We start from the raw sequence: 113,637 nt of genomic DNA, 5'->3' as shown, positions 1-113,637 counted from the left end.
ATCACCAGCCCGACCGTCGAACTGCCGATGCCCAGATGCTCAAGCTTGCGCATGATTTGTGGCAGCACGGCGTCGGAAGAGGCGGTGCCCATGACGATCAGCAGTTCTTCGCGCAGGTACTTGAGCAACGGCCACATCTTCAGGCCTGAAAGGCGCATCACCAGGCCGAGGATCAGCGCCACGAACGCTACGCAGGTTATGTAGAAAAGACCGACCAGGCTGCCCAGGTGCTGCAGCGAGTCCAGGCCATATTTGCTGGTGGTGAACGCGATGGCGCCGAACACGCCGATCGGCGCCAGACGCACGATCATGCCCATGATGCGGAAGATCACATGGCTCAGCTCATTGATCAGCCGGGAAATACCCGACGCAGCTTCGCCGACCAGGTTCAGCGCACTGCCGAACAGCACTGAAAACAGCAGGACTTGCAGAATGTTGTTCTCCGCAAAGGCGCCGATGACCGAGGTCGGGATCAGGTTCATCAGGAACTGGGAGGTGGTTTGCATGTGCTGACCGCGCTGGGCGATATCGCCCATGTCGGCAGCGGAAAGCTGATCCAGATGGATGTTCGCGCCGCTGCCGATACCGGTGGTGAAGGCGAACACCAGACCAATCACCAGGGCGATGGTGGTCAGGATTTCGAAGTAGATCACCGATTTCAGGCCGATGCGTCCGACCTTCTTCAAGTCGCCGGCACCGCTGATGCCGCTGACCACCACACAAAACACGATCAGACCGATGAGCATCTTGATCAGTTTGATGAAGCCATCGCCGAGCGGTTTGAGTTGGGCGGAGTATTCAGGAAGGGTCAGCCCACAGACGATGCCGAGCACCAGTCCGAGAACCACTTGGAGGAAGATTGAACGCGAGCACCATCTGAGCATGGGAGGAATCCTGGTCGGTGTCCTGGCTGCCGTGCGCTTCGCGCATCAGATTCAGGACTTAATTATTGTGGTCTTACCGGTATGTCCAGTGCAGGCGCAGTCTAGGCGCTGTTTTTGGGTGATCGCAAGCAGATTTTGAGTAATTGGCATGACCGGTCTTACCAGTTGGGCGCAATGCCCCGACCTTGAGCCTTTTCGCGGTTTGAAAAAAAATGCGGACGAAAAAAAACCGGCCATCACTGGCCGGTTTTTTCATTGCTGCGGTTTAGCGGGCTGATTAAGCGCCGTACACCGGCAGCTTCTTGCAGATGGCCTTGACCTTCTCACGAACGGCGTCGATCACCGCTTCGTTGTTCAGGTCCGCCAGGATGTCGCAGATCCAGCCGGCCAGTTCTTTGCACTCTGCTTCCTTGAAGCCACGAGTGGTCACAGCCGGAGTACCGAAGCGCAGGCCGGAGGTGACGAACGGGGAGCGTGGATCGTTTGGCACGGAGTTCTTGTTCACGGTGATGAACGCTTTGCCCAGAGCGGCGTCGGCGTCTTTACCGGAGATTTCCTGCTTGATCAGCGACAGCAGGAACAGGTGGTTCTGAGTACCGCCCGACACCACGTCGTAACCGCGCTCGATGAACACGCCGGCCATGGCCTGGGCGTTTTTCACCACTTGTTGCTGGTAGGTCTTGAACTCAGGCTGCAGCGCTTCCTTGAAGCAGATCGCTTTGGCGGCGATCACGTGTTCCAGCGGGCCACCCTGGGCGCCCGGGAATACGGCGGAGTTCAGTTTCTTCTCGATGTCGGCGTTGGCGCGAGCCAGGATCAGGCCGCCACGTGGACCGCGCAGGGTCTTGTGCGTGGTGGTGGTCACGACGTCAGCGAAAGGCACCGGGTTCGGGTAGACGCCAGCGGCGACCAGACCGGCCACGTGGGCCATGTCGACGAACAGGTAAGCGCCAACCTTGTCAGCGATTTCGCGGAAACGCGGGAAGTCCAGAATCTGCGAGTAGGCAGAGAAACCGGCCACGATCATTTTCGGCTTGTGCTCAACCGCCAGGCGCTCGACTTCGTCGTAGTCGATCAGGCCGTTGCCGTCGATACCGTACTGGACGGCGTTGTACAGCTTGCCGGAGGAGGAAACGCTGGCACCGTGGGTCAGGTGACCGCCGTGCGCCAGGCTCATGCCCAGAATGGTGTCGCCCGCCTGCAGCAGAGCCAGGTAAACGGCGCTGTTGGCTTGCGAACCAGCGTGTGGCTGAACGTTGGCGTAATCGGCGCCGAACAGTTCTTTTGCACGGTCGATGGCCAGTTGCTCGACCACGTCGACGAACTCGCAACCACCGTAGTAACGCTTGCCCGGGTAGCCTTCGGCGTACTTGTTGGTCAGTACCGAGCCTTGAGCTTCCATCACCGCTGGGCTGGTGTAGTTTTCCGAAGCGATCAGCTCAATGTGCTCTTCCTGGCGCTGAGCTTCTTGCTCCATGGCGGCAAAGAGATCGGCGTCGTACTTGGCAATAGTCAAATCACGGCTGAACATGGCGGTCCTCAGGGATCGGGGCAGAAAAGGGGGGCATTCTAACCCAACCGCTTTTAGAAGGCATATGAAAGGACATCATGTCGCGGACAAGTGGGCTTCATGACGGGATCAGCGGTGATCATGCTGGCCCAAATCGCCAGCAGGCTGGCTCCCACAGTAGATTCTCAGTGGCCCCAAATCTTGTGTACACCCAAAAAACCTGTGGGAGCCAGCCTGCTGGCGATGGCCTTCCTACAAAATCTCAGTCGAGCATGAAGAGCGCATCATTGCTGAACTGCGCTTCAAACCGGTTCGCCGGCATCGGCCGCCCGAACAGGTACCCCTGAACCTCGTCGCAACCATGCTCACGCAGGAAGTCGAGTTGCTCGTGGGTTTCCACGCCCTCGGCGATCACCGCCAGATTGAGGCTGTGGGCCATGGCGATGATCGCGCGGGCAATTTGCGCATCCTGCTCGCCCGACGGCAGGCCGTCGACGAAGGTGCGGTCGATTTTCAGCACGTCGATGGGGAACTGCTTGAGGTAGTTGAGCGATGAGTAACCGGTGCCGAAGTCGTCAACCGCAATGCTCAGGCCGAGATTTTTCAGCCCGGCAAGAATCTGCATCGCTTCGCTGACTTCGCGCATCAGGATACTTTCGGTCAGTTCCAGCTCCAGGCACGCCGGCGGCAGGCCAGTTTCCTTGAGGATATTGGCAATTCGCGTCCCGAGTTGGCCGTCGGAGAACTGCCGGGCGGAAATGTTCACCGATACCTTCGGCACCCGGACCTTGGCCTGATGCCAGGTCTTGAGCTGACGGCAGGCCTCGCTGATCACCCAATCGCCGACATCCACCACCAGGCCGAGTTCTTCGAGTACCGGAATGAAGTCTCCCGGCGGCACCAGACCGCGTCGCGGATGGCGCCAGCGCAGCAAGGCTTCGGCGCCGGTCAGGCGTTTGCCATCGCCGCTGAACTGCGGTTGGTAATACAGCACAAACTCGTCTTGCTCCAAGGCATGACGCAAGTCGCTTTCCAGCTCCAGGCGCTCCAGGGCGCTGGCGTTCATGTCGGCCTGATAGAACTGGAAGTTGTTCTTGCCACGCTCCTTGGCGTGATACATCGCGGTGTCGGCGTTTTTCATCAGCTGGCTGAGTTCGTTACCGTCCTGAGGGCTCAGGGCGATGCCGATACTGGCGGTGACGAAGAACTCGCGGCCTTCAAGCACGAACGGTTTCACCAGGCTGGCGAGAATCTGTTCGGCCACATGAATCGCCCGGTTCAAGGCAATTTCACGGTTGGCCCGCGGTTGCAGCAGCAAGGTGAATTCATCGCCGCCCATGCGCGCCACGGTGTCGTCATCGTCGACACAGCCGAGCAGGCGCGTGGCCATTTCCTTGAGCATGCGATCGCCGGCGGCGTGGCCGAGGGAGTCGTTGATCGGTTTGAAGCGGTCCAGGTCAAGGAACATCAACACCACCCAGGACTTCTGCCGTTCGGCCGATTGCAGCGCCGAGTGCAGGCGATCCTGGAACAGCGTGCGGTTGGGCAAGTGGGTCAGGGCGTCGTAATAGGCGAGGCGGTGAATCCGCTGCTCGCTGGCCTTGCGTTCGCTGATGTCGCTGAAAAAGCACACGTAGCTGGCCAGATCGCCTTCGTCATCCAGCACCGCGGTGATCCCGACCCAGGCCGGGTAATGCTCGCCGTTGCGTCGTTTGAGCCAGACTTCGCCTTCCCACGTGCTGTGCTGATGCAATTGCTTGAGCACATAACGCAGATGCGCTTCCTGCTGTTCGTCGACGGTCAGCATGTTCGGCAACTGGTCAAGCACCTGCTCCACCGCATAACCGCTGACACGGCTGAAGGCTTCGTTAGCCTGGACGATGTAGCCGGCCGGGTCGGTGATCAGGATCGCCGAGGTCGAGTGCTCAAAGACTGTCGCCGCCATGCGCAGGTCTTTTTCGGCCCGACGTTGCTGGCTGATGTCGCGACCGACGCCCAGCACGCCTTCGAATGCACCGTGTTCGTCCCAGACCAGCACCAGCCGCAGTTCGATCGGAATCTTGCGCCCGTCGGCCCGCAGGCAGTCGAACAAAAACAGTTGGGTCTGCACCTGGCTGCGCAACAACGCCAGTTGCTCGGGTTTGTTCAGCGCTTTACTGACCCGGTCCATCAGGCTGTAAATGCCGGTTAGTTGTTGCGGGTTGGCGATGGTCGATTGCCAGCCGTTCTGGAAAATCCAGTCGGCGTCGTAGCCCAGCACGGCTTGCACCGACGGGCTGACGTAGTTGAGCGCCATCTTGCTGTCGGTCGAGAAAATCACGTCGCTGATGCTTTCGGCAAGCATCCGGTAGCGCTGCTCGCTGTCGCGCAGGGACTCACTGGCTTCAATCTGATCAGTGATGTCCTTGGCCACGCCGATGATCCGCGTAACCTGATCGTGCTTGTCCCGCGCCAGTGCCTGTTCGCGGATGTCGAAGCGCCGCCATTTACCGTCCCGGTGGCGGAAGCGCAGCTGGCATTGCATCAATTGTCTGTAACCGGTCTGCCGCTGGGTCTGGCGCGAGCGGTGGTAGAAGTCGGCATCTTCGGGGTTCAGCAGGATCTCCCAGAAATACTCGCCCATCTGGTGCAGTTCGGTACGGTTGTATCCGAGCGTCTGCCCCAAGTGGTGGTTGCTGAAAATCATTCGCTGGCTGACCACGTCCTGCACGTACAGATGATCCGGCACGGTGCGTACCACGTCGGACCAGAATCCTTCACGCTCCAGCAGCGACAGTTCGACGAGCTTGCGGCTGGTGATGTCGGTAATGCTCAGGATCACCGCTTTGTAGTCGTCCTGGTCTTCAGGCAGGCGCAGGACCAGCCACAAATGCTGGTCACGGCCATTGGCGTCTTGCAGTTTGATTTCCAGTTCAAGCTGTTTCTGCCGGTTGAGCGCCGCGTCGAGCACTTGATTGCCGATGGCGGCGCCGTCCTGCGGGTTACCGTCGATCAGCAGTTTCCAGGCGTGATCGCAGGTGTTGACGTTGAGCAGTTGCAGGGCGACCAGGTTGACTTCGGTGATGCGCAGTTCCTGCAGCAGGTGCTCGCGCTGTTGCGGTGTTTCGAGCCAGGCTTTCAGTTGTTCGCTGCTGTGCAGCTGAGCTTTGTCGAAAAAGCTTTTGAGCCCGGACACGTCGAGTACACACAAGGCGACGCCGGTGCCTTCGAAAATATCCTGGTAGCGTCGGCGGCCTTCGTGCACCTGGCGCTGGCGGCGGCGCATGTTCAGTAGAGCGATGAACGGCAGGAGCGAGAACGCCAGGCCCAGAAGGCATTTGCCGATGAACGCCGGCAGCAGGTGTTCGATCACCCGTTGCCGGTCGAACAACCCGCGCAGTTGCCAGTCGCTGCTGCTCAGGGGCACGGTCAGCACGCTGTTGGTCAGCTCATCCGCTGTCAACACCGTCGGTGTGGCCGAGGGCTGCCCATCGTCGCGGCTGATGATCTGGTGGTTGATGCGGTTTTCCACCAGCCATAGCGGGCGAATACCGGTTTCGTTTTGTTTGGTCAGCGCTGAGAAAAATGTCGGCGTCAGGCGCAGAACCCAGTAGCCGCGGGTGCTGCCACTGGCTTGATGCAGCAGCAGATGCACCACCGAACCGTCATTGGCGTTGCTGAAATAATGGGCCTGGGCGTGACTGCGCCGGACCAGTTCGCTCAGGTAGTCGGCATCGTCGCTGGTGTCGGCACTGTCGGTGAGGACTTTCCCGGAAGGGCTGAGCAACGCGAGGCTGCGCAGCTCGGGCAAGGATCTTTGCAGTTTGCGCAGCAGCGCCTGCTGTTCGTCGGCGCTTTGCGGCTGTTCGACGATCGGCAGCAGGTTGAGGGCGATCTGGGCGTTGAGCGCCATGTTCAGGCTGATTTGCGAGGCCAGATCGGCGGTGTAGTCGATGGTGTACTGACGCTGGTGTTGTTGGGTGTCGCGCAACTGATCCAGCAACTGCCAGAACAATAGCGTGAGCAACATCAGGGCGAGCGCCGCCAGCGCGCCCTTCAAGGACCCACGCAAGGGTGAGCCGGTCGCAGGATTGAGTGCGCTCACGGAAGAAGGTGGGGTGACATTAGACAAACTGTAATCCTGCGGTTTGGCTGGACTGGCGCGACGTGCACTATAAGCCGGACGCCCGGAGGGCGGCTAGCATGCCCTGAGTTGTGGCAAAGTGCCAGTCCCGCTCGGCTGGACTGCCTTCCGTCAATCAGGTAGCTTTGCCGGTTACGCGGGAGCGTTCCAGCTCCTAGAATCAGGTTTTTTCAGCGCGCAGCATTGATCGCTATCAATCGTCGACGCGCACAACCTGGACGGGCATCGCCCGCGCCCCAATCATTCATCGTTCACTGACCCTAGGTTCTCCATGGCTCAATACGTATTCACCATGCATCGGCTGGGTAAAGTTGTTCCGCCGAAGCGGGAAATCCTGAAAAACATTTCGCTGTCGTTCTTCCCGGGCGCCAAGATTGGCGTACTCGGCCTTAACGGTTCGGGTAAGTCCACGCTGTTGAAAATCATGGCGGGCGTCGACACCGAGTTCGAAGGCGAAGCCCGTCCGATGCCGGAACTGAACATCGGCTACCTGCCGCAAGAACCGATCCTGGACCCGACCAAGACCGTGCGTGAAGTGGTTGAGGAAGCGGTCAGCGTGATCAAGAACGCCCAGGCTCGCCTGGACGAGGTCTACGCCGCCTACGCTGATGAAGATGCCGACTTCGACAAACTGGCCGCTGAACAAGCCAAGCTCGAAGCCATCCTGCAAGCCAGCGACGGTCACAACCTGGATCGCCAACTGGAAGTCGCCGCCGATGCGCTGCGTCTGCCGGCCTGGGATGCCAAGATCGAATTCCTGTCCGGTGGCGAGAAGCGTCGTGTGGCCCTGTGCCGCCTGCTGCTGTCCGCTCCCGACATGCTGCTGCTCGACGAACCGACCAACCACCTGGACGCCGATTCCGTCGCCTGGCTGGAGCATTTCCTGCACGATTTCCCGGGCACCGTGGTCGCGATCACGCACGACCGTTACTTCCTGGACAACGTTGCCGGCTGGATCCTCGAGCTCGACCGCGGCGCCGGTATCCCGTACGAGGGCAACTATTCGGGTTGGCTCGAAGCCAAGTCCGATCGTCTGGCTGCCGAATCCAAGCAGCAGTCGGCCCACGAAAAAGCCATGAAGGAAGAACTGGAGTGGGTGCGCAAAGGCGCCAAGGCCCGCCAGTCCAAATCCAAGGCTCGTCTGCAACGCTTCGAAGAAATGCAATCGCAGGAATTCCAGAAGCGCAGCGAAACCAACGAGATCTACATCCCGGCCGGTCCACGCCTGGGCGACAAGGTCATCGAATTCAAGAACGTTACCAAGGGCTATGGCGATCGCGTGCTGATCGACAACCTGTCGTTCTCCATGCCTAAAGGCGCCATCGTTGGCGTGATCGGCGGTAACGGCGCGGGTAAATCGACCCTGTTCCGCATGCTGATGGGCAAGGAAACGCCGGATTCGGGCAGCATCGAAGTTGGCGAAACCGTGCAACTGGCGTGCGTCGATCAGAGCCGCGAAGACCTGGACGGCAGCAAGACTGTGTTCCAGCAGATCTCCGACGGTTCGGACCAGATCCGCATCGGCAACTACGAGATCCCGTCGCGCACCTACGTCGGTCGTTTCAACTTCAAGGGCGGCGATCAGCAGAAGTTCGTCAAGGACCTGTCCGGTGGTGAGCGTGGTCGCTTGCACCTGGCGCTGACCCTGAAAGAGGGCGGCAACGTCCTGCTGCTCGACGAACCGTCCAACGACCTCGACGTTGAAACCCTGCGTTCCCTGGAAGAAGCCCTGCTGGACTTCCCGGGCGCTGCCATTGTGATCTCTCACGATCGGTGGTTCCTTGACCGCGTCGCGACTCACATCCTGGCGTACGAAGACGACTCGCAAGCGGTGTTCTTCGAAGGCAACTACACCGAGTACGAAGCCGATCGCAAGAAACGCCTCGGCGAAGCGGCTTCCCAGCCGCACCGTGTACGGCACAAGAAACTCGCCTGATTTCAGGTGGGTTGCATGAAAAAGCGGAGCCTTCGGGGCTCCGTTTTTTTTGGCTTTCAGATAGACCGCAGTGCGGCTATCGCGAGCAGGCTCGCTCCCACATGGGATTTATCCAATGGAGATCTACTGTGGGAGCGAGCCTGCTCGCGATGGCGATTTCCAAATCAGTGCAAACCTGAATCTGATAATCCCTAATCGGGTGCAATAAAGAGCTTTTCAGGGGTTTATTTACATCAGGTGCACCATTTAATTTCATAAATGCGACATTTTGTTCTGTCGTGGTGCGCATTCAGTTTGCTAAAGTCCGGCCCAATCTCTTCCAACGACAATAAATTTGCCGAGACTTTTCCATGATCGAATCCGTTGAATCCTTCCTCGCCCGCCTGAAAAAACGCGACCCTGACCAGCCTGAATTCCACCAGGCCGTGGAAGAGGTCCTGCGTAGCCTGTGGCCCTTTCTGGAAGCCAATCCACGCTATCTGACGTCGGGCATCCTGGAGCGGATGTGCGAGCCGGAGCGGGCGATCGTTTTCAGGGTTTCCTGGGTCGACGATCACGGCAAAGTGCAGGTCAATCGCGGATTCCGCATCCAGATGAACAGCGCTATTGGTCCGTACAAGGGCGGGTTGCGTTTCCATCCTTCGGTGAACCTTGGCGTGTTGAAGTTCCTGGCCTTCGAACAGACCTTCAAAAACTCGCTGACGTCGCTGCCGATGGGCGGTGGCAAGGGTGGTTCGGACTTCGACCCGAAAGGCAAAAGCGATGCTGAAGTCATGCGGTTTTGCCAGGCCTTCATGAGCGAGTTGTACCGTCACATCGGCGCAGACGTTGACGTTCCGGCCGGTGATATCGGCGTCGGTGCGCGCGAGATCGGTTTCCTGTTCGGCCAATACAAGCGCCTGAGCAACCAGTTCACCAGCGTGTTGACCGGCAAGGGCCCGAGCTATGGCGGCAGCCTGATTCGCCCGGAAGCCACCGGTTTCGGTTGTGTGTACTTTGCTGAAGAAATGCTCAAGCGCAGCGGTGAAACCGTCGAAGGCAAGCGTGTGGCCATCTCCGGTTCCGGCAACGTTGCGCAATACGCCGCGCGCAAGGTCATGGACCTGGGCGGCAAAGTGATTTCGTTGTCCGACTCCGAAGGCACGCTGTACTGCGAAAGCGGTTTGACCGAAGAGCAGTGGCTGGCGGTGCTGGAGCTGAAAAACGTCCAGCGCGGGCGCATCAGTGAACTGGCCGGCCGTTTTGGCCTGGAGTTCAAGGCCGGCCAGCACCCATGGGCGCTGAGCTGCGACATCGCGCTGCCCTGCGCGACACAAAACGAACTGGATGCCGAGGCGGCCCGCACGTTGTTGCGCAACGGCTGCCTCTGCGTGGCGGAAGGTGCGAACATGCCGACCACGCTTGAAGCCGTAGATGTGTTTATCGAGGCGGGGATTCTGTTCGCGCCGGGCAAGGCTTCCAATGCCGGTGGTGTCGCGGTGAGCGGGCTGGAGATGTCGCAGAACGCCATGCGCCTGCTGTGGACCGGTGGTGAAGTGGACAGCAAACTCCACGCGATCATGCAGTCGATCCATCACGCTTGCGTGCATTACGGCGAAGAGAATGGCCGGATCAATTACGTCAAAGGCGCGAACATCGCCGGCTTCGTCAAAGTTGCCGACGCGATGCTCGCCCAAGGCGTGGTTTAAGCCGGCTCGATACGGATGATCTCGATCAACTGATCGCCCGCCGGACGTTGCCACAGCACCTCGTCACCGAGTTGCGCCCCGAGCAGCGCCCGGCCCAGCGGTGAACCCCAATTGATCAGGCCCGCCGACGCGTCGGCCTGATCTTCACCGACCAGTTGCACGGTTTGCTCGGTGTCGTGTTCGTCGGCGAAGGTCACACGGCTGCCGATCTGCACTTTTTGCGTCGAGTTGGCGGCGGTCACGACCTGGGCGCTTTGCAGGCGCTGCTTGAAATACCGCAAATCCCGTTCAAGGTCCGCCAGGCGCTGCTTGTCGGCGTGCTCGCCTTTGGCCGATTGCTCGCTGTGCAGGTGTTGCAGTTCGGCGACTTTCACCTGCAACTGGGCCAGCCCCGTGGGCGTGACGTAATTGGGCTGCGCACTGATCTGCCGTTCGACGGGCTGATCGGCTTGCGCGGCGGCGTTATCTTCATTGACGAAGGCACGACTCATGGTTTTCTCCCGTTATAGGGTTTGGGCCATGGTCGCAGGCTTTTAGTTTCGACAGATATCTGTCAGCGACTTATTGCGAGCGAAAAGCACGAGCGGCGTCCTGGTCCTTCTGTTGCTGCCAGGCTTTGTCTCGGTCGTCCCAATGGTGGCTGCGATAATCCTCGCGGTCCTCGCTTTCGCGCATCGCCTGACACTGACGGAAGCCATCGCTCCAGCCCTCGGCGTACTGCTTGTCCTTGAGGTAACGCGGAACGTTTTTACGAAACTCTCCGGTGATTGCCCCCGCCGCTTGCCGGCCACTGCTGCAACCGTCATCGAAGCCATCGGCGAATGCCGGTGGATAACCCTTGGCGATCAAATCTTCGTGGGTCGTCTGGCAACCCGCGATCAACATCAGCAAACCCACCACACCCACGCAACGCCACATCTCAGACTCCCAGACCGTCAACGGCCTATATGAGAAGTCTAGGAGTGGATTCGTGAGGCGTTTGTGAAAGGCCTGTGATTAATCTGTTGGCGTTTTGGCCAGGCGCGCGTGTTCAGACAATTCCTGTTCGATGAACGCAGCGATCATGGCGCGGTAAACCTGCTCCGTTACCGCTGGGCTGGCGCCTGCGCCCTCAGCCAGTGCGCGAACTTTGGCGATGACCTGCTCGACCCGCGCCGGGGCTTTCACCGCGTCGGTGTCCTTCTTGAAACGAGCCGCCTGCGCCACGTAAGCGCCGCGCTCGGCCAGCAGGGTGACCATCTGACGGTCCAGTCGATCAATATTTTGGCGAACGTCTTCGAGGGAGTTGCAGGTAACGACCATGTTGTTCGAGCTCCATTTTTCTACGGGGGACGGATTAATAGTGATACCACTTCACCTCAAGCATCACTTCATTCTCGGGCGAAGCCAGGTGACTGAATTCGCGCTGGGCACTGAGGCGTAAACCCAGGTTGCGCGACAATTCCCACTGCTGATTCAGACTCACGCTACGGCGTACTTCACCGTTGGTGAAAAAATCGCCTTTGGCTTCCAGGCTGAAGTTGCCCAACGGGTTTTTCCACAGCAAACCGCTGTTGAACCCCGCCGCCGGGGCGATGAAACCGGCAAAATCGTTGTTGTGTTCAACGCGCACGGTGCCCAAAGCAAAGCCGAGCATGTCGTCGCCCAGTTGCCAGGTCCCGCCGCCACCGCCATTGACGTGGCTGACCAGGGTTTCGTCGTCATGCTTGCCCGGCACGCGCTCCAGGCCGCCAGTGACTTGCCACGAGAGCGGCTGCAGCAATTCATTGCGCGGGGTCAGGGAACGGATGGTCGCCAGGTCAAATTGCTGCAACTGCCAGTGATTGCCCTCGTACTGGCGCAGTTTCATTTGCAGGATTTCGATCTGCGCGCCAAGGGGGAAACTCTCGGCGTTGTCGTTGAGGTCGTGATACGCCATGCGCAAGCCGTACTCGCCAAACGCCTTGTCGCCTCGAGTGCCGATACCGGCCTGCCAGGTGCGCGATTCATGGCCATTCTCAGGCAGGCCAGGTTGCGGGATGTCCAGTTCCGGTGCCGGGTTCTGGTTGATCGCCCGCAGCAATTCGAAACTGCGTTGCGCCCGTTGCGGATCACGTTCCTGACCGTTGGCGCGGTAGCGCTCCAGGCGATAGGCGGCGTCGATGATCAATGCCTGGCGATCCTTGGGTTGAGCCTTGAACGCCGGTTCTTGCAACTGCTTCTGGTCGGCACTGACTTTCAGCACCCACTCCTGTTCTTCATGGGTCAACGGTTCGGCGCGGCTCAGCAGTTCACGTTCGCGAGACGGTCGATACTGAATGGATTCCACCAGCCCGGCTTCTTTCACCGCTTTCACGGTGTCGGTAGGAATCGCGGTCAGCGGGAACAGTTCGGTCAATCGCAGGTTCGGGCGGGCCACTTGTAGCAGTTCGAGCAGGCGATATGAGCAGTTTTCATCGAAGAAAAAATAATCGAACTGAATCTGCTTGAGCTCCCAGACGTGCTCGACCATGCGCTCGGTTTCTGTCTGGGTCAGATTGAGGCGGTATTCCCACAGATCGCGATTCTCCAGGCTGCGGTATTCCGAGAGTTTTTCCTGATAGGGCACCAGGGCAAACAGACCCGGATAGCCGCCCATCAAGCCTTTCCACGCATACAGGATGCTGTTGTCCGAGCCTTCGATGTACGCGCCGAAGTTGATTGCATAACTGAGCAGGGCGGTTTGATCGCTCTGTACATTGGCCTGGTCGATGCGCAGCAATGTATGACCGAACATCGATGACGGGCTGTTCAGATACGCTGCCGGGAAAATCATCACCGCACTGTGGGGCGAGACATCCTTGAACCATTGCTTGAATTCGGTGCAGGGAGGCGTCGGCAGATCGGTCAGGTTGAGCTGTGCCTTGAGCCAGCGGGTGCGGGCCGGGTAGACGCATTGCGCATGTTTTTCGCCCGCACTGGCCGGGGCGTACAGCGCTTGCACGGTCGCCGCCAGCTCGCGGTCAGGATGTTCATTGCCGTCGGCGGCGAGGAAGAATTTCTTGTCGCTGACATAGCTGCGCCAGCCGCCGAGTTTGGCGGCTTCGTAGTGACCCAGGGAAATCCAGAAGGGGTCATTGGCCAGTTGCTGCAAACGTTGATTGTCGATTTTGGGCGTGGCAGACAGCGGGGCACAGACACAGAGCGCCAGCCAGGCAAGGCGTTTGAGCATAGTGGGCAACTTAAGTCGGAAGAAACAAAGACCCGAAGGGGCAGGCCAAAAGGGCCAGGTTCAAAAAATAAAGCCCGCTCCCCGAAAGGAGCGGGCGAGTCGAGCTTAAGCTTGAGTGGCGTACTTGGCCAGACGCGGATCGCTCTTCAGAACGGCCAGGGTATTGGTATGCACATCGTCAGCGGTCACGTCAGCCTTGCTGAAGATCTGCTGGAAGTGCTCATGAGTAACGGCGGCGAAATGCGCACGGTCTTCCGGCGCCACGCCCAGTACCACAGCGTAAGTGGTCAGCGCTTCGCCCTGACCTTTAGCCATGTCTTCGGACAGCTCGTTCATCATGCCATTCATGGCAATCCAGGATTTGCCGCCATAGGTCAGCGACGCATTGGTCGAGCAACCGTTGGTACCCGAGGTCATACCGAACGTTGCGTTGCCGGAAGTGCCGTTGGTGGTGGATGCCAGGAAGTGAGCCGGGGTGCCACGCTGACCTTCGAACAGCATGTTGCCCCAACCGCAATCCGGGCCGCCTGGCGCCTGAGCCATGGCATTGAGGGATACAGCGGTGAAGAGAGTACCGAGAAGAATCCGTTTCATAGCTTTGTTCTCTTTATGTGCATACCAATGGACAAGGGGTCTGGCCCAATCTGGCGCCAGTGGGCCGGTTATCGTTCCAGCCGCGCAGTTTGGAGTTTAGGCACGTTCCTGAGGTTCCGTTATTTTTTGCATAACATTCGTTGAAAACACTGATTTAGACCCTGCCCGCACAGCAATACCGCTTTGTCTATGCTTTGGCCAGAGGCGCGCCTTGCAAGTGAGGTATGGGCAGCGCCAGAATGCCGCTATCTGCCCCGCCTGATGTAAGGAAGCCCGATGTCTGATCCTGTTGCTGCCAGCTTGCGTCTAGCGCCTGAAGCGCTGACCCGTCCGTTTTCCGCTGAACAGTTCAGCTTCTCTACCACCAATGATCTGGAGCCCTTCCGCGGTGTGCTTGGCCAGGAACGTGCGGTCGAAGCCTTGCAGTTCGGTGTGGCGATGCCACGCCCCGGTTACAACGTATTCGTCATGGGCGAGCCCGGCACCGGCCGGTTTTCGTTCGTCAAACGCTACCTGAGAGCCGAAGGCAAGCGCCTGCAGACCCCGGCCGACTGGGTCTACGTCAATAATTTCGATGATCCTCGCGAACCTCGCGCACTGGAGTTGCCGTCGGGCACTGCTGGCGCCTTTATCGATGACATCAACGGCCTGATCGACAACTTGCTGGCGACTTTTCCGGCGGTGTTCGAACACCCGTCCTACCAGCAAAAGAAAAGCGCCATCGACCGCGCCTTCAACCAGCGTTACGACAAAGCGCTGGACGTGATCGAGCGCCTGGCGCTGGAGAAGGACGTTGCGCTGTACCGCGACAGTACCAATATCGCCTTCACGCCGATGAGCGAAGGCAAAGCCGTGGACGAAGCCGAATTTGCCCAGTTGCCGGAAGCCGATCGCGAGCGTTTTCACGACGACATTGCATGGCTGGAAGAGCGGCTGAACGAAGAACTCGCCAGCCTGCCGCAGTGGAAGCGTGAGTCGAGCAATCAACTGCGCCAGCTCAACGAAGAAACCATCACCCTGGCCTTGCAGCCATTGCTTTCTCCATTGTCGGAGAAGTATGCGGAAAACGCGGCGGTCTGCGGTTACCTGCAAGCGATGCAGGTGTACCTGCTCAAGACTGTGGTCGAGCAACTGGTGGACGACAGCAAGACGGACGCCATCGCCCGCAAGCTGCTGGAAGAGCAATACGCGCCGAGCCTGGTGGTCGGTCATCCGTTCAGCGGCGGTGCGCCAGTGGTCTTTGAGCCGCACCCGACTTACGAAAACCTGTTCGGCCGCATCGAGTACACCACCGATCAGGGCGCGCTCTACACCACATATCGACAGTTGCGTCCGGGTGCGCTGCACCGCGCCAACGGCGGCTTCCTGATTCTTGAAGCGGAAAAAATGCTCAGCGAGCCGTTCGTGTGGGACGCGCTCAAACGCGCGCTGCAATCGCGCAAGCTGAAAATGGAATCGCCGCTGGGCGAGATGGGCCGTTTCGCGACCGTGACCCTTAATCCGCAACATATTCCGTTGCAGGTCAAAGTCGTGATCATTGGCGCCCGACAGCTTTACTACACGCTGCAGGACCTCGATCCGGACTTCCAGGAGATGTTCCGCGTCCTGGTGGACTTCGACGAAGACATCCCGATGGTCGACGAAAGCCTGGAGCAGTTCGCCCAGTTGCTCAAGACCCGCACCTCCGAGGAAGGCATGGCGCCGCTGACCGCCGATGCGGTGGCGCGCCTGGCGACTTACAGTGCTCGCCTGGCTGAGCACCAGGGGCGTTTGTCGGCGCGGATCGGTGATCTGTTCCAACTGGTCAGCGAGGCGGATTTCATTCGCCAACTGGCCAGTGACGAAATGACCGACGCCGGGCACATCGAACGTGCGCTCAAGGCCAAGGCCACGCGAACCGGGCGCGTCTCGGCGCGGATTCTCGATGACATGCTGGCCGGGATCATCCTGATCGACACGGACGGCGCGGCGGTGGGCAAATGTAACGGGCTGACAGTGCTGGAGGTCGGTGACTCGGCGTTCGGTGTGCCGGCGCGGATTTCCGCCACGGTGTATCCGGGCGGTAGCGGCATCGTCGACATCGAGCGCGAGGTCAATCTTGGCCAGCCGATTCACTCCAAGGGCGTGATGATCCTCACCGGGTATCTGGGCAGCCGATACGCCCAGGAATTCCCGCTGGCGATTTCCGCGAGTATCGCCCTGGAGCAATCCTACGGTTACGTCGATGGTGATAGTGCATCGTTGGGCGAGGCTTGCACGCTGATTTCGGCCCTGTCGAAAACCCCGCTCAAGCAGTGTTTTGCGATTACCGGTTCGATCAACCAGTTCGGTGAAGTGCAGGCGGTGGGCGGGGTCAACGAGAAGATCGAAGGCTTCTTCCGGCTCTGCGAAGCCCGTGGGTTGACCGGCGAGCAGGGAGCAATCATTCCCCACGCCAACGTTGCCACGCTGATGCTCGACGAGAAAGTGCTGACGGCGGTGCGCGCGGGGCAGTTCCACGTCTACGCCGTGCGCCAGGCTGATGAAGCCCTGAGCCTGTTGGTCGGTGAGCCGGCCGGTGCGCCGGACGCGGATGGCCAGTTCCCTGAAGGCAGCGTTAACGCGCGGGTGGTGGAACGCTTGCGGGTCATCGCAGAAATGATCAGCGAAGAGGACCTCAAGGAAGCCGAGAAAGAAGCTGCGCAGGAAGCCCTGGTCGAGGCCAAACCGGCCTGACCGATCTGAAGGATCACACCGATCCACTGTGGGAGCGAGCCTGCTCGCGATGACGCACTGCCATCCAGCACATGTGTTGGCTGGAAGTCCGCTATCGCGAGCAGGCTCGCTCCCACACTTGTATTAAGTGAACGCTGAAAAAGTGCCATCACTCTGACGTCAATATTCACACAATGACCATTCGGCGCCTTCTGGTCCCGCTTGACGTGCTAGTCAGACTTTTCCTCTATTCTCAGGTCAAGGATATCGACAGTAATCACTGGATCGAGACAGCCCTCCCGTGGGGGTTGAATACCGGATCTACCGAGGGTCGCCGCCATGTCGCGCAACCTCTGCCTCACCCGCCAATGCCTGGGCCTTGTGACCCGTATCGAGTGTGCCATCCGCCCATTGGCGGGAGATACGGGCATGTGGACCTTACTCTTCGCCGCCGGAATGGCCGGCGAACAACCTTCTGCCATTAAAGCCCAGGGCCCGTTTCATGGCCCCTTTGTGGCTGAGTCGATCCTCGACACCATCGTTGAAAGTCTCACCCTGCATGGCTATGAGCTGGCCGATGATCCGCAAATCTGGTGCCTGCACCTGCAAGCTCAGTTGCGGGAAATCAATGGTGGCCGCTGCCGCAACTCTGGAGGCTTCGAGTTTCGGCCCGAGCATTGAGCAAACTATTGAACAAGGTGGGAGGTGTCCGCCTTATCGAGTTTGACCTCAAAGCCATATTGCACGGTGGAGAGGTCGGTTCGTTGATAGGTTTCCAGGCGGGTTGGTTGCCCGTAGAAATAATGCACCCCCAATAATGCCGGGCCTTCTGCGCTCGCATCGTGGCTGACCGCCAGAATCTCCTTCAGATAATTGCCGCTGTCGTCCTTGGCGAAGAAACGCCAGTCCTGGGCGGGAAACTGCTTCAGATCAACCACCAACGCATTGCCTTTGAGCGTCAGCCCTTTGGGCAGCTGGTGGGCGTCGATGGTTTTCTTTTCGATGCTGGCGAGAAACAACGGCATGGAGCCCACTGCGTAAGCCGGCGTTTCCGGAAACAGGTTCAAGTCGTAGGTGATAGTGCCGCGCAGGGGATCGACCTGATAAGCCTCAGGCGGCAATTCGATCGGCTCATCGCGCTTGCCGTTACTGTCCTCGGTAAAGAAGCTGACCGGGCTTTCGCCAGGGTTGAAGGAGGTGCCGAGCAGCTCATCATTGAAGCTTTTGGGGTGATCGAAGTCGATACGCGCGGCGCTGGGGTCTTCGACCGACTGACTGATGCGGACGCTTTTTTTCAGTTGCTCTTCGCCAAGTGTGGCGCCCTTGAGCCAGCTCGGGGCCTGGTCGTCGTACACCACCACCGGCAGCGTCAGGGGCTGGATGGTCTTTTGCGTGGTATGTGGGTCGAAGCGAAGTACCGGCAGGTTCAAGTCCTTGCGAGTCACCGTGGCCGTTGAAAAGTCCAGTACGCTGACCTCAAGCGTTTCGATCGGTCCGTTGAAGTACACCTTGGAATACTGTCGGCTCTGTTGCTTCTCAAAGGCGCGCTGTTCTTCCTCGAGCTGTTTTTCGAAGCTCTCGCTCCAGGCTTTCTGCTGTTGCATTTTCGCCAGTTGTTTTTGATAGAAGGCTATTTGTGCGGAGGTTTCGTTGATCGAGCCTGAGCGCGAGAGAAATTGCCCGGTGCTGTCCCTGGCCTGGACGATCAGCGGGTTCAACGGTATTTGGCTGACCTCCGGGGCCAGTGGCGCGCTGTTGTTGAATTCGATTTCGGCATAGTTGTTTGCAAGGTTGAGCAGGGTGACGCTGAGGTTGTCGTTGGTGCGAGTCTGGCCAACGTCCTTTTTCGTCAGGTCGAAGCTGTAGAGCCGACCCGGCGCGATGATTTCCACCTTGCCTTGCAGGCTCACCGGTTGTGGCTGTTTCGTGTTTTCGACACCCAGGCCATCGATGAAGGGGTAGGTCACCGTCAGGTCTTCAGGGTTGGTCAGGTTTGAGCTCGATGGGCTCAGTTGAATTCCAGGATCGGTTTCTGACCATTCCGGTTGATATTGAATGACGCGTTTGTTGCTCAAAGTTACCGATTGCCATTCAAGGCTATGGGGAAAGAGATACGCGGCCGGAATGTTGAAGTTGAAGGGGAGCACCGGTTGCAGGTCGGTCAGGTAGTCGGAACTGGAATCCTTGTGCAGCACGAACAGGCCGTTGATATACGTGTCGACCAAAGCCTGGGGCGTCGGATAGTGCTTGAGGATCGCGAGGGCGTCTTCGCCATATTCTGTTTCCACCGGTTTGCTGTCGAGCTTGAGTTGCGCACGCTCAAGCAACAACAGTGAGCCGCCAAGTTCAGCCACGGCATCCTTGAGCTTTGGGTCCTGAATCGCCTCCAGAGACTTCTCGAACTGCGCCGTCCTTTCCTCGAGGCTGACCTGGCGCTTCTCCTCGCTGGGTGAGCAGGCACTCATCAGCAAAGCCAGGCAAATTCCGGCGCTCGTTAAAGGCAATCGCACATCCATTTCCCGTCTTCCTGTCCGCTGTCGCTGAGCTGTCATTGCTTTGGACACTAGCAGAAAAACCTTGTCACACACGCGCAGGTTGCGGATTTCCCAACGGTTTCTGTCTGCTTCTGGGTATAGACAGGCGGCTGGTATACTCGCAGCCATTTTCAACCCCACGTGTGAGAGTCAATGGAACGCTTTATCGAAAACGCAATGTACGCCAGTCGCTGGCTGCTGGCGCCAATCTACTTCGGTCTGTCCCTTGGGCTGCTGGCCCTGGCGCTGAAATTCTTCCAGGAAGTCTTCCACGTCATCCCTAACGTGTTCTCGATGGCCGAGTCGGATCTGATTCTGGTGCTGCTCTCGCTGATCGACATGGCGCTGGTAGGCGGTTTGCTGGTGATGGTGATGATTTCCGGCTACGAGAACTTCGTTTCCCAACTGGACATCGACGACGACAAGGAAAAGCTCAACTGGCTGGGCACCATGGATTCCTCTTCGTTGAAGATGAAGGTGGCTGCTTCTATCGTGGCCATTTCGTCCATCCATCTGCTGCGGATTTTCATGGACGCCAAGAACGTCGATCCCGAGCATTTGAAGTGGTACGTGATCATCCACATGACCTTCGTGATTTCGGCGTTTGCCATGGGCTATCTGGATAAGCTGACCAAGCACTGATCGCTTTTACCGGTATACCCAACCGCCCGAATGTTGCGAAACAGACGGGCGGTGTCGTTTATGGCTTGTACTTTGAAGCGCCGAGGCCTATGCCTGTAATGATCTTGGCTCGCCACTGTGTGAGGTGTGTTCATGAACCTGCAAGAGTTGAATGCCTATGCCATCGCCGGGAAGATTGATGAACTCAACCTGATCTCGATGGAAGGCGGGATCTATCTATTGGAAGCGCGGATGCATGGCGCGGCGTACCCATTGAGTGATGCCCGCGGCCAGATGTTTCATTTGCGTTCGGTCGAGCATGCGCGTGAAGTGCTTCATGCCTTTCCCAGCTTGCCGTTCAACCTTGTACACATTTCGGTTCATGACGAGATGTGTGGGCTCGGTGCCAGTTCCGAAGAGAGCCTGAAGGTACCCATCGCGTGGCAGCACTGACAGCTCTCATCAACTCAATGGCATCTGTGCTAGTCTGCTGGCCCTTTTGGTTCCGGGCGCTCCGGGGCGCGCTGTGTACGCACGGCGAGTTCCAGGGCCGTCCGCACAGCGGAGCAGTGTCATGTCCGAAGTAAATCTGTCCACCGACGAAACCCGCGTCAGCTACGGTATTGGCCGTCAGTTGGGCGACCAACTGCGCGACAACCCGCCACCGGGCGTTAGCCTGGACGCGATCCTGGCAGGTCTGACCGACGCTTTCGCCGGCAAGGAAAGCCGTGTGGGCCAGGAAGAAATGTCCGCGAGCTTCAAGGTCATTCGCGAAATCATGCAAGCTGAAGCAGCTGCCAAAGCTGAAGCCGCTGCTGGCGAAGGCCTGGCATTCCTGGCTGAAAACGCCAAGCGTGACGGCATCACCACTCTGGCTTCCGGCCTGCAATTCGAAGTGCTGACTCAAGGTGAAGGCGCCAAGCCAACCCGTGAAGATCAAGTACGCACTCACTACCACGGCACTCTGATCGACGGCACTGTGTTCGACAGCTCCTACGATCGTGGTCAGCCTGCAGAATTCCCGGTTGGCGGCGTGATCGCTGGCTGGACCGAAGCCCTGCAACTGATGAACGCCGGCAGCAAATGGCGTCTGTACGTGCCGAGCGAACTGGCTTACGGCGCTCAAGGCGTTGGCAGCATTCCGCCGCACAGCGTGCTGGTGTTCGACGTCGAGCTGCTCGACGTTCTGTAATACCTGGCCCGATGCTACGTCGGGCTAATGTGGGAGCGAGCCTGCTCGCGACAGCGGCATAACAATCGACTGAAATGTTGAATGCTAGTCAGCCTTCGCGAGCAGGCTCGCTCCCACAGTTTTTGCAGTGATCTTCATACCTCGAACTTTGTATTGAGATCATGAGACGGGCGCAATGCCCGGGCATAGCAGAACAGAAACAGATTGCGCACCAGTTCCTTGAGCACCACCGGCTCGCTGGAACTCAAGCCGTTGAGGTCCAGATCACCCTGATCCTGCAGCTCGTTCAAGGCTTCTTCTTCAAGCACCGCACAGACTTCCCCGGTTTCCCGATGCAGGATCCTGAGGTAAGGGTGTGGGCGGTCCAGCCAGGCGTCGATCAAATAAGTCATGGGTCTCATCTCCATTGATGGGTTTCAATGAGAATAATTCTTATTCAACAAATAGCAAGGACCTATTGGCGGTTTGTGTTTTTTTAAGGGTAAAGGTTGCGTAAGGTCAAAACGGCTGGCGTTTGGCTATTGCGAGGGATTGCTGGGCGAAGCGGGGGAGGGGGAAGCACCATCCCACGCAGGACGCGGGATGGAATACAGCAGGCTCAGACTTTTCTGACGAACTCGGATTTGAGCTTCATCGGGCCGATGCCGTCGATCTTGCAGTCGATGTCGTGATCACCATCGCACAGGCGGATGTTCTTGACCTTGGTACCGACCTTGACCACCAGCGATGTGCCTTTGACCTTGAGGTCCTTGATCACGGTGATGGTGTCGCCGTCCTGCAGGACATTGCCGACCGAATCCTTTTTCACGGTGTCATCGGACACTGCTTCGGCTTCGCCGCTGGCGGACCACTCGTGGGCGCACTCAGGGCAGATCAACTGGGCGCCGTCTTCGTAGGTGTATTCGGAATTGCATTTTGGGCAGGGTGGCAACGTGCTCACTAAAGCTCCTTGGATTGAGGATCGCTAAAAGTCGCACATTATATAGGGTTTTAGGCCGAAGAGGGCGTGGCGCTAAATAACCTGTGGGAGCGGCCCGTGGCGAGGGGGCTCCCACAGGGGGATGAATCAGTGCGTGCGGGCGACCGCAAACTCGCTCAGCTCGACCAGAGCATCGCGGTATTCGCTGGCAGGCAGTGCATCGAGGCATTTGATCGCGCGGGCCACGTAGTCACGGGCCAGTTGCGCGGTGTAATCCAGCGAACCAGACGCTTCGACGGCTTCGCGGATGCTTTCCAGGTCTTCGATGCCGCCTTTCTGGATCGCCTTGCGTACCAGGGCAGCCTGCTCCGGCGTGCCTTCGCGCATGGTGTAGATCAGCGGCAAGGTCGGCTTGCCTTCAGCCAGATCATCGCCGACGTTTTTGCCCAGGGTTTCGGCGTCGCCTTTATAGTCCAGCAGGTCGTCGACCAATTGGAACGCCACGCCCAGATGATCGCCGAATGTACGCAGGGCTTCCGACTGTTCCGATGTCGCTTCGCAAAGCGCAGCAGCACTGTGTGTCGAGGCCTCGAAGAGCATCGCGGTCTTGCCGCGGATGACTTCCATGTAGGTCTCTTCGGTGGTGCTGGCGTCACGAACCTTCGACAGTTGCAACACTTCGCCTTCGGCGATGATGCGCGTGGCTTGCGAAAGGATTTTCATCACCGGCATGGAGCCCAGTTCGACCATCATTTCGAAGGACCGCGAATACAGGAAGTCGCCCACCAGTACGCTCGGGGCGTTGCCCCACATGGCGTTGGCGGTCGAGCGGCCACGGCGCATGCCGGACATGTCGACTACGTCGTCATGCAGCAGGGTTGCGGTGTGCAGGAACTCGATGGTCGCGGCCAGCAGGCGCAGGTCATCGCCTTCGCGCCCCAGTGCCTTGCCACACAGCAACACTAATAGAGGACGCAGGCGTTTACCGCCAGCCGAGGTAATGTAATCGCCGATTTTCGATACCAGCGGCACTCGGGAAGTCAGCTGCTTCTTGATGATGCCGTCGACGGCGCTAAAATCGTCCGCCACCGCGCGGTAGAAAGCTTGGGGTTGCATCAGCGACAGTTGCTCCAGAAGGGTTGCGCGGCATGCTAGGACCCACGTCGGCGGGTGTCAAGGCACGATGGACGGCCTCTTGCATCGCCTCGGCAGCTTGCGTACAATCGCGCACCCTGAACTTCCTGGGCAGCACCTGCCTTACGCAATTGCAAACAGGCCTTCCAGCCCAATGCAGCCATGCCAGCCAATACCTCTTCTTATAAAGAGCTGGGTGAGCAGGATTATCGGAGAAATACCATGTCGTACGCAGTAATTGTTACTGGTGGCAAGCAATACAAGGTCGCCCCAGGTGAATACCTGAAGATCGAAAAACTGGAAATCGCTACCGGCGAATCCGTAACTTTTGATCGCGTTCTGTTGGTCGCCAATGGCGATGACGTGAACATCGGCGCTCCAGTTGTTGCTGGCGCTACCGTTGTGGCTGAAGTGATCTCCCAAGGTCGTCACGATAAAGTCCGCATCATCAAGTTCCGTCGTCGTAAGCACCACATGAAGCGTATGGGCCACCGCCAGTGGTACACCGAGATCAAAATCACCGGTATTCAGGCTTAATTTCAGCCTAATTCCTCACTAGGAGAATTGACTCATGGCACACAAAAAAGCTGGTGGTAGTACCCGTAACGGTCGCGACTCAGAAGCCAAACGCCTTGGCGTGAAGATGTATGGCGGCCAGGTTATCATTCCGGGCAACATCATCGTGCGTCAGCGCGGCACCCAATTCCACGCTGGCTACGGCGTTGGCATGGGCAAGGATCACACTCTGTTCGCTAAAATCGACGGCGTGATCAAGTTCGAAGTAAAGGGCGCCTTCGGTCGTCGTTACGTAAGCATTGTCCCGAAGACTGAAGTCGTCGCGGCATAATTGCGTAGTTGCTGGAAAAGCCCTGTCTCGCGACGGGGCTTTTTCGTTTGTGGGGTGAGTCTCTTGCAAAGCTGTTTGTGATGGGCTCCAGCGCTGGATTTGCGGTCGTTGATTGAGGTCGCTGCGCTCATTTTTGCAAGAGTCTTATGTCTTAGTGTTTTTCGGCTCGTCCGTATGACGAGAGGCGTTTTGTTATGAAGTTTGTTGATGAAGTATCGATTCGAGTAAAGGCCGGTGACGGCGGCAACGGTTGCATGAGCTTCCGTCGCGAAAAATTCATTGAAAACGGCGGCCCGAACGGCGGTGATGGTGGTGATGGCGGCTCGGTCTACATGATCGCCGACGAAAACCTCAACACCCTGGTGGACTACCGTTACACCCGGCACTTTGATGCCGAGCGTGGTTCCAACGGCGGCAGCACTGACTGCACCGGCAAAAAAGGTGAAGAGCTGGTCCTGCGTGTTCCGGTCGGCACTACCGTCATCGACTCTGCCACCCAGGAAGTGATCGGCGACCTGACCAAAGCTGGCCAGAAACTGCTGGTGGCTCATGGCGGCTGGCACGGTCTGGGTAACACCCGATTCAAATCCAGTACCAACCGTGCTCCGCGCCAGACCACTCCGGGTAAGCCGGGCGAGGCGCGTGACCTGAAGCTGGAAATGAAGGTATTGGCTGACGTCGGCCTGCTGGGCTTGCCGAACGCCGGTAAAAGTACCCTGATCCGCGCTGTATCGGCCGCCAAGCCGAAAGTCGCCGACTACCCGTTCACCACGCTGGTGCCGAACCTGGGTGTGGTCAGTGTCGATCGCTGGAAAAGCTTTGTGGTCGCGGACATTCCGGGCCTGATCGAAGGTGCTTCCGACGGCGCAGGCCTGGGGATTCGCTTCCTCAAGCACTTGTCGCGTACCCGTCTGTTGCTGCACCTCGTGGACATGGCGCCGCTGGATGACACCAGCGCTCCGGATGCTGCCGAAGTGATCGTCAGCGAACTGACCAAGTTCAGCCCGTCCCTGGCTGAGCGCGATCGTTGGTTGGTGCTGAACAAGTGCGACCAGATTCTTGAGGAAGAGCACGACGAGCGCGTCAAGGAAATCGTAGATCGCCTGGAGTGGACCGGTCCTGTCTATGTGATCTCGGCGATCTCCAAGCTGGGTACCGAGCGTCTGTGTCACGACATCATGCGTTATCTGGAAGATCGTGCCGATCGTCTGGCTGCCGACCCTGCGTACAAGGAAGAGTTGGCCGAGCTCGATCAGCGCATCGAAGACGAAGCTCGTGCTCAGTTGCAGGCCCTGGATGACCAGCGTGCCCTGCGCCGTAGCGGCGTGAAGTCGGTCCACGACATCGGCGACGATGATTGGGACGAAAAAGATGTGGATGACGAAGACGGTCCGGAAATCATTTACGTGCGTGACTGATTCGTTGCGATAAACTTAAACGCCGCTCACTGGAGCGGCGTTTTAGTATCTGGAAATCGATAGTTGGTCACGAATAACCACGAATAACGTTACGGGCAGTGCCAGGTCGCGCTGTCCTCAAGCTAAGGTTGAAGATGATGCGGAGCAAGGTGACAGGTGCGCGGCGTTGGGTCGTGAAGATCGGCAGCGCTTTGCTGACAGCGGATGGCAAGGGGCTGGATCGCGCGGCAATGAGTGTTTGGGTCGAGCAGATGGTGGCTTTGCATGAGGCTGGCGTCGAGCTGGTGCTGGTGTCCTCCGGGGCGGTGGCGGCCGGCATGAGCCGCTTGGGCTGGACCGTGCGACCCAGTGCGATGCACGAGCTGCAGGCCGCCGCCGCCATCGGTCAGATGGGGTTGGTGCAGGCCTGGGAATCGAGCTTTGCCGTGCATGGCCGGCATACCGCGCAGATTCTCCTCACTCACGATGACTTGTCCGACCGCAAGCGCTACCTGAATGCCCGTAGCACCTTGCGTGCGCTGGTCGAGCTGAAAGTTATTCCGGTGATCAACGAGAACGACACCGTGGTCACCGACGAAATACGTTTCGGCGACAACGACACCCTGGCAGCGTTGGTAGCCAACCTGGTCGAGGCTGACTTGCTGGTGATCCTTACTGATCGCGACGGCATGTTCGACGCCGATCCGCGCAACAACCCTGACGCCAATCTGATTTACGAGGCGCGCGCCGATGATCCGGCGCTGGATGCGGTGGCGGGCGGTACGGGTGGTGCGCTGGGTCGTGGGGGCATGCAGACCAAATTGCGTGCTGCGCGGCTGGCGGCTCGCTCCGGTGCGCACACCATCATCGTTGGTGGGCGTATTGAGCGCGTGCTGGATCGTCTCAAGGCTGGCGAGCGCATTGGCACCTTGCTGTCGCCCGAGCGCGGCATGCTGGCAGCGCGCAAGCAATGGCTGGCCGGGCACTTGCAAACCCGCGGCACGCTCGTGCTGGATGCTGGTGCGGTGACGGCGCTGTCCCAAGGCAACAAAAGTTTGCTGCCTGTGGGGGTCAAATTGGTCCAGGGCAGCTTCCGTCGTGGTGAGATGGTAGTTTGCGTGGCGTCGGATGGTCGTGAAATCGCTCGAGGCCTGGCCAACTACAGCGCGCTGGAAGCACAAAAAATCATCGGTCAGTCGTCTGAGGCGATTGTCGGTCTGTTGGGTTACATGGCGGAGCCGGAACTGGTTCATCGCGATAACCTGATCCTGGTCTGAAGGAATACCTGAATGCGCGTGGCAAAAGGATTGTTGGGTCTGCTGTTGATGATGCCGTTGCTGGCCTCGGCCGAGGAGATTGGTCAGGTGTCGACGGTGTTCAAGTTTGTCGGTCCGAACGACCGCATCGTCGTCGAAGCGTTTGATGATCCAAAGGTCGAGGGTGTGACTTGCTACCTGTCGCGGGCCAAGACGGGTGGCGTGAAGGGTGGTTTGGGGTTGGCTGAAGATCGCGCGGAAGCGTCTATCGCTTGTCGTCAGGTCGGACCGATCAGCTTCAAGGGCGAGTTGAAGGATGGTGACGAGGTGTTCAAGGAGCGCACGTCGCTGGTGTTCAAGACCATGCAGGTGGTGCGATTCCTCGACAAGAAGCGCAATACGCTGGTGTACCTGGTCTATAGCGATCGTGTGATCGAGGGTAGTCCGCAGAATGCGGTCACCGCCATCCCGATCCTGCCGTGGGCGCAGGCGCAGTAATCTAAAGAAGATCAAAAATATGGGAAGGGGCTGCCCCTTCCCATTTTTTTTGTGCTGTTGTTGCCAAATCGCAGGCAATAAAAAACCGACCCTGAGGTCGGTTTTTTAACAAGCTTATCGCTTATGCGGCAACAGCAAGGTTCAGAGCCTTGACGTGACCGTTCAGGCGGCTCTTATGACGAGCAGCCTTGTTCTTGTGGATGATGCCTTTATCGGCCATACGGTCGATAACTGGCACGGCCAGAACGTAAGCAGCTTGAGCTTTTTCAGCGTCTTTTGCGTCGATGGCTTTAACTACATTCTTGATGTAGGTACGAACCATGGAACGCAGGCTGGCGTTGTGGCTGCGACGCTTCTCAGCCTGTTTTGCACGTTTTTTGGCGGAAGGTGTGTTGGCCACCGTCGAGCTCCTCGAAAGACTTTTTAGGAAATAGCAAACAAAATAGGCCGCGAATCATGCCGATGAGTTGATGTCTTGTCAAGGGCGGTTGAGACGTTCCGCTAAGTGGTAGGTATAAAGAGGCGGGATATTTATTTCCGGCGCTTGACCTGTAAACTCGCGAGCTTTGGCTCTGTGCTGCTGCGGCGCGGAGTATCGCATAAGTAGGCGCTTTGTTCGCCTGCTGTTTATCGACAGGCACAAACTCTTTCAATGAATCTGCTCAAATCGTTAGCCGCCGTCAGCTCTATCACGATGCTTTCCCGGATTCTGGGGTTCGTTCGTGACACTCTCATTGCGCGCATATTTGGCGCAGGGATGGCGACTGACGCCTTCTTTATCGCCTTCAAATTGCCCAATCTGCTGCGACGGATCTTCGCCGAGGGGGCTTTTTCCCAGGCATTCGTACCGATTCTTGCCGAATATAAAAGCCAGAAGGGCGAGGAGGCGACGCGAACCTTCATTGCCTACGTCTCGGGCCTGCTGACACTGGTGCTGGCGGTGGTCACCGCTTTGGGCATGCTCGCTGCGCCGTGGGTCATCTGGGCGACCGCGCCAGGTTTCGCCGATACGCCGGAAAAATTCGAGCTGACGGCCAGCCTGTTGCGCGTGACCTTTCCTTATATCTTGCTGATATCCCTGTCTTCATTGGCCGGTGCGATCCTCAATACCTACAACCGTTTCTCGGTGCCGGCCTTTGTACCGACACTGCTCAACGTCAGCATGATCGTCTTTTCGCTGTTCCTGACCCCGTACTTCGATCCGCCGGTGATGGCGCTGGGCTGGGCAGTGCTGGTGGGTGGTCTGGCGCAATTGCTCTATCAGCTGCCGCACCTGAAAAAGCTCGGACTGCTGGTGTTGCCGCGCCTGAACCTGCGTGACAGCGGCGTCTGGCGGGTCATGAAACAAATGCTGCCGGCGATTCTCGGCGTGTCCGTTAGCCAGATTTCGCTGATCATCAATACTATTTTCGCCTCGTTCCTGGTCGCCGGTTCCGTGTCCTGGATGTACTACGCCGACCGTTTGATGGAATTACCGTCCGGTGTGCTGGGCGTGGCGCTGGGCACGATTCTCTTGCCGACCCTGGCCAAGACCTACGCCAGCAAGGATCGCCAAGAATATTCGCGGATCCTCGATTGGGGGCTGCGCCTGTGCTTTATGTTGGTGTTGCCGTGCTCACTGGCACTGGGGATTCTCGCCGAACCGTTGACGGTTTCCTTGTTCCAGTACGGCCAGTTCAGCGCGTTTGACGCCTCCATGACCCAACGGGCGCTGATCGCTTATTCGGTCGGTTTGCTCGGGATTATCGTGATAAAAGTGCTGGCGCCGGGCTTTTATGCGCAACAAAACATCCGTACGCCGGTAAAAATTGCGATTTTTACCCTGGTCGTTACCCAGTTGTTCAACCTGGTGTTGATCGGCCCGCTGGCCCATGCCGGCCTGGCGCTGGCCATCAGCATCGGCGCGTGCATTAACGCCGGGCTGCTGTTCTATCAGCTGCGCAAACAGCAGATGTATGAACCGCAACCGGGTTGGGCGAAATTTGGCTTCAAGCTGTTGATAGCGGTGTTGGTGATGTCGGCTGTGTTACTGGTCGGAATGCATTTCATGCCAGCCTGGGATCAAGGGCATATGCTGGAGCGGTTCCTGCGTCTGGGTGCATTGGTCGTTGCCGGTGTGGTGGCTTATTTCGGCATGTTGCTGTTGATGGGCTTCCGTTTGCGCGACTTCAATCGCAAAGCGCTGAGCTGAGGTCATGACCTCGATAAACACGGGCGAATCGACGGTTTTGTCGGCTCGATCACTTTGGGTTACGGTGTTGCCTGTCGTCGGCCGCCGGGTGTGGTTATAATCGACCACTTTATGAGCAAGAAGCGCGTTATGCAGCTGGTTCGAGGCCTCCACAACCTGCGCCCCCAGCATCGGGGCTGTGTCGCCACTATTGGCAACTTTGACGGTGTTCACCGCGGCCACCAGGCTATCCTGGCGAGGCTCCGTGAGCGTGCGCTCGAGTTGGGCGTGCCCAGCTGCGTGGTGATTTTTGAGCCGCAGCCGCGGGAGTTTTTCGCCCCGGACACGGCGCCGGCCCGTCTGGCCCGGCTGCGGGACAAACTGCAGCTGCTGGCCGAAGAAGGTGTCGACCGGGTCCTGTGCCTGGCCTTCAACCAGCGCCTGAGCAAGCTCAGCGCCGCCGAATTCGTCGATACCATTCTGGTGGACGGCCTCGGTGTCCAGCACCTGGAGGTCGGTGACGATTTCCGTTTCGGCTGTGACCGGGTAGGGGATTTCGATTTCCTGCAACAGGCCGGCGTCCTGCAAGGTTTTACCGTCGAAGCAGCACAGACGGTCGTACTCGACGGTATTCGCGTCAGCAGCACCCAGGTTCGCAATGCCTTGGCGGCTGCCGATTTTGCCCTGGCCGAGCGACTGCTCGGGCGTCCGTTCCGGATTGCCGGGCGGGTCCTGCATGGCCAGAAGCTGGCGCGCCAGTTGGGTACGCCGACGGCCAACATACAACTCAAGCGTCGTCGCGTGCCGCTGACCGGGGTTTACCTGGTCAACGTCGACATCGACGGCAAGACCTGGCCAGGCGTCGCCAACATTGGCGTGCGGCCAACCGTTCAAGGTGATGGCAAAGCCCACCTCGAAGTGCATCTTTTAGATTTTGCCGGCGATCTGTATGACCGGCGTTTGACGGTGGTTTTCCACCACAAGCTGCGTGAAGAGCAGCGTTTCGCCTCTCTGGAGGCGCTTAAGACGGCGATCAATGCGGATGTTGCCGCCGCCCGTGCCCTGTCGCACCTAGCGCCAATCGCTAATGAAGAGCCTTAAATGACCGACTATAAAGCCACGCTAAACCTTCCGGACACCGCCTTCCCAATGAAGGCCGGCCTGCCTCAGCGCGAACCGCAGATTCTGCAGCGCTGGGACAGCATTGGCCTGTACGGTAAGTTGCGCGAGATTGGCAAGGATCGTCCGAAGTTCGTACTTCACGACGGTCCTCCGTACGCCAACGGCACGATTCACATCGGTCATGCGCTGAACAAGATTCTCAAGGACATGATCATCCGCTCGAAAACCCTCTCGGGTTTCGACGCGCCTTATGTTCCGGGCTGGGACTGCCACGGTCTGCCGATCGAGCACAAAGTCGAAGTGACCCACGGCAAGAACCTGGGCGCGGACAAGACCCGCGAACTGTGCCGTGCCTACGCCACCGAGCAGATCGAAGGCCAGAAATCCGAATTCATCCGTCTGGGCGTGTTGGGCGACTTTGCCAACCCGTACAAGACCATGGACTTCAAAAACGAGGCCGGCGAAATCCGTGCCCTGGCCGAAATCGTCAAGGGCGGTTTCGTGTTCAAGGGCCTCAAGCCTGTGAACTGGTGCTTCGACTGCGGTTCGGCTTTGGCTGAAGCAGAAGTCGAGTACGAGAACAAAAAGTCCTCGACCATCGACGTGGCATTCTCGATTGCCGACGAGGCCAAACTGGCTGCCGCTTTCGGGCTGGAGTCCTTGGCCAAACCTGCCTCGATCGTGATCTGGACCACCACCCCGTGGACCATCCCGGCCAACCAGGCGTTGAACGTTCACCCGGAATTCAACTACGCCCTGGTCGACGTCGGCGACAAACTGCTGGTGCTGGCTGAAGAGCTGGTCGAGTCGTGCCTGGCCCGTTACAACCTGGAAGGCTCGGTCATCGCGACCACCACCGGTAAAGAGCTGGACCTGATCAACTTCCGTCACCCGTTCTACGATCGCCTGTCGCCGGTTTACCTGGCCGACTACGTTGAACTGGGCGCTGGCACCGGTGTGGTTCACTCCTCGCCAGCCTACGGCGTGGACGACTTCGTGACCTGCAAGAAGTACGGCATGGTCAACGATGACATCATCAATCCGGTTCAAAGCAACGGCGTTTACGTACCGTCGCTGGAATTCTTCGGCGGCCAGTTCATCTGGAAGGCCAACCCGGCCATCGTCGACAAGTTGACCGAAGTCGGTGCGCTGCTGCACACCAGCATCATCGAACACAGCTACATGCACTGCTGGCGTCACAAGACCCCGCTGATCTACCGCGCCACCGCGCAGTGGTTCATCGGCATGGACAAAGAACCTGTGACCGGCGACACCCTGCGCAAGCGGGCGATCAAAGCCATCGAAGAAACCAAGTTCGTTCCGGCCTGGGGCCAGGCGCGCCTGCACTCGATGATCGCCAACCGCCCGGACTGGTGCATCTCCCGTCAGCGCAACTGGGGTGTGCCGATTCCGTTCTTCCTGAACAAGGAAAGCGGCGAGCTGCACCCACGTACCGCCGAGCTGATGGAAGAAGTCGCCAAGCGCGTCGAAGTCGAAGGCATCGAAGCCTGGTTCAAGATGGACGCCGCCGAGTTGCTCGGTGACGAAGCGCCGCAGTACGACAAGATCAGCGACACCCTGGACGTCTGGTTCGACTCGGGCACTACGCACTGGCACGTTCTGCGCGGTTCGCACCCGATGGGCCACGAAACCGGTCCACGTGCCGACCTGTACCTGGAAGGTTCGGACCAGCACCGGGGCTGGTTCCACTCGTCGTTGCTGACCGGTTGCGCCATCGACAACCACGCGCCATACCGCGAGCTGCTGACCCACGGCTTCACCGTCGACGAGTCCGGCCGCAAGATGTCCAAGTCCCTGGGCAACGTGATCGCGCCGCAAAAGGTCAACGACACCCTGGGCGCCGACATCATGCGTCTGTGGGTCGCTTCCACCGATTACTCGGGTGAAATGGCGGTTTCCGAGCAGATCCTGCAGCGCAGTGCGGACGCCTACCGGCGGATCCGTAACACCGCGCGCTTCCTGCTCTCGAACCTGACCGGCTTCAACCCGGCCACCGACATCCTGCCGGCCGAAGAAATGCTGGCGCTGGACCGTTGGGCCGTGGACCGCACCCTGCTGCTGCAACGCGAGCTGCAAGAGCACTACGGTGAATACCGCTTCTGGAACGTCTACTCCAAGATCCACAACTTCTGCGTGCAGGAGCTGGGCGGTTTCTACCTCGACATCATCAAGGACCGTCAGTACACCACTGGCGCCAACAGCAAGGCGCGCCGTTCGGCGCAAACCGCGCTGTACCACATCTCCGAAGCGCTGGTGCGCTGGATCGCGCCGATCCTCGCGTTCACCGCTGACGAATTGTGGGAGTACCTGCCGGGCGAGCGTAACGAATCGGTCATGCTCAACACCTGGTACGAAGGTCTGACCGAGCTGCCGGAAAACGTCGAGCTGGACCGCGCCTACTGGGAGCGGATCATGGCGGTGAAGGTCGCGGTCAACAAGGAAATGGAAATCCAGCGCGCGGCCAAGGCCGTCGGTGGCAACCTGCAAGCCGAAGTGACGCTGTTCGCCGAAGAGGCGCTGAGCGCCGACCTGGCCAAGCTGAGCAACGAACTGCGCTTCGTATTGATCACCTCGACCGCGACCGTTGCACCGTTCGTTCAGGCGCCGGCCGATGCCGTGGTCACCGAAGTCAGCGGTTTGAAACTGCAAGTGGTCAAGTCGAGCCACGCCAAGTGCGCCCGTTGCTGGCACTGCCGTGAAGACGTCGGCGTGAACCCGGAGCATCCGGAAATCTGCGGTCGTTGCGTCGACAACATCAGCGGCGCTGGCGAGGTTCGTCACTATGCCTAATGCCGTTGGCCGTTTCGGACGGCTGAGCTGGCTCTGGTTGAGTTTGCTGGTCCTGGTCATCGACCAGGCCAGCAAGTTCTACTTCGAAGGCAAGCTCGAGATGTTCCAGCAAATCGTGGTGATCCCCGATTTGTTCAGCTGGACCCTGGCCTATAACACGGGTGCGGCATTCAGCTTCCTGGCCGACAGTTCCGGCTGGCAGCGCTGGTTGTTTGCCCTGATCGCTGCAGTGGTCAGTGGCGTGCTGGTGGTATGGCTCAAGCGCCTGGGGCGTAACGAAACCTGGCTGGCCGTCGCTTTGGCGCTGGTGCTGGGTGGCGCGCTGGGTAATTTGTACGACCGCATTGCCCTGGGCCATGTGATCGATTTCATTCTGGTGCATTGGCAGAACCGCTGGTATTTCCCGGCGTTCAACTTTGCTGACAGTGCAATCACTGTCGGTGCCGTAATGCTTGCGCTGGACATGTTCAAAAGTAAGAAAACCGGAGAAGCCGTTCATGACTGAACAGGTATTGGCTGAGCAACGCATCCGCCAGAACACGGAAGTCACCTTGCACTTTGCACTGCGCCTGGAGAACGGCGACACGGTCGACAGCACCTTCGACAAAGCCCCGGCGACCTTCAAGGTCGGCGACGGCAACCTGTTGCCAGGTTTCGAAGCAGCGCTGTTCGGCTTCAAGGCTGGCGACAAGCGTACGCTGACGATTGCGCCGGAAAACGCTTTTGGCCAACCCAACCCGCAGAACGTACAGATCATCCCGCGCTCGCAGTTCAAGGACATGGATCTGTCGCCTGGCTTGCTGGTGATCTTCAACGATGCGGCCAATACTGAACTGCCTGGCGTTGTGAAAGAGTTCGATGACGAGCAAGTGACCATCGACTTCAACCACCCGCTGGCCGGCAAGGCATTGACCTTTGACGTCGAGATCATCAACGTCAAATCGTTGTAACTTGTAGGAGCGAGCCTTTGTGGCGAGGGGATAAATCCCCTCACCACAAAGGCTCGCTCCCACATTAAGTTTTCACTGTTTTCGCTATTTCTTGCGCGCAAGACACGAGGCACCGCATGCAAATCAAACTCGCCAACCCCCGTGGCTTCTGCGCCGGTGTGGACCGGGCGATTGAAATCGTCAATCGCGCCCTGGAAGTCTTCGGGCCGCCGATCTATGTGCGCCACGAAGTGGTCCACAACAAATTCGTCGTCGAAGACCTGCGTGCTCGCGGGGCAATTTTCGTCGAAGAACTGGATCAGGTGCCCGATGACGTGATCGTGATCTTCAGCGCCCACGGTGTTTCCCAGGCTGTGCGCACTGAAGCCGCTGGCCGTGGCCTGAAGGTGTTCGACGCCACGTGCCCGCTGGTGACCAAGGTACACATCGAAGTGGCACGCTACAGCCGCGATGGCCGTGAATGCATCCTCATCGGCCACGCCGGTCACCCGGAAGTCGAAGGCACCATGGGCCAATACGATGGCAGCAATGGCGGCGCGATCTATCTGGTCGAAGACGAAAAAGACGTCGCCGAATTGCAGGTGAACAACCCTGAAAGACTCGCCTTCGTCACCCAGACCACCCTGTCCATGGACGATACCAGTCGCGTAATCGACGCCTTGCGTACTCGGTTCCCGGCCATCGGCGGTCCGCGCAAGGACGACATCTGCTATGCCACGCAAAACCGTCAGGACGCGGTCAAGCAACTGGCCGACGAATGCGACGTGGTCCTGGTGGTCGGCAGCCCGAACAGCTCCAACTCCAATCGCCTGCGTGAACTGGCCGAGCGCATGGCCACCCCGGCCTATCTGATCGATGGCGCCGAAGACCTGCAAAAGAGCTGGTTCGACGGTGTCGAGCGAATCGGCATCACCGCTGGCGCCTCCGCACCGGAAGTGCTGGTGCGTGGCGTGATCCAGCAGTTGCAGGCGTGGGGCGCTACCGGTGCCGATGAGCTGGCCGGTCGCGAGGAGAACATCACCTTCTCCATGCCTAAAGAGTTGCGCGTGCGCTCCCTGCTTTAACGTTTTTGCCCGCTGGACACAGCGCCTGCTCAGCCTTATGGCTGCGCAGGCTGACACGGCCGGTCGCAGCCAGCACCACCTGCAGCTGAGTGACCGGTTCGCCGGCGGCGCAAATGTGCAATGTCCCCGCTTGAAAGGCCCGGCCGGGCATCTGTGGCTCGCCATTACTGTTGAAGCGTATGTATCGCCTGACCGGCCAATTGCCGACAATCGGCACCCGAGTGCCACTCGCGCGCTCGACCAGCAGCGGATTGCTGTTGTCCTCCGCCCCTTTGCCACTGATATCCAGAATGATCCGCCAGCCCTCACTCCAGTCACCGTTGATGGCGTGAATCACGACGCTCTGATTGCGAGTGATGGCAACGGTTCTGGCGTTGCGTATACCACTGATAAGCGACTCGGCCATCTGCTCGCGATAGTTCGATTCAGTCAGTGCAGCAAACGCCGGACTGACCAACAGCAGAACAATCCCGACAATTGTCAGTCCCATGAGCAGTTCGATCAGGCTGAAACCTCGCTGATGCATGTCATCTCCCTCCCTGGAGTGCTGCGGCCCGCGCGATCCCTGCGCGAGTAATGGCAAAACAACCGTACATCTGCCGGTCGAATGTTCTAGCGTGTAGAAGCAGGTATAGCCGACGGCAACGGAGGGCACCGATGGATCATCGTACAAAAGGTTTCACGCTGGTCGAGCTGCTGATCGCGCTCGCCGTGTTTCTGATCCTGATCACCTTGGCCGTGCCGGCGTTTACCCGCTCGGTGCAAAACACCAAGGCCGATACCGAGATCGGCGACCTGCAACGCGCGCTCAATTTCGCCCGGCTTGAGGCTATCGACCGGGGCGTTACCACCCGGGTTCGCCCGACAGCAGACGACAGTGTCTGGACCGGCGAGTTGACCGTTTATGACGGTACTGGCAATCCGGCCAATGTATTGCGGGTTGTTCCAGCAATGAGCAGCGGGGCGACTCTGACGCTAACCTCAGGAGTGACCGCAATTGATTTCAACAATCTGGGCGGTTTGTCGGCGCCGTCCACGGCGGTCGTGATCGGTTATGTACTGGGGGCGCAGAGCAGGACGCTGAATGTGTGTTTGAACGGACGAATTCTATTGGGTGGAAGTTGCGGATGAGGGGTTGGAGCAAGCGCGCACAGGAAGGCATGACGCTGATCGAGGTACTGGTCGCGTTGTTGGTGCTGGCCGTAGGGTTGTTGGGCGCGGCGGCGATTCAGCTCAATGCGCTGAAATACACTGACAGCTCGCGGATGACCAGCCAGGCGAGTTTCATCGCCTACGACATGATGGACCGCATTCGCGCCAACTCCGGCGCCGACTACACCGTCACGCCTCCGACCTCGGGCAACCTGAGCGTGGCCCGGGATCAGGACCTTTACGATTTCACCAGCAACATCGTCAATTTCGCCGGCGCCACGGCGACCGGCAGCATCACCCGCAACCAGCGGGTGTACACCATTACCATCACCTGGGACGACTCACGGGCCGCCAATACCGCCGATTCGCGCCGCAGTTTTGTCCTTACCAGCCGCGCCACCGTTGATCCGGCGACAACACCATGATCAGAGCCAGCAAAGGGTTCGGCCTGATCGAATTACTGATCGCCCTGGCGTTGAGTCTGGTTGTGGTGCTGGGTGTGGCGCAGATCTTTATCGCCGCTAAAAACACCTACGTCAGTCAGAGCACCGCCGCCGGCATGCAGGAAGATGCACGGTTCGTCCTGAGCAAAATGATTCAGGAAATCCGCATGGTCGGCATGTTCGGTTGCCTGGGCACGATTATCGACGCCAGCTCGGCCGGGAACTTCAACGCCAGTCAAATCACGCCGATCAGTTGGGACAATGCCAATCTTAAATTAACGCTGGTTACCGCCGATGTCGGCGGCAGTGGCGGGGTGCCAACCTGGACGGTGATTTCCGATTGCCGCAACACCGCAACGGCCTACACCGATGCACGAACGCCGACGTCTGGGCAGTTGGCATTTCCGATCCGGCGATTGGTCTACAGCTTCAACAACAACCAACTGCTGATGGGCTCCGGTGCCGGCACGCCGACGCAACAGGTGCTGGTGAACAATGTCAGGGCCTTCAATGTGAGCTTCGGCCTCGCCAGTTCGGCCACCGATTCGGCCGCCTCTACCTACAGCAGCAACCCATCCGATCCGGCAAGAATCCGCAGTGTGCGACTGACGCTGACGCTGACCGACCCCAACGACCGGGTACGCGAACAAACCTTCAACGTGGTTGCCGCCTTGCGCAACCGGTTGCCATGAGGGGAGGGCCGATGAGAAATGCTCCCATGACCCCTCACGCCCAGCGCGGCATGGCGCTGTTGGTCAGCCTGGTGTTTCTCCTGGTGCTGACGTTGATCGGGCTTTCATCAATGCAGAGCGCCACGTTGCAGGAAAAAATGGCCAGCAGTGTGATCCTGCGCAACCAGTCGTTCCAGGGCGCAGAAGCGGCATTGCGTGTCGGCGAAAGCGCGGTGCAACTGGATACCTATTCCTTGCCGGTTTGCAGCGGCACCATTCAATGTGCGCCGCCGGCCGAAGCGTCGGTCATAACCGTCGCCGGGTTCAACTCAACATCGGGGGTGGCCTGGATCGCCTCTGGTAGCGGCTTTTACGGGGTGCAGAACATCGGCACCACCCTGACCGCCGTGAACGTGCCGAGCAACACGTCGGCAACGCTGTACCGGGTGACCGCCGTGGGCATCGCGGGCAACTCGCGCAGTGTGGTGGAGAGTATCTATGCGAAGTACTGAGGCCCGCACAGGCTGGCGCCGTTGGTTGTTGCAGTTGTTCTGCGGCGCGGCGTCGAGCCTTTATCTGGCAGCGCCGACATATGCCTTCACACCCTCGGATTCGCCGCTGTTGAATGCCGCCGCCGTGGCCCCCAATGTGATGCTGTTACTCGATGACTCGGGGAGTATGAACAGCATTATCTGGGCGGCTGACTTCGACCCGACGATTGCGCGTCCTCAGGTGAGTATTTGCCTCTCGAATGGCTCCTGCTCGAAAGGGCGGGAACTTGATATGACCGACAGCAATATTTCCTTGTCGAGTTTGACTCGAGGAACCTGTTCGAAGGATTGGTACGGTTTTTATAGCAACAGTGTTATCGGTCAGGATTCGTTTTGCCTGAAGCTTCCCGATCCGGTGGGGGGGGAGGACACTCGCTATTCGGCGAAATACCTGTCGTATCTGGTAAGCCTTGCAAAGAATTCCGACCGGGATTTCACCGATGGCTCGATTCCCAATGATTACCGGATGAATGTGGCGCGCAACGTTTCCAAGACGTTGGTGGCCAGCAACCGCTCGCTGCGCATTGGTCTGGCGACGTTCAACCTGGCGGTCGGCAACCATAAGAATGACGGCGGTTACATCGTCCGTTCGATCAGCGATTTGGCGGCCGTCAGCGGCTCCGTGACCCAGGCTCAGGCCGATGAAAACTACAATGACTTGATCGCCGGAATCGATGAACTGAGCGCCCAGGCCAATACGCCCTTGGCTGAAGCCTATTACGAGATCACCCGTTATTTTCGTGGCATGACGCCGTACAACAACTCGAGGCCCACCACCTATACCAGCCCGGTTCAGTATCGCTGCCAGAGAAACTATGGGGTGGTGATCACCGATGGACTGCCCACCTACGACCGAACCTTCCCCCCTGACGATCCGCTGGCTGGGAGCCTCTTGCCGAACTGGGACGGGATCAGCAACAACGATGGCGCTAACCGCTTTGGCGACGACGAGGGCGATACCCTGTACCTGGATGACATCGCCAAGTTTGCCTTCGATATCGACATGCGCTCCACGGGAGTCGATGCCGCTGGCAAAAGCTGGGATGCCGCGGATTTTCCTCGGCAGAACATGAGTACCTACACCGTGGGGTTTGCCGCGGCAAACCAAATGCTGGCGGACGCCGCGACCTACGGGCAGGGCAAGTACTACCAGGCGACTGATGACACCGGGCTCAACAGCTCGCTGTCTTCAGCCCTCAGCGACATCACCTCCAAGGCGGGCTCTGGCGGCAGTGGTGTGGCCAACGGCACGACGTTGTCCAGCAATTCAAGTTACTTCCAGACCAGCTACGACCCCAAGGACTGGCGCGGCACCATCAAGTCTTTTGGCTTCACATCGGCTGGCGCGGTGAACACGGCCGCAGTGCTGTGGACGACCGATACCACCATCGTGCCCGGTGCTGCCGCGCCGACCTACCAGTCCTGGAATACCGTGACCAACGCCGCTGTTACCCTGGCCTACGGCAATTTTTCCTCGGCGCAGCAGACCTCTCTCAGCCAGGACCTGCCCACGGGTATCACCGGCAGCGATCTGGTGGAGTGGAGCAAAGGCACCAACAAAACCGGATTGAGAACGCGCAGTGTATTGCTCGGCGATATCATCAATTCGCCTCTCGTGCTGGCCGGGCCCACGGACCAAACCGCGTCCGATCTGGTGGGTGACACCACTTACAGCTCCTACCTCGCCATCAAAGCGGCCAACATGACCGCCAGTCTTGTGGTGAACGCCAACGACGGTTTTGTAAATGTCATCAACTCGACCAGCGGTGTCAGACGCTACGGTTATATGCCCTCCAGTGTGCTGCCAGCATTGCGCTACATCGCTGACCCCACTTACATCAATGGGGTGAGCCACAAATACCTGGTCGACGGTCAGGTCGGCGTGTTCGATACCCAACTCGACAGCGCCTGGAAAACCCTGGCGATTGGAGGAACAGGGGCGGGCGGCAAAACCTTTTATGCACTGCAACTGTTCGACGCATCGGCCGGTAACGTAACGAAAGCGTTGTGGGAGATCAGCGCGCCGGCCACAGCAAACACGGCGAACGTTTTCAATGATCTGGGTTATGCCTACGCGCGACCGGAAGTGGCCCGCTTGGCCGACGGTCGATGGGCGGCATTCATTTCCAACGGTTATGGCAGCAACTCCGGGGTGGCAGCGCTGTATGTGGTGGATATCCGCGACGGCTCGCTGATCAAGAAAATCGTGGTCGACAGCACGGAAACCACCAATGGCCTGTCGTCGGTGAAGCTCAGGGTCAACTCGCAAAATGTGGTGCAGGCCGCCTATGGGGGCGATCTGAAAGGGCGATTGTGGAAGTTCGATTTGAGTGGCACTAGCTCCGACACCTGGGGCGTGGCGTTTTCCGGCAAGCCGTTTTTCACCACGGCAGGCGGCGCGACCCAACCGATTACTGCGCAACCGTTGCTGGCCGATCACGCATTGGGCGGCAAGGAAGTGTTTTTCGGTACCGGTAAATTCAATGAGGCGGCCGACAAGACCAACAAGGATCTACAGGCGTTCTACGCGGTGTGGGATGCGGAGGGTGGCGCGGGACAAGTCACCGCTTCCAGCTTGCAGGCGCAGGCGGTGACCGGCGTTTTTTCGGGCAGCACGGGGCAATTCATCACCACCAGCCAGAACGAAGTGATCTACCCGGCGAAGAAAGGCTGGTACTTGCCGCTGGTGTACAACAACGTGCTGACGGGAGAGCGGGTAATCAATCAGGCCAATCTGGTGGCCAGCCGGATCGTGTTCACCACGGCCAGCGTCGACACCACCGATCCTTGCGCCAGTTTCGGTACCGGCAAACTGGTCGAGCTCGATGCATTCAGCGGTAAGATGCTCAATTACGCGGTGCTCGACAGCAATGGCGACGGGTTGGTCGACATCAAGGATTCGATCTCCAGCGGAGTGATTTTCACCGGTGGTATTCCGACGCTGAACGCGATCGTCAACAATGCGACCCGCAAGATTGTGAACGACTCCAGCGGTGGCATCAGCTCCCTGGTGGAAAAGCCCGGCAGCGGCGGCAGCCGTCGCATCATGTGGCGGCAAATACAGTAAGTGAGAGTTGAGGCATGCGCAGATCCAACCGAGGTTTTACCCTGATCGAAATCATGATCGTGATTGCGATCATCGGGATCGTCATCACCATTGGCTACCCGAGCCTCACCGAGTATGTGAACAAGGGCCGACGCACTGAAGTCGCCGGCCTGCTCTCCGAACAAGCGCAGATCCTTGAACGCCACTATTCGAAGACTAATGTCTACACCAATGCCACCGGCCTGAGCTCCGGTAATGACTTCTACACCATCACCCCGACCCTGACCGATCAGACCTTCCTGCTGACGGCGGTGCGCAAGCCCGGCAAGGCCATGGCCGCTGACAAGTGCGGTGATTTCACTCTCACCAACACTGGCGTCAGAAGCATGGTCAATGCGACGGCCACGACCAAGGATTGCTGGGGGCGCTGAGTTCCTTTTCCGGGTGCCTTTTGTACCCTCTGTCTATTTAACGGTTGGATCAGAACATGACCAGGCAACAGCAAGTGGTGATTGTCGGCGGCGGCGTGATTGGCCTGCTGACGGCGTTCAATCTCGCATCCGAAGTGCAGAGCGTTGTGCTGCTGGATCGCTCGAACGTCGGTCAGGAGTCGTCCTGGGCGGGTGGCGGCATCGTTTCTCCGCTCTACCCGTGGCGCTACAGCCCGGCGGTCACCGCGTTGGCGCATTGGTCCCAGGATTTTTATCCACAGCTGGGTGAGCGACTGTTTGCCGCCACCGGTGTCGATCCCGAGGTGCATACCACCGGGTTGTACTGGCTGGACCTGGATGACGAGGCCGAGGCGCTGGCCTGGGCCGAGCGGGAAAACCGTCCGTTACGAGCTGTGGATATCTCGGCGGCTCACGACGCGGTGCCGGTATTGGGGAGCGGTTTTTCCCGGGCGATCTACATGGCCGATGTGGCCAATGTTCGCAACCCGCGGCTGGTGAAGTCCCTCAAGGCTGCGTTGCTGGCGCTGCCGAACGTGACGATTCATGAGCAGTGTGAAGTCAGCGGATTTATCCGTGAAGGCGCTACGGTGGTCGGGGTGCAGACCTCGGCGGGAGCGATTCATGGTGATCAGGTGGTGCTGACTGCGGGCGCCTGGAGCGGTGATTTACTCAAGAGCCTGGATCTGGAGCTGCCGGTCGAACCGGTGAAAGGGCAGATGATTCTCTACAAATGCGCAGCGGATTTCCTGCCGAGCATGGTTCTGGCCAAGGGACGTTATGCGATTCCTCGGCGCGACGGGCACATTCTGATCGGCAGTACGCTGGAGCATGAAGGCTTCGACAAAACGCCGACCGAATCTGCCCTGGAGAGCCTGAAGGCATCGGCGGTGGAGTTGATTCCTGCACTGGCGGATGCCGAGGTCGTCGGTCATTGGGCCGGGTTGCGCCCGGGCTCGCCGGAGGGCATTCCTTACATCGGTCGGGTGCCGGGGTTCGAAGGGCTTTGGCTGAATTGCGGGCATTACCGTAATGGCTTGGTGCTGGCGCCTGCGTCGTGTCAGTTGTTTGCGGATGTGATGCTGGGGCGTGAGCCGATCATTGATCCGGCGCCGTATGCACCGATCGGGCGGATTTAGTCGCGGGATTTTTCGGCGCCTGTCAGGTCGCCTTCAATCCAACCCGAATTTTTTGAGCCTGTAACGCATCGACCGGAATGAAAGATTCAACCGCTGAGCCGCCGCCGTGCGGTTCCAGCGGGTTTCTTCCAGGGCCTGGAGGATAAGGTTGCGTTCGATGTTTTCCAGGTAGTCTTCCAGATTGTCGATCTGCGTCAGGTCCGGCACACCGCCTTCCGGGTTGCAGTTGCCTTCGGCCAGTCGCAGGTCGCTGGTTTCAATTTGTTTGTTTTCGCACAACGTGTGCGCCCGTTCGAGCACGTTCTCCAGTTCCCGCACATTGCCGGGGAAACGATAGCTTTTCAGCGCGTCGAGGGCTTGGGGGTGGAGTTTTGCGGCGGGTTGGCCGGTGCTGATGGCCAGGCGTTTGAGCACATGGCTGGCAAGGGATTCAATGTCGTCACGGCGTTCGCGCAAGGACGGCACTCGTAGTTCGATCACGTTCAATCGGTAGTACAAATCCTGGCGAAAGCGTTCGGCGGCGACTTCGGCGTCGAGGTCTTTGTGAGTGGCGCACAGGATACGCACATCGACCACGGTTTCCTGTTGCTCACCGACACCGCGAACGGCTTTTTCCTGTATGGCCCGTAGCAGTTTGACCTGCATCGCCAGCGGCAAATCAGCCACTTCGTCGAGGAACAGGGTGCCGCCATGGGCCGCCTGGAACAGTCCGGGTTTGTCTTCGATGGCACCGCTAAAGCTGCCTTTGCGATGCCCGAAAAATTCGCTTTCCATCAATTCTGACGGAATCGCCCCGCAATTGACCGGGACAAACGGTTTGCTGGCGCGCGGCCCTTGCTCATGGATCAGTCGCGCGACCAGTTCCTTGCCGCTGCCGGATTCGCCACTGATGTACACCGGCGCCTGGCTGCGGGCCAGTTTATCGATGTGTTTGCGCAAGGCGCGCATGGGCGGTGAATCACCCAGCAGCCGGCGATCGATGGCGATGCCGGTGACGCCCGGCGCAGGCAACCGAAGCGCGCTACTGACCAGTTCCCGCAAGCGAGTGAGGTCCACCGGTTTGGTCAGGAAATCAAAGGCACCGGCCTTGAGGGCGTTGATCGCCGTTTCCAGGCTGCCATAAGCGGTGATCATTGCCACCGGTACGTTTGGGTGGCGTTGCTGAATGTGTTGCACCAGCTCAAGGCCGGTGCCGTCCGGCAAACGCATGTCGGTGAGGCACAAGTCGAACGTCTCTCGCGACAGCAGGGCCTGGGCTTCGCCGAGGTTGCGGGCACTGAACGTGTCGAGTTTCATCCGTCCCAGGGTGATTTCCAGCAATTCGCGGATATCCGGCTCGTCATCGACGATCAGGACTTTTTGCCGTGGGCTCATGTTCAACCTTGTTTCCGTCCGTGAGCGAAAGTGATGCGAAAGCAGCCGCCGTCTTGGCGTGGTTTGAAGTCTAGGCGGGCCTGATTGCTTTCGCACAGCTCACGGGACAGATAAAGCCCCAGGCCGGTGCCTTGGGTGCTGGTGGTGAAGAACGGTTCAAACAAGTGCACCTGATGCTCCGGTGCTACGCCGGGGCCATCGTCCAGGATCTCGAGGACCGGCAGCTGGCTGTCCGGGTCGACGAACAGCTCGAGCCAAGCCTGTGCCTGATCGTGATTCAAGGCGCTATGGCGCCAGGCATTGCGCAACAGATTGTCGAGAATCTGAGTCAACTGGTCTGGATCCATCAGGGTTTTGAAGTCTCCTGAGCCGATGCGCAGGTGAATCTGCTGATGCTCGGTCGCTCTGGCGCGGGTTTCGTTGACGAACTGTTCCAGCCACGGCTTCAGATCAAGCCGCTGCGCTACGGTTTGCTGGCGGCGGGACAGTTGCAGGACGTTTTCGATTACCCGATTCATTCGCTGAGAGTGGTCTTGAATAATCTGGGTCAGACGTCGATCCGCGCTGTTCAGTTCCTCTGATTCCTGCAATAGCTGCGCGGCATGACTAACGGCGCCCAGTGGATTGCGGATTTCATGGGCGATACCGGCGGTCAGGCGACCAAGGGCGGCGAGTTTCAACTGCTGGGCTTGTTGAGCGATTTGCGCGAGGTCTTCGAGAAAGACCAGAGTCTGGTGGTGCGGGCTTTGGTCCAGGGCAATGAAGCTCGGTTGCAGCTCCAGACCACTGCTGGCGACTTTCAGGCTCTGGGGACGCAGCGTTGGATTGTTGAGCCACAGTTGCAGGCGTTCGACCAGGCTGGGCAAGTAGTCGTCGATCAGTTGGCCTGCGAGATTTTCCCTGCCTAACAGGTTCAAGGCGCTGTGGTTGGCCAGTTGAACGCGCCGCTTGTCGTCGAGAACCAGGATGCCGGTACGCATGCGTTGCAGGATCAGGGCGTTGAGGGCTTCGAGACTGACGACTTCGCTGGCCCGTTGTTCGGCGAGGGTTTCGCTGACCTCCAGGCGTCGGATCAGCCCTTGCACCAGCAATGCCGCAGCAAAACACAAGGCGCCGAGCGTGCCGACTTGCAGGTAATCGTTGGGGGTGGCGGGATGGCTGAAACTGAGGAGGAAGCTCAGCCCGACAATGCCGAGCGCGCCAACGGCGGCAATCAGCAGCCCGATGCGCCCTCGCAACAAGGTGTTGCTGATGGCGACCGATACGATCAGCAAGTTGCCGATGGCGCTGGCCACACCGCCGGCGGCGTAGAACAGACCGCACAGCAGCAGGACGTCGGTCAGCGCCAGGCTGAACAGTTGCGCCGGGCGCCGGGTGTTCCCGAGGAATACCACCAGCAGGATGTTCAGCACCAGGTAAAACCAGCTGCCACTGCGCAGCAGGTCGTCATTGCTGAACGTCAGCAACTGGTTGTCCATGTTGCTGGCGATCAACAGCACCAGGGTGATGCCGATGCTCAAACGGTAGAGGTGATAGAGGCGCAGCAGTCGCTGGGCCTGTTTGCTGCCGGGACTGGAGGTCTCAGCGATCACTGGAGCCCGGGCCTTGCTCAAGATGAGCCTGGCTGCAATACCACTGTTGTTGAAGGCTCAGCGCGCGGTCGCGTGGCAGGTGTACGCCGCAATGGGCACAGCGGACCATGGGCGCCGCTTCCAGCTCGGCAGATGACTTGGGCACGGAAGCCTGGCCCTTGAACTTGCGCCATAACCATACCGCAGCGGCAATCAGGGCGATCCAGAATAGTAAACGAAGCATGATGAGCTGCTATTCGACGAGTGATGAACCAGTTTAGCCAAGGACATGACCAGCGCACAGCGTAATCATCGAGTCCATAAAAAAGGAGCCTCGAAAGGCTCCTTTTCGTACCGCCCGATGTGTCAGTCAAACACGCCGAAGGTCATGTAGCTGAACCACGAGCGATCGCTGTTATTGGCTTCGGACTCGTGTTCCTCTTCTTCGATCACGTCGCCGTTTTCATCTCTAGGCTTGAGCTCGTTCGGAATCGAGTCCTTGGCGTCCTGGAACTGTCTCTGCACGTCCTGGTTGGCGCGGGTTTCGCCCGGCGGCAGCGGTGGACGGGACTCGATCAGGCCCAGGGTCGCCTTGCTCAACCACGAGCGGTTGTCGGCTTCGGCCACCGAAGGCTGGAACTGACCGTCGACCAGGCTTGGATGGTTCGGGTAGTTGAGCTTCAGGGTTTCGAGGCTGGTGGCAGCCAGGTCATCCAGGTGCAGACGCTGGTAGGCCTCTGTCATCACCGCCAGGCCGTCACCGACCGAAGGGGTTTCCTGGAAGTTTTCCACCACGTAGCGGCCACGGTTCGCGGCGGCGACATAGGCCTGACGGGTCAGGTAGTAGTCGGCAACGTGAATCTCGTAGGCTGCCAGCAGGTTGCGCAGGTAGATCATGCGCTGCTTGGCGTCAGGCGAGTAGCGGCTGTTGGGGAAGCGGCTGGTCAGCTGGGCGAACTCGTTGTAGGAGTCGCGGGCAGCGCCCGGGTCACGCTTGGTCATGTCCAGCGGCAGGAAGCGCGACAACAGGCCGACGTCCTGGTCGAAGGAAGTCAGACCCTTGAGGTAATACGCGTAATCCACGTTCGGGTGCTGCGGGTGCAGGCGAATGAAGCGCTCGGCGGCGGACTTCGCTGCTTCAGGCTCGGTGTTCTTGTAGTTGGCGTAGATGAGCTCGAGTTGAGCCTGATCGGCGTAGCGACCGAACGGATAACGCGACTCCAGCGCCTTCAGCTTGGCTGTGGCGGCGGTGTAGCTATTGTTGTCCAGATCGTGCTGAGCCTGCTGGTACAGCTCGACCTCGCTCAGGTTTTCGTCTACGACTTCCTTCGATGAGCAAGCAGCGGTCAATGCGAGGATGGCGATCAGCAGCAGGTGTTTCACTTGCATGGCGGCTTGCGTCCCTATGACGGCCGCTGTCTTGGGCGAGGCCGTCCTGTTATGATGAGCGCCCCGTTGAATAGCCTCGGGGCAAAAGACGCCGTATTTAACCACAAGCGCGCAGCCGAAACCAAAGGCTGTGCCGACGCCTAGTCTGAGCATGTCCGATAAAATTGAACTTCGCGCAGAGGTGCCGTCCGAATTGGGCGGCCAACGCCTCGATCAAGTCGCCGCACAATTATTCGCTGAGCACTCGCGCTCGCGCCTTTCCGCCTGGATCAAAGACGGCCGCCTGACTGTGGATGGGGCGGTTATCCGCCCGCGAGACATTGTTCACGGTGGTGCCATTCTTGAACTCACTGCCGAGCAGGAAGCTCAGGGCGAATGGATCGCTCAAGACATCGAGCTGGACATCGTCTATGAAGACGACGACATCCTGGTGATCAACAAACCCGCGGGCCTGGTGGTGCATCCTGCCGCCGGTCACGCTGATGGCACCTTGCTCAACGCCTTGCTGCACCACGTGCCGGACATCATCAATGTGCCCCGCGCCGGTATCGTGCATCGCCTGGACAAGGACACCACCGGTCTGATGGTGGTGGCCAAGACCATTCAGGCGCAGACACAGCTTGTCACGCAATTGCAGAGCCGCAGCGTAAGCCGGATCTACGAGTGCATCGTGATCGGTGTGGTGACTGCCGGCGGCAAGATCAACGCGCCGATCGGTCGTCACGGTCAGCAACGCCAGCGCATGGCCGTGATGGAAGGTGGCAAGCAGGCCGTCAGTCATTACCGCGTGCTCGAGCGTTTCCGCTCCCACACGCACGTGCGGGTGAAGCTGGAAACCGGTCGTACGCACCAGATTCGTGTGCACATGGCCCATATCAACTATCCGTTGGTCGGAGATCCTGCCTACGGCGGTCGTTTCCGCATTCCGCCGGCAGCCAGTGTGACCATGGTCGAATCGTTGAAGGCGTTCCCGCGTCAGGCACTGCATGCGCGGTTCCTGGAACTGGATCACCCGACCACCGGTAAACGCATGAGCTGGGAATCGCCACTGCCGGATGATTTCGTCTGGTTGCTGACGCTGCTCAAGCAAGACCGCGAGGCGTTCATCGGATGAGTGACTGGCTGATTCCCGACTGGCCTGCGCCTGCCGGGGTGAAAGCCTGTGTTACCACCCGTGCGGGCGGCGTCAGTCTGGCGCCGTTCGACAGCCTCAATCTCGGCGATCACGTCGATGACAGCCCCGAAGCTGTTGCCGAAAACCGCCGTCGCCTCACCGATCATTTCTCTATTCAACCGGCCTGGTTAAATCAGGTTCACGGCATTGCCGTGGCCCACGCAGACCCAAGCCTTACGGCCACTGCCGATGCCAGCTGGACGGCAACACCCGGTATTGCCTGCACGGCGATGACCGCGGATTGCCTGCCGGCGCTGTTCTGTGACCGTGCCGGTACTCGCGTAGCGGCGGCTCATGCCGGATGGCGCGGGTTGGCGGCGGGTGTGCTGGAAGCAACCCTCGACAGCCTGGCCGTGCCGCCAGAAGAAGTGCTGGTCTGGCTCGGCCCCGCCATTGGTCCGCAAGCCTTTGAAGTCGGCCCGGAAGTGCGCGAAACCTTCGTCGAACAATTGCCCGAAGCCGCCAAAGCCTTTGTGCCGAGTCAAAATGCTGGCAAATTCATGGCCGACATCTATGAGCTGGCGCGTTTGCGCCTGGCCACTCGCGGGGTTACCGCTGTTTATGGCGGCGGTTTCTGCACCGTGACCGATCCTCGCTTCTTTTCCTACCGCCGCAGCCCGCGCACCGGTCGGTTTGCCTCCTTGGTCTGGCTCGAACGCTAGACTTCTCTGATCTACATCAACATCACGACGCTTGAATCTCCCAGAATCGACCACATCTAAGTGATATCTGGCAGGTTTCTTCATTCAGGATGTTTCATAGGTCCGGCCTGCTCAAAAGGAAGGTGACCCATGCGTATAGACCGTTTAACCAGCAAGTTGCAGTTAGCCTTGTCCGACGCCCAATCCCTGGCCGTCGGCCTCGATCATCCGGGCATTGAACCGGCGCACTTGATGCAAGCCATGCTTGAACAGCAGGGTGGTTCGATCAAACCCCTGTTGATGCAGGTTGGCTTCGACGTCAACAGCCTGCGCAAAGAGCTGACCAAAGAGCTCGATCAACTACCAAAAATCCAGAACCCGACCGGCGACGTCAACATGTCGCAGGATCTGGCGCGTCTGCTCAACCAGGCCGACCGCCTGGCCCAGCAGAAGGGCGACCAGTTCATCTCCAGCGAGTTGGTGTTGCTCGCCGCCATGGACGAGAACAGCAAGCTTGGCAAATTGTTGCTCGGTCAGGGCGTCAGCAAGAAAGCCCTGGAAAACGCGATCACCAACCTGCGTGGTGGTGAGGCCGTCAATGACGCCAACCATGAAGAATCGCGCCAGGCGCTGGATAAATACACCGTCGACCTGACCAAGCGTGCCGAAGAAGGCAAGCTCGATCCGGTGATCGGCCGTGACGACGAAATTCGCCGGACCATTCAAGTCCTGCAACGCCGCACCAAGAACAACCCGGTGCTGATCGGTGAGCCTGGCGTGGGTAAAACCGCCATCGCCGAAGGCCTGGCCCAGCGCATCATCAACGGCGAAGTGCCAGATGGACTCAAGGGCAAGCGCCTGCTGTCCCTGGACATGGGGTCGCTGATTGCCGGTGCCAAGTACCGTGGCGAGTTCGAAGAACGCCTCAAATCCCTGCTCAACGAACTGTCGAAGCAGGAAGGGCAGATCATTCTGTTCATCGACGAACTGCACACCATGGTCGGCGCCGGTAAAGGCGAAGGCTCGATGGACGCGGGCAATATGCTCAAGCCAGCGTTGGCCCGTGGTGAGCTGCACTGCGTCGGCGCGACCACACTCAACGAGTACCGCCAATATATAGAGAAGGATGCGGCCCTCGAGCGGCGCTTCCAGAAAGTCTTGGTGGATGAGCCGAGTGAAGAAGACACCATCGCGATTCTGCGTGGCCTGAAAGAGCGTTATGAGGTTCACCATAAGGTGGCGATTACCGACGGCGCAATCATCGCTGCGGCCAAGCTCAGTCACCGCTACATCACCGATCGTCAGCTGCCGGACAAAGCCATCGACCTGATCGACGAAGCGGCCAGCCGCATCCGCATGGAGATCGACTCCAAGCCGGAAGTACTGGATCGTCTGGAGCGTCGGCTGATTCAGCTGAAGGTGGAATCCCAGGCGCTGAAGAAAGAAAGCGACGACGCGGCGAAGAAACGCCTGGAAAAACTCCAGGAAGAGATCGTCCGTCACGAACGTGAGTACTCGGACCTGGAGGAAATCTGGAACGCGGAAAAAGCCGAAGTCCAGGGTTCTGCGCAGATCCAGCAGAAAATCGAACAGTCCCGTCAGGAACTGGAAGCTGCCCGCCGCAAAGGCGATCTGAACCGCATGGCGGAGTTGCAGTACGGGATCATCCCGGACCTGGAGCGCAGCCTGCAAATGGTCGACCAACATGGCAAAACTGAAAACCAGTTACTGCGCAGCAAAGTGACTGAAGAAGAGATCGCCGAAGTCGTGTCGAAGTGGACCGGTATTCCGGTGTCGAAAATGCTCGAAGGCGAGCGCGAAAAACTGATGAAGATGGAAAGCCTGTTGCACCAACGTGTGATCGGCCAGGACGAAGCGGTAATTGCCGTTTCCAATGCGGTGCGGCGCTCCCGCGCCGGTTTGTCCGACCCGAATCGCCCGAGCGGTTCGTTCATGTTCCTCGGCCCGACCGGTGTCGGTAAAACCGAGCTGTGCAAGGCACTGGCCGAGTTCCTCTTTGATACGGAAGAGGCGATGGTGCGGATCGACATGTCCGAGTTCATGGAGAAACATTCCGTGGCTCGCCTGATCGGGGCGCCACCAGGCTACGTAGGCTATGAAGAGGGCGGTTACCTGACCGAGGCGGTGCGTCGCAAGCCTTATTCGGTGATCCTCCTGGATGAGGTCGAGAAGGCCCACCCGGACGTTTTCAACATCTTGCTGCAAGTGCTGGAGGATGGCCGGCTGACCGACAGTCATGGCCGCACGGTGGATTTCAAAAATACCGTGATTGTCATGACATCCAACCTCGGTTCGGTGCAGATCCAGGAGTTGGTCGGTGATCGTGAGGCTCAGCGTGCGGCAGTGATGGACGCAATTTCCACGCACTTCCGGCCGGAGTTCATCAACCGGGTCGATGAAGTGGTGATCTTCGAGCCGCTGGCTCGGGATCAGATCGCGGGCATTACCGAGATCCAGTTGGGTCGCCTGCGCAGTCGCCTGACCGAGCGCGAGTTGAAGCTTGATCTGAGCCCTGAGGCCATGGATAAGCTGATCGCGGTGGGTTACGACCCGGTTTACGGCGCACGGCCGCTCAAACGAGCCATTCAGCGCTGGATCGAGAACCCGCTGGCGCAGCTGATTCTGTCCGGTCGTTTCATGCCAGGCGACACCGCAACAGGCACTGTGGAAAACGACGAAATCGTTTTCGTCTGACTCTAAACGGCAGTGCAATGGATAAGGCCTCGCATTGCGAGGCCTTTTTTTCGCCAGGCTGTTGAACTCTAAGGAAAAGGCTTGTAAAGTGCGCCCCGCAGTAAGTCGCCCTGAAGGGTTCCAGCTCCCCAAGCCGGAATCTGAAATAAGTTGCAAATCATTAACTTGAAAGCAATTTAGGGGGTTGACAGAGGTGCTTAAGATTGTAGAATAGCGCGCCTCAGACACACGAACGCAGCGATGCGAACGGGTCGAAGAGGTGAAGCAAGCTTCACAGTTGTAAATTGAAATATGTAGTTCCGTGATAGCTCAGTCGGTAGAGCAAATGACTGTTAATCATTGGGTCCCAGGTTCGAGTCCTGGTCACGGAGCCAATTTCAAGCCGGGGTATAGCGCAGTCCGGTAGCGCGCCTGCTTTGGGAGCAGGATGTCAGGAGTTCGAATCCCCTTACCCCGACCATTTTTGGGTCGTTAGCTCAGTTGGTAGAGCAGTTGGCTTTTAACCAATTGGTCGTAGGTTCGAATCCCACACGACCCACCATTTTTGAAACCAGTTCACGCTGGGATCAGATCTTAAGATCAGAGGCCAAAAGCACTGATCGAAGAAGGCGACTTTTTAAAGGTCGCCTTTTTATTACCGGGGTATAGCGCAGTCCGGTAGCGCGCCTGCTTTGGGAGCAGGATGTCAGGAGTTCGAATCCCCTTACCCCGACCATATTAAAAATCCTCGTATCGAAAGATACGGGGATTTTTTTTGCCTTCGAAAAATGTTCAAGATGCAAAAAAGCCGCGCTTCTCGACGGAAAAGCGCGGCCTGGTACTCGGCAGATTAGGCGCCGTCTTGGTCTTTCAAATGCTCGAACAGGCCTTTTGGCATTTTCTTGCCATTGGCTTCGTAGTTGGCTTTCACGTTATCGAATGCCTCTTGCTCGTCGATGAAGCCGTCATGGTTGGTGTCGATCTTGTCGAAATTGGATTTCGGCGCAACTTTCTGGAATTCGGCACGGGATACCTTGCCGTCGTCATCCGTGTCGGTTTTTGCCATCGAGGCATCGCCACACTTGCCCTCGCCACATTTCCCTTCAGGAGTCTTCACGACCTGTTCGGCCGAGGCCAGCAGGTAGCCCTGAGTCAGTGGTTGCGCGGCGAACACCGAACCGGACAACATCATTCCTCCGGCCAAAACAGCGCCGAGCAAACCGATAGTGTTTTTGGTGGTACGGGACATTTCAATACTCCTGGGTTGCACGACACAACCGTTCGATAAAGGACGCCACGCAAATGCGGCGATAACCGTAGCTGGCGGTAGCCTTGCTCGGGAGCGGCCATTTAGCGGGCGTGGTGTATCGCTACTGTGTCGCGCAAGGGGGAGTTTGTAAGCGAAGGGGATGAAACGGCAGGGGAGATACAGTGAGACACAGATCTACAGGCTGGTGAGTAAAAATGTGGGAGTGAGCCGCCCGGAGCCGGCTCACTCCCACGCTAGATTGTGTTAGTGAAGTTTGAGCCGTGGCTCAGTCCCGCGCCCGATCTTGCTGCCCAACATCAACATCGCCGTACGAAACGCGCCATACAACGCCATCTGGTGCATGCGATACAGCGACACGTAAAACATCCGCGCCAGCCAGCCTTCAAGCATCACGCTGCCGGTGAGGTTGCCCATCAAGTTACCCACAGCCGAAAAACGCGACAGCGAGATCAGTGAGCCGTAGTCGGTGTATTTGTAAGCCGGCAGAGGCTTGCCTTCAATTCGCAGTTTCAGCGATTTGGCCAGCAACGAAGCTTGCTGATGCGCAGCCTGGGCGCGCGGCGGCACATTGCGGTCGGTGCCCGGCTGCGGGCACGCCGCGCAGTCACCGAAGGCGAAGATGTTCTCGTCGCGGGTGGTTTGCAGGGTCGGCAGCACGTGCAGCTGATTGATCCGGTTGGTTTCCAGGCCATCGATGTCCTTGAGGAAACCCGGTGCACGAATCCCGGCCGCCCAGACTTTCAGGCTGGCATTGATGACTTTGCCATCGGCGGTGATCAGGCTGTCGGCCGTCACTTCACTGACGGCGGCATTGGTCATGACGTTGACCCCGAGTTTCTCCAGGGTTTTATGCACAGGGCCGCCGATACGTTCCGGCAGCGCTGGCAGTACCCGTGGCCCCGCTTCAATCAGCGTGATGTGCATGTTCTCCGGTTTGATCCGGTCCAGGCCGTATGCCGCCAGTTCATGGGCTGCGTTGTGCAGTTCTGCGGCCAGTTCGACCCCGGTGGCACCGGCGCCAACGATGGCCACGCTGATTTGCTCGACCTTGTCGGTCTGCCCGGCATGGGCGCGCAGGTAGTGGTTGAGCAATTGCTGGTGGAAGCGCTCGGCCTGTTTGCGGGTGTCGAGGAACAGGCAGTGTTGCGCCGCGCCCTGTGTCCCGAAATCGTTGGTGGTGCTACCGACCGCGATCACCAGCGAGTCATAACCCACTTCACGCGCCGGGACCAGTTCAATGCCGGCTTCGTCGTAGGTAGCGGCCAGCTGGATTTTTTTCTGTGCGCGATCAAGCCCGCTCATGCGCCCCAGCTGGAACTCGAAGTGGTTCCATTTTGCCTGGGCAACATAGTTGAGTTCGTCTTCGGAGGAGTTCAGGGAACCTGCCGCCACCTCGTGCAACAGCGGTTTCCAGATGTGGGTCAGGTTCGCGTCGACCAGCATCACACTGGCCGTGCCGCGCTTGCCCAGAGTCTTACCCAGACGGGTAGCCAACTCCAGACCGCCGGCGCCGCCGCCAACGATGACAATACGATGAGTCATGGGGATATCTCGCAAGGCTAAAAGAAATCGGTGCAGTCAACCGAGCGAGCGCGATGCTGCTCATAGCGTCAGGTAACTGATAAATCGGCTCAACAGGCCTAAACCAATGGTCACTGCCAACACCACCACCAGGAGCATCCACGGCCGGAAAGGCCGGCGCTCGACTTGGTGCTGGGACAATTGCAGGTACTCTTCGACATGCTTTTGGTCGTCTGGGTTCAGGCGGCTGGTCATATTGGGCCTCGTCAGGGGTAGACGTTGCTGAATGTGTAGAAGCTACAGGCGGATTTAACGAACGTTGAACGGAGCATAGCCGCTGGCAGGAATGGGCTCGACGCTCACCGTATCGTCCAGGCGAATGATTCCACTTTGTAACACCCGGGCGGTGATTCCGCCATGTCCGCGAACGGCCTGAAAAGTCCCGGGGCCGAGGTTGTTCTCGAGACGGGCGCAGGGTTGGCACCAGCCGGTGGTTTCGAAAATCGCCTGGCCAATCCTGAAGCGCCGACCCTTGAGACTGAACAGATTGATACCGCTGATAACGAGGTTGCGTCGCAAATCATTAGGTAATACCGGTTGATCCGCCGGGCGGCCCATCAGTGAGTTGATCACCGCCAGATGCTCCCATTGGATCAGCGTTACCTGCCGCGCATTGCGTACGCCGGGACGCGCGTGATCACCGGTCAATCCGGCTTCAAGCCGCGCTTCCACGGCATCGAGTTCGATCATCTGAGAACGTGATTGCGGCCGCACGCCGATCCAGCGAACGCGACCTGTTTGCGGCACTTCGGCAATCAGCTCCTGCAATGGACTCACAGGCTGATCCCGACGTCGAAAACAATGCTGCGACCCAGGTTGCTGCGCAAAAAATCCGGGGCATCCGGGTGCGCGAATAGCACACGGACGAAGGTCGGGCCGACCAGCGACAACGAGCGCCAGCCTTGGCGCAGGTATTCGGTAGGCGGCGGGAAATGGCTGTTGAGGTCCAGCACTTCGCGCTTGAGGCTGGCGAAGGCGATGATGTCCAGTTCGCCCAGGTCCATGCCGCGTTCTTTGTAGTTGTGCGCTTTTTTGCGCAAGGTTGGCGCGAGCCTGAGCAAGAACTCATTGGCCGGAATGCGCCGGGGCTTGGCCTCGCGGCGCACCAGCGAACTCAGGGAAAACGCACTGCGCCGGCGTTGCAGCTCATCGCGCCATTCGTCGTTGAGGCGTCGGCCCTCATCGAGCACGAAAAACACTTCGAAACTGGCGTCACGAAACAGCACGTCCGGCGGCTCCCCGGCCGGGGCGAATTCGTCGGCGCGATAGGGAATGTTCAGGCCTTGCAGCAGGCGCTGGCAGACCCAACGCTCACGCTCCCATTTGCGGGCATTGGACAGGAACGCGTTGGCTTGCTCGGCCGCAATGGTCAGCAGGCGTAAATAATCTGAGTCATCCATAGGCCCAAGCTTAGCGTTCATTTGCGACAAGCAGAAAGCGTGAAACGGTAAACAGGCGGACTGGGCGCTCGGAGCGGGCGGTGTAGACTGATGGCCATTACGCACATGCGCTCGAACGAGGACAGGAACGTGAAATATTGGCCCGTGTTATTGCTCAGTCTTCTGCCTCTTTGGGCGCAAGCACTGGAGGAGGGTGAGCGGCTGGCGCCGTGGACCTTGCTCGATCAGTTCGATCAGCCCTTCACACTTGATAACCAGACTCAGACGTTGCTGGTGGCGCGCAGCATGGACGCCGCCAAACTGGTCGCCGCCGCTCTGCAGGACCAGCCCAAGGGCTACCTGGAGGCTCGGCACGCGGTATTTGTCGCGGACATCCAGCGCATGCCTCGACTGATCGCGAAAATGTTTGCTGTACCGGCCATGCGCGATTATCCCTATCGAGTGATGCTTGACCGTGATGGTCGCGTGGCGCCGCGCTACCCCGGACCTGTGGATAAAGTGCTGTGGCTGCAGCTCAAGGACGGTCAATTGGTGGGGCAGTACGAATTCGCTACGGCTGCGCAATTGCGTGAGGCGCTGGAGAAGGCCCTGCCCTGATCCGCGCATCAGTCCGCACTTAGCGTTCAAATGTGATTGCAATGAAGGCAGTTCATCGCAGAGGTTCCGATCTGCCGGATTTGCGGCCCTCCATCCCCGCAACACTCCTCATCCCGCGCCCGTTTCAGGGCATTGCACAAAACGGATAGCGATCTGCGCAAAGCGGATATTGCCCCGCGCCTGGCGCCTCTACCCTCGGCTGTACGGACGTTAGCCGTGTTGCCGACGCTCTTAAAAAAATAACAACAAGAGATAAATGCCATGCGCAAGATCGACGTACATGCGGTTATCGACAACGCACGATTCAACCGCTTTCACTGGATGGTGCTGTTCTGGTGTGCCCTGATCATCATTTTCGACGGTTACGATTTGGTGATCTACGGCGTGGTGTTGCCGATGCTGATGAAAGAGTGGGGGCTCAGTCCTCTGCAAGCGGGCGCACTGGGCAGTTATGCACTGTTCGGGATGATGTTCGGCGCGCTGTTTTTCGGCCCGCTGTCGGACAGGATCGGTCGCAAAAAAGCCATCACGATCTGCGTGATGCTGTTCAGCGGTTTTACCGTGCTCAATGGTTTTGCCCGCAACCCCACCGAGTTTGGCCTCTGCCGGTTCATTGCCGGGCTTGGCATTGGCGGGGTGATGCCCAACGTCGTGGCGCTGATGAACGAGTACGCGCCGAAGAAAATCCGCAGCACGCTGGTGGCGATCATGTTCAGCGGCTATTCGGTAGGCGGCATGCTGTCGGCGGGGCTCGGTATCGTGCTGATCCCGAGTTTTGGCTGGCAATCGGTGTTTTACGTGGCGGTGCTGCCGTTGCTGTTGTTGCCGTTGATCATGTACTTCCTGCCCGAGTCGGTAGGTTTCATGCTGCGCCAGGGGCGCTATGAAGAGGCGCGAAACGTCCTGCAGCGAATTGACCCGGCGTACGTCGCGCAAACCAGCGATCAGTTGCACATGAGCGAAGTGAAGGGCACTGGCACGCCGGTGTTGCAACTGTTTCGCGAAGGTCGTGCGCTGCGCACGCTGATGTTGTGGCTGGCGTTTTTCTGCTGCTTGCTGATGGTCTACGCCTTGAGTTCCTGGCTGCCAAAACTGATGGCCAACGCCGGTTACAGCCTGGGCTCGAGTCTGTCGTTCCTGCTTGTGCTCAACTTCGGTGCCATTTTCGGCGCGGTGGGCGGCGGTGTGCTGGGAGACAAACTCAACCTGCCGCGGGTGTTGGCGGTGTTCTTCGCCGTGGCAGCGGTGTCGATCACCTTGCTGGGCTTCAACAGTCCGATGCCGCTGTTGTACCTGCTGATCGCCATTGCCGGCGCCACCACCATTGGCTCGCAGATTCTGTTGTACGCCTGCGCCGCGCAGTTCTACTCCATGACCATTCGCTCCACCGGTTTGGGCTGGGCCTCGGGCATCGGGCGCAACGGTGCCATTGTCGGACCGCTGCTGGGCGGTGCCTTGCTCGGGATCAGCCTGCCGCTGCAACTGAACTTCATGGCATTCGCCTTGCCCGGTGCGGTGGCCGCGATGGCCATGACCGTGTTCGCCATCAGCAGTCGGCGCAGTGCCCAACAAAAGTTGCCGGGCATCCATGGATCGCCTGACGGGGCTGTCGGCGAGGCTTCATGAAAAGCTTATTCCAGGACTTTTCCCTGTCTGCGGCCGTGGCCGGATTTATCGCCACGGTGATTTCCTACGCAGGCCCGTTGGTGATCATCTTTCAGGCTGCCGAGACCGCGCACCTCTCGCGGGAGGTGCTGTCTTCCTGGGTTTGGGCGATTTCCATCGGCAGCGCCGTGCTCGGAATCGGGTTGAGCCTGCGTTACCGCGTCCCGGTGATCATCGCGTGGTCAGCGCCGGGTTCGGCGTTGCTGGTGGCGCTGTTGCCGGGGATCTCCATGCCGGAGGCGGTAGGTGCGTATCTGGTCAGTAGCCTGATTATCTTTCTGGTCGGGGTCTCGGGAGCGTTTGACCGGATCATCGGCAAACTGCCTGCGGCGATTGCGGCAGCGATGCTGGCGGGGATCCTGTTCAGCTTCGGCACCGGGTTGTTCATCTCGTTGCAGGGCAAGCCGTTGCTGGTGCTGGCGATGTTCGCCACCTACCTGGTCTGCAAACGGCTGATGCCGCGGTATGCGGTGTTGATGGTGCTGCTGGTGGGTTGCTCGATGGCTTTTCTCGCCGGTGATTTGCACAGCGAGGCGTTGGTAATCGGGATGGCCACGCCGGTGTGGATCACACCTACGTTCAGCCTGAGCGCGACCCTGAATATCGCCTTGCCGCTGGTGATGGTGGCGCTGACCGGCCAGTTCGTTCCCGGCATGGCGGTGCTGCGCGCCAGCGGTTACCCAACGCCGGCCGGCCCGATCATCGCCAGCAGTGCGGTGGGCACGGCGCTGTTGGCGCCGTTCGGTTGCCATGGGCTGAATCTGGCAGCCATCACCGCGGCGATTTGTACCGGGCGCGAAGCCCATGAAGATCCCGGCAAACGCTATGTGGCCGGGGTTGTGGGCGGGCTGTGTTACCTGGTGCTGGGGATTTTCGGCGCCACCCTGGTTTCACTGTTTTCGGCGTTCCCCAAAGAACTGATCGCGGCCCTGGCCGGGCTGGCGCTGTTCGCCGCGATTGCCGGGGCGTTGGCCGGCGCAATGGCCGTGCCGAGTGATCGCGAAGCCGCGTTGGTGACTTTTCTGACCACCGCCTCGGGCATGTCGTTGTTGGGTTTGTCCGCTGCTTTTTGGGGGCTGATTTTCGGCATGGTCACGCACGTGTTGCTGAACGCCCGTCGTCCCGCTCCCCGCAGCAAATCCGCTGCGACTGAAGCACTTCAACCTGTCGATCAATAAAAACAAGAGAAAAACGATGAAACAGATTCTTCCAACAACCGGTTCCGTGTTGTCCATGGCGGTCGTCTCCAGTTTCTCCGCCGGTGCGATGGCGGCCGAGGGCGGCTTCATCGAAGACACCACCGCCACCTTGCAAGCACGCAACTACTACTTCAGCCGGGACTTTTCCGACATCGTCGGGGCCAACCAACAATCGAAGGCTGAAGAGTGGGCGCAGGGCTTCATCCTCAACGTCAAATCCGGTTATACCCAGGGCCCCGTTGGTGTTGGTGTGGATGTTATTGGCCTGCTCGGCCTCAAGCTCGACAGCAGCCCGGACCGGGTCAATACAGGTTTGCTGCCGGTGCAGGATGACGGGCGCGCGGCGGATGATTACAGCCGTCTGGAAGGCGCGTTGAAGGTGCGATTCTCCAAAACCGAACTGAAGGTGGGTGAGTTGCAACCCAACCTGCCGGTGCTGGCCTTCAGCGATATCCGTTTGCTGCCGCCCAGCTATCAGGGCGCGAGCATCAGCTCGAACGAGATCAATGGCCTGACCGTACAAGGTGGCCACTTGAACTCGACCAGCCTGCGCAACGAGGCCGGCGACGAAAAGATGCAAGCCATGCTCGGTCATGTGCCGCAGCGTCAGGTCAGCAGTGATGGTTTCAACTTTGCTGGCGCCGATTACGCCTTCAACGATAAACGCAGCTCGGTCAGCGCCTGGTTCGGGCAACTGGAAGATATCTACAACCAGCGCTTTCTCGGCCTCAAGCACAGCGAGCCGTTGGGCAACTGGATCCTGGGCGCCAACCTTGGGTATTACGATTCGCACGAAGACGGCAAAAAACTGCTGGGCAACATCGACAACCAGGCGTTTTTCTCCTTGCTGTCGGCTAAGCGTGGCGGCCACACGTTCTATGTCGGCTATCAGGGCATGTTCGGCGACAGTGCCTTCCCGCGAGTGTTTGCCAACATCAGCCCTCTGGGTAACGAGGTGCCGACCTACGAGTTCGCCTATACCGATGAGCGCTCCTGGCAGGCGCGTTACGACTACGATTTCGCCGCCCTCGGCGTGCCGGGGCTGACCAGCACCGTGCGCTACATCACTGGCAGCAATGTCGATACCGGCAAAGGGTTCGAGGGCAAGGACCGCGAGCGCGATCTGGACATCGGCTATGTGCTGCAGAGCGGCAGCCTCAAAGGTCTCGGGATCCGCGTGCGCAACGCGATGGCGCGTTCCAACTACCGCAGCGATATCGACGAAAACCGCTTGATCCTCAGCTACACCTGGACGCTGCTATAAGGGCGCGGTCATAGATCTGTGGTGCAGTCACCCATGACCTCGTACGTCACGCTATGGGTCTGGCCTTGATGATCGACGTACACCATGGTTGCAGGCACAACCCCGCAGGCGGTTGCGGTGTTCGACACTGAAACCACTTTGGCAATGTCCAGCGGCTGTGCGGGGTTGTACGAAGTGGCGGCGGGTTGGTTGCCGGCGGCCATGGCCGAGGTGGCGACAACGGTCAGAAACAGGCTGATCAGGGTTTTCATTTTTCCGTGCTCCGTGTTGATTCCGATACCTGGATTCTAGTCTTTGCCCATCACCGATAAAGGGGCTCGCGCCTGAAGCAGCCTTACATCAAACGTAACAGTGACCGCCCGTGGAGGGCTTATGGATCTGCTCAATAACTTGCGGGTGTTCGTCCGCGTGGTGGAGTGCGCAAGCTTTACCGCCGCCGCCGATGCGCTGGAACTGTCAACTGCGCAAGTGTCGCGACTGGTGGCCGATCTGGAGCAGCATGTGCAAGCACGCTTGCTGCACCGCACCACGCGACGGTTGAGCCTGACCGAGGCCGGTGAACGCTTTTTGGTGCGCAGTCGGCAAATACTCGAAGAAATGGAGGTGGCAACGGCTGAGGCTCGCGGTGCCCATCTCAAACCGAGTGGACGACTGCGGGTTCACAGCATGAATGGCCTGGGGGTGCTGATCACGCCATTGATCGCGCGCTACAGCGAGCTTTACCCTGATGTGGTGTTCGAGTTGACCCTGTCGCAGCGCAATCCCGATCCTATGGAGGAAGGGCACGACGTGGTGATTTCGATTGCCCATGAACTGGCCGATTCGCAAATGGTCGCCCAGTCCATCGGGCAGATTTACAGCGTGCCCTGCGCCTCCCCGCACTACCTGCAACGGCGTGGCGTACCGCGAACACCGATGGCGCTCAATGATCATCAGTGCCTGCGCATGCTCGACCCGTTGTACAAAGATGAATGGGTGTTCCGGGACGAAGAGGGCGAGCATGCCATCAGCCCGGCCAGGACCTTTCAATGCAACGTCGCCGAATCAATGGTCAAGGCGTCGGAATCCGGCATGGGGATCAGCCTGATTCCGTTCTATACCGCGACGCGTCCCTTGAGCGATGGCACGTTGTTGCGTTTGTTGCCGGCCTGGCGCCCCCGTGAGCGCAACGTTTATGCGCTGTACCCATCGCGGCGTTTTCTCGATGCCAAGGTTCGGACCTGGGTGGACTTTCTCAAAGCCGAATTACCCAAGCTGTTCGCTGAACACGAGGCGGTGATGAACGATCCACGGCATTGGGCCTGAAGTGCCGGTTACGTCACCCCATCCAGTTCGGCAGGGCCAGAAGCGCGTTGGCACGCTGGACAGGAACAGTCCAGGCAGGGCTAGTACTTCCAGAAAACCGGGATGAACAGCACCAGAACAGTGAGGATTTCCAGTCTTCCCAGCAACATGCCAACGGTCAGCAGCCATTTGGCCGAATCGGGCAGTGTCGAGAAGTTACCTGCCGGGCCAATGATCGAACCAAGGCCTGGCCCCACGTTGCAGACGGCAGTGGCCGCGCCACTCAATGCCGTGGTCCAGTCCAGGCCGATGAGCGCCAACCCCATCGCGATCGCCCCGATGGTGATGGTGAAAAAGAATGAAAACGTCAGGAGTGAGCGGGCGATATCTTCATCGATCGGGCGATTGTTGTATTTCTTCTGGATGACGGCGCGAGGATGAATCAATTGTTTCAGGCTGCCCATGAGCAGGGCGCCAGCCACTTGAAAACGGAAGATTTTAAGACCGCCGGCAGTGGAGCCGGAGCAGCCGCCGACAAAGGTCAGATAAAAAAACAGCAACACGGAGAAGCTGCCCCATAACGTGTAATCCCCTAGCGCCACGCCGGTCGTCGTGACCACCGACGTCACGTTGACCGCCACGATCCGAAACGCGTCCCACCAGCCGTGCTCGCTGTTCAAGCACAGCCAGGTGCCGAACAGCAGCCAGGTGATGAGCAAAAAGCCAATGAAACCGCGTACCTGATGATCGTTGAACAAGGCCTGTTTATTCCCGCGTAGCGTGCTCACATAAAGCGTGAAAGGCAGGCTGCCCAGAATCATGACAACCACTGACACCCAATGAATGGCCGGTTGTGTCCAGTGCGCCAGAGACGCATCGGAGGTGGAAAAACCGCCTGTGGAAATCAACGCCATTGCATGATTGACGGCTTCGAACGGCGTCATCCCGGCTATCCACAGGGCCAGCGTGGAAACAGCGGTCAGCCCGACATACAGCCCCAGAATATATTTGGCGGCGACATGGGAGCGGGGTGTGACCTTCTCCGACCAGTCGGATGATTCGGTCTGGAACAGGCGCATCCCCCCGACCCGCAATAGCGGCAGGATGGCCACGGCCATGCCGATGAAGCCGATCCCGCCCAGCCAATGCAGCATTGAACGCCAAATCAGCAATCCGGGAGAGGCAGTGTCCAGGCCGGTCAGAATGGTCGATCCGGTGGTGGTGATGCCGGACATCGTTTCAAAAAACGCGTCGGTGTAGCTGATGTGCTGAATAAAGACCATGGGTAACGCGGCAAACATGCAAACGACCACCCAACTGGCCGTGGTCAGCATGTACATATCGCGGGGACGCAACTGAGCGTTTTCAGGACGTCCCTTGTTAATCAGCAGCAGCCCGGACACCATCGTGATCACAATTGACCACCCAAAGGCCGACATCTCATCGTTGCGTTCATAGATCACCAGCGTGAGCAGCGGTATCGCCATACTCACTGCAAGCGTGATCAGAAAAATACCCAGGATGAAACCGATAAACCGCAAAACCGCAATGGACATAGATAACGCCTGTCTTGTTAGCGCCGCGCAGTATCGACCGGCTTGCCATTTTGTCTCGTAAAGTTTGCGTAACGTTTGTTCTTTCCCTGGATTCTCTGCGTGCCGGCTGGAAGTGCGATACGGCCAGTCAGAAACGCCGGTATAGACTCATAGCTATCACGACGGGAGAGACGCGTGAAATATAGAACAATGTTGCTGCTCAGTCGTTTGCTTGCGCGGGGCCCGGCGTCCAGGAAGGCGCGCCCATGATCGGCGCCGAGTTGCTGTCAGCGCAAAGCCTTGCAGTTGGCTGGCTGATATACGTGCCAGCAGTGATCTGGGCTGTCTGTCGAGCACCCTGGGTTGAATTGTTCAGCGACAGTCGCCGCCAGCATCTGTTGTTCGGCACGGTGTTCGCGTTGTTCTTGCTCTGGCTGGTGCGGCAAGACTTCGACACCGGCGTGTCCTACCACTTTATCGGCATGACCGCCGTGACCCTGTTGCTCGACTGGCCGCTGGCGATTGTCGGCGGGTTGGTCGCGCAAGCGGGACTGGTGCTGCTCGGGCGCCAGGATCTGGCGGCGATGGGGGTCAACGGTGCGCTGCTGATTCTGCTGCCGGTGCTGGTCACCGAATGCTGCGCGATCCTGGTGGAGCGAGCGCAACCGCGTAATCCCTTTGTGTATATCTTCGTGTCCGGTTTCTTTGCTGCGGCGCTGTCGGCGTTGCTGTGCCTGCTGCTGGCGCTGTGGTTGCTGTGGTTCGACGAACGTTTCGCCATGCCCTATTGGCTGGAGGATTTTGTCGGTTATCTGTGGCTGCTGATTTTTCCGGAAGCGTTCATCAACGGCATGGTCGTCAGCGCGTTGGTGGTGTTTTGCCCCGAGTGGCTGGAGACGTTCAATCGCACGCGCTACCTTTCAGCGCCCTGGAAAGACGACGATCCCAAATCTTGATCCATATCAAAGGCAAAAATCGCCCGCGAATCCATGCTTCGGAAAACCTTCAGGAGCATCGAAATGAGTGTCTACGAGTGGGCAAGGCAGGAGTTGCGTCAAAGTCTGGATGGGGCGCAGGAGGTGGGCTTTGATCCGGGGTTGAGCCTGCGTGCCTTGCTCAGTGCAGTGGTGCAACAGAGCAAGGCAGTGCGCAGTGTCGAAGACCTGGCCGATGAGTTGCGTTTTCTTGCAGAAAACCTCGATGACAGCCAGGACTACGGTTTTATGCGGCCTTGAAGATCAGTGACGCGGCTCGAAGTCTTCGCTGAACAGGTCGTCTTCGGCATCCGGGCTGACCGGAATCTTGTGTTCTTCCGAGGCCCATGCACCGAGGTCGATCAATTTGCAGCGATCCGAGCAGAACGGCCGGTTGACGTTGCTGGCGACCCATTCGACAGGGGCGCCACAGGTTGGGCAATTGACGGTTGGGGTCTGGCTCATGACTGGCCTCCACGCAAAGTAAGGTAAAAGTGATGCAGGCGTTCGACCTCGCTGTGCAGCCAGGCGAGGTCGCGGTCGTTGACCACCACATCGTCGGCGTGGCTCACGCGGTCCTGGCGGCTGGACTGGGCCTTGAGGATCGCCTGGACCTGTTGCTCGCTGGTCTGGTCACGCTGCAGGGTGCGCTCGATCTGTAGTTGTTCCGGGGCATCGATCACCAGGACTCGTTGGGTCATGGCGTACTGCCCGGACTCGATCAGCAATGGCGAAACCAGAATCGCGTAAGGCGATTGTGCCTTGGCCAGATGCTCGGCGATTTCCTTGGCGATCAGCGGATGCAACAACGCTTCGAGCCAGCGACGTTCCTCTGGTACTTCGAAGATCAGTTTGCGCAACGCCGCGCGATCCAGTTGCCCGTCGGCTTGCAATACGCCGGGGCCAAAGTGTTCGGCGATCCTGGCCAGCGCCGGGCGCCCCGGCTCTACCACCCAACGCGCCGCGTGATCGGCGTCCACCACGTGTACGCCCAGGTCGATGAAGTGCTGGGCAGCCGCGCTTTTGCCGCTGCCGATGCCGCCGGTCAGGCCGAGAATCCAGGGTTTTTCCACAGGGGTATTCATTTCAAACCGACAAACTGCCAATAGAAGCCGGTTATTTGACCACCCCAGAGCAAGGCAATCCAGCCGGCAATTGCCAGATAGGGTCCGAAGGGTATCGGCGTGGAGGTTTTCGCGTTGCGCAAACGCAGCAGAATCACGCCGACAACGGCGCCCACCATCGACGATAACAGGATGGTCAGTGGCAGGATCTGCCAGCCACCCCAGGCGCCGAACATCGCCAGCAACTTGAAATCACCGTGGCCCATGCCTTCCTTGCCGGTGATCAGCTTGAACAGCCAGAACACCGACCACAACGCCAAATAGCCGGCCACCGCGCCCCACAAAGCATCATGCAAGGGCACGAACAGCGCGAAGCTGTTGACGATCAGCCCCAGCCATATCAGCGGCAGCACCAGCATATCCGGCAGCAGTTGGTGCTCGGCGTCGATCAGGCTCATGGCCAGCAACCCCCAGCTCAGGAGCAGCGTCATGCAGGCCTGCCAGCCGAAACCGAAATGCCAGGCGATGAACGCCGAAAGCAGGCCGCAGGCCAGTTCGGTCAGTGGATAGCGTTTGCTGATGGCGGCCGTGCAGTTCGAGCATCGCCCCCGCAAGAACAGATAACTGAGCAGCGGAATATTTTCCCAGGCGCGAATTCGATGGCCGCAATGGGGGCACTGGGAGTGGGGCAGCATCAGGTTGAAGGTTGGCAGCGGTGCTTCACCTGGCAAACCCAGCACTTCACGAGCCTCCTCACGCCATTCGCGGTCAAGCATTTTTGGCAGGCGCCAGACCACCACGTTGAGGAAACTGCCCATCAGCAGGCCGACCAACATGGCTGCAATCACGAAGGACAATGGGTGGAGGGTCAGAATGTCGTTCAAGGGCATGTCAGATCGCTGAGCCGAGTTGGAAGATGGGCAGGTACATTGCAACCACCAGGCCCCCGACGATAACACCCAGCACCACCATGATGAACGGCTCCATCAGGCTGGTGAGGTTATCGACCATGTTGTCCACTTCGTCCTCATAGAAGCTCGCGACCTTGTCGAGCATGTCATCCAATGCGCCGGACTCTTCGCCGATGGCGGTCATCTGGATCGCCATACTCGGAAAAATGCCGGAGGCGCGCATGGAAAAATTCAGCTGCATACCGGTCGACACGTCCTGCTTGATCCGCAGCACCGCGCGCTTGAACACGATGTTGCCGGTAGCGCCGGCCACCGAATCCAGGGCTTCCACCAGTGGCACGCCTGCCGCAAAAGTCGTCGACAGTGTGCGGGCGTAACGGGCCACGGCGGACTTGTACATCAGCGTGCCAATCAGCGGCATTTTCAGCAGCCAGGTGTCCATTCGGTCGCGAAAGCCTTGCGACGTTTTAAACGCGTGGCGCACGCCGAAGATGGCCGCGATCAGCACGCCGAGCATCGCCCACCACCAGTCCTGCATGAATTCCGAGAGGCCGATGACCATCACCGTGAAGGCTGGCAATTCGGCGCCAAACCCTTTGAATACCGATTCGAACTGCGGCACCACTTTGACCAGCAGGATCCCGGTCACGATGATCGCGACGAACACCACCGCCAGCGGGTAGGTCATGGCTTTCTTGATCTTGGCCTTGAGGCTTTCGCTTTTTTCCTTATAGGTCGCCACTCGCTCCAGCAGGGTATCGAGGGCACCGGCCTGCTCGCCGGCATCGACCAGGTTGCAGTAGAGCTCATCGAAATACTGAGGTTTTTTGCGCAGGGAAGCGGCGAAGCTGTTACCCGCCGCGACTTCCTGTTTCACCTCGTCGATCAGCGTGCGCATGGCCGGGTTTTCGAAGCCTTCGCCGATGATGTCGAAGGACTGCAACAGCGGCACGCCGGCCTTCATCATGGTCGCCATCTGCCGGGTGAACAGGGCGATGTCCTGGGCCTTGATGCGCTTGCCCAGGTTGAAAATCGAGGTGGATTTCTTGCGTACCTTGCCGGGGGTGATGCCCTGCTTGCGCAACTGGGCCTTGATCAACGCCGGGTTCTGGCCGCTCAACTCGCCCGTCATTCTGGTGCCTTTGCGGTCGGTGCCTTCCCAGGCGTAGACGCTGATTTTTGCTGCTTTGACCGCCATATTCAGTCCTTGGTGACCCGGTTGATTTCTTCAAGGCTGGTGATGCCTTGCATGGCCTTGAGCAGGCCCGATGTGCGCAGGTCGTTGAAGCCGTCTTTACGCATCTGGATGTCGATTTCCAGTGAATTGCCTTCGGCCATGATCAGCCGTTGCAGGTCCTGCGTGTTCTTCACCACTTCATAAATCCCCACTCGCCCTTTGTAACCGCCGTTGCACAGATCGCAACCGACCGGTTCATAGATCGTGAATGAGCCGATGCGTTCCTCGGGGAAGCCTTCCTTGAGCAGCGCTTCCCGGGGAATCTCGATGGGTTTCTTGCAATGGCTGCACAACTTGCGCGCCAGGCGCTGGGCAATGATCAGGCTGATCGAGGTGGCAATGTTGAAACCCGGGATGCCCATGTTGTGCAGGCGCGTCAGGGTTTCGGCGGCGCTGTTGGTGTGCAGGGTCGACAGCACCAGGTGACCGGTCTGGGCGGCTTTGATGGCGATTTCGGCGGTTTCGAGGTCGCGGATTTCGCCGACCATGATCACGTCCGGGTCCTGTCGCAGAAATGAGCGCAGCGCCTGGGCGAAGTCCATTCCCTGCTTGGGATTGACGTTGACCTGGTTGATGCCTTCCATGTTGATCTCCACCGGGTCTTCGGCGGTGGAGATGTTGATGTCCACGGTGTTGAGAATGTTCAGCCCGGTGTAGAGCGATACGGTCTTGCCCGACCCGGTGGGGCCTGTCACCAGAATCATGCCCTGGGGTTGCTTCAGCGCGGCCATGTACAGGTCTTTCTGGTCCTGCTCGTAACCGAGGGCATCGATTCCCATTTGTGCGCTGGACGGGTCGAGGATCCGGATCACCACTTTCTCGCCCCACAGGGTCGGCAGGGTGTTGACCCGAAAATCGATGGACTTGGTCTTGGACAGGCGCATCTTGATCCGCCCGTCCTGGGGCCGGCGTCGTTCGGAGATGTCGAGGCTGGCCATGACTTTCAGCCGCGCGGCGATGCGACTGGCCAGGTGGATCGGTGGCTTGGCCACTTCACGCAAAATACCGTCGGTGCGCATCCGCACGCGGTAGGTTTTTTCGTAGGGTTCGAAATGCAGGTCGGAAGAGCCGCTTTTGATCGCATCCAGCAACATCTTGTGCACGAAGCGCACCACGGGCGCGTCATCGGCATCCTGGCCGGCAATGGCGTCTTGTCTGTTGTCATCGATCGACTCGATGTCCACGCCATCGAGGTCAACGTCAGCCATGTCTTCCAGGCCGGTGCCTTGGTTATCGAAGAATTTTTCGATGGCATCGCTGAGCTTGTCGTCCTCCACCAGGATGGCTTCGGTATTCAGCCCGGTGCTGAACTGGATGTCATTGATGGCTTGCTGATTGGTCGGGTCGGAAACCCCCACGAACAACTTGTTGCCGCGCCGCCAGAGGGGCAGGGCGTGGTGCTGGCGAATCAGTTTCTCGCTGATCAGTCCCTTGGGCTGGCTCTCCTTGTCCAGGCAGTTGAGGTCGAGCAAGGCCATGCCGAAGTGTTCCGACGCGATCTCGGCGACCTGGCGACTCTTCACCAGTTTGTTCTGCACCAGATAGCTGATGAGGGAGATTCGGCTGCGCTGGGCTTGCTGATACGCCTGTTGCGCGCTTTGGTCAGTGAGCAGCTCGGCCAGGACCAATTGCTTGGCCAGACCGCTAAGGGCAATGTCATTCATTGGGATACCGGACGCAGACAGTTCATGACTTATAGCCTAGTCAAGCGGAGGAACCAAACCAGCGGTGTTGAGGTGACAAAAAGTGTCAGATAGTGCGGATTCTGGGGGTAGGAAACGGCGTTGCACTCGCCTCACGTCCCGGCCAACAGGGCGCGCGACGCTTGGCATGGGCTGTGCTGCGGCTAGTTCAGGTCATGAGATTTCGACTCATGCATGGAGCTTGTCTATGAATACTCAGAAAGGTTTTACGCTTATCGAACTGCTGATCGTGGTGGCGATCATCGGGATTCTGGCGACGTTTGCGTTGCCGCAATATTCCAAGTATCAGGCCCGGGCCAAGGTCACGGCGGGGCTGGCTGAGATCAGCGCGTTGAAAGTGCCGTTCGAAGACATCATCAACCAAGGTACCGATCCTACGTTGCTATTGGTTGCGGGTAATGCGGCGGCGACCACCTCCAACTGCACGCTGGACGCTTCAGGTACAGCTTCGACAGGTGCAGGGACAATCACTTGTACGCTGGTTAATGCTCCAGGACCTGTGTTGGGCAAGACCATCACACTGACGCGCTCATCTGGGAACACGGCGGGTGCCTGGACCTGTGCCAGCAATGTCAACGCTGACTTTGCGCCAAAAGGCTGTCCCGGTAGCGGCGCGTAATCCGGCTGCATTTTCTGATGCCTCGTCTGTTTGACGGGGCATTTTTTTGTTCGCGCTTCGGGAAAAATCGAGTCATTGAGAAAACTTCCAATAATTCATGGCCTTAGGCCTGCGGTAAAACCCGCAACTTGCATGTCGATAATTCCGAAGTCATGCAATTTGCATGATTTCGAAAATCAGACGTTTTTGTAAGTTATTGATTTATATGTGTTTATCGGTTATTTAAAAGTTGGCACAGCGTTCGCACTATCTCCTGTAACCCTGCTGACAAGACACGCAGCAGACTTTATGAAAAACAGGAGTTACTCGTATGAAGAAGTTCGCTATCGCTGCCGCTACTGCTACCGCGCTGACCCTGACTATGGCCAACGTCGCATTTGCACAGACCCAGGCTACCCAGGCTCCAATGGTTCTGGCCGCTGGTGAAGTGACCCAAGCCAAGGAAGCTACTTCCGATACCTGGATCACGACCAAGGTCAAAGCAGACCTGGTGACTGAAAAAGGCATTCCTGGCACCGACATCAAAGTCGAAACCAACAAAGGCGTAGTGTCCCTGTCGTCCACCGTTGCGGTAACTGACGCTCAGAAAGCCACCGCTGTGGCGATTGCCAAGAAAATCAAAGGCGTTCAGGCAGTCTCTGCTGATGGCCTGAAATCCGAGTAAGGCAAGGCTTCTCGCCTGGACTGGGAGAAGGCGCGACAGACGGGCCGAGCAATACGTCTGCCGCCTCAGGAGAGTTCATGCGAAGGCCATAAGGATGTGGCCATTACAGGCCCCGGACATTCGTGTCAGGGGCCTGTTCTATTTGGGGCAGCGCAAAACCACATTAAATTGTGCCCACATGATGTTGTGGTGGATTCAGTTGCCGCGCTTGCTGGTGATCTGCTTCAAACGATTACCTTCAAAACGCAGGTACTGATACATCCCGCCGTTGGGCCCGTAGGTCCATTCCTCCACTTGAAACTCTTCCCGGCGGTTGGCGCTGCGCTTGTAGCCCAACAGATCACGGCTGACCGGTTCTCCGCATTTCTGCAGCACCTCGCTGGACCTGTCACCGACACTGACCAATTGACTGCCGCAACGCAGGGTGTCGGCTGCCGAAGCCTGCGCTGCGGCTATCGCCAGAGCCAGGCTCATCAGCCATTTCGAGCCTGTCATTCGGCGTCCAGATGCAGCGGCGTAACCACCCGACCGTCACTTTCCGCTTCGCCCAGGTTAGCGTCGATGAAGTACACGCGGTCATCGGCCAGCTGACCCTTGTCGACCAGATAATCCTTGATGCTACTGGCGCGTTCCTGGCCCAGCTGGCGCAAGAGAACGTCGCTGGAACTCCAGAACTTGATCACGCCTTCACGCATTTTTGCCGTGCGTTCTTCCTTGCCCAGATCCTTCCATTCTGCGGGCGGCTGCGTCTTCAGGCGCGTGCGGTAGATCCCTTCCAGCAGTGGACCTTTCTCGTTATCCGGTACCTGCAGCAATGAAGCCTGAGCCGGCACCTTGTCACCGCGGCGCTGGAGCATTTTGTAGTAGTTGTACTGGTATTCGCGTTCCAGACGTTGCTCGGCGATCAGCGGGCCATCGCTGCTGGCGGCCGCCGTGCCTTCGATTTCCAGGCGCAGTGCCGGGCGCTCCTTGAGAGCCTGGGACAGTTTGACCAGCGAATCTTCGGCGTCCTTGCTCAGGTCGCTTGAACCCGGCGCAAACGACACGGTGCCCAAATCTTCCGAACCGCCACCACTGACCAGCCCGCCAATCATTTTGAAGGGCGCTGCTGCGGCCTTCACGATCAGGTTGCGCAGGGTCTGCCAGATGATAGGCATGACACTGAATTGCGGGTTGTTCAGGTCGCCGCTCACTGGCAGCTCGATGGATATCTTGCCGTCGACATCCTTGAGCAAGGCAATCGCCAGCTTCAGCGGCAGGCTCACGGCGTCCGGGCTGTCGACCTTTTCACCCAGTTGCAACTGCTCGACCACCACTTTGTTTTCAGCCAGGAGTCGGCCGTTGGTGATCTTGTAGTGCAGGTCCAGATTGAGCCGGCCCTTGCGGATGCGGTAACCGGCGAACTTGCCGGAGTAGGGCGTGAGCGTGGTCAGTTCGACACGTTTGAAACTGGTCGCGATGTCGAGGCTGGCCATCGGGTCGAACGGGTTGACCGCGCCCTTGATGGTGACCGGCGCATAACGGTCGACCTTGCCTTTGATATCGACGCTGGCCGGTTTCGCCTGACGGCTGTCGATGGTGCCGATTTGCCCATTGAGCTGTTGAACGGCCGTGGCGAAATTCGGGGTCAGGCTGAAGTCGGCGAAGTTGGCCGAGCCGTCATTGATGGCAATGCCGCCAATGTGGATGCCCAGCGGCTTTTCCTTGCCGGCAGGTTTGGCAGCAGCCGTTTTGGCGCCGGAGTCCGGCGGTTGCGGAATCAGCAGATCGTCGACGTTTGTGGTGCGGTCATCGTTGATCATGAAGCGCACATAAGGCTGGAACAGGTTGACCTTGTCGATCGACAGGCTGTCGCCGTGCTGATAGTTCAGGTCTTCAAGCACCAATTGCTGCCACTTGAGGAAGTCGCGGGTTTTGAGGGTGTCGAGGGTATGCAGTTGATCGACCTGGGCACGGCCGGTGACGTTGAATGCCAGCGGCTCAGTGCTTTTGAGATCGACCGCCAGATCACTGCCGAGCATGCCGCTGCGCAGTTCCAGGCGAATGAACGGGTTGATATAGGACTGGGCGACGCGCAGGTCGATGTCCCTGGTTTGTACGTTTAACCTGGCGCTGACCGGGGCCAGATTGACGATACCGTCTGCCGTGATCTTGCCTTGCTTGCCCACGCCGGTATCGAGCTTGAGGTTAAAAGGCGAGCCATTGAGGCTGTCGAAATTCTGCAGGTCCAGGTTCAGCGGGCCGACGTCCAGCGCCACGGCGGGTTGCGCCTTGCGGTCCGCCAGATGCACCTGGTAATTGCGCAGTTGCACGTCCTTGAGCAGCACCTGCCATGGCTTGCTCGGTGGCGCCGGCTCGGGTTTCGGTGAATCGGCGGCGGCCGGGGCGCTGGCCGGTTCGGCCTTGGCTTTAACGGCGGCTTTGGACGGTTGGCTGGCGAACAGTTTCTGCCAATCGAGTTGCCCGTCCGCCTCGAGGGCGGCCCAGGTTTCCAGTTTCTGGCTGCGGATCTTGCCGACGACCACTTGTTGCTTGGCCAGGTCCACGGTGGTTTCACTGATGTCCAGACGCTCGAGCTTCGCCAGCGGCCGGCCGTCTGGTGCTTTGATCGCGAACGGCGCGATGCTGACGGCGACGTTGCTCAACAGCAGTTCGGTTTCCTTGGACAGGTTGAGTTTGTAGTCGGTGCTCAGGCTGAGAATGCCGTTTTCAAGCACCAGTGGCAGCGCGTCACGCACATAGGGCCAGAAGGATTTCATCTTGCCATCGGTGATTTTCAGCTTACCTTCGGAGGCGAGCGGGATCAGGCTGAAATTGCCGGTCCAGTCGATCTGTCCACCTCCCGGGCCGACGGCCATCAAGGTCATGTCGGCACTGTCTTCCGGCAGGGTGCTGAGGTTCTTCAACTCGAAATCGAGTTTGTCGTAGAGGAATTCGATCGGCTCGCTGGGCCGTGCGTCCTGGAAGTGCACATAGCCGCCGGCCAGTTTGATCCGCTCGATGCGCAATGGGAATGGCTTGGCGTCCGGGTCGGCCGGGGTTGGCTCGCTGACAGGGATTTTGAACAGGCCGAGCAAATTGAGTTTGCCGTCCTTGCCGAAGAGGATTTCGGTCTTGGGTTTGTCGATTTCGATATCGGACAGGTGCAGCGCCTTGGTCCAGAGGCTGTCGATCTGCAAATTGGCGTACAGGCGCTCGAAGCCGACCTGCTCCTTGCCCGGCTCGCCGATGATCAGGCCCCACAGGGTGACTTCCAGGCTGAACGGGTTGAGTTCGATCCGCTGGATCGTCGCGGGCGTCGTTGCGTAACTGGCCAATTGTTGATTGGCCACCCGTAACGCGATGCCCGGCAAAATCAGAAACCCCAGCAGGCTGTAGAGGGCTAGAGCGGTCAACAGAGCGCCGATAGCGCGGATCAATCCTTTGGGCATGTGTGGCTTCATCTGTCTGAATCGGAGTGCGTTGGAGTATGGCACGCGTTTCTGGTTCCGAAGCGATCCTGCTTTATAGGATTTGTCTGATTTTATGGCCGAATCTCAGAGCTGGAGGATCAGGGTTTTCAGTGGCGGCTGCTGATCCATTGACGGAAAATCGCCGCCCGGCTTCATCACTGTCCACTCGCGCACCGGCCGGCCGGCTTTCTCGGCACAACGCAAGACCTGCTCGCGCCAGTCGTCCATGCTGACCTTTGCCAGGTTGTTGCAGCAGATCAGCACGCCATTGTCGGCGGTGGTCAGCAGTGCGGGTTTCAGCAGGCTCTGATAGTCGCGCAGCAGGTCGACGGTGCCGAAAGCGCTCTTGGCCCAGGCTGGCGGGTCCAGCAGCACGAGGTCGTACTGACGCTGTTCCAGACGCTGATAGCTCGGCAGTTTTTGCCCGCGGCGCTGGCTGATCGGCAGGCCGGCCAACTGGCGGATGGCCGGGAAGTAGTCGGACTGGATGAAGTCCATGGTCGGCAACTGCGGGTTGAGCAGGCCGTTCTCACGGCCGACGGCCAGGTTGCCCTCAGCGAAATCGAGGTTGCAGACTTCGCTCGCGCCACCGGCCGCCGCACTCAGGCCGACGCCGCAGGTGTAGGCGAACAGGTTGAGCACACTTTTGTTTTTGCTGTGCTGCTTGACCCAGCCACGCGTGTTGCGCAGGTCGAGGAACAGCAGCGGGTCCTGGCCGGCGTGGCGGCCGCGAACCCGGTAATTCAAGCCCCACTCGTGACCGACCAAGTCTTGCAGGGCAGCCTCGTCGGCGCGGTAGACGGTGTCTTCACGGTCGATGCGTGAGTTGCCCCGGGAGCGATCGTTGTAGACCAGCAGCGTTTCGAGGCCCAGGTGCTGATTGATGGTGTCGTGCAGTTGCAGCAGCGCATCCCGTTCCAGCGACTGGTGAAAACTTTGCACCAGCAATTGCGGGCCGTAGCGGTCGATCGTCAGGCCGCCGGCGCCTTCCTGGCTGCCGTGGAACAGGCGATAGCAATCGGTGCCTTGCTGATGCAGTTCGGCCAGCAGGTCCTGACGACGATCGAGGGCGGCGCGCAGCGCCTGATTCAAGGAAGACATGCTGTGCGCCTTGCAGGAGGGGAATTTGGCGCGGGAGTTTAACAGCATTGCACCTGTGGCGAGGGAGCTTGCTCCCGCTGGGCTGCGAAGCGGCCCCCATAATCTCAGTACTTGTCGAAGATTTTGCGAGCGCTTCGCACTGGTGCGCCAGCCCGGTCGGGCGGGAGCAAGCTCCCTCGCCACAGAAGGCTGACATTCAGCGTTTTGATCGTTCCCACGCGGAGCGTGGGAACGATCAAACCTACAACAATCCCATCCGTCGTTTGGCCCGTTGCACCGAACCGTTACGCACCGCCCAGCGCAGCATTGGCACGCTGCGATTGACGCTGGCGCGGATCAGCTTGCGTTGCAGCGGGCTCTGGCTGACGCCCAGCATGTCACTGGCCCAATCCGGCAGCAGGTCGATCCCGGCCTTCATCATCAAGCCGCCGAAAGGTCTGGCCAAACGGCTGGGGGACGGGGCGTTCAACAACAGCCGCAACACCTCTCGACTGCGCTCGTCGCACAACAGCTGTGGACGAATGCGCTCAAGGTAATCGGCAATTTCCTGCCGCGAACGGGGCACATCACGGGCGCCGAGCCGTTCGGCAACTATCGCGATCTCTGCGTAGTAACGGTCCTGATCAGACAGGGACAGGTTCGGATTGCGGTAACGCATGTGCGCGGCGAGGAAGTTGCTGACTTCGGCCACGTGCACCCAAGTCAATAGATCGGGATCGCTGGCCGCGTAGGGCCGGCCATCCGGTGCGGTGCCGGTCACTTGCAGGTGGATGGTGCGGACTTTCTCGATCAGCCAGTCGGCATCCTTTCGCGAACCGAACGTGGTGCCGGAAATGAACTGCCCGGTACGACGCAGTCGGCCGATCATGTCTTCGCGGAAATTCGAATGGTCCCACACCCCGGCCAGGGCCAGTGGATGCAGGGCTTGCAGCATCAGGGCGCTGATGCCGCCGATCAGCATGCTGCTGAAGTCGCCATGCACTTGCCAGCTCACCGAATCGGGGCCGAACAGGCCGGGATCACCCTTGGGGTTTTCCAGGTCGAGCTTGCCCAGAGACAGACCGGTCAGGCTCATGACCTGGGTTTCGATGCGGGTTCGAATGAATTCCATGACGACTCAGTGGCGGAAAAGAAGGCGCGGCCATTAACGGCCGCGCAGGCTTTTGAAACAAGCCTTTATTGGTTCAGGCGTTTATCGACCAGATCCTGGACCACGCTCGGGTCAGCCAAGGTCGAGGTGTCACCCAGGCTGTCCAGTTCGTTGCAGGCGATCTTGCGCAGAATGCGCCGCATGATCTTGCCCGAACGGGTTTTCGGCAAGGCCGGCGCCCACTGGATCAGGTCCGGTTTGGCGAAGCTGCCGATTTCCTCGCTGACGTGAGCCAGCAACGCTTTCTTCAGTTCGTCACTGGGCTCGGTGCCGTTCATGGGGGTGACGAAGGCGTAGATGCCCTGACCCTTGACGTCGTGCGGGTAACCGACCACCGCCGCTTCGGCGATGCTGTCGTGCAGCACCAATGCGCTTTCCACTTCCGCGGTGCCGATGCGGTGCCCGGAGACGTTGATCACGTCGTCGATGCGCCCGGTGATCCAGTAATCGCCATCCTCATCGCGCCGGGCACCGTCGCCAGTGAAGTAGTAACCGGGGTAGGGCTTGAAGTAGGTGTCGACCATGCGTTGCGGGTCGCCGTAGACGCTGCGGATCTGCGCCGGCCAGCTGGATTTGATCGCCAGCACGCCGCTGCCGGCGCCTTTGATTTCCTTGCCCACTTCATCGAGCAACACCGGTTGCACGCCGAACATCGGTTGTGTGGCGCAACCGGGTTTGATCCGTTGAGCACTGACCAGCGGGCTGATCATGATGCCGCCGGTTTCGGTCTGCCACCAGGTATCGACGATCGGACAACGCTGTTCGCCGACGGCATTGAAGTACCACTCCCACGCTTCCGGGTTGATGGGCTCACCGACAGTGCCGAGTAATCTGAGGCTCGCGCGGGAAGTTTCCTTCAACGGTTCGGGGCCTTCACGCATCAGGGAGCGCAGGGCGGTCGGGGCGGTATAGAAAATGTTTACATGGTGCTTGTCGATCACCTGCCAGAAGCGCGAGCTGCTTGGGTAGCTCGGCACGCCTTCGAAGATCAGCGTGGTCGCGCCGTTGGCCAGCGGCCCGTAGACGATGTAGCTGTGGCCGGTGACCCAGCCGACATCGGCGGTACACCAGAAGACTTCGTCGTCGCGGTAGTCGAGCACGTACTTGAAGGTCATCGCCGCTTGTAGCAGATAGCCGCCAGTGGTGTGCAGCACGCCTTTGGGTTTGCCGGTGCTGCCGGAGGTGTAGAGGATGAACAGCGGGTCTTCGGCGCCCATCGGTTCCGGCGGGCAATCGTCGCTGACGTCACGCAGCGCCTGGTGATACCAGATGTCCCGGCCTTCGACCCAGTCCACTTCGCCCTGAGTTCGCTCGACCACGATCACGGTGCTGACGTTCGGGCAGTTTTGCAGCGCTTTGTCGACCTTCTGCTTGAGCGGCACGACTTTACCGCCGCGTACGCCTTCATCGGCGGTGATCACGGTGTGGCAGTCGGCATCGAGAATCCGGTCACGCACAGAGTCCGGAGAGAAACCACCGAACACCACCGAATGCACCGCGCCAATGCGCGTACAGGCGAGCATGGCGTAGGCGGCTTCGGGGATCATCGGCAGGTAGATGCACACGCGGTCGCCTTTTTTCACGCCACGGCTTTTGAGCACGTTGGCCAGGCGGCAGACGTGGTGATGAAGTTTTTTGTAGCTGATCTGGGTAGATTCGGCGGGATCGTCGCCTTCCCAGATGATCGCGGTTTGATCGCCGCGCCTTTCCAGATGACGGTCGATGCAGTTGTAACTGACATTCAACTTGCCGCCGGCAAACCAGCTCGCCTCACCGGTTTTCAGGTTATAGCGCTGGACAGTATCCCAGGGGGTGCTCCAGTCGAGAAAGCGTGTGGCTTGTTCGGCCCAGAAGGTGCTGGGGTGCTCGATGGATTGGCGATAGAGGCGCTTATAGTCGTCTTGACTCAGATTTGCAGCCCGGCGGACGGCATCGGCTTGGGGGAACGTGCTGATATCGAACATGACGGTTCCTTATTCTTGTTTTGCGACAAGTAATAAAGATGCGCCGAGTGGGGGAAGGGTTCAAGTCAGCTGCCGATCGGTGTGGAAGGGGACGGCTACAAAATTTGTGACTGCCGCAAACCAATGTGGGAGCGAGCCTGCTCGCGATAGCGGTCTGACATACAACTAATGTTGAATGTCATGCCTCATCGCGAGCAGGCTCGCTCCCACAAGTGCCGCCGAGTGGCGTCAGATCACCCGCGGTGACGACCGCGGAAGTAGTTGATCAAGCCTTGGGTCGAGGCATCGTCAGCCGGGGTTTCTTCGCTGCCGACCAGGCGGTTGTAAACGCCTTTGCCCAGCTCTTTACCCAGCTCCACGCCCCATTGGTCGAAGGCATTGATGCCCCAGATCACGCTTTGCACGAAGACTTTGTGTTCGTACATCGCCACCAAAGCGCCGAGACGACGCGGGCTGATGCGTTCGACCACCAGGGTATTGCTCGGACGGTTGCCCGGGATCACCTTGTGAGACGCGAGTTTCTGCACCTCTTCTTCGCTCATGCCTTTGTCGCGCAATTCGGCTTCGGCCTCGGCAAGGGTCTTGCCCAGCATCAGCGCCTGGCTTTGCGACAGGCAGTTGGCGTACAGCCACTGGTGGTGGTCGGACACCGGGTTGAAGCTGACGATCGGCACGATGAAGTCGGCCGGGATCAGTTGGGTGCCCTGGTGCAGCAACTGGTGATACGCGTGCTGACCGTTGCAACCCACGCCGCCCCAGATCACCGGACCGGTGTCGGTGGATACTGGGGTGCCGTCCTGGCGCACGCTCTTGCCGTTGGACTCCATGTCCAGCTGTTGCAAATGCTTGGTGATGTTACGCAGGTAGTGGTCGTACGGCAGGATCGCGTGGCTTTGCGCGCCCCAGAAGTTGCCGTACCACACACCGAGCAGCGCCAGCAGTACCGGCATGTTCTGTTCGAAAGGCGCGCTCTGGAAATGCTGGTCCATGGTGTAGGCACCGGACAGCAGTTCCTTGAAGTTCGACATGCCGATGGCCAGGGCAATCGGCAAACCGATGGCCGACCACAGCGAGTAACGGCCGCCAACCCAGTCCCACATCGGGAAGATGTTTTCTTCGCGAATCCCGAAGGCCACCGCCGCTGCATTGTTGCTGGAGACGGCGATGAAGTGACGGTACAGCTCGGCTTCCGAACCACCCTGAGCCAGGTACCAGGCGCGTGCGGCCTGGGCATTCTTCAAGGTTTCGAGGGTGTTGAAGGATTTCGACGAAACGATGAACAGCGTGGTTTCGGCACGCAGCTTCATGGTCAGTTCGTGGAACTCACTGCCGTCGATGTTCGCCAGGTAATGGCAGCGCACGCCTTTCTGGGCGTAGGACAGCAGCGCTTCGGAGACCAGCTCCGGGCCGAGGAACGAGCCACCGATGCCGATGTTCACCACGTCAGTGATCGGCTTCTCGGAGTAACCGCGCCACAAACCGTCGTGGATACGGCCCACGAGGTCGGTGATCTGGTTCAGGACCTTGTGCACTTCCGGCATCACGTTGACGCCGTTGACCTTCAGCTTGTCGCCGACCGGCCGGCGCAGGGCGGTGTGCAAGGCCGGACGACCTTCGGAGGAGTTGACGATTTCGCCTTCGAACAGCGCTTTGATCGCGCCTTGGAGGTCGACTTCGTTGGCCAGGCCCACCAGCAGATCGCGGGTCTGGGCGTTGATCAGGTTTTTCGAGTAATCGAGAAACAGACCGCAGCTGCTGAGGGTGAATTGGGTAAAGCGCTGCGGATCGGCATTAAAGGCTTCGCGCATGCTGAAATCCTGCATGGCTTGGCGGTGGTCATTCAGCGCTTGCCAGGCGGGCAGAGCGGTAACGTCTTGAGGGGTGCGGTAATACGCCATCGCTGCGGTTTTCCTTTTTACTTGAACGGCCTTTTGAACACTAAAAATACCGGAGCGCTGCGGGTGGGCGTCCGGTCAACTGCGTCGACACGATTTCATGACACAGGGCGAATACAGTAAACCTCGCGCTGCGATCTGTCTTGACTTTGTCTGACCCGTTCCCGGTACTTTTTTATACATCGAGCAGGGAACGGTCCGACAAACGGAAGGGGGGAGAGGCTAAGACCGGATCAGGCGACCTGAACCGGAATGGCATTGCTGGTGTGGCTCAGTTCATTACCCGGCGCCATGTAGAGCATGCGTGGCTTGAAGTTGAGCAGCTCGGCTTCGCTGTAGTGGGCGTAGGCGCAGATGATCACGCGGTCACCGACCTTGGCCTTGTGTGCGGCGGCACCGTTGACCGAGATCATGCGCGAGCCTTCTTCGCCACGAATCGCGTAGGTGGTGAAGCGTTCACCATTGTCGATGTTGTAGATCTGGATCTGTTCGTACTCACGGATGCCGGACAGGTCCAGCCATTCGCCGTCGATGGCGCAGGAACCTTCGTAATCGAGTACTGCGTGGGTGACTTCGGCGCGATGCAGCTTGGCTTTGAGCATGATGGCGTGCATGAGTGTTTCCCCAGGTCGGAATCGAACGGCGGGCATTGTGCCCAAAGGCTTGAGGGCCAGCAATACGGCGTGAGCACCCACACAGACCCAATGTGGGAGCGAGCCTGCTCGCGATGGCTTGCTCACAGGCAACCTCTCTGTCGACTGTGATATCGCTATCGCGAGCCGGCTCGCTCCCACAGTGGTTTTGTAGTGTTTATGCGGGCGCGTCGAGGTTCAGATGCAGGTTGTCGATCAACCGCGTAGTGCCCAGGAACGCCGCCACCAGAATCACCAGATCCCGATCCTGCGCAGTTGCCGGGCGCAAGGTCAGCGCATGCCGAATTTCCAGATAGTCAGGACGCAAACCTGCCGCTTCAAGCTGCTTGATCTGCGCATCGATCAACGCCGGGAAATCCCGTTCGCCCTGTTTGATCGCCTCGGCAATCTGGCTCAAACCGCGATACACAACCGGCGCAACGGCCCGCTGTTCTTCGCTGAGGAAACCATTGCGCGACGACAGCGCCAGGCCGTCGGCTGCACGTACCGTCGGTTCGCCGATGATTTGGATCGGCATGTTCAGGTCATGCACCAGAGCGCGAATCACCGCCAGTTGCTGGAAGTCTTTCTGGCCGAAGATCGCCAGGTCCGGCTGGACCATGTTGAACAGTTTGGTGACTACCGTTGCCACACCTTCGAAATGCCCAGGACGACTGGCTCCGCACAGGCCTTCGGAGAGTTGCGGAACGCTGACGCGGGTCTGGCCGACCATGCCGTCGGGGTACATTTCTTCAACGGTTGGCGCGAACAGCAGGTGGCAACCGGCCTGGAGCAGTTTCTCCTGATCGGCCGCGAGGGTGCGCGGGTACTTGTCGAGGTCTTCGCCAGCGCCGAACTGCAACGGGTTGACGAAAATGCTCGCGACCACGAAATCCACCCGTTGGGTGGCTTTGGTCACCAGTGCCACATGACCGCTGTGCAGGTTGCCCATGGTCGGCACGAAGCCGATGCGCTTGCCTTCACTGCGGGCACGGGCCACGGCGGCCCGCAATTCGCGTACGGTTTTTACGGTGTTCATGCAGAGAATCCGTGTTCGATACCAGGGAAAGTCGCCGCTTTGACTTCAGTGACGTACGCACCAAGCGCCGCTTGAATGTTCTGTTGCCCGGCCATGAAGTTCTTCACGAACTTCGGCACGCGGCCCGTGATCGACAGGCCGAGCATGTCGTGCAGAACCAGCACCTGGCCGTCGGTGCCACTGCCGGCGCCGATGCCGATCACCGGGATACCCACCGCCTGGGTGATTTCCTCGGCCAGTTCACTCGGTACGCACTCGAGCAACAGCATGGCTGCACCCGCCTGTTCCAGAGCGATGGCATCGGCACGCATCTGCCGTGCCTGGTTTTCACTACGGCCCTGGACTTTGTAACCGCCCAGAATATTCACCGATTGCGGTGTCAGCCCCATGTGGGCGCACACCGGGATACCGCGTTCGGCCAGCAGACGGATCGAGTCCGCCAGCCACAGCGCACCTTCAACCTTGACCATGTGCGCACCCGCCTGCATCAACAGGGCACTGTTGATCATGGTTTGTTCAAGGGTGGCGTAGGCCATGAAGGGCAGGTCGGCGAGGATCAACGCATCGGTGTTACCGCGTTTGACGGACGCCACGTGGTAAGCCATTTCAGCGGTGGTGACCGGCAGGGTGCTGTCGTGACCTTGCAAAACCATGCCGAGGGAGTCGCCCACCAGCAGCACTTCGACGCCAGCCTCATTGCAGGCGTGGGCGAAGGTCGCGTCATAGCAGGTCAGCATGGTGATCTTTTCACCTTTTTGCTTGAGACCTTGCAGAGTGGTCAGGGTGATGGCTGGCATGAAAAGTTCCTCATTCAGGCGCTGTGGAAACTACTGCGAGTAACGCGCGTGATTCTTCGTTAAATACAGGCGCACGGTCTGTTGTCGTGCTTTTAAGGCCTGGATTGCGCCCTTCAACGCCGTGTTGGCGGCAGCGGGACGCCTATAGTCGTGAGGAGAACTCGGGAAGTCAATTGCGTGTGTTACCGCATTGTTACGCGTGGGGTGTTACCGGGGTAACTGATGCGATTCAGCAACTCCAGATCTTGTGTTCGACACAAAACCAATGTGGGAGTGAGCCTGTTCGCGATGGCGTCCTGACAGTCAACATCTTCGGTGAATGTTAAGTCGCTATCGCGAGCAGGCTCACTCCCACAGGGGATTTGCATTAATTCGGAGAGAGGCGTTCCAGGCCGACGAACGGGCAGGCAGCGAGCAGTTCACTGAGGTTGCGGCCATCAGCCAGACGCAAATCCGCAGGCGCCAGTTCGGCCAGCGGATAGAGAACGAAAGCGCGTTCCTGCATATGGTAGTGAGGCACCTTGAGGCGAGGTTCGTCGATCAGCCGATCACCGAACAGTACGATGTCGAGATCCAGCGTACGTGGCCCCCAACGTTCAAGGCGCTCGCGGCCCTGTCCGTTTTCGATGGCTTGCAGCGCATCAAGCAGTTCCAGCGGCGCGAGCGTGCTGTCGAGGGCGGCAACCGCGTTGGTGTAACGCGGTTGGCCGGGTAGCAGGGAGTCGCTCTGATAAAACCCGGAAACCCCGATCAGTTCGGTCTGCGGCAACTGCGCCAGCGCGTCGACCGCGCTGCGCAATTGTTCGGCGGGGTCAGCCAGATTGCTGCCCATGCCGATGTAGATGCGTTCCATGGATTACTCGCCCGTAGCGCTCGGTGCGCCGACGGTGCGTTTGCGCTTGGCGCCACCGCTGCGGCGACGCTTGCGTGGGGCGCCGGTGCCGTCATCCTTGCCGCTGAGGTCGCGGATCATGTCGCGACGTTCGCTGTCATTGGCGTCCTGATAATCCGTCCACCATTCGCCCAGGCCGTCGGTCTGCTCGCCGGCGCTTTCGCGCAGCAGCAGGAAGTCGTAACCGGCACGGAACCGCGGGTTGTCCAGCAACAGGTCGGCGCGCTTGCCGCTGCGGCGTGGCAGACGCTCCTGCATGTCCCAGATCTCGCGGATCGGCATGGTGAAGCGTTTCGGAATCGCGATGCGCTGGCACTGTTCGGCAATCAGTTCATGGGCGGCTTCCTGCATCGCAGGAATCGGCGGCATGCCACGTTCTTGCAGGCGCAGGACCCGAGCAGGAAGGGCAGGCCACAGCAGCGCCGCAAACAGGAACGCCGGGGTCACCGGTTTGTTCTGCTTGATCCGCAGGTCGGTGTTGATCAACGCATCGCTGATCAGCGTGTGGGTGTAGGTCGGGTTGTATTCCAGCGCTTCGGCACTGGCCGGGAACAGTGGATCGAACAGCTGCAGGTCGACCAGCATCTCGAAGGTGTCCGCGGCATGGCCGGAGAGGAACAGCTTGAGTACTTCTTCGAACAGGCGGGCCGATGGGATCTCGCGCAGCATCGGCGCCAGCTCACGGATTGGCACGGCGCTGTGTTTTTCGATGCCGAAATTCAGCTTGGCGGCGAAACGCACGGCTCGCAGCATCCGTACCGGATCTTCCTGGTAGCGTTGCTTCGGGTCGCCGATCAGGCGGATCAGGTGATTGCGGATGTCGTGTACGCCGTTGGCGTAATCGAGGATGCGCTCGCTGACCGGATCGTAATACAAGGCGTTGATGGTGAAGTCGCGGCGTTGCGCGTCTTCTTCCAGCGTGCCATAGACGTTATCGCGCAGGATGCGCCCGCTCTCGTTGCGGGAAGACTGGTTGCTGTCTTCCTCTTCATCGTTTTGCGGGTGATTGGCGCGGAAGGTCGCGACTTCAATGATTTCGCGGCCAAAGTGAATGTGCACCAGCTTGAAGCGGCGACCGATGATCCGCGCGTTGCGGAATTCGGCCCGCACCTGTTCAGGTGTGGCACTGGTGGCGACGTCGAAGTCTTTTGGCGTGATGCCGAGCAGCATGTCACGCACGCAGCCGCCGACCAGGTAAGCCTGATAACCGGCGTTCTGCAGGCGTTCGACAATGTTCACCGCGTAGCGACTGAATTGGGCCTTTTGCAGCGAATGTTGGCCGCTGTTGAGCACTTCAGGCGTACTGCGAATGTGTTGCGTATGACGCTTGGGAGAACGGAATGACTGGAACAGCTTCTTCAGCATGGGATGCACTGTTTGAAGGAATGTTCGGCCAAAACGAAGAATGACCGCATGATGGGCGGGGATTCTAGCATTTAGTCGGGGGATGGTGTAGGAAGCTGCGCAAGCGCTTGAAGCAGGGGCTGGTACGCCTGGGACTGTAGCAGCTGTCGAGCAGCGCGAGGCTGCGTTCGACTGCGAAGCAGTCGTCAAACCAGAGATTGGGGAGTGTCAGAAGAAACCGGTTGCCTGTATTGCGACTGCTCCGCAGTCGAACGCAGCCTCGCGCTGCTCGGCAGCTGCTACAGGGGCGTGAATGCCGAATCGCAGAAACTACAAGGGGAGCCGAAGCTCCCCAAGAAAGTAGTTGCATGCTCTATTTTTATTTTTGATTCGGGCTTTTTATTTTTGTTAAGTGCCCTCGCCATGAAGTTTTTCCTTCATGACCCTCCCAATCGGGAGCCAAGAGCAAACGGATTGCTTTGGTCGCTGTGTTGCAGTGATCTTGCGATCCAACCAGTTCAGGCTCTGTCTTGTGACAGTTTTTGTTGTTCTCGGCCTGGTCGTGGGGCAAGCCCCAAATACAACGCCTCTCCAAAAGAATCAGTTAGCTACGCCTCTCGCCGTCTTGTTTTTATTGTGCGTGAGTCGATACGTCTTATTTTTATTGTCTTGTGCATTGCTTGTTATTGTTCTTGTACCAAACATATAGCAGGGTGCGTGCCAACTTTTACGAAGCCCAGTAAAACAAGGGGTTAGGCCGGGTGATGAGGTTTTCAGAGGCCAAAAAAAACCGGGGCTTCGTTACCGTAAGCCCCGGCTTCTGTTACGTGAAAAAGGTGAGGTAACAGTTTTTTCACCTTGTCACGTGTTACCCGCACATCAGACAGGTGACGTTCAGCTCTCGCTGGCCACCCCGGTCTTGCGCCGCGGAATGCCCAGACGCTGGCGGCGTTCCCACAGGCATTTACGACTGACACCGAGTTTGCGTGCCAACTCGGTCTCGGTCATGTGGTCCTGATGCTCGAGAACGAAGTGCTGGAAGTAATCTTCCAGTGACAGGTCTTCGGTCGGCTCATGGCTGTTGTTACCGGCGGCGCTGCCCTGTTGTGGGGGCAGGCCGATGAAGTCGTCATCGTCCAGATCGCTCAGTTCGATATCGATCCCCAGCAGCTCGGCGGAAATCTCCGGGCTCTCGCACAGGATGACCGCACGTTCTACCGCGTTTTCCAGCTCCCGAACGTTACCCGGCCAGGAGTAGTGACGAATGGCTTGCTCGGCATCCGGGGCGAACTTCAGGTCGGTGCGGTTGACTCGCGCGCTCTGTCGCGCCAGGAAGGCGGTGGCAATTTCGTTGACGTCGGCGCCACGCTCGCGCAGCGCCGGCAGTTTCAGGGCGATCACGTGAAGGCGGTAGTACAAGTCTTCACGGAACTGGCCGATCTTCGCCAGGCTCTTGAGGTCCCGGTGGGTCGCGGCGATCAGGCGCACATCGACTTTCTGGGACTGCACCGAACCCACACGCCGAATTTCACCTTCCTGCAGCACGCGCAGCAGGCGGGCCTGGGCTTCCAGTGGCAGTTCGCCGATTTCGTCGAGGAACAAGGTGCCGCCGTCGGCCGCTTCTACCAGGCCGGCACGCCCGGCGCTGGCGCCAGTGAACGCGCCTTTTTCGTGGCCGAACAGTTCGGACTCGATGAGGCTTTCCGGGATGGCTGCGCAGTTCACCGAAATCATCGGCGCCTTGGCGCGTTTGGACAGGTTGTGCAGGGCACGCGCCACCAGTTCTTTACCGGTGCCGGATTCGCCCTGGATCAGGACATTGGAATCGGTTGGCGCGACTTTGCGGATCTTGCTGTACAGATCCTGCATCGGCGGGCAGGAGCCGATGATGCCGATTTCGCCGTTGTTGTTGCTGGCGCCCGGTTTCGTGGCGCCATTGCCGGCTTTGCCGACGACCGGTTCACCGCTGGCTTGCACCGCTTGACGGTCACGCAGGATGCGCGCGACGGCTTGCAGCATTTCATCGTGATCGAAAGGCTTGGCGATGTAATCCACCGCGCCCATCTTCATCGAATCAACGGCCGAACGCAGGCTGGCGTAGCTGGTCATGATCAGCACCGGAGTGCCCTGGCCGAGTTTGATCAACTCGGTGCCAGGCGCGCCCGGCAGACGCAGGTCGCTGACGATCAGGTCGAACGTGGGAATGGTGAAGCGTTCTTGTGCTTCCTGCACTGAACCGGCTTCGCTGACCTGGTACTGGTTACGTTCCAGCAGGCGGCGCAAGGCGGAGCGGATAATTGTTTCGTCTTCGACGATCAAAATGTGCGGCATTGATTCGATACTCTCGACGGTCTCAGTTCACAGCGGACGTCGCTTCGACATGACGCGGCAAGGTCACCCGGATACGGGTGCCGCGTTGGCTTTGAACATCAGCCGGGCTGTCGATGGTGATTTGTCCATAATGCTCTTCAACGATGGAATAGACCAGTGCAAGGCCCAGACCGGTGCCTTCGCCAGGATCCTTGGTGGTGAAGAAAGGTTCGAACAATCTATCCATGATGTTCTGCGGAATACCGCTGCCTTCGTCTTCCACGATCAGGTCGACCGTGTGTTCGCCGGCTTCGCTTTTGACCCGCACCGCACTGCCGGGAGGCGAGGCGTCGCGGGCGTTTGAGAGCAGGTTGATCAGTACCTGTGCAAGCCGCTGCGGGTCGCCTTCGACCCAGTGGTCGGGATCGCACAGGTTGTAGAACTGCACTTCGAAATTGCGCCGGTTCAGGGCAAGCAAACCGATGGCATCCTGGGCCACTTCGGCCAGACAGACGGGCTCGTCGTTGTGCTGATGACTGCCGGCATGGGCGAAGCTCATCAGCGACTGAACGATGCGCGACACGCGTTTGGTCTGCTCCAGGATCTGCCCGCTGATTTCCTTCAGTTCGCTGTCTTCTTCACGTTCTTCGCGCAGGTTCTGCGCCAGGCAGGCGATGCCCGTGATCGGGTTGCCGATTTCATGGGCCACGCCGGCGGCGAGTCGGCCGATGCTGGCCAGGCGCTCGGAGTGCACCAGTTTGTCTTCGAGCATCTGGGTTTCGGTCAGGTCTTCTACCAGCAACACCAAACCGCTGTTGCCCGGTGCCAGCGGTTCATCGATCGCGGCTTTGTGCAGGTTCAGCCAGCGCGTCTGGCCGTCGAGGGCCAGGTGCTGTTTGTGCAAGTGCTCGTCCGGCAGATTGATGAAGCCTTGCAGCAGCTCTTTCCAGGGATCGGCAATGGTGCTCAGACGCGAACCGACCACACGCTGTGCGGCAATCCCGGTCAGCTCCTCCATGGCTTTGTTCCACATGAGGATTTCCTGATCCTTGGCCAGCGAACAGACGCCCATCGGCAATTCCTGCAGGGTCTGGCGGTGATAGCGGCGCAGGGCATCGAGTTCGGCGGCAAGCCCGGTCAGGCGCGAGTGGTAATCCTCGAGACGACTTTCGATGAAGTGGATGTCTTCGGTGACATAGTTTTCGCCGCCGGCCTTGTAAGGCAGGAATGTTTCGACCATGTCCTGAGCCACACTCGGCCCCATCAGGCCGGAAAGGTTGGCTTCGATGCGGTCGCGCAAGCGGCGCAGGGCGTAAGGCCGGCGCTCATCGAAAGGCAGATAGAGGTCGCGCAGGGCCTGTTCGACTTCTTTCTGCGCTGCCTTGGCGCCCAAGGGTTTGGCAAGCTGTGTGGCGAATTCCTGGGGTGAGGCGGCGTGCAATTCGCGACGTTGCGGCCGGCGCACGTTGTCCACAGCGCAGGCTTCCGCGGCGCTGGCCTCTTCGCTGCTGGCGTTGGTGAACAGTGAGATCAGGGTGAACATCAGCACGTTGGCCGCCAGCGAGGCGATCGCCGCCATGTGCCAACTGGTGTCGTCGAGCACGTAGATCATGTTCAGCAGCGGTATGTAGAAGCCTTGCAGATTGCCGACCAGCGGCAGCAGCATGGTCACCAGCCACACCAGAATCCCCGCGAGCAAACCGGCGATGAAACCACGGCGGTTGGCGGTCGGCCAGTACAGTACCGACAGCACGCCCGGCAGGAACTGCAGGGTGGCGACGAAGGCGACGATCCCGAGATTCGCCAGGTCCTGTTCCGCACCCAGCATCAGGTAGAAACCGTAACCGGCCATGATGATCGCGACGATCAGCCCCCGGCGGGTCCACTTCAGCCAGCGGTAGATATTGCCTTCGGCCGGCGGCTGATAGAGCGGCAGCACCAAATGGTTCAGGGCCATCCCGGACAGGGCCAGGGTGGTGACGATGATCAAACCGCTGGCCGCCGACAATCCGCCGATATAGGCCAATAGCGCCAAAGCCTTGCTGTTGGCCGCGATGCCGATACCCAGCGTGAAGTATTCCGGGTTGGTGGTGGCGCCGAGTTTCAGCCCGGCCCAGAGAATCAGCGGTACCGCCAGGCTCATCAACAGCAGGAACAGCGGCAAGCCCCAGCTCGCACTGACCAGCGAGCGCGGGTTGAGGTTTTCGGTAAACGTCATGTGGTACATGTGCGGCATCACAATCGCCGAAGCGAAGAACACCAGCAGCAACGTGCGCCATGGGCCTTCCTGCAACGGCGTGTGCAAAGCGGCGAGGGCGGTCTGGTTTTGCAGCAGCCACAGTTCCAGCTGTTGCGGGCCGTCGAACACGCCGTACAGCGCATAGAGGCCAACGCCGCCGATGGCGATCAACTTGATCACCGATTCAAAAGCAATCGCAAACACCAGGCCTTCGTGTTTCTCGCGAGTGGCGATGTGGCGCGAGCCGAAGAAAATCGTGAACAGCGTAATCAGTGCGCAGAAGCTCAGGGCCACGCGATGCTGCACCGGCTCGCGGGTGAGGATGCCGATGGAGTCGGCCACCGCCTGGATCTGCAACGCCAGCAGCGGCAGCACGCCGATCAGCATGAAGATCGTCGTCAGGGCTCCGGCCCAGGTACTGCGAAAACGGAAGGCGAACAGATCGGCCAGCGACGACAGCTGATAGGTGCGAGTGATTTTCAGGATCGGGTACAAAAGCACCGGTGCCAGCAGAAACGCGCCGGAGACACCCAGATAACTGGACAAAAATCCGTAGCCGTATTGATAGGCCAGACCCACCGTGCCGTAAAACGCCCACGCACTGGCATAGACGCCCAGCGACAAGGTGTACGTCAGCGGGTGGCGAATGATCGCCCGGGGAATCATGCCCCGTTCGCTGACCCAGGCTACGCCGAACAGCACCGCCAGGTAGGCGGCGCTGATCAGGATCATCTGGGTCAGGCTAAAGCTCATCGGCATCTTTTTGGCTCTGCAGGATGAAGGTCACGACAATCAGAATCAGCCAGAGCAGATAAGGGCGATACCAGGCGCCAGTGGCGTCGATCCACCAATCCATGATGGCCGGGGAGAACAGATAAATCCCCACTACCAGGAGCAGGACCAAGCGATAGATGTACATCCCGGCCTCTCTTTTTTATGCACGTGCCCGAAAACGTGCGGCGATGGTAACGGATGGGCGCGCCACTGCAAGTGTGATCACTGTAGTTGTGCTTCGGGCAGGTTGAGTGTGCGCGGGATCAACCCTGCATCCCAGTGGGCGATGCCCCAGTTCAACACCTCCCGTGGGGTGGCGTAAGCCAGTTCGGCACCGGGGTTGTGCCCCAGCGCGCGCAACGCGCGCAGTAGCAAGGGGGTTGCCTGATCTTCGGTCAACGGCGGCGAACGATAGGACTTGCCGAGCTTGTTGCCATCGGGCTGGGTGATCAGCGGGATATGCAGGTAGCGCGGTTGCGGCAAGCCGAGCAGTTCTTGCAGGTAGAGCTGGCGCGGTGTGGAGTCGAGCAGGTCGGCGCCGCGGACGATATCGGTAACGCCTTGCCAGGCGTCGTCCAGCACCACCGCCAATTGATAGGCGTAGAGGCCGTCGCGGCGACGAATCACGAAATCTCCGACTTCCCGGCCCAGGTGTTGGCGGTATTCACCTTGCACCCGGTCGATGAAGTGATATTCCAGCTCGGGGACACGCAGGCGAATCGCCGCATCTTTAGTGTCATGACCGGCGTTGCGGCAAAAGCCCGGGTAAATCCCGTGATACGGCTCCAATTGTTTACGCGAGCAAGTACAAGCGTACGCCAGGCCGTGATTGAGCAGACGATTGAGAACTTCGGCGTAGGCATCGTGCCGGTCACTCTGTCGGACCATTTCGCCATCCCACTCGAACCCGTAGCTTTCCAGGGCGTTGAGAATCGCCGCTTGAGCGCCGGGCTCTTCCCGTGGCGGATCGAGATCCTCCATGCGCATCAGCCAACGGCCACCCACGGAGCGGGCGTCGAGGTACGAGGCCAGCGCTGCGACCAGCGAACCGAAATGCAGATGGCCACTGGGCGTGGGGGCGAAGCGCCCGATGTAGGGGGTGGAGGTCGTGGCGGTCATGGACGAATGTTACATCTCTGGTCGTGCGCGAGTCCCTGTGGGAGTGAGCCTGCTCGCGATAGCGGTTTCACATACAACACATTCGTTGACTGACACACCGCAATCGCGAGCAGGCTCGCTCCCACAGGAGGGCTCGACGTGGCAAATGTCAGAAACAAAAACGGAGCGTTCGTACGCTCCGTTTTTCGTTCAAGTCGAGATTACTTGCCGACTTGCTTTTCCTTGATTTCCGCCAGGGTCTTGCAGTCAACGCACATGTCGGCGGTAGGGCGGGCTTCCAGTCGCTTGACGCCGATTTCGACGCCGCAGGACTCGCACCAGCCATATTCTTCGTCTTCGATCAGTTGCAGCGTCTTGTCGATCTTTTTGATCAACTTGCGCTCGCGGTCGCGGGCACGCAGCTCGAGGCTGAATTCTTCTTCCTGGCTGGCACGGTCTGCCGGGTCCGGGAAGTTGGCCGCTTCGTCTTTCATGTGATCAACCGTACGGTCGACTTCCTGCATCAAGTCCTGTTTCCACTTATTCAGGATCTTGGTGAAGTGAGCGCGCATGGGCTTGCCCATGTATTCCTCGCCCTTCACTTCTTTGTAGGGTTCGAAACCGCTGATCGACTGGTTTTGCTGCTTTGCTTGGGTGGGCATGAAATGGACCGCCTCTACTCTTGTAATCCATTGCGCAGGATTGCTCCATCACCGACACCTGCCGGCCCTGCGGCTGCAAGCGGGCGAACTTACCAGATCAAATCGGACCGCGCTACTCCCGGATGTCGAGGTAGTGGCCCGCAGTGCTTGCAAATGATTGCAAAGCCTTGTCTGGTGGCGCTGGAGACCTGATCAATTATTGATTTTAGTCAAACCTGAGACACACGCTCGAGTCGTTTGAGAACAGCGTTATATCGGTCTGACCGCTTTAGGTTCTCGCTCGTTCCTGCGCTTGGGTAGAATTGGTTTTTTTCCCGTTGAAGGAAGGCTAATGGCTCAGTCCTACAGTGCCCGCAGTCGCGCGATCGAACCTTTCCATGTCATGGCGCTGCTCGCGCGGGCCAATGAACTGCAAGCCGCGGGTCACGACGTGATCCACCTGGAGATCGGCGAACCCGACTTCACCACCGCCGAGCCGATCATTCAGGCCGGTCAGGCCGCGTTGACGGCGGGGAAGACCCGTTACACCGCCGCGCGCGGCATTCCCGAGCTGCGTGAGGCGATTTCCGGCTTTTATCAGCAACGTTACGGTTTGAACATCGATCCGCAGCGAATCCTCATCACGCCCGGCGGTTCCGGTGCGCTGCTGTTGGCCAGCGCCTTGTTGGTGGATCCGGGCAAGCATTGGCTGCTGGCGGACCCGGGATACCCGTGCAACCGGCACTTTCTGCGGTTGGTGGAAGGCGCGGCGCAGCTTGTCCCGGTAGGCCCGGACGTGCGCTATCAGCTGACGCCGGACCTGATTGCCCGCCACTGGGACCACGACAGCGTTGGCGCCCTGGTGGCTTCGCCAGCCAATCCGACCGGGACGATCCTGACCCGCGACGAGCTGGCAGGCCTGTCTGCTGCAATCAAGGCGCGTCACGGGCATCTGGTGGTGGACGAGATCTATCACGGCCTGACCTACGGCACCGATGCGGCCAGCGTGCTGGAAGTCGATGACAGTGCCTTCGTCCTGAATAGTTTTTCCAAATATTTCGGCATGACCGGATGGCGCCTCGGTTGGCTGGTGGCGCCGGAAGCGGCGGTCGGGGAGCTGGAGAAACTCGCGCAGAACCTTTACATCAGCGCCCCAAGCATGGCTCAGCACGCTGCTCTGGCCTGCTTCGAACCGGCCACGATCAGCATTCTGGAAGAGCGTCGCGCCGAATTCGGCCGTCGTCGGGATTTCCTCCTGCCAGCCCTGCGAGAGTTGGGCTTTGGGATCGCCGTTGAGCCTGAAGGCGCGTTCTACTTGTATGCCGATATCAGCAAGTTCGGCGGCGATGCCTTCGCGTTCTGCCGACATTTCCTCGAAACCGAACACGTGGCGATTACTCCGGGTCTGGACTTCGGGCGTTACCAGGCCGGCCATCATGTGCGGTTTGCCTACACCCAAAGTCTTGTGCGCCTACAAGAAGCGGTCGAGCGGATTGCGCGCGGCTTGAAGAGCTGGCAAGGCTGATGCGTTTTCATCCTCCCCTCGAAGAAGGCCGTTTGATTCGCCGTTACAAGCGTTTTCTTGCCGATATCGAAACCGTTAGCGGCGAGTTGTTGACCATTCACTGCCCCAACACTGGCTCGATGCTCAATTGCCAGGTCGAAGGCGGGCAGGTCTGGTTCAGCCGTTCCAATGACCCCAAGCGCAAGTTACCCGGTACCTGGGAAGTCGGCGAAACCCCGCAGGGGCGCTTGTTTTGCGTGAACACCGGGCGGGCCAACGGCTTGATCGAAGAAGCATTGCGAGCCGGCGTCATCACCGAACTCAACGGCTTTACTGAGCTGAAGCGTGAAGTGGCCTACGGTCAGGAAAGCAGTCGTATCGATTTCCGCCTCGATTACCCGAGCGGGCCGGCGTATGTCGAAGTCAAAAGTGTCACCCTGGGCTTCGATGGCTCACTGGTAGCGGCATTTCCCGATGCGGTGACCCAGCGCGGGGCCAAGCATTTGCGCGAATTGGCGCATTTGGCTCGGGATGGAATCCGTGCCGTGCAGCTCTATTGCGTCAATCTCACCGGCATCGACGCCGTGCGTCCGGCACAAGAAATCGATTCGGCCTACGCCGCAGCTTTGCTGGAGGCGGTGGCATGCGGAGTCGAAGTGTTGGCTTATGGCGTGCGGTTGACCCACGAAGAAATGGTGGTCGATCGGCGTCTGGAGGTGTTGCTCAACGGCTAAAGACTGACCCAGATTCCTTGCTCGTCTTCGCGGCAGGCGACGGTGGTCAGGGATTGCCCGGCGCAAGGGCCGGCGACGCATTCCCCGTCTTCGATCAGGAAAAGTGCGCCGTGGGTCGCGCACTGGATCAGGCTGTTGCTGGGGTCGAGAAACTGGTCGGGTTTCCATTCCAGTCCGACGCCACGGTGCGGGCAGCGATTGATGTAGACGTAAACCTGGCCGCCACGGCGCACGGCAAAGAGCTTCTGGCCGTCGATGTCGAAACCGCGACTGCTGGCATCGGCCAGCTCAACGCCTGCGCAAAGAAACTTCATGTCTATCCTCAAGTCCGGCAGCTCGTGACTGGATATGTCCGAGCTTGACGTTCAAATGCAAACAATTATCAAATGGCCGCCTTGCCCTTCGGGTGCAGAGGCCAGGCGCCAAGGATACGTGGCCTGTCATCTCGATGCCCGGGAAAACCCTTAAAGGAAGCTGTTTATGCGCCTGAGTACCCGCGTTGCTGCGCTCTGTGTCGGACTCCTCGTCAGCCATCACGTTGCAGCGGCCGAGTTGCCACAACGTTGGGTCAGTGCCGGGGGCGCTTTATCGGAATGGATCAGCGCGCTGGGCGGTGAATCGAACCTGGTCGGTGTCGACACCACCAGCCAGTACCCGGAATCGCTCAAGGCATTGCCAAGCATCGGGTATCAGCGGCAATTGTCGGCGGAGGGCATCTTGAGCTTACGCCCGCAATTACTGGTCGGCACCGAGGAAACGGGGCCGCCACCGGTACTTTCGCAGGTTCGCAGCGCGGGTGTGCAGGTCGAACTGTTTTCGGCCCAGCCGGATCTATCGACGTTGCAGGGCAATTTGCAGCGTCTGGGCAAATTGCTCGGCGCTGAAGATCAGGCTTCACAAGTGTTTCAGACTTATCAACAGCAACTCGATCAGCAAAAGATCCGGGTCACTCAGGCACAGGTGAAAGAAAAATCGCCGGGCGTGCTGTTGTTGCTTGGTCACGCGGGCGGCAAACCGCTCATCGCCGGAAAGGACACCGCCGCCGATTGGTTGCTGCAACAGGCCGGTGGGCACAATCTAGCCACGCATAGCGGCTATAAACCCTTTTCTGTCGAATCCCTGGTCAGCCTGGATCCCGAGGTGCTGGTGTTTGCCGATCGCGCACTGACCGGTGATGCGGCCCGTGCGGCGTTGTTCAAGGAGAACCCGATCCTGTCCTCGACCCGCGCGGCCAAGGACGGGCGAGTCATGGAGCTTGATCCGACCTTGTTGGTCGGGGGCTTGGGGCCGCGGTTACCCGATGCGATGAAAAAACTGTCTGACGCCTTTTACCCCGGCACGGCCGGCCAATGACCATCCTGGTTAAACCCCGTGCTTTGTTCACTGGCCTGATTCTGCTGTGTTTGCTGGCTATCTGGTTGTCATTGGCGCTTGGGCCGGTGAGCTTGCCGTTGTTCGACACCTTGCGCGCAGCCCTGCGGCTGGTGGGTGTACCGATCGCCCCCGACGGGCTGGAACAGGCTGAGCTGATCCTCGGGCAGATTCGCTTGCCGCGAACCTTGTTGGGCCTGGCCGTGGGCGGGGTGTTGGCATTGTCCGGTGTGGCGATGCAGGGGTTGTTTCGTAATCCTTTGGCCGATCCGGGGCTGGTCGGCGTCTCCAGCGGTGCGGCATTGGGCGCGGCCATCGCGATCGTCGGTGGTTCTGTGTTCGGCGGTCTGCCTGAATCCTTCGGGCCGTATCTGTTATCGCTGTGCGCGTTTCTCGGCGGACTTGGCGTGACTGCATTGGTGTATCGCCTGGGCCGGCGCAACGGGCAGACCCATGTCGCGACCATGCTCCTGGCCGGTATAGCGTTGACAGCGCTGGCCGGTTCCGCCGTGGGGCTGTTCACTTATCTGGCGGATGACGCGACGCTGCGCACCCTGACGTTCTGGAACCTGGGCAGCCTCAATGGCGCCAGCTATTCGCGACTCTGGCCGTTACTGCTGATCAGTGCCGGCGTAGCGCTGTGGCTACCGCGCCGGGCCAAGGCCTTGAATGCGTTGTTGCTGGGTGAGTCGGAGGCGGGTCACCTGGGGATCGATGTCGAACGGCTCAAGCGCGAGTTGGTGTTTTGCACGGCGTTGGGTGTCGGTGCTGCGGTGGCCGCGGCGGGGATGATCGGGTTTGTGGGTCTGGTGGTACCGCATCTGGTGCGACTGCTGGCCGGGCCGGATCATCGTGTGCTGTTGCCAGCGTCGGTATTGGCCGGTGCCAGTCTTTTGTTATTTGCCGATCTGGTGGCGAGACTGGCCCTGGCGCCGGCGGAATTGCCGATCGGGATCGTCACGGCTTTCATCGGTGCGCCGTTCTTTCTGTATTTATTGGTCAGGGGGCGTGCCTGATGTTGCGAACGCAAAATCTGCAAATCCGTCGCGGCCGAAAGGTTGTCCTGACGGACATCACGCTTGAGCTCAAGCCGGGCGAAGTTCTCGGCGTGCTGGGGCCGAATGGCGCCGGCAAAAGCACTTTGCTCGGCGCCTTGTGCGGTGAGTTGCGGGCTCATCAGGGCAGCGTCTGGCTCGACGAGCGCGAACTGAGCGATTGGACGGGGACGTCGCGAGCGCAGCGTTTGGCGGTATTGCCGCAGGTGTCGACCCTGGACTTCGCCTTTCGTGTAGAAGAGGTGGTCGGCATGGGCCGCTTGCCCCATCAAAGCGGTCGGGCCCGCGATGCCGAGATCGTCGCCGCCGCATTGCACGCTGCCGATGCCGGGCATCTGAGTGGCCGCAGCTATCTGGCCTTGTCCGGTGGCGAGCGTCAGCGGGTGCATCTGGCGCGGGTTCTGGCGCAGCTATGGCCGGGCGAAGCAGGCCAAACGTTGTTGCTCGATGAGCCAACGTCGATGCTCGACCCGCTTCATCAGCACACCACGTTGCAAGCCGTGCGCGAGTTCGCCAACAGAGGCGCGGCGGTACTGGTGATCCTGCATGATCTGAACCTGGCAGCGCGTTATTGTGATCGCCTGTTACTGCTCGAAGGCGGGCGCCCGGTAGCGCTCGATACACCGGCGCAGGTGTTGCGCCCGGAGCCACTCAAGGCCGTGTTCGGGCTGGAAGTGCTGGTGCAGCAGCACCCGGAGCGTGGGCATCCGCTGATCATCGCCCGCTGAGTTTTTTAATGGAGTGAAAACATGCGTGGGATTTTGATGCTGGCCTTGCTGTTGTTGAGTGCCTGTCAGCATGTTTCGACTGCGCCACCGGTTGTCGGCGAGATCCGGGACTTGCGCAGCGGTCAGACCCTCACAGCAGAGGAACTGGTTGAGCGGTTGGAGATGCCCTCGAGGCTGATCGTGGGCGAACAACATGACAATCGCGATCACCATGAATTGCAGCTGTGGTTACTGCAGTCGCTGGGTGAGCGGCGAGCTCAAGGCAGTCTGCTGCTGGAAATGCTCACGCCGGATCAACAGCCGCGTGTCGATGACGTTCGTCATGCCTCGACACCGCCAGCGGATTTGCCCGGTGCCTTGGCCTGGCAGGCGGGGTGGGAGTGGAATCTGTACGGGCCGATCGTTCGCTTCGCGCTGTCCCAGCCATACCCGCTGCTGGCAGCCAATCTGGACACGTCCGAAGTCCGTGCCGTTTACGCCAACCCTGTGACATTGAGCGGTTCGCGCTCCAACGCCGCTTCAGTCAAGGAAGCGTTGCTCAAGGAAGTCAGCGACTCCCACTGTGGCCTGCTGCCGACATCGCAGATGCCGCCGATGCTGGCGGTCCAGCAGCAACGTGACCGACGGATGGCTGAACGCCTGTTGGCAGCGGCCACGCCTTCACTGCTGTTTGCCGGCGCTTACCATGCACGCAAGGATGTCGGCGTGCCGGTTCATGTTCTTGATCTGGGGGAGCCCCAGGCGCCTGCGGTGTTGATGCTGGCGGAGCAGGGGAGCGAGGTCACACCGGCCATGGCGGATTACGTCTGGTACACGCCTGCCATGCCACCCCAGGATTACTGTGCGCAAATGCGTAAGCAATTTGGCAAGTGATCGAACACCTTTTCTCCAGGCAAAAAAAGACCCGGCAAGAGCCGGGTCAAATAACCGTGATTAGCCTGATGAGGAGATATCTGAGAGTCCGAACCAAGGGCTTTTCAAATATCGACCAGTCTCGCGACCGGATGTGGTAATCATAGCGATTCTCATTACCATGTCAACAGCTGATTTCTGAATGCTTTGAAATGCGCTGACTGTTTGCTGGAAACCTCCGTAATCATTGGGTTTCAGCCTGCGGGGTTAGTGAACTCAGCTGAATGATCTGCTCGTTCAGCAGGTCGATACGTCGGGCCATGCTCTCGATCAGGCTGTGGGCGATCTTCGGATTGCTTTGGGTCAGGCTGAGAAACTGGTCTTTGGGGATCAGCATGACAGTGCTGGCTTCGCTGGTGATCACGCTGGCGTTACGCTTCTCGCCAGTGAACACCGCCATCGCGCCAAAAATCTCGTCCTTGGGTATATCGCCGACTTTGTGCCCGTCGACAAAGGCTTCGGCGTGGCCATCAATGAGGACGAACACCTGATCCGGTTCATCGCCCTGACGGATCAATACTTCGCCACTGGCCACGCGCTGAAAACCATTGGTGCTTCGAAACTCGGGCTTTTTCAGGCGGACGACAGCGTCGGACAGCAGAACGGCCTGACCGGTCATGTATTGAAGAAACAACTCCGAACGCTCCAGGTCGGCATAGATATGTTGAAAAAACTCGGATCGCAGGTACGGCATCAGTGCCAAAGGGCTATCGCTGCGGAAGCGGCAACGCGGCAGCTCGGTGCCCTGACGCAAGCCGATCAAATCGCCCTCGTGCAGATAGAACAATGCCCGATCATCGATGGATCCATGCAGCAGGCCATTTTCCAGCATAAAAAGTTGATTGCCGGGTAACAGGACGCCCAGATCATCGACGGCCGCAAATTCCAGGCTTGGCCCGCAAGGCATCAAACCTTCCAGCAGCCGGACAGGAATATGTTGCAGTCGGTTGATCAGCGCGTCGGCGTAAGCCGGTTGTTCCCCAAGTAGGTACATGGCAGCTGCGTCCGTTCAGTTCTTGTGACGTGACGAAATAGCTTCCAGCTGTTTGTTCAGGGCGTCCTTGCGCTCGGCGGGAATGTCATTCCAGTGCACATCCATCAGGGCACCTTCGATGGCATACAACAACACCTTGGATGCCCGAAACCCGCGCGTGCGCACGGCCCGATAAGCATCCACCGCCCCCAGGCGACGCAAGTCCGAGGCGCTGTGAATGCCCACGGCATGTAGCCACTGCGCCGACGTCTTGCCAAGATTCTTCAGGTGCTGCAGTTCATCATTCATCAAGCCTCCTTGCGACGGCCGAACGGTGCGTGGGCGAGCTTCTCAGGAGTGTAGCCATCAGTAGGAAAAGCGTGATTGTTTGGTCGGTTTCGACGCAAAAGCTTCTAAGAAGCGAAGTCTTGAAGCTGCGTGAAAGTCCGCGAGCGCGGTAGGAAGAGAGGGCGGTGGAATCAGGGTTTCGGGCAAAACATGCCCAGCGTTCAGCGCGTTGCGGGGGCGCCGAACGGGTCAGTTAAAAGTCGCTTTTAGCGGGTGCGATAACGCAGGCGTGTACCGAAATTCATCGACATCAGGATCTCGTCAGCACTCAGTTCTGGCGGGAAGTAGGCGCCGGAGATCTGTGCGTGAGCCAGGCTCGCGCCTTCCAGGGAAGCGTTGCGAAAGTCGATGCCGCGCAAGTCGGCGGAACGGAAATAGGCATCGGTAAAGTCGATGCCGTCGGCGTTCAGTTCACGCAGGTCCAGCCCCCGGAAATCGCCACCGACCATGTCGACAGGTCCTTCTTTCGGGCGCTCGTTGTTGAAGCCAGTGATGTCGTCTTTGTGCAGCAAAGCATAAAGCGGGGTATCGAGAAGTTTCGGCTGGCTCATGTCAGATCACCTGTTGGTTTTATGACGCCAGTATAGTGCCACTATTTGGCAGCCGTGAAGCCGGCGAAGGCTTCACGGCTGAAATAGTTTCTTACAGGCCCGGCAGGCGCTGGCGAATCTGTGCAACGACTGTGTCCAGGGTTCCGCTTTCATTGGTCTGAACGCGTTTACTGCAGAGAATCTCTTCTGGCGTCAGAGCCTCACGAGTGGCCTGTTGGGCTTCGATAACCGCCAGGGTGGCGTCGGATGGATCCTTTTTGTCTGCCTGACGCAGGGCCAGCCAGCTCTCGATCACCGCTTGCGGCGCATTGCAATCGAGGATCAGGAAGGGCGCGCCGGTGGCTTCGGCGATTTTTGCTGCGCCGTCACGTTGGTCGCGTTTTAGGTATGTCGCATCGATTACCACGGGGAAGCCTGCCCGCAGGATCACCGAGGCGATTTCATGCAGTCGGGTATAAGTGGCGGCAGTTGCGTCGGCGCTATAGATGCCGGCCTGAGGGTCGTTTGCCACGGTTTGCTCGCCGAACAGACGTTTGCGCTCTACATCGGAACGCAGGCGAATGGCGCCCAACGCTTCCACCAGGCGCATGGCCACGTGGCTTTTGCCGACGGCAGAAACACCGTGGGTGATGGCCATGAAGCGCGAAGGAATGGTGCTGTAGCTTTCCGCCAGGTTGGCGTAATTGCGGTACTGGCGCAGGGTGGTGGCTCGCTGCACCGGGGCGGCTTCAGCCGGCATGCTGAACAGGCTGACCTTGGCGCGAACCAGTGAGCGATAGGCTTTATAGAAGTTCAGCAACTCAAGGCCCTGGTAATCGCCGGTCAATTCCAGGTATTGGCTGATGAAGCGACGCGCCAGGCTCTTCAGGCCGCGGTCTTCCAGATCCATCGCCAGGAAGCCGGTGTCGGCATAAACGTCGGTAAAGCGGAACGGTTCGTTGAACTCGATGCAGTCGAAGATCACGACCTTGCCGTCGATCACGGTGGCGTTGCCCAGGTGGATGTCACCGTGGCATTCGCGGATGAAACCGTCGGCCTTGCGCTGGGCGAACAGTGGCTTGAGGCGTTCGAAGCTGCTTTCGGCCCAGGCTTGCAGCGCATCCAGTTGCAGCAGATCGGCCTTGTCGCTGAGGAACGGGCGGATCTGTTCGAAGTTCTGGCGTACAGGTGCCATCACGCTGTCCGGCGTACCGGCTTCGTGTTCGGCAGGCACTTTCGGTGCGTTGAGGTGGAATTGGGCGATCTGTACGGCCATCTCGTCGATGTGCGCCGTGGTCAATTCACCATTGGCTTGTAGGGTGCTGAGTAACCCGCTCTGTGGGAATTGACGCATTTTCAGTGCGTAATCGACGACCGGACCCTCGCCGCCCAGTTGTGGGGCTTCGGCGCTGCCGGTGATTGGCAATACTTCGAGGTACAAATCGTTGGTCAGGCGCTGGTTAAGACGCAGCTCTTCCGCGCAAAAATGCTTGCGAGCGTCGAGGTTGGTGAAGTCGAGAAAGCCGAAATTCACCGGCTTCTTCACTTTATAAGCAAACGGGCCGGTGAGGATGACCCAGGAAATATGGGTTTCGATGACCTGGAACCCGTCTACGGGATGCGGGTAGAGGGCCGGGTTTTGCAGGGCGGCGATCAGGGACTGGCTCACAGGCGATCCTTCAAAGTCTGGGGAAAATTCACGGTCGCCATTATGGCCGCAAGTCCGTCTGACGCAAACCTCGGAGGGCTCCTGTTGAGTCTGAATAAAGTGCGTATAATCCGCCGCCATGACTCGTACTCGATCCCCCCGCACCCCCAAAAAACCACCTTCCAAGGGCCTGCGCCCCTGGCTGGGCTGGGCCCTTAAACTCAGTCTGGTCGGCCTTGTGGTGCTGGCCGGGTTCGCGGTTTACCTCGACGCGATTGTCCAGGAGAAATTCTCCGGCAAGCGCTGGACCATTCCGGCCAAGGTGTACGCGCGCCCGCTGGAGCTGTTCGTCGGACAAAAGCTCAGCAAGGACGATTTTCTGACTGAGCTCGATGCCTTGGGTTATCGACGGGAAAGCGTGGTCAACGGCCCCGGCGCAGCCTCGGTCAGCGGCAATACCGTCAATTTGAATACCCGTGGTTTTCAGTTCTATGAAGGCATGGAGCAAGCGCAACCGGTACGGGTGCGTTTCTCCGGTGATTACGTGGCCGAACTGTCGGCGACCAACGGTTCGAAGCTTTCGGTCGTGCGCCTCGAGCCACTGCTGATCGGTGGCCTGTACCCGAAAAACCTCGAAGACCGGATCCTGATCAAGATCGATCAGGTGCCGCCGTACTTGCTCGAAACCCTGGTGGCTGTTGAAGACCGCGACTTCTATCACCACTTTGGCGTTTCGCCGAAGTCGATCGCGCGGGCGATCTGGGTCAACGGTTCTTCCGGCCGCATGCGTCAGGGCGGCAGTACGCTGACTCAACAGTTGGTCAAAAACTTCTACCTGACCAACGAACGCAGCCTGAGCCGCAAGCTCACCGAAGCCATGATGGCGCTGCTGCTTGAGCTGCATTACGACAAGCCGGAAATCCTTGAGGCTTACCTCAACGAAGTGTTCATCGGTCAGGACGGTCAGCGTGCGGTGCACGGTTTTGGCCTGGCGAGCCAGTTTTTCTTCAGCCAGCCGTTGGCCGAACTGAAGCTGCATCAAGTGGCGTTGCTGGTGGGCATGGTCAAAGGGCCGTCTTCCTACAACCCTCGTCGTTATCCGGAGCGGGCCCTTGAGCGGCGCAACCTGGTACTCGACGTATTGCAGGAGCAGGGCGTCGCCACTGCCGAGCAAGTCGAAGCGGCGAAGAAGATGCCGTTGGGCGTGACCAAGCGCGGCAGCCTGGCGGATAGCTCATTCCCTGGCTTCCTCGACCTGGTCAAGCGTCAGCTGCGTGAAGACTATCGCGACGAAGACTTGACCGAGGAAGGTCTACGGATCTTCACCAGTTTCGACCCGATCCTGCAGATGAAAGCCGAGGCGTCGGTCAACGACACCTTCAAGCGGCTCTCCGGGCGCAAGGGTTCCGATGAGGTTGAAGCGGCCATGGTCGTGACCAACCCGGAAACAGGTGAAGTCCAGGCCATGATCGGCAGTCGTCAGGCGGGTTTTGCCGGTTTCAACCGTGCGCTGGATGCTGTACGACCGATCGGCTCTTTGATCAAGCCGGCGGTTTATCTGACAGCCCTTGAGAAACCGAGCCAGTACACATTGACCAGTTGGCTGTCGGACGATTCCTTCTCGGTCAAAGGCGCGGACGGTCAAGTCTGGAAACCGCAGAACTACGATCGCCGATCCCATGGCACTGTGTTTCTGTATCAGGGCCTGGCGCATTCCTACAACCTGTCGACCGCGCGTCTCGGGTTGGCGGTGGGCGTACCGAATGTCCTGAAGACCCTGGCGCGTCTCGGTGTGAGTCGCGAATTCCCGGCGTTCCCGTCGATGTTGCTGGGCGCTGGCGGTCTGACCCCGATCGAAGTCGCGACGATGTACCAGACGCTGGCCAATGGTGGCTTCAACACGCCGATGCGCGGGATTCGCAGCGTATTGACTGCAGAAGGCGAACCGCTCAAGCGTTATCCGTTCCAGATTCAGCAGCGTTTCGATCCGGCCTCCATTTACCTGGTCCAGAGCGCCATGCAGCGGGTCATGCGTGAAGGTACCGGCAGTTCGGTTTACAACGTGCTGCCGAAAACCCTGACGTTGGCCGGCAAGACCGGTACCAGTAACGATTCGCGGGACAGCTGGTTTGCCGGTTTCAGTCAGGACCTGCTGGCAGTGGTCTGGCTGGGTCGCGATGACAACGGCAAGACACCGTTCACCGGCGCCACCGGTGCGTTGCAGGTCTGGACCAGTTTCATGCGCAAGGCCGATCCGTTGCCGCTGGACATGCCGCAGCCAGACAACATTGTTCAGGCCTGGGTCGATTCGCGTACCGGACAAGGCTCTGATGCCAACTGCCCAGGCGCGGTGCAGATGCCGTATATTCGCGGCAGCGAACCGCCTCCCGGTGCCGCTTGCGGTGGCGAAAGCCCTGTTTCCGGCGAAACGGTGATGGATTGGGTCAAGGGCTGGATGAATTAAGCAAAGAGGGTTTCAAGTGAACAAGTGGTTGATTCCAGCGGTTACCGCCGTGGCTTTGCTCAGCGGTTGCTCCTCCGTACAACGCGGGTCGATTCCGGTTGTGGATTCCGGAAGCGCCGTTTCTAACAGTGAGCGGGTATCGGCGAATGGCGGTTTCCGTCAGACGACGACTAAACGTCCTGTGCAAGCCCAGACTCAGGCGATTCCACAAGGTGATACCGGCGTCGTCGTGATGGTGCCAGGTGGCGGTGCAGTGACGTCGGCACCGATCAGCACCGCGCCGATCACGCCAGGCCCGATTACCCCGGGGCCGATCGATACCTCGCCGGTCCAGTCGGCACCGATCAATCAGGGCAGCTACAGCATGCCGTCGACGCCGAGTGGGATTCCTTCGGCAAGCTCCGGTGGCTTATCTGCCGACGAACAACTGGACGGTCCGGTTCTGGCATTGCTGACTACCGCTCAGCAGCAACAGGCGAGCGGTGATCTCAACGGTGCTTCTTCCAGCCTCGAGCGCGCCCAGCGTGTTGCGCCGCGGGAGCCGCAAGTGCTTTATCGTCTGGCTCAAGTGCGTATGGCTCAAGGCGATGCGGCACAAGCCGAGCAGTTCGCTCGTCGTGGCCTGACCTTCGCCAATGGTCGTCCGGCACTTCAGGCCAGCCTGTGGGAATTGATCGCTCAGGCGCGTGAGAAACAGGGTGATTCTGCTGGCGCAGCATTGGCCCGTCAGAAGGCCAAGGTTTCGCTGTGATGGATGCGCGCTTTCCGAAGATTGCCGAACAGTTGCTGCTGATCGAGCGCGAGCTGCGGGTCCAGGGTTGGTGGGACGAGGTCTCGCCCTCCGCCGAAGCGCTTTCCAGTGTCGAACCGTTCTCGGTCGATACGCTGGATTTCGAGCAGTGGCTGCAATGGATCTTCCTGCCGCGGATGAAGATGATCCTCGAGCAGGATCTGCCCTTGCCCAACGCTTCGGGAATTCAGGAGATGGCCGAAATGGTTTTCGCCGCGCGTAATGTCCAAGGCAGGGATCGGCAGCTTCAGGTCTTGCTCAAAGAGTTCGACCTGTTGATCACCGCCTCTCGCTAATCCCGCCCCTTTGTAGGAGCCGAGCTTGCTCGCGATAGCGGTGCAACAGTCAGCAGATCTGTTGAATGTTTCGCCCTCATCGCGAGCAAGCTCGGCTCCTACAGGTGTCTATTGGCAGTTTTCCGCAATCTGCTTCTGTGCTTCGCTGATGCGATCCTGCCGCTGCTGGTCGGTCAGGCGGCGCATCTCGCCTTCAACATCTTCCCGTATCCGCGGATTGTTCTGCAGTTGAGCCAGGTTCGTCCGCGCCTGTTCGCAGAATGCCTCTAGCTGGGCCTGCTGCTCGGCGACCTGCTTTTTCACTTCTTTGTCGATGGCCTGTTGATCACCAATAGCGCTGCTGCGTGGCGGCGGGGGCTGGTTGCTGGCAGGCGAGGAGGGCGTGACCACGGTGGTGGCTTCCCGGCCTGGGGGCGGCTGGGCGTCGAAGTGGGTAACGCCCTGGGCGTCGACCCATTTATAGATCTGAGCGGCCATGCCCAGAGGGCTGATGCCAATCAGCAGGCTGACGGTCAGGAAAAACGTTCGCATGCCATTTCCTTGTATTGGGTTGCGCAATTGAAGCTAACACAGTTGCTGTTTAGCGGTTTTTTCTTGCTTTCTCATGTGCTTAGTTCAATAAAGCACATAGACGACTTGACTTGGAGAGGACGAAACAGAAGAATCCAAAGTCCGCTGTAGAGGGACTGCCAGAAGCAGGCCCGCTCAGCAGATCATGAGGCGCACATCCGCGCCGACCTGTTACACCCGCAACGCGTTACCTCGCGCTGGGTGGGAAAGGCCCGCAACACTTGGGACGATCCCAATACTTGCTCAGTCAGTGCTGACGTAGTCGGCGACCACCGTCGCTCATGCTCTGCTGAGAAGTAAACCTATTAAGACCCGTCCCCTTTTGTGTGGACGGTATTCTGGCGTTTTAGAGGTGAACAACGTGGAGCTTTTATCTGGCGGTGAGATGCTCGTCCGCTTTTTGCGTGACGAAGGCGTCAAATATATCTACGGGTACCCGGGTGGTGCTCTTCTTCATGTTTACGATGCGCTGTTCAAAGAACCGGAAGTGACCCACATCCTGGTTCGTCACGAACAGGCTGCGACCCATATGGCTGACGGCTATGCCCGTGCCACCGGTAAAGCCGGTGTGGTACTGGTAACCTCCGGCCCGGGCGCAACCAACGCCATTACCGGTATTGCCACGGCCTACATGGACTCCATTCCGATGGTGGTCATTTCCGGCCAGGTGCCTAGCACCATGGTGGGCACTGATGCGTTCCAGGAAACCGACATGATCGGTATCTCCCGGCCGATCGTGAAGCACAGCTTCATGATCAAGCACGCGTCGGAAATCCCGGAAGTCATGAAGAAAGCGTTCTACCTCGCGCAATCCGGTCGTCCTGGTCCTGTCGTTGTCGATATCCCGAAAGACATGACCAACCCGGCCGAGAAGTTCGAATACATCTTCCCGAAAAAAGCCAAGCTGCGTTCCTACAGCCCGGCCGTTCGCGGTCACTCCGGGCAAATCCGCAAGGCGGCAGAAATGCTCCTGGCGGCCAAGCGTCCTGTGATGTATGCAGGCGGCGGCGTGATTCTCGGTGGTGGCTCCGCGCCGCTGACCGAGTTGGCGAAGATGCTCAACCTGCCAGTGACCAATACCCTGATGGGGCTGGGTGCCTACCCTGGCACCGACCGTCAGTTTATCGGCATGCTCGGCATGCACGGCAGCTACACCGCTAACCTGGCGATGCACCATGCCGACGTGATCCTTGCCGTCGGTGCTCGTTTCGACGACCGCGTGATCAACGGCCCGGCCAAGTTCTGCCCGAATGCCAAGATCATTCACATCGACATCGACCCGGCTTCGATCTCCAAGACCATCAAGGCAGACGTGCCTATCGTCGGTCCGGTCGAGAGTGTCCTGACCGAGATGGTCGCGATCCTCAAGGAAATCGGCGAGACCCCGAACAAGGAGTCCGTTGCCAGCTGGTGGAAGCAAGTGGATGAGTGGCGCGGTGATCGTGGCCTGTTCCCTTACGACAAGGGCGACGGCAGCGTCATCAAGCCGCAGACCGTGATCGAAACCCTGTGTGAAGTGACCAAGGGCAATGCCTTTGTTGCCTCCGACGTGGGCCAGCACCAGATGTTCGCGGCGCAGTACTACACGTTCAACAAGCCAAACCGCTGGATCAACTCCGGCGGCCTGGGCACCATGGGTTTCGGTTTTCCGGCGGCCATGGGCATTAAGTTGAGCTTCCCGGATGACGACGTCGCCTGCGTCACGGGCGAGGGCAGCATCCAGATGAACATTCAGGAACTGTCGACCTGCCTGCAATATGGTTTGCCGGTAAAAATCGTCATCCTGAACAACGGTGTTCTGGGTATGGTTCGCCAGTGGCAAGACATGAGCTATGGCAGCCGTCACTCGCATTCCTACATGGAATCGCTGCCTGATTTCGTCAAGCTGGCGGAGGCCTATGGCCATGTCGGCATGCGCATCACCGACTCGAAAGATTTGAAGTCGAAGATGGAGGAAGCGTTCGCCATGAAAGATCGCCTGGTGATCATTGATGTTTCGGTCGACACCAGCGAGCACGTCTACCCGATGCAGATCAAAGACGGCTCCATGCGCGATATGTGGCTGAGCAAGACGGAGCGTACATAATCATGCGGCACATTATTTCCTTGCTTCTGGAAAACGAACCGGGCGCTCTGTCTCGTGTAGTCGGCCTGTTCTCGCAGCGCAACTACAACATCGAAAGCCTGACCGTGGCACCTACCGAAGACCCGACCCTGTCGCGTCTGACGCTGACCACGGTTGGCCATGATGAAGTTATCGAGCAGATCACCAAGAACCTGAACAAGTTGATCGAAGTGGTCAAACTGGTCGACCTGTCGGAGAGTGCTCACATCGAGCGCGAGCTGATGCTGGTCAAGGTCAAGGCTACCGGTGCCCAGCGCGCCGAGATCAAACGCACTACCGATATTTATCGTGGGCAGATCGTTGACGTCAGCGCTAGCGTGTATACCGTTCAATTGACCGGTACCAGCGACAAGCTCGACAGCTTCATTCAGTCCATTGGCACCGCCTCGATTCTGGAGACCGTCCGCAGCGGCGTAACCGGTATTGCCCGCGGCGACAAAGTACTCAGCATCTAAACCAAATTAGCGAATGGCCTGAACGGCCTGGATATATAGGGGAATTTCATGAAAGTTTATTACGAAAAAGACTGCGACCTGTCGATCATCCAGGGCAAGAAAGTTGCCATCATCGGTTACGGTTCCCAGGGCCACGCTCAAGCGTGCAACCTGAAAGACTCCGGCGTTGACGTTACTGTTGGCCTGCGTAAAGGTTCGGCGACTGTTGCCAAAGCTGAAGCTCACGGCCTGAAAGTGACCGACGTTGCTTCCGCTGTTGCGGCTGCCGACCTGGTCATGATCCTGACCCCGGACGAGTTCCAGTCCGCTCTGTACAAGAACGAAATCGAGCCGAACATCAAGAAAGGCGCCACCCTGGCCTTCTCCCACGGCTTCGCAATCCACTACAACCAGGTTGTTCCACGCGCTGACCTCGACGTGATCATGATCGCGCCGAAAGCTCCGGGCCACACTGTGCGTTCCGAGTTCGTCAAAGGCGGCGGTATCCCTGACCTGATCGCTATCTATCAGGATGCTTCCGGCAACGCCAAAAACGTTGCACTGTCCTACGCCGCTGGCGTTGGTGGCGGTCGTACCGGCATCATCGAAACCACCTTCAAGGACGAGACCGAAACCGACCTGTTCGGCGAACAAGCCGTTCTGTGTGGTGGTACCGTTGAACTGGTTAAAGCCGGTTTCGAAACCCTGGTTGAAGCTGGCTACGCGCCGGAAATGGCCTACTTCGAATGCCTGCACGAATTGAAGCTGATCGTTGACCTCATGTACGAAGGCGGTATCGCCAACATGAACTACTCGATCTCCAACAATGCTGAGTACGGCGAGTACGTGACCGGTCCGGAAGTGATCAACGCCGAATCCCGTCAGGCCATGCGCAACGCCCTGAAACGTATTCAGGACGGCGAATACGCCAAGATGTTCATCAGCGAAGGCGCTACCGGCTATCCTTCGATGACCGCCAAGCGTCGTAACAACGCCGCTCACGGTATCGAAATCATCGGCGAGCAACTGCGCTCCATGATGCCGTGGATCGGTGCCAACAAGATCGTCGACAAAGCTAAAAACTAAGTCGCGCACTTGTACGGAAAACGCGGCCCAGGCCGCGTTTTTTCGTTTGGGTGGCTGGTTCTGGTATAAAGCTGCATCGTTTGCGGCCGAACCGTCGTCCCAGACACCTGTCCAAACTTTCCACCCCGTTGCAAGGTAATGTCCATGAGCGAACGTCCCGAAGAGCCAAACCAGGCTTCTGACGCCGAAAGCCTGCTGCCCATCGATGAGCACATCGAGGAAGGGCATGACGCTGAAGGCCGTAAAGTCCGGCATCGTGGTATCTATCTTTTGCCGAATCTGTTCACCACTGCGAATCTGTTCGCAGGGTTTTATTCCATCATCAACTCGATGAGCGCCCAGAGCGCCTTGGGTGCCGGTGATTCGATTGGTGCGAGCAAGTATTTTGCTTTCGCTGCGATCGCGATTTTTGTCGCAATGGTGCTCGACGGCCTCGATGGTCGCGTGGCCCGTATGACCAATACCCAGAGCGCCTTCGGTGCTGAATACGACTCGCTGTCCGACATGGTCGCGTTCGGTGTTGCGCCAGCATTGTTGGCATTCGGTTGGGCTTTGGGCGATATGGGTAAGGTCGGCTGGATGGTCGCCTTCATTTATGTAGCCGGTGCGGCGTTGCGTCTGGCGCGTTTCAATACCCAGGTCGGCACTGCGGACAAGCGCTACTTCATTGGTCTGGCCAGTCCGGCTGCTGCTGGCGTGGTTGCAGGCATTGTCTGGGCGTTCAGTGATTACGGCATCCAGGGCTCGAAGATGTCCTTCCTGGTGGCGCTGATGGTTGCGGCTGCCGGCATGCTGATGGTCAGTAACATCAAGTACAACAGCTTCAAGGAGCTGGACTTGAAAGGGCGTGTGCCTTTCGTGGCCATCCTCGCGGTGGTGTTGGTGTTTGCCGTGGTCTTCAGTGATCCTCCACGCATTCTGTTGCTGGTTTTCCTCGCTTATGCGGCTTCCGGCCCGGTGCAGTACTTGTTGCGTCTTCGTCGGCACAAAAAAGCCGAGTGATGTAATTTCCCTCATACTCCGCAGTCTGTTGGTGCATATGTTCTCCAATGCTGCGGAGTTGCCATGCTGATCAAAGTCCCCAAAGCGTCTGACTGCCATGAGTCGGACGTCACGCCTGAATCCTTCTATCTATCTCGTCGCAATGTACTCGGTGCTGCTGTCGCCGGTTTGGCTGTCAGCGGCTTGCCGCGTTGGGTCAGTGCCGCCGATGCTGCGCGTTATGCGGATGTCGAGCCTGGCAAGGCGCCTGCCTGGTTTGCCGAAAAACTGCCTTCTACCAGATGGGGCGCGGTTAACGTCAAGGATGAGGCGATCACACCTTCAAGGACGCGACCCATTACAACAACTTCTATGAGTTCGGCACCGATAAAGGTGATCCCGCCGCCAATGCCGGCGCGCTGAAAACCGAGCCTTGGAGTGTGGTAATAGATGGAGAGGTGGGTAAGCCAGGACGGTACGCACTGGAAGACTTCATGAAGCCTTATCAGTTGGAGGAGCGTATTTATCGTCTTCGCTGTGTAGAGGCTTGGTCGATGGTCATTCCATGGATCGGATTTCCCATCTCGGCCTTGCTCAAGGAAGTTGAGCGACGTCCAAAGCGAAATTCATTCGCTTCGAAACCCTGGAAGATCCCAAGAGCATGCCCGGGCAACGTTCCGGTTTTGCCTTGATCGATTGGCCATATGTTGAAGGCCTGCGTCTGGATGAGGCGATGAATCCGTTGGCGATTCTCGCTGTAGGTATGTATGGACGGGAGTTGCCTAATCAGAACGGCGCACCTCTGCGTTTGGTAGTGCCGTGGAAATACGGCTTCAAGAGCATCAAATCCATCGTGCGGATCAGTCTGGTCAGCGATCAACCGAAAACCACCTGGCAAAGCATTGCCGCGGATGAGTACGGCTTCTATGCGAATGTGAATCCCGCAGTCGATCATCCGCGCTGGACTCAGGCTCGGGAGCGACGTCTGCCGAGCGGGCTGTTCAAACCTAATGTGCGGGACACGCAGATGTTCAATGGCTACTCGGATGAAGTTGCTTCTCTATATACAGGGCTCGATTTGCGGAAGAACTACTGATGCGATTTCCGTTTTGGCGCATTAGCGTCTTTATAGCTGCTGCGGTCTGGCCGCTGCTTTGGTTGTATCAGGCCTGGCAGGATGTGCTGGGACCTGATCCGGGCAAGGTGCTGGTTGACCGGTTGGGGCTGGGGACGCTTGTCCTGCTGCTAATTACGTTAAGCATGACACCTGTGCAAAAGCTTACCGGCTGGCGGGGTGGGTTGCTGTCCGGCGCCAACTGGGGTTGTGGTGCTTCACTTATGTGGTTTTGCATTTGATTGGGTATACGGCGTTTATCCTCGCTTTGATTGGTCGCAGTTGGGGTGTCGAGTTGCGCAAGCGGCCGTACATTATTGTCGGGGCGCTTGGTTTTTTGTTTATTGGCTTTGGCGGTGACCTCGAATCGTTATAGTCAGCGGCGTTTGGGTTCTGGCTGGAAGAAACTGCATCGTCTTGCCTATGTGGTTCTCGGGCTTGGATTGCTGCATATGTTGTGGATCGTGGCGCGCTGATCTTAAGGAGTGGGCGGTTTACGCCTCTATAGGTGCATTGCTATTAGTGTTGCGAGTCCCCCCTGTAGCCCGCCGAATTCCACGATTAAAAGCCAAAAAGACACCTTCGGCACGAAAGGCGTAATTAAAGGTTGACGGCAGATCCTGGAAGTCTATAATTCGCCCCACTTCCGGCGCAGTCGAAACGGGAAAACTCCTTGGTAAACAATGAGTTATGCAGTTTTCGACAGCGAGTTGCTTCAGGTCATCGAAGCCCAGAAGGAGTTGAAAGAGCAAGGTGTTTGGCTCTTTTGACGGTTCGATCTTCTCGGTCGAAAGCGGTGTAAAAGAGGTGTGACAGCAGCGAGTAACGCTGTAGAATTCGCCTCCCGCTAACGAGAGATCGCAAGCGCAAGTGGTTGAAGTTGCAAAGGAAACTTTGAAAACTTCGAAAAATAACCGCTTGACAGCAACAGAGGCTGCTGTAGAATGCGCGCCTCGGTTGAGACGAAAGATCTTAACCAACCGCTCTTTAACAACTGAATCAAGCAATTCGTGTGGGTGCTTGTGGAGTCAGACTGATAGTCAACAAGATTATCAGCATCACAAGTTACTCCGCGAGAAATCAAAGATGTAACCAACGATTGCTGAGCCAAGTTTAGGGTTTCTTAAAAACCCAAAGATGTTTGAACTGAAGAGTTTGATCATGGCTCAGATTGAACGCTGGCGGCAGGCCTAACACATGCAAGTCGAGCGGCAGCACGGGTACTTGTACCTGGTGGCGAGCGGCGGACGGGTGAGTAATGCCTAGGAATCTGCCTGGTAGTGGGGGATAACGCTCGGAAACGGACGCTAATACCGCATACGTCCTACGGGAGAAAGCAGGGGACCTTCGGCCTTGCGCTATCAGATGAGCCTAGGTCGGATTAGCTAGTTGGTGAGGTAATGGCTCACCAAGGCGACGATCCGTAACTGGTCTGAGAGGATGATCAGTCACACTGGAACTGAGACACGGTCCAGACTCCTACGGGAGGCAGCAGTGGGAATATTGGACAATGGGCGAAAGCCTGATCCAGCCATGCCGCGGTGGTGAAGAAGGTCTTCGGATTGTAAAGCACTTTAAGTTGGGAGGAAGGGCATTTACCTAATACGTAAGTGTTTTGACGTTACCGACAGAAATAAGCACCGGCTAACCTCTGTGCCAGCAGCCGCGGTAATACAGAGGGTGCAAGCGTTAATCGGAATTACTGGGCGTAAAGCGCGCGTAGGTGGTTCGTTAAGTTGGATGTGAAATCCCCGGCTCAACCTGGGAACTGCATTCAAAACTGTCGAGCTAGAGTATGGTAGAGGGTGGTGGAATTTCCTGTGTAGCGGTGAAATGCGTAGATATAGGAAGGAACACCAGTGGCGAAGGCGACCACCTGGACTGATACTGACACTGAGGTGCGAAAGCGTGGGGAGCAAACAGGATTAGATACCCTGGTAGTCCACCCGTAAACGATGTCAACTAGCCGTTGGGAGCCTTGAGCTCTTAGTGGCGCAGCTAACGCATTAAGTTGACCGCCTGGGGAGTACGGCCGCAAGGTTAAAACTCAAATGAATTGACGGGGGCCCGCACAAGCGGTGGAGCATGTGGTTTAATTCGAAGCAACGCGAAGAACCTTACCAGGCCTTGACATCCAATGAACTTTCCAGAGATGGATTGGTGCCTTCGGGAACATTGAGACAGGTGCTGCATGGCTGTTCGTCAGCTCGTGTCGTGAGATGTTGGGTTAAGTCCCGTAACGAGCGCAACC

Annotated in this window: 102 protein-coding genes, 4 tRNA genes, 1 rRNA gene and 2 pseudogenes (1 of these 109 only partly in view); 57 read left to right on the top strand and 52 right to left on the bottom strand. The window is 58.9% G+C overall.

Annotated elements, in window-relative coordinates:
• The 3 genes from BLW70_RS01105 to BLW70_RS01095 form a co-directional block, all read right to left on the bottom strand.
• Positions 1–884, bottom strand: the 5' portion of a protein-coding gene (locus tag BLW70_RS01105) for a C4-dicarboxylate transporter DctA (RefSeq protein ID WP_074871065.1). The gene continues 430 nt to the left of window position 1, outside the view; only the first 884 of its 1,314 coding nucleotides appear in the window; its start codon is at positions 882–884; its stop codon lies off the left edge, out of view.
• Between the two features lie 277 nt (positions 885–1,161).
• Positions 1,162–2,415 (bottom strand): serine hydroxymethyltransferase, encoded by a 1,254-nt coding sequence (gene glyA, locus BLW70_RS01100; protein ID WP_033054266.1) that lies wholly within the window; start codon positions 2,413–2,415, stop codon positions 1,162–1,164.
• 241 nt (positions 2,416–2,656) lie between these two features.
• On the bottom strand, positions 2,657–6,505 hold the full coding sequence (locus BLW70_RS01095) for a sensor domain-containing protein (RefSeq protein ID WP_074871063.1): 3,849 nt from the start codon (positions 6,503–6,505) through the stop codon (positions 2,657–2,659).
• Between the two features lie 283 nt (positions 6,506–6,788).
• Here BLW70_RS01095 and ettA point away from each other — a divergent pair, with 283 nt between their 5' ends.
• Both ettA and gdhA read left to right on the top strand, forming a co-directional pair.
• Positions 6,789–8,453 carry an energy-dependent translational throttle protein EttA gene (gene ettA, locus BLW70_RS01090; protein WP_074871060.1) on the top strand — a complete coding sequence of 555 codons (1,665 nt, stop codon included), beginning with the start codon at positions 6,789–6,791 and terminating at the stop codon, positions 8,451–8,453.
• 350 nt (positions 8,454–8,803) lie between these two features.
• A complete protein-coding gene (gdhA, locus tag BLW70_RS01085) occupies positions 8,804–10,141 on the top strand; it encodes an NADP-specific glutamate dehydrogenase (protein WP_074871058.1) in 1,338 nt (445 codons plus the stop codon).
• Here gdhA and BLW70_RS01080 read toward each other — a convergent pair.
• The 5 genes from BLW70_RS01080 to BLW70_RS01060 form a co-directional block, all read right to left on the bottom strand.
• Positions 10,138–10,632 carry a GreA/GreB family elongation factor gene (locus BLW70_RS01080; protein ID WP_074871056.1) on the bottom strand — a complete coding sequence of 165 codons (495 nt, stop codon included), beginning with the start codon at positions 10,630–10,632 and terminating at the stop codon, positions 10,138–10,140. The two genes, gdhA and BLW70_RS01080, sit on opposite strands and share 4 nt — an antisense overlap.
• A gap of 70 nt (positions 10,633–10,702) precedes the next feature.
• Positions 10,703–11,059: a hypothetical protein gene (locus BLW70_RS01075; RefSeq protein ID WP_074871055.1), complete on the bottom strand. Its 357-nt coding sequence runs from the start codon at positions 11,057–11,059 to the stop codon at positions 10,703–10,705.
• Between the two features lie 78 nt (positions 11,060–11,137).
• The gene (locus BLW70_RS01070; protein WP_074871054.1) at positions 11,138–11,443 is read right to left on the bottom strand and encodes a chorismate mutase; all 306 of its coding nucleotides are present in this window, start codon (positions 11,441–11,443) and stop codon (positions 11,138–11,140) included.
• A gap of 34 nt (positions 11,444–11,477) precedes the next feature.
• Positions 11,478–13,331, bottom strand: coding sequence for an Lnb N-terminal periplasmic domain-containing protein (locus tag BLW70_RS01065; RefSeq protein WP_074871052.1), 1,854 nt, complete (start codon positions 13,329–13,331; stop codon positions 11,478–11,480).
• Between the two features lie 105 nt (positions 13,332–13,436).
• On the bottom strand, positions 13,437–13,925 hold the full coding sequence (locus tag BLW70_RS01060) for a DUF3015 domain-containing protein (RefSeq protein ID WP_017340868.1): 489 nt from the start codon (positions 13,923–13,925) through the stop codon (positions 13,437–13,439).
• Between the two features lie 276 nt (positions 13,926–14,201).
• Here BLW70_RS01060 and BLW70_RS01055 point away from each other — a divergent pair, with 276 nt between their 5' ends.
• Both BLW70_RS01055 and BLW70_RS01050 read left to right on the top strand, forming a co-directional pair.
• The gene (locus tag BLW70_RS01055) at positions 14,202–16,640 is read left to right on the top strand and encodes a Lon protease family protein (protein WP_074871050.1); all 2,439 of its coding nucleotides are present in this window, start codon (positions 14,202–14,204) and stop codon (positions 16,638–16,640) included.
• A gap of 318 nt (positions 16,641–16,958) precedes the next feature.
• Complete coding sequence (locus tag BLW70_RS01050; protein ID WP_074871047.1) at positions 16,959–17,300, top strand: PA4575 family protein; 342 nt, start codon at positions 16,959–16,961, stop codon at positions 17,298–17,300.
• A 5-nt stretch (positions 17,301–17,305) separates the two neighbouring features.
• On the opposite strand, the gene BLW70_RS01045 is transcribed toward BLW70_RS01050, so the two are convergent.
• Complete coding sequence (locus tag BLW70_RS01045; protein ID WP_074871046.1) at positions 17,306–19,135, bottom strand: hypothetical protein; 1,830 nt, start codon at positions 19,133–19,135, stop codon at positions 17,306–17,308.
• 171 nt (positions 19,136–19,306) lie between these two features.
• On the opposite strand from BLW70_RS01045, the gene BLW70_RS01040 reads away from it, so the two are divergent.
• The 3 genes from BLW70_RS01040 to BLW70_RS01030 all read left to right on the top strand — a co-directional run bounded on the left by BLW70_RS01040 (position 19,307) and on the right by BLW70_RS01030 (position 20,966).
• Positions 19,307–19,795: a TIGR00645 family protein gene (locus BLW70_RS01040; protein WP_033054284.1), complete on the top strand. Its 489-nt coding sequence runs from the start codon at positions 19,307–19,309 to the stop codon at positions 19,793–19,795.
• A gap of 132 nt (positions 19,796–19,927) precedes the next feature.
• Positions 19,928–20,227 carry a DUF6482 family protein gene (locus BLW70_RS01035; RefSeq protein WP_074871044.1) on the top strand — a complete coding sequence of 100 codons (300 nt, stop codon included), beginning with the start codon at positions 19,928–19,930 and terminating at the stop codon, positions 20,225–20,227.
• A 121-nt stretch (positions 20,228–20,348) separates the two neighbouring features.
• Complete coding sequence (locus tag BLW70_RS01030) at positions 20,349–20,966, top strand: BamJ family beta-barrel-assembly machinery protein (RefSeq protein WP_046048787.1); 618 nt, start codon at positions 20,349–20,351, stop codon at positions 20,964–20,966.
• Positions 20,967–21,100: 134 nt separating this feature from the next.
• On the opposite strand, the gene BLW70_RS01025 is transcribed toward BLW70_RS01030, so the two are convergent.
• The 3 genes from BLW70_RS01025 to BLW70_RS01015 form a co-directional block, all read right to left on the bottom strand.
• The gene (locus tag BLW70_RS01025) at positions 21,101–21,358 is read right to left on the bottom strand and encodes a PA4570 family protein (protein ID WP_074871042.1); all 258 of its coding nucleotides are present in this window, start codon (positions 21,356–21,358) and stop codon (positions 21,101–21,103) included.
• A gap of 206 nt (positions 21,359–21,564) precedes the next feature.
• Positions 21,565–21,906, bottom strand: a complete 342-nt coding sequence (locus tag BLW70_RS01020) for a zinc ribbon domain-containing protein YjdM (protein WP_008154270.1) — start codon at positions 21,904–21,906, stop codon at positions 21,565–21,567.
• A gap of 126 nt (positions 21,907–22,032) precedes the next feature.
• On the bottom strand, positions 22,033–23,001 hold the full coding sequence (locus BLW70_RS01015; protein ID WP_033054288.1) for a polyprenyl synthetase family protein: 969 nt from the start codon (positions 22,999–23,001) through the stop codon (positions 22,033–22,035).
• 240 nt (positions 23,002–23,241) lie between these two features.
• On the opposite strand from BLW70_RS01015, the gene rplU reads away from it, so the two are divergent.
• From rplU to BLW70_RS00990, 5 genes are all read left to right on the top strand, one after another.
• Positions 23,242–23,556 (top strand): 50S ribosomal protein L21, encoded by a 315-nt coding sequence (gene rplU, locus BLW70_RS01010; protein WP_003176051.1) that lies wholly within the window; start codon positions 23,242–23,244, stop codon positions 23,554–23,556.
• Between the two features lie 34 nt (positions 23,557–23,590).
• Positions 23,591–23,866, top strand: a complete 276-nt coding sequence (gene rpmA / locus BLW70_RS01005) for a 50S ribosomal protein L27 (protein WP_017340859.1) — start codon at positions 23,591–23,593, stop codon at positions 23,864–23,866.
• Between the two features lie 194 nt (positions 23,867–24,060).
• Positions 24,061–25,284: an Obg family GTPase CgtA gene (gene cgtA / locus BLW70_RS01000; RefSeq protein ID WP_074871040.1), complete on the top strand. Its 1,224-nt coding sequence runs from the start codon at positions 24,061–24,063 to the stop codon at positions 25,282–25,284.
• A gap of 137 nt (positions 25,285–25,421) precedes the next feature.
• Positions 25,422–26,540, top strand: coding sequence for a glutamate 5-kinase (gene proB / locus BLW70_RS00995; protein WP_074871039.1), 1,119 nt, complete (start codon positions 25,422–25,424; stop codon positions 26,538–26,540).
• Between the two features lie 12 nt (positions 26,541–26,552).
• Entirely contained in the window at positions 26,553–27,017 is a 465-nt protein-coding gene (locus BLW70_RS00990; protein ID WP_074871037.1) for a CreA family protein, read from the top strand.
• 121 nt (positions 27,018–27,138) lie between these two features.
• Here the strand turns inward: BLW70_RS00990 and rpsT are convergent, their stop codons facing one another.
• Positions 27,139–27,417, bottom strand: a complete 279-nt coding sequence (gene rpsT / locus BLW70_RS00985; RefSeq protein ID WP_008154937.1) for a 30S ribosomal protein S20 — start codon at positions 27,415–27,417, stop codon at positions 27,139–27,141.
• Between the two features lie 252 nt (positions 27,418–27,669).
• On the opposite strand from rpsT, the gene murJ reads away from it, so the two are divergent.
• The 6 genes from murJ to ispH all read left to right on the top strand — a co-directional run bounded on the left by murJ (position 27,670) and on the right by ispH (position 35,134).
• Positions 27,670–29,208 carry a murein biosynthesis integral membrane protein MurJ gene (gene murJ / locus BLW70_RS00975; protein ID WP_074871036.1) on the top strand — a complete coding sequence of 513 codons (1,539 nt, stop codon included), beginning with the start codon at positions 27,670–27,672 and terminating at the stop codon, positions 29,206–29,208.
• Between the two features lie 129 nt (positions 29,209–29,337).
• Positions 29,338–30,288, top strand: a complete 951-nt coding sequence (gene ribF, locus BLW70_RS00970; protein ID WP_074871032.1) for a bifunctional riboflavin kinase/FAD synthetase — start codon at positions 29,338–29,340, stop codon at positions 30,286–30,288.
• Complete coding sequence (ileS, locus tag BLW70_RS00965) at positions 30,289–33,120, top strand: isoleucine--tRNA ligase (protein WP_074871030.1); 2,832 nt, start codon at positions 30,289–30,291, stop codon at positions 33,118–33,120.
• Complete coding sequence (gene lspA, locus BLW70_RS00960) at positions 33,113–33,625, top strand: signal peptidase II (protein WP_074871028.1); 513 nt, start codon at positions 33,113–33,115, stop codon at positions 33,623–33,625. Before ileS ends, lspA begins: the two co-directional genes overlap by 8 nt.
• 7 nt (positions 33,626–33,632) lie before the next feature.
• Positions 33,633–34,070, top strand: coding sequence for an FKBP-type peptidyl-prolyl cis-trans isomerase (gene fkpB, locus BLW70_RS00955; RefSeq protein WP_174553778.1), 438 nt, complete (start codon positions 33,633–33,635; stop codon positions 34,068–34,070).
• A 116-nt stretch (positions 34,071–34,186) separates the two neighbouring features.
• Positions 34,187–35,134 carry a 4-hydroxy-3-methylbut-2-enyl diphosphate reductase gene (gene ispH, locus BLW70_RS00950; protein WP_007901894.1) on the top strand — a complete coding sequence of 316 codons (948 nt, stop codon included), beginning with the start codon at positions 34,187–34,189 and terminating at the stop codon, positions 35,132–35,134.
• Here ispH and BLW70_RS00945 read toward each other — a convergent pair.
• Positions 35,103–35,660, bottom strand: coding sequence for a GspH/FimT family pseudopilin (locus BLW70_RS00945; RefSeq protein ID WP_074871025.1), 558 nt, complete (start codon positions 35,658–35,660; stop codon positions 35,103–35,105). The two genes, ispH and BLW70_RS00945, sit on opposite strands and share 32 nt — an antisense overlap.
• 131 nt (positions 35,661–35,791) lie before the next feature.
• Between BLW70_RS00945 and BLW70_RS00940 the strand changes: the two genes are divergently transcribed.
• Genes BLW70_RS00940 through thiO form a run of 7 tightly spaced genes read left to right on the top strand, consistent with a single transcriptional unit; the run spans position 35,792 to position 42,585 of the window.
• Positions 35,792–36,265 (top strand): GspH/FimT family pseudopilin, encoded by a 474-nt coding sequence (locus BLW70_RS00940; protein WP_074871022.1) that lies wholly within the window; start codon positions 35,792–35,794, stop codon positions 36,263–36,265.
• Positions 36,262–36,711: a type IV pilus modification protein PilV gene (gene pilV / locus BLW70_RS00935; RefSeq protein WP_074871020.1), complete on the top strand. Its 450-nt coding sequence runs from the start codon at positions 36,262–36,264 to the stop codon at positions 36,709–36,711. Before BLW70_RS00940 ends, pilV begins: the two co-directional genes overlap by 4 nt.
• Positions 36,708–37,421, top strand: coding sequence for a PilW family protein (locus BLW70_RS00930; protein WP_074871019.1), 714 nt, complete (start codon positions 36,708–36,710; stop codon positions 37,419–37,421). The genes pilV and BLW70_RS00930 overlap by 4 nt, the downstream gene beginning before the upstream one ends.
• Before the next feature lie 11 nt (positions 37,422–37,432).
• Positions 37,433–37,912: a pilus assembly PilX family protein gene (locus BLW70_RS00925; RefSeq protein ID WP_074871018.1), complete on the top strand. Its 480-nt coding sequence runs from the start codon at positions 37,433–37,435 to the stop codon at positions 37,910–37,912.
• Positions 37,899–41,018, top strand: a complete 3,120-nt coding sequence (locus BLW70_RS00920) for a pilus assembly protein (protein WP_074871016.1) — start codon at positions 37,899–37,901, stop codon at positions 41,016–41,018. Before BLW70_RS00925 ends, BLW70_RS00920 begins: the two co-directional genes overlap by 14 nt.
• Positions 41,019–41,032: 14 nt before the next feature.
• The gene (locus BLW70_RS00915) at positions 41,033–41,428 is read left to right on the top strand and encodes a type IV pilin protein (protein ID WP_074871015.1); all 396 of its coding nucleotides are present in this window, start codon (positions 41,033–41,035) and stop codon (positions 41,426–41,428) included.
• A 56-nt stretch (positions 41,429–41,484) separates the two neighbouring features.
• Positions 41,485–42,585, top strand: coding sequence for a glycine oxidase ThiO (gene thiO / locus BLW70_RS00910; protein WP_074871013.1), 1,101 nt, complete (start codon positions 41,485–41,487; stop codon positions 42,583–42,585).
• Positions 42,586–42,618: 33 nt separating this feature from the next.
• Here thiO and BLW70_RS00905 read toward each other — a convergent pair whose 3' ends face one another.
• From BLW70_RS00905 to BLW70_RS00890, 4 genes are all read right to left on the bottom strand, one after another.
• Positions 42,619–43,959, bottom strand: a complete 1,341-nt coding sequence (locus BLW70_RS00905) for a sigma-54-dependent transcriptional regulator (protein ID WP_074871010.1) — start codon at positions 43,957–43,959, stop codon at positions 42,619–42,621.
• Positions 43,960–43,961: 2 nt separating this feature from the next.
• Entirely contained in the window at positions 43,962–45,551 is a 1,590-nt protein-coding gene (locus tag BLW70_RS00900; RefSeq protein WP_074871008.1) for a sensor histidine kinase, read from the bottom strand.
• A complete protein-coding gene (locus BLW70_RS00895; protein WP_074871005.1) occupies positions 45,541–45,774 on the bottom strand; it encodes a PP0621 family protein in 234 nt (77 codons plus the stop codon). Before BLW70_RS00895 ends, BLW70_RS00900 begins: the two co-directional genes overlap by 11 nt.
• A 122-nt stretch (positions 45,775–45,896) precedes the next feature.
• Positions 45,897–46,919 (bottom strand): outer membrane protein assembly factor BamD, encoded by a 1,023-nt coding sequence (locus BLW70_RS00890; protein ID WP_074871002.1) that lies wholly within the window; start codon positions 46,917–46,919, stop codon positions 45,897–45,899.
• A 151-nt stretch (positions 46,920–47,070) separates the two neighbouring features.
• Here BLW70_RS00890 and rluD point away from each other — a divergent pair, with 151 nt between their 5' ends.
• The 7 genes from rluD (at position 47,071) to BLW70_RS00855 (ending at position 52,164) form a co-directional block, all read left to right on the top strand.
• Entirely contained in the window at positions 47,071–48,033 is a 963-nt protein-coding gene (rluD, locus tag BLW70_RS00885) for a 23S rRNA pseudouridine(1911/1915/1917) synthase RluD (protein ID WP_007942311.1), read from the top strand.
• Positions 48,030–48,755, top strand: coding sequence for a peptidoglycan editing factor PgeF (gene pgeF / locus BLW70_RS00880; RefSeq protein ID WP_074871000.1), 726 nt, complete (start codon positions 48,030–48,032; stop codon positions 48,753–48,755). Before rluD ends, pgeF begins: the two co-directional genes overlap by 4 nt.
• Positions 48,756–48,884: 129 nt before the next feature.
• Entirely contained in the window at positions 48,885–51,449 is a 2,565-nt protein-coding gene (gene clpB, locus BLW70_RS00875; RefSeq protein WP_074870998.1) for an ATP-dependent chaperone ClpB, read from the top strand.
• A gap of 298 nt (positions 51,450–51,747) precedes the next feature.
• A tRNA-Asn gene (locus BLW70_RS00870) sits at positions 51,748–51,823 on the top strand.
• A 9-nt stretch (positions 51,824–51,832) separates the two neighbouring features.
• A tRNA-Pro gene (locus tag BLW70_RS00865) sits at positions 51,833–51,909 on the top strand.
• Between the two features lie 5 nt (positions 51,910–51,914).
• Positions 51,915–51,990: transfer RNA gene (locus BLW70_RS00860), tRNA-Lys, on the top strand.
• A 97-nt stretch (positions 51,991–52,087) separates the two neighbouring features.
• A tRNA-Pro gene (locus tag BLW70_RS00855) sits at positions 52,088–52,164 on the top strand.
• Between the two features lie 114 nt (positions 52,165–52,278).
• Here BLW70_RS00855 and BLW70_RS00850 read toward each other — a convergent pair.
• The 5 genes from BLW70_RS00850 to BLW70_RS00830 all read right to left on the bottom strand — a co-directional run bounded on the left by BLW70_RS00850 (position 52,279) and on the right by BLW70_RS00830 (position 55,679).
• Complete coding sequence (locus tag BLW70_RS00850) at positions 52,279–52,677, bottom strand: HvfA family oxazolone/thioamide-modified RiPP metallophore (RefSeq protein WP_074870996.1); 399 nt, start codon at positions 52,675–52,677, stop codon at positions 52,279–52,281.
• 264 nt (positions 52,678–52,941) lie between these two features.
• Positions 52,942–54,240: an NAD(P)/FAD-dependent oxidoreductase gene (locus BLW70_RS00845; protein WP_074870994.1), complete on the bottom strand. Its 1,299-nt coding sequence runs from the start codon at positions 54,238–54,240 to the stop codon at positions 52,942–52,944.
• Positions 54,241–54,300: 60 nt separating this feature from the next.
• Complete coding sequence (locus BLW70_RS00840) at positions 54,301–54,474, bottom strand: DUF3094 domain-containing protein (protein ID WP_074870992.1); 174 nt, start codon at positions 54,472–54,474, stop codon at positions 54,301–54,303.
• Between the two features lie 54 nt (positions 54,475–54,528).
• The gene (locus BLW70_RS00835; protein ID WP_074870991.1) at positions 54,529–55,056 is read right to left on the bottom strand and encodes an MOSC domain-containing protein; all 528 of its coding nucleotides are present in this window, start codon (positions 55,054–55,056) and stop codon (positions 54,529–54,531) included.
• Positions 55,053–55,679: a DUF1780 domain-containing protein gene (locus tag BLW70_RS00830; protein ID WP_074870989.1), complete on the bottom strand. Its 627-nt coding sequence runs from the start codon at positions 55,677–55,679 to the stop codon at positions 55,053–55,055. The genes BLW70_RS00835 and BLW70_RS00830 overlap by 4 nt, the downstream gene beginning before the upstream one ends.
• A gap of 129 nt (positions 55,680–55,808) precedes the next feature.
• Here BLW70_RS00830 and BLW70_RS00825 point away from each other — a divergent pair, with 129 nt between their 5' ends.
• The 4 genes from BLW70_RS00825 (at position 55,809) to BLW70_RS00810 (ending at position 60,404) form a co-directional block, all read left to right on the top strand.
• Complete coding sequence (locus BLW70_RS00825; protein WP_074880350.1) at positions 55,809–56,276, top strand: FAD/FMN-containing dehydrogenase; 468 nt, start codon at positions 55,809–55,811, stop codon at positions 56,274–56,276.
• A gap of 261 nt (positions 56,277–56,537) precedes the next feature.
• Complete coding sequence (locus tag BLW70_RS00820; protein WP_074870987.1) at positions 56,538–57,902, top strand: aromatic acid/H+ symport family MFS transporter; 1,365 nt, start codon at positions 56,538–56,540, stop codon at positions 57,900–57,902.
• Positions 57,899–59,119 (top strand): benzoate/H(+) symporter BenE family transporter, encoded by a 1,221-nt coding sequence (locus tag BLW70_RS00815; RefSeq protein WP_074870985.1) that lies wholly within the window; start codon positions 57,899–57,901, stop codon positions 59,117–59,119. The genes BLW70_RS00820 and BLW70_RS00815 overlap by 4 nt, the downstream gene beginning before the upstream one ends.
• 16 nt (positions 59,120–59,135) lie before the next feature.
• On the top strand, positions 59,136–60,404 hold the full coding sequence (locus BLW70_RS00810; protein WP_074870983.1) for an OprD family porin: 1,269 nt from the start codon (positions 59,136–59,138) through the stop codon (positions 60,402–60,404).
• A gap of 8 nt (positions 60,405–60,412) precedes the next feature.
• On the opposite strand, the gene BLW70_RS00805 is transcribed toward BLW70_RS00810, so the two are convergent.
• Positions 60,413–60,655: a DUF2790 domain-containing protein gene (locus BLW70_RS00805; protein ID WP_074870981.1), complete on the bottom strand. Its 243-nt coding sequence runs from the start codon at positions 60,653–60,655 to the stop codon at positions 60,413–60,415.
• 121 nt (positions 60,656–60,776) lie between these two features.
• Between BLW70_RS00805 and BLW70_RS00800 the strand changes: the two genes are divergently transcribed.
• The gene (locus tag BLW70_RS00800; RefSeq protein ID WP_074870979.1) at positions 60,777–61,709 is read left to right on the top strand and encodes a LysR family transcriptional regulator; all 933 of its coding nucleotides are present in this window, start codon (positions 60,777–60,779) and stop codon (positions 61,707–61,709) included.
• A gap of 80 nt (positions 61,710–61,789) precedes the next feature.
• On the opposite strand, the gene BLW70_RS00795 is transcribed toward BLW70_RS00800, so the two are convergent.
• Positions 61,790–63,244 (bottom strand): TrkH family potassium uptake protein, encoded by a 1,455-nt coding sequence (locus tag BLW70_RS00795; protein ID WP_074870978.1) that lies wholly within the window; start codon positions 63,242–63,244, stop codon positions 61,790–61,792.
• Between the two features lie 245 nt (positions 63,245–63,489).
• On the opposite strand from BLW70_RS00795, the gene BLW70_RS00790 reads away from it, so the two are divergent.
• Both BLW70_RS00790 and BLW70_RS00785 read left to right on the top strand, forming a co-directional pair.
• Positions 63,490–64,179 carry an energy-coupling factor ABC transporter permease gene (locus BLW70_RS00790; RefSeq protein ID WP_074870976.1) on the top strand — a complete coding sequence of 230 codons (690 nt, stop codon included), beginning with the start codon at positions 63,490–63,492 and terminating at the stop codon, positions 64,177–64,179.
• Positions 64,180–64,242: 63 nt separating this feature from the next.
• Positions 64,243–64,458 carry a hypothetical protein gene (locus BLW70_RS00785; RefSeq protein ID WP_008153324.1) on the top strand — a complete coding sequence of 72 codons (216 nt, stop codon included), beginning with the start codon at positions 64,243–64,245 and terminating at the stop codon, positions 64,456–64,458.
• A gap of 3 nt (positions 64,459–64,461) precedes the next feature.
• Here the strand turns inward: BLW70_RS00785 and yacG are convergent, their stop codons facing one another.
• The 5 genes from yacG to pilB are packed head-to-tail and all read right to left on the bottom strand — an operon-like array spanning position 64,462 to position 69,073.
• Positions 64,462–64,662, bottom strand: a complete 201-nt coding sequence (yacG, locus tag BLW70_RS00780) for a DNA gyrase inhibitor YacG (RefSeq protein WP_008153323.1) — start codon at positions 64,660–64,662, stop codon at positions 64,462–64,464.
• Positions 64,659–65,282 (bottom strand): dephospho-CoA kinase, encoded by a 624-nt coding sequence (gene coaE / locus BLW70_RS00775; RefSeq protein WP_074870974.1) that lies wholly within the window; start codon positions 65,280–65,282, stop codon positions 64,659–64,661. The genes yacG and coaE overlap by 4 nt, the downstream gene beginning before the upstream one ends.
• Complete coding sequence (locus BLW70_RS00770; RefSeq protein WP_074870972.1) at positions 65,279–66,151, bottom strand: prepilin peptidase; 873 nt, start codon at positions 66,149–66,151, stop codon at positions 65,279–65,281. The genes coaE and BLW70_RS00770 overlap by 4 nt, the downstream gene beginning before the upstream one ends.
• 1 nt (position 66,152) lies before the next feature.
• Complete coding sequence (locus BLW70_RS00765) at positions 66,153–67,370, bottom strand: type II secretion system F family protein (protein ID WP_074870970.1); 1,218 nt, start codon at positions 67,368–67,370, stop codon at positions 66,153–66,155.
• 2 nt (positions 67,371–67,372) lie between these two features.
• Positions 67,373–69,073 (bottom strand): type IV-A pilus assembly ATPase PilB, encoded by a 1,701-nt coding sequence (gene pilB / locus BLW70_RS00760; RefSeq protein WP_074870968.1) that lies wholly within the window; start codon positions 69,071–69,073, stop codon positions 67,373–67,375.
• A gap of 226 nt (positions 69,074–69,299) precedes the next feature.
• Here pilB and BLW70_RS00755 point away from each other — a divergent pair, with 226 nt between their 5' ends.
• Both BLW70_RS00755 and BLW70_RS00750 read left to right on the top strand, forming a co-directional pair.
• Positions 69,300–69,731, top strand: coding sequence for a pilin (locus BLW70_RS00755; protein ID WP_074870965.1), 432 nt, complete (start codon positions 69,300–69,302; stop codon positions 69,729–69,731).
• A gap of 310 nt (positions 69,732–70,041) precedes the next feature.
• Positions 70,042–70,395 carry a BON domain-containing protein gene (locus tag BLW70_RS00750; RefSeq protein ID WP_074870963.1) on the top strand — a complete coding sequence of 118 codons (354 nt, stop codon included), beginning with the start codon at positions 70,042–70,044 and terminating at the stop codon, positions 70,393–70,395.
• 195 nt (positions 70,396–70,590) lie between these two features.
• Here the strand turns inward: BLW70_RS00750 and BLW70_RS00745 are convergent, their stop codons facing one another.
• The 16 genes from BLW70_RS00745 to dksA all read right to left on the bottom strand — a co-directional run bounded on the left by BLW70_RS00745 (position 70,591) and on the right by dksA (position 91,744).
• On the bottom strand, positions 70,591–70,890 hold the full coding sequence (locus BLW70_RS00745) for a DUF2845 domain-containing protein (RefSeq protein WP_074870962.1): 300 nt from the start codon (positions 70,888–70,890) through the stop codon (positions 70,591–70,593).
• On the bottom strand, positions 70,887–73,838 hold the full coding sequence (locus tag BLW70_RS00740; RefSeq protein WP_074870960.1) for a DUF748 domain-containing protein: 2,952 nt from the start codon (positions 73,836–73,838) through the stop codon (positions 70,887–70,889). The genes BLW70_RS00745 and BLW70_RS00740 overlap by 4 nt, the downstream gene beginning before the upstream one ends.
• Positions 73,839–73,931: 93 nt before the next feature.
• Positions 73,932–74,948, bottom strand: coding sequence for a class I SAM-dependent rRNA methyltransferase (locus BLW70_RS00735; RefSeq protein ID WP_074870958.1), 1,017 nt, complete (start codon positions 74,946–74,948; stop codon positions 73,932–73,934).
• A gap of 241 nt (positions 74,949–75,189) precedes the next feature.
• Complete coding sequence (locus BLW70_RS00730; protein ID WP_074870956.1) at positions 75,190–76,059, bottom strand: oxygenase MpaB family protein; 870 nt, start codon at positions 76,057–76,059, stop codon at positions 75,190–75,192.
• Between the two features lie 65 nt (positions 76,060–76,124).
• Positions 76,125–78,062, bottom strand: a complete 1,938-nt coding sequence (gene acs, locus BLW70_RS00725) for an acetate--CoA ligase (protein ID WP_074870954.1) — start codon at positions 78,060–78,062, stop codon at positions 76,125–76,127.
• A 233-nt stretch (positions 78,063–78,295) separates the two neighbouring features.
• Positions 78,296–79,960, bottom strand: coding sequence for a glucose-6-phosphate isomerase (pgi, locus tag BLW70_RS00720; RefSeq protein WP_074870952.1), 1,665 nt, complete (start codon positions 79,958–79,960; stop codon positions 78,296–78,298).
• Positions 79,961–80,190: 230 nt separating this feature from the next.
• Entirely contained in the window at positions 80,191–80,571 is a 381-nt protein-coding gene (gene panD, locus BLW70_RS00715) for an aspartate 1-decarboxylase (protein WP_008153310.1), read from the bottom strand.
• A 196-nt stretch (positions 80,572–80,767) separates the two neighbouring features.
• Positions 80,768–81,628: a pantoate--beta-alanine ligase gene (gene panC, locus BLW70_RS00710; protein ID WP_074870949.1), complete on the bottom strand. Its 861-nt coding sequence runs from the start codon at positions 81,626–81,628 to the stop codon at positions 80,768–80,770.
• A complete protein-coding gene (gene panB / locus BLW70_RS00705; RefSeq protein WP_074870947.1) occupies positions 81,625–82,425 on the bottom strand; it encodes a 3-methyl-2-oxobutanoate hydroxymethyltransferase in 801 nt (266 codons plus the stop codon). The genes panC and panB overlap by 4 nt, the downstream gene beginning before the upstream one ends.
• A 367-nt stretch (positions 82,426–82,792) precedes the next feature.
• Positions 82,793–83,278 (bottom strand): 2-amino-4-hydroxy-6-hydroxymethyldihydropteridine diphosphokinase, encoded by a 486-nt coding sequence (gene folK / locus BLW70_RS00700; RefSeq protein WP_074870945.1) that lies wholly within the window; start codon positions 83,276–83,278, stop codon positions 82,793–82,795.
• Between the two features lie 3 nt (positions 83,279–83,281).
• On the bottom strand, positions 83,282–84,682 hold the full coding sequence (locus tag BLW70_RS00695; RefSeq protein ID WP_074870944.1) for a polynucleotide adenylyltransferase PcnB: 1,401 nt from the start codon (positions 84,680–84,682) through the stop codon (positions 83,282–83,284).
• Positions 84,683–85,555: 873 nt separating this feature from the next.
• Positions 85,556–86,992: a sigma-54-dependent transcriptional regulator gene (locus tag BLW70_RS00685; protein WP_074870942.1), complete on the bottom strand. Its 1,437-nt coding sequence runs from the start codon at positions 86,990–86,992 to the stop codon at positions 85,556–85,558.
• Positions 86,993–87,014: 22 nt separating this feature from the next.
• A complete protein-coding gene (locus tag BLW70_RS00680) occupies positions 87,015–89,969 on the bottom strand; it encodes a sensor histidine kinase (RefSeq protein ID WP_162493952.1) in 2,955 nt (984 codons plus the stop codon).
• A complete protein-coding gene (locus tag BLW70_RS29910) occupies positions 89,953–90,129 on the bottom strand; it encodes a hypothetical protein (RefSeq protein ID WP_003176118.1) in 177 nt (58 codons plus the stop codon). The genes BLW70_RS00680 and BLW70_RS29910 overlap by 17 nt, the downstream gene beginning before the upstream one ends.
• 77 nt (positions 90,130–90,206) lie before the next feature.
• Complete coding sequence (gene gluQRS / locus BLW70_RS00675) at positions 90,207–91,103, bottom strand: tRNA glutamyl-Q(34) synthetase GluQRS (protein ID WP_074870939.1); 897 nt, start codon at positions 91,101–91,103, stop codon at positions 90,207–90,209.
• Positions 91,104–91,303: 200 nt separating this feature from the next.
• Positions 91,304–91,744, bottom strand: coding sequence for an RNA polymerase-binding protein DksA (gene dksA, locus BLW70_RS00670; RefSeq protein ID WP_007902025.1), 441 nt, complete (start codon positions 91,742–91,744; stop codon positions 91,304–91,306).
• Between the two features lie 331 nt (positions 91,745–92,075).
• Here dksA and BLW70_RS00665 point away from each other — a divergent pair, with 331 nt between their 5' ends.
• The gene (locus tag BLW70_RS00665; RefSeq protein WP_074870938.1) at positions 92,076–93,248 is read left to right on the top strand and encodes a pyridoxal phosphate-dependent aminotransferase; all 1,173 of its coding nucleotides are present in this window, start codon (positions 92,076–92,078) and stop codon (positions 93,246–93,248) included.
• Positions 93,248–93,961, top strand: a complete 714-nt coding sequence (gene sfsA / locus BLW70_RS00660) for a DNA/RNA nuclease SfsA (RefSeq protein WP_074870936.1) — start codon at positions 93,248–93,250, stop codon at positions 93,959–93,961. Before BLW70_RS00665 ends, sfsA begins: the two co-directional genes overlap by 1 nt.
• On the opposite strand, the gene BLW70_RS00655 is transcribed toward sfsA, so the two are convergent.
• Positions 93,958–94,275: a Rieske (2Fe-2S) protein gene (locus tag BLW70_RS00655; protein WP_008153288.1), complete on the bottom strand. Its 318-nt coding sequence runs from the start codon at positions 94,273–94,275 to the stop codon at positions 93,958–93,960. The two genes, sfsA and BLW70_RS00655, sit on opposite strands and share 4 nt — an antisense overlap.
• Before the next feature lie 166 nt (positions 94,276–94,441).
• Between BLW70_RS00655 and BLW70_RS00650 the strand changes: the two genes are divergently transcribed.
• From BLW70_RS00650 to BLW70_RS00635, 4 genes are read left to right on the top strand one after another with little or no spacing between them, the layout of a single operon-like run.
• Positions 94,442–95,314: a heme/hemin ABC transporter substrate-binding protein gene (locus tag BLW70_RS00650; RefSeq protein ID WP_074870934.1), complete on the top strand. Its 873-nt coding sequence runs from the start codon at positions 94,442–94,444 to the stop codon at positions 95,312–95,314.
• Between the two features lie 50 nt (positions 95,315–95,364).
• Entirely contained in the window at positions 95,365–96,348 is a 984-nt protein-coding gene (locus tag BLW70_RS00645; protein ID WP_173860491.1) for a FecCD family ABC transporter permease, read from the top strand.
• The gene (locus tag BLW70_RS00640; RefSeq protein WP_074870931.1) at positions 96,348–97,115 is read left to right on the top strand and encodes a heme ABC transporter ATP-binding protein; all 768 of its coding nucleotides are present in this window, start codon (positions 96,348–96,350) and stop codon (positions 97,113–97,115) included. The genes BLW70_RS00645 and BLW70_RS00640 overlap by 1 nt, the downstream gene beginning before the upstream one ends.
• A 21-nt stretch (positions 97,116–97,136) precedes the next feature.
• Positions 97,137–97,988, top strand: coding sequence for a ChaN family lipoprotein (locus BLW70_RS00635; RefSeq protein WP_074870930.1), 852 nt, complete (start codon positions 97,137–97,139; stop codon positions 97,986–97,988).
• A gap of 223 nt (positions 97,989–98,211) precedes the next feature.
• Here BLW70_RS00635 and BLW70_RS00630 read toward each other — a convergent pair whose 3' ends face one another.
• The 4 genes from BLW70_RS00630 to BLW70_RS00615 form a co-directional block, all read right to left on the bottom strand.
• Positions 98,212–99,021: a Crp/Fnr family transcriptional regulator gene (locus BLW70_RS00630; protein ID WP_074870927.1), complete on the bottom strand. Its 810-nt coding sequence runs from the start codon at positions 99,019–99,021 to the stop codon at positions 98,212–98,214.
• Between the two features lie 15 nt (positions 99,022–99,036).
• Positions 99,037–99,309 (bottom strand): TfoX/Sxy family protein, encoded by a 273-nt coding sequence (locus tag BLW70_RS00625; protein WP_003228231.1) that lies wholly within the window; start codon positions 99,307–99,309, stop codon positions 99,037–99,039.
• Positions 99,310–99,554: 245 nt separating this feature from the next.
• Positions 99,555–99,899 (bottom strand): pentapeptide repeat-containing protein, encoded by a 345-nt coding sequence (locus BLW70_RS00620; protein ID WP_074870926.1) that lies wholly within the window; start codon positions 99,897–99,899, stop codon positions 99,555–99,557.
• A 91-nt stretch (positions 99,900–99,990) separates the two neighbouring features.
• Positions 99,991–101,547, bottom strand: a complete 1,557-nt coding sequence (locus BLW70_RS00615) for a bifunctional aminoglycoside phosphotransferase/ATP-binding protein (protein ID WP_074870924.1) — start codon at positions 101,545–101,547, stop codon at positions 99,991–99,993.
• A 118-nt stretch (positions 101,548–101,665) separates the two neighbouring features.
• Here BLW70_RS00615 and mrcB point away from each other — a divergent pair, with 118 nt between their 5' ends.
• From mrcB to BLW70_RS00600, 3 genes are read left to right on the top strand one after another with little or no spacing between them, the layout of a single operon-like run.
• Positions 101,666–103,990 (top strand): penicillin-binding protein 1B, encoded by a 2,325-nt coding sequence (mrcB, locus tag BLW70_RS00610; RefSeq protein ID WP_074870922.1) that lies wholly within the window; start codon positions 101,666–101,668, stop codon positions 103,988–103,990.
• A 16-nt stretch (positions 103,991–104,006) separates the two neighbouring features.
• On the top strand, positions 104,007–104,741 hold the full coding sequence (locus BLW70_RS00605) for a tetratricopeptide repeat protein (RefSeq protein WP_074870921.1): 735 nt from the start codon (positions 104,007–104,009) through the stop codon (positions 104,739–104,741).
• Positions 104,741–105,076, top strand: a complete 336-nt coding sequence (locus tag BLW70_RS00600; RefSeq protein ID WP_074870920.1) for a YqcC family protein — start codon at positions 104,741–104,743, stop codon at positions 105,074–105,076. The genes BLW70_RS00605 and BLW70_RS00600 overlap by 1 nt, the downstream gene beginning before the upstream one ends.
• Before the next feature lie 108 nt (positions 105,077–105,184).
• On the opposite strand, the gene BLW70_RS00595 is transcribed toward BLW70_RS00600, so the two are convergent.
• Entirely contained in the window at positions 105,185–105,607 is a 423-nt protein-coding gene (locus BLW70_RS00595) for a DUF4124 domain-containing protein (protein ID WP_074870918.1), read from the bottom strand.
• Between the two features lie 400 nt (positions 105,608–106,007).
• Between BLW70_RS00595 and BLW70_RS00590 the strand changes: the two genes are divergently transcribed.
• The 7 genes and pseudogenes from BLW70_RS00590 to BLW70_RS00560 all read left to right on the top strand — a co-directional run.
• Positions 106,008–107,732, top strand: coding sequence for an acetolactate synthase 3 large subunit (locus BLW70_RS00590; RefSeq protein ID WP_074880347.1), 1,725 nt, complete (start codon positions 106,008–106,010; stop codon positions 107,730–107,732).
• Positions 107,733–107,734: 2 nt separating this feature from the next.
• On the top strand, positions 107,735–108,226 hold the full coding sequence (gene ilvN, locus BLW70_RS00585) for an acetolactate synthase small subunit (protein ID WP_003176102.1): 492 nt from the start codon (positions 107,735–107,737) through the stop codon (positions 108,224–108,226).
• Positions 108,227–108,274: 48 nt separating this feature from the next.
• Positions 108,275–109,291, top strand: coding sequence for a ketol-acid reductoisomerase (gene ilvC / locus BLW70_RS00580; protein ID WP_007948647.1), 1,017 nt, complete (start codon positions 108,275–108,277; stop codon positions 109,289–109,291).
• 144 nt (positions 109,292–109,435) lie between these two features.
• Complete coding sequence (gene pssA, locus BLW70_RS00575; RefSeq protein ID WP_074870917.1) at positions 109,436–110,293, top strand: CDP-diacylglycerol--serine O-phosphatidyltransferase; 858 nt, start codon at positions 109,436–109,438, stop codon at positions 110,291–110,293.
• A gap of 63 nt (positions 110,294–110,356) precedes the next feature.
• Positions 110,357–111,368, top strand: a pseudogene (gene msrP / locus BLW70_RS00570) (protein-methionine-sulfoxide reductase catalytic subunit MsrP).
• Positions 111,368–111,986 (top strand): annotated as a pseudogene (gene msrQ / locus BLW70_RS00565) (protein-methionine-sulfoxide reductase heme-binding subunit MsrQ). Before msrP ends, msrQ begins: the two co-directional pseudogenes overlap by 1 nt.
• 543 nt (positions 111,987–112,529) lie before the next feature.
• Positions 112,530–113,637: ribosomal RNA gene (locus BLW70_RS00560) — 16S ribosomal RNA — on the top strand; the annotation flags it as partial.

The sequence above is a fragment of the Pseudomonas frederiksbergensis genome (assembly GCF_900105495.1).
Lineage (GTDB): Bacteria > Pseudomonadota > Gammaproteobacteria > Pseudomonadales > Pseudomonadaceae > Aquipseudomonas > Aquipseudomonas frederiksbergensis.
The sequence above is the reverse complement of the archived record's forward strand: the minus strand, read 5'-3'. Positions and strand labels throughout refer to the sequence as shown.

What these genes read in the sequence shown, in the direction of transcription:
- glyA (WP_033054266.1), bottom strand. Translation starts at nt 2,415, where the DNA reads ATGTTCAGCCGTGATTTGACTATTGCCAAGTACGACGCCGATCTCTTT.
- ettA (WP_074871060.1), top strand. Translation starts at nt 6,789, where the DNA reads ATGGCTCAATACGTATTCACCATGCATCGGCTGGGTAAAGTTGTTCCG.
- gdhA (WP_074871058.1), top strand. Translation starts at nt 8,804, where the DNA reads ATGATCGAATCCGTTGAATCCTTCCTCGCCCGCCTGAAAAAACGCGAC.
- BLW70_RS01080 (WP_074871056.1), bottom strand. Translation starts at nt 10,632, where the DNA reads ATGAGTCGTGCCTTCGTCAATGAAGATAACGCCGCCGCGCAAGCCGAT.
- BLW70_RS01075 (WP_074871055.1), bottom strand. Translation starts at nt 11,059, where the DNA reads ATGTGGCGTTGCGTGGGTGTGGTGGGTTTGCTGATGTTGATCGCGGGT.
- BLW70_RS01070 (WP_074871054.1), bottom strand. Translation starts at nt 11,443, where the DNA reads ATGGTCGTTACCTGCAACTCCCTCGAAGACGTTCGCCAAAATATTGAT.
- BLW70_RS01065 (WP_074871052.1), bottom strand. Translation starts at nt 13,331, where the DNA reads ATGCTCAAACGCCTTGCCTGGCTGGCGCTCTGTGTCTGTGCCCCGCTG.
- BLW70_RS01060 (WP_017340868.1), bottom strand. Translation starts at nt 13,925, where the DNA reads ATGAAACGGATTCTTCTCGGTACTCTCTTCACCGCTGTATCCCTCAAT.
- BLW70_RS01055 (WP_074871050.1), top strand. Translation starts at nt 14,202, where the DNA reads ATGTCTGATCCTGTTGCTGCCAGCTTGCGTCTAGCGCCTGAAGCGCTG.
- BLW70_RS01050 (WP_074871047.1), top strand. Translation starts at nt 16,959, where the DNA reads ATGTCGCGCAACCTCTGCCTCACCCGCCAATGCCTGGGCCTTGTGACC.
- BLW70_RS01045 (WP_074871046.1), bottom strand. Translation starts at nt 19,135, where the DNA reads ATGGATGTGCGATTGCCTTTAACGAGCGCCGGAATTTGCCTGGCTTTG.
- BLW70_RS01040 (WP_033054284.1), top strand. Translation starts at nt 19,307, where the DNA reads ATGGAACGCTTTATCGAAAACGCAATGTACGCCAGTCGCTGGCTGCTG.
- BLW70_RS01035 (WP_074871044.1), top strand. Translation starts at nt 19,928, where the DNA reads ATGAACCTGCAAGAGTTGAATGCCTATGCCATCGCCGGGAAGATTGAT.
- BLW70_RS01030 (WP_046048787.1), top strand. Translation starts at nt 20,349, where the DNA reads ATGTCCGAAGTAAATCTGTCCACCGACGAAACCCGCGTCAGCTACGGT.
- BLW70_RS01025 (WP_074871042.1), bottom strand. Translation starts at nt 21,358, where the DNA reads ATGACTTATTTGATCGACGCCTGGCTGGACCGCCCACACCCTTACCTC.
- BLW70_RS01015 (WP_033054288.1), bottom strand. Translation starts at nt 23,001, where the DNA reads ATGCAACCCCAAGCTTTCTACCGCGCGGTGGCGGACGATTTTAGCGCC.
- rplU (WP_003176051.1), top strand. Translation starts at nt 23,242, where the DNA reads ATGTCGTACGCAGTAATTGTTACTGGTGGCAAGCAATACAAGGTCGCC.
- rpmA (WP_017340859.1), top strand. Translation starts at nt 23,591, where the DNA reads ATGGCACACAAAAAAGCTGGTGGTAGTACCCGTAACGGTCGCGACTCA.
- cgtA (WP_074871040.1), top strand. Translation starts at nt 24,061, where the DNA reads ATGAAGTTTGTTGATGAAGTATCGATTCGAGTAAAGGCCGGTGACGGC.
- proB (WP_074871039.1), top strand. Translation starts at nt 25,422, where the DNA reads ATGCGGAGCAAGGTGACAGGTGCGCGGCGTTGGGTCGTGAAGATCGGC.
- BLW70_RS00990 (WP_074871037.1), top strand. Translation starts at nt 26,553, where the DNA reads ATGCGCGTGGCAAAAGGATTGTTGGGTCTGCTGTTGATGATGCCGTTG.
- murJ (WP_074871036.1), top strand. Translation starts at nt 27,670, where the DNA reads ATGAATCTGCTCAAATCGTTAGCCGCCGTCAGCTCTATCACGATGCTT.
- ribF (WP_074871032.1), top strand. Translation starts at nt 29,338, where the DNA reads ATGCAGCTGGTTCGAGGCCTCCACAACCTGCGCCCCCAGCATCGGGGC.
- ileS (WP_074871030.1), top strand. Translation starts at nt 30,289, where the DNA reads ATGACCGACTATAAAGCCACGCTAAACCTTCCGGACACCGCCTTCCCA.
- lspA (WP_074871028.1), top strand. Translation starts at nt 33,113, where the DNA reads ATGCCTAATGCCGTTGGCCGTTTCGGACGGCTGAGCTGGCTCTGGTTG.
- ispH (WP_007901894.1), top strand. Translation starts at nt 34,187, where the DNA reads ATGCAAATCAAACTCGCCAACCCCCGTGGCTTCTGCGCCGGTGTGGAC.
- BLW70_RS00945 (WP_074871025.1), bottom strand. Translation starts at nt 35,660, where the DNA reads ATGCATCAGCGAGGTTTCAGCCTGATCGAACTGCTCATGGGACTGACA.
- BLW70_RS00940 (WP_074871022.1), top strand. Translation starts at nt 35,792, where the DNA reads ATGGATCATCGTACAAAAGGTTTCACGCTGGTCGAGCTGCTGATCGCG.
- pilV (WP_074871020.1), top strand. Translation starts at nt 36,262, where the DNA reads ATGAGGGGTTGGAGCAAGCGCGCACAGGAAGGCATGACGCTGATCGAG.
- BLW70_RS00930 (WP_074871019.1), top strand. Translation starts at nt 36,708, where the DNA reads ATGATCAGAGCCAGCAAAGGGTTCGGCCTGATCGAATTACTGATCGCC.
- BLW70_RS00925 (WP_074871018.1), top strand. Translation starts at nt 37,433, where the DNA reads ATGAGAAATGCTCCCATGACCCCTCACGCCCAGCGCGGCATGGCGCTG.
- BLW70_RS00920 (WP_074871016.1), top strand. Translation starts at nt 37,899, where the DNA reads ATGCGAAGTACTGAGGCCCGCACAGGCTGGCGCCGTTGGTTGTTGCAG.
- BLW70_RS00915 (WP_074871015.1), top strand. Translation starts at nt 41,033, where the DNA reads ATGCGCAGATCCAACCGAGGTTTTACCCTGATCGAAATCATGATCGTG.
- thiO (WP_074871013.1), top strand. Translation starts at nt 41,485, where the DNA reads ATGACCAGGCAACAGCAAGTGGTGATTGTCGGCGGCGGCGTGATTGGC.
- BLW70_RS00905 (WP_074871010.1), bottom strand. Translation starts at nt 43,959, where the DNA reads ATGAGCCCACGGCAAAAAGTCCTGATCGTCGATGACGAGCCGGATATC.
- BLW70_RS00895 (WP_074871005.1), bottom strand. Translation starts at nt 45,774, where the DNA reads ATGCTTCGTTTACTATTCTGGATCGCCCTGATTGCCGCTGCGGTATGG.
- BLW70_RS00890 (WP_074871002.1), bottom strand. Translation starts at nt 46,919, where the DNA reads ATGCAAGTGAAACACCTGCTGCTGATCGCCATCCTCGCATTGACCGCT.
- rluD (WP_007942311.1), top strand. Translation starts at nt 47,071, where the DNA reads ATGTCCGATAAAATTGAACTTCGCGCAGAGGTGCCGTCCGAATTGGGC.
- pgeF (WP_074871000.1), top strand. Translation starts at nt 48,030, where the DNA reads ATGAGTGACTGGCTGATTCCCGACTGGCCTGCGCCTGCCGGGGTGAAA.
- clpB (WP_074870998.1), top strand. Translation starts at nt 48,885, where the DNA reads ATGCGTATAGACCGTTTAACCAGCAAGTTGCAGTTAGCCTTGTCCGAC.
- BLW70_RS00850 (WP_074870996.1), bottom strand. Translation starts at nt 52,677, where the DNA reads ATGTCCCGTACCACCAAAAACACTATCGGTTTGCTCGGCGCTGTTTTG.
- BLW70_RS00845 (WP_074870994.1), bottom strand. Translation starts at nt 54,240, where the DNA reads ATGACTCATCGTATTGTCATCGTTGGCGGCGGCGCCGGCGGTCTGGAG.
- BLW70_RS00840 (WP_074870992.1), bottom strand. Translation starts at nt 54,474, where the DNA reads ATGACCAGCCGCCTGAACCCAGACGACCAAAAGCATGTCGAAGAGTAC.
- BLW70_RS00830 (WP_074870989.1), bottom strand. Translation starts at nt 55,679, where the DNA reads ATGGATGACTCAGATTATTTACGCCTGCTGACCATTGCGGCCGAGCAA.
- BLW70_RS00820 (WP_074870987.1), top strand. Translation starts at nt 56,538, where the DNA reads ATGCGCAAGATCGACGTACATGCGGTTATCGACAACGCACGATTCAAC.
- BLW70_RS00815 (WP_074870985.1), top strand. Translation starts at nt 57,899, where the DNA reads ATGAAAAGCTTATTCCAGGACTTTTCCCTGTCTGCGGCCGTGGCCGGA.
- BLW70_RS00810 (WP_074870983.1), top strand. Translation starts at nt 59,136, where the DNA reads ATGAAACAGATTCTTCCAACAACCGGTTCCGTGTTGTCCATGGCGGTC.
- BLW70_RS00805 (WP_074870981.1), bottom strand. Translation starts at nt 60,655, where the DNA reads ATGAAAACCCTGATCAGCCTGTTTCTGACCGTTGTCGCCACCTCGGCC.
- BLW70_RS00800 (WP_074870979.1), top strand. Translation starts at nt 60,777, where the DNA reads ATGGATCTGCTCAATAACTTGCGGGTGTTCGTCCGCGTGGTGGAGTGC.
- BLW70_RS00795 (WP_074870978.1), bottom strand. Translation starts at nt 63,244, where the DNA reads ATGTCCATTGCGGTTTTGCGGTTTATCGGTTTCATCCTGGGTATTTTT.
- BLW70_RS00790 (WP_074870976.1), top strand. Translation starts at nt 63,490, where the DNA reads ATGATCGGCGCCGAGTTGCTGTCAGCGCAAAGCCTTGCAGTTGGCTGG.
- BLW70_RS00785 (WP_008153324.1), top strand. Translation starts at nt 64,243, where the DNA reads ATGAGTGTCTACGAGTGGGCAAGGCAGGAGTTGCGTCAAAGTCTGGAT.
- yacG (WP_008153323.1), bottom strand. Translation starts at nt 64,662, where the DNA reads ATGAGCCAGACCCCAACCGTCAATTGCCCAACCTGTGGCGCCCCTGTC.
- coaE (WP_074870974.1), bottom strand. Translation starts at nt 65,282, where the DNA reads ATGAATACCCCTGTGGAAAAACCCTGGATTCTCGGCCTGACCGGCGGC.
- BLW70_RS00770 (WP_074870972.1), bottom strand. Translation starts at nt 66,151, where the DNA reads ATGCCCTTGAACGACATTCTGACCCTCCACCCATTGTCCTTCGTGATT.
- BLW70_RS00765 (WP_074870970.1), bottom strand. Translation starts at nt 67,370, where the DNA reads ATGGCGGTCAAAGCAGCAAAAATCAGCGTCTACGCCTGGGAAGGCACC.
- pilB (WP_074870968.1), bottom strand. Translation starts at nt 69,073, where the DNA reads ATGAATGACATTGCCCTTAGCGGTCTGGCCAAGCAATTGGTCCTGGCC.
- BLW70_RS00755 (WP_074870965.1), top strand. Translation starts at nt 69,300, where the DNA reads ATGAATACTCAGAAAGGTTTTACGCTTATCGAACTGCTGATCGTGGTG.
- BLW70_RS00750 (WP_074870963.1), top strand. Translation starts at nt 70,042, where the DNA reads ATGAAGAAGTTCGCTATCGCTGCCGCTACTGCTACCGCGCTGACCCTG.
- BLW70_RS00745 (WP_074870962.1), bottom strand. Translation starts at nt 70,890, where the DNA reads ATGACAGGCTCGAAATGGCTGATGAGCCTGGCTCTGGCGATAGCCGCA.
- BLW70_RS00740 (WP_074870960.1), bottom strand. Translation starts at nt 73,838, where the DNA reads ATGAAGCCACACATGCCCAAAGGATTGATCCGCGCTATCGGCGCTCTG.
- BLW70_RS00735 (WP_074870958.1), bottom strand. Translation starts at nt 74,948, where the DNA reads ATGTCTTCCTTGAATCAGGCGCTGCGCGCCGCCCTCGATCGTCGTCAG.
- BLW70_RS00730 (WP_074870956.1), bottom strand. Translation starts at nt 76,059, where the DNA reads ATGGAATTCATTCGAACCCGCATCGAAACCCAGGTCATGAGCCTGACC.
- acs (WP_074870954.1), bottom strand. Translation starts at nt 78,062, where the DNA reads ATGTTCGATATCAGCACGTTCCCCCAAGCCGATGCCGTCCGCCGGGCT.
- pgi (WP_074870952.1), bottom strand. Translation starts at nt 79,960, where the DNA reads ATGGCGTATTACCGCACCCCTCAAGACGTTACCGCTCTGCCCGCCTGG.
- panD (WP_008153310.1), bottom strand. Translation starts at nt 80,571, where the DNA reads ATGCACGCCATCATGCTCAAAGCCAAGCTGCATCGCGCCGAAGTCACC.
- panC (WP_074870949.1), bottom strand. Translation starts at nt 81,628, where the DNA reads ATGAACACCGTAAAAACCGTACGCGAATTGCGGGCCGCCGTGGCCCGT.
- panB (WP_074870947.1), bottom strand. Translation starts at nt 82,425, where the DNA reads ATGCCAGCCATCACCCTGACCACTCTGCAAGGTCTCAAGCAAAAAGGT.
- folK (WP_074870945.1), bottom strand. Translation starts at nt 83,278, where the DNA reads ATGGAACGCATCTACATCGGCATGGGCAGCAATCTGGCTGACCCCGCC.
- BLW70_RS00695 (WP_074870944.1), bottom strand. Translation starts at nt 84,682, where the DNA reads ATGCTGAAGAAGCTGTTCCAGTCATTCCGTTCTCCCAAGCGTCATACG.
- BLW70_RS00685 (WP_074870942.1), bottom strand. Translation starts at nt 86,992, where the DNA reads ATGCCGCACATTTTGATCGTCGAAGACGAAACAATTATCCGCTCCGCC.
- BLW70_RS00680 (WP_162493952.1), bottom strand. Translation starts at nt 89,969, where the DNA reads ATGCCGATGAGCTTTAGCCTGACCCAGATGATCCTGATCAGCGCCGCC.
- BLW70_RS29910 (WP_003176118.1), bottom strand. Translation starts at nt 90,129, where the DNA reads ATGTACATCTATCGCTTGGTCCTGCTCCTGGTAGTGGGGATTTATCTG.
- gluQRS (WP_074870939.1), bottom strand. Translation starts at nt 91,103, where the DNA reads ATGACCGCCACGACCTCCACCCCCTACATCGGGCGCTTCGCCCCCACG.
- dksA (WP_007902025.1), bottom strand. Translation starts at nt 91,744, where the DNA reads ATGCCCACCCAAGCAAAGCAGCAAAACCAGTCGATCAGCGGTTTCGAA.
- BLW70_RS00665 (WP_074870938.1), top strand. Translation starts at nt 92,076, where the DNA reads ATGGCTCAGTCCTACAGTGCCCGCAGTCGCGCGATCGAACCTTTCCAT.
- sfsA (WP_074870936.1), top strand. Translation starts at nt 93,248, where the DNA reads ATGCGTTTTCATCCTCCCCTCGAAGAAGGCCGTTTGATTCGCCGTTAC.
- BLW70_RS00655 (WP_008153288.1), bottom strand. Translation starts at nt 94,275, where the DNA reads ATGAAGTTTCTTTGCGCAGGCGTTGAGCTGGCCGATGCCAGCAGTCGC.
- BLW70_RS00650 (WP_074870934.1), top strand. Translation starts at nt 94,442, where the DNA reads ATGCGCCTGAGTACCCGCGTTGCTGCGCTCTGTGTCGGACTCCTCGTC.
- BLW70_RS00640 (WP_074870931.1), top strand. Translation starts at nt 96,348, where the DNA reads ATGTTGCGAACGCAAAATCTGCAAATCCGTCGCGGCCGAAAGGTTGTC.
- BLW70_RS00635 (WP_074870930.1), top strand. Translation starts at nt 97,137, where the DNA reads ATGCGTGGGATTTTGATGCTGGCCTTGCTGTTGTTGAGTGCCTGTCAG.
- BLW70_RS00630 (WP_074870927.1), bottom strand. Translation starts at nt 99,021, where the DNA reads ATGTACCTACTTGGGGAACAACCGGCTTACGCCGACGCGCTGATCAAC.
- BLW70_RS00625 (WP_003228231.1), bottom strand. Translation starts at nt 99,309, where the DNA reads ATGAATGATGAACTGCAGCACCTGAAGAATCTTGGCAAGACGTCGGCG.
- BLW70_RS00620 (WP_074870926.1), bottom strand. Translation starts at nt 99,899, where the DNA reads ATGAGCCAGCCGAAACTTCTCGATACCCCGCTTTATGCTTTGCTGCAC.
- mrcB (WP_074870922.1), top strand. Translation starts at nt 101,666, where the DNA reads ATGACTCGTACTCGATCCCCCCGCACCCCCAAAAAACCACCTTCCAAG.
- BLW70_RS00600 (WP_074870920.1), top strand. Translation starts at nt 104,741, where the DNA reads ATGGATGCGCGCTTTCCGAAGATTGCCGAACAGTTGCTGCTGATCGAG.
- BLW70_RS00595 (WP_074870918.1), bottom strand. Translation starts at nt 105,607, where the DNA reads ATGCGAACGTTTTTCCTGACCGTCAGCCTGCTGATTGGCATCAGCCCT.
- ilvN (WP_003176102.1), top strand. Translation starts at nt 107,735, where the DNA reads ATGCGGCACATTATTTCCTTGCTTCTGGAAAACGAACCGGGCGCTCTG.
- ilvC (WP_007948647.1), top strand. Translation starts at nt 108,275, where the DNA reads ATGAAAGTTTATTACGAAAAAGACTGCGACCTGTCGATCATCCAGGGC.
- pssA (WP_074870917.1), top strand. Translation starts at nt 109,436, where the DNA reads ATGAGCGAACGTCCCGAAGAGCCAAACCAGGCTTCTGACGCCGAAAGC.